Origin of the sequence: Rhizobium sp. 18055 (assembly GCF_902706285.1) — a bacterium.
In the GTDB taxonomy this organism is placed as follows: Bacteria; Pseudomonadota; Alphaproteobacteria; order Rhizobiales; family Rhizobiaceae; genus Rhizobium.
The window spans coordinates 1-113668 of record NZ_CACSKD010000013.1 but is presented as its reverse complement, the minus strand read 5'-3'; the positions used below and the strand labels follow the sequence as shown (position 1 = coordinate 113668).

Genomic DNA, 113668 nt, shown 5'->3' with positions numbered 1-113668 from the left:
TTCAAGGCGGCGCGTGTCGATGGGGCGGGGTTCTGGCAGATTTTCCTGAAGATCATGGTGCCGATGTCGCTTCCGATCTTCGTCGTCGCGATGATCCTGCAGGTCACCGGCATCTGGAACGACTTCCTGTTCGGCGTCGTCTTCACCCGGCCGGAATACTATCCGATGACCGTGCAGCTCAACAATATCGTCAATTCTGTCCAGGGCGTGAAGGAATACAACGTCAACATGGCCGCAACGATCCTCACGGGTCTGGTGCCGCTGGTTGTGTATTTCGTGTCGGGACGACTGTTCGTCCGCGGCATCGCCGCCGGCGCGGTGAAAGGCTGATCCATGAATTCGAGTGTTTCCATCAAAGACCTTTCGTTGAACTTCGGCGCGGTCAGCGTTCTCAAGGATCTCAATCTCGAGATCAATGACGGCGAGTTCCTGGTGCTGCTCGGCTCGTCCGGCTGCGGCAAGTCGACCTTGCTCAACTGCATCGCCGGCCTGCTCGACATCAGCGAGGGGCAGATCCATATCAAGGGCAAGAACGTCACCTGGGAAGAGCCCAAGGACCGCGGCATCGGCATGGTGTTCCAGTCCTACGCGCTCTATCCGCAGATGACGGTCGAGAAGAACCTGTCCTTCGGCCTGAAGGTCGCCAAGATCCCGCAGGCCGAGATCGACAAGCGGGTGGCGCGGGCGTCCGAGATCCTGCAGATCGAGCCGCTGTTGAAGCGCAAGCCGGCTGAGCTCTCCGGCGGCCAGCGCCAGCGCGTGGCGATCGGCCGTGCGCTGGTGCGCGATGTCGACGTGTTCCTGTTCGACGAGCCGCTGTCGAACCTCGATGCCAAGCTGCGTTCGGAATTGCGTGTCGAGATCAAGCGCCTGCACCAGGCGCTGAAGAACACGATGATCTACGTCACCCACGACCAGATCGAGGCGCTGACACTGGCCGACCGCATCGCCATCATGAAGAACGGCGTCATCCAGCAGCTGGCCGATCCGACGACGATCTACAACAAGCCGCGCAGCCTCTTCGTGGCCGGTTTCATCGGTTCGCCGTCGATGAATTTCCTGAAGGGCGAGATTGCCAAGCGCGGCAATGCCACCGTGTTCACCGCCAACGGCGTCGATTTCAACGTCGATGCCTATCAGGCCGTCGCGCCGCTGAAGGCCGGCCAGAAGGTGACGCTCGGCGTGCGGCCGGAGCATATCAAGGTGAATGACGGCCTCGGCGCCGAGGTGCATGACGCCACCGTCGATATCGAGGAGCCAATGGGCGCCGACAATCTGCTGTGGCTGAAGCATGCCGGGCACACCATGTCGGTGCGCATCAATGGTTCGCGCCGCTTCAACCCCGGCGCTGCCGTCAAGCTTGGCTTCGACATGTCGCTGGCGTCGATCTTCGACGCCGAGACGGAATTGCGCCTCTAGCCATCGCATAGCGGGCGGGGCCGCAACCGGTTCCGCCCGCATTTCCAACCGGCCAGTATGGCCAACCACATTCGGCCGCAGCCCGCTAAAGGGTTCTCCCAGGAGCGGCTTGATCGGGACATCGATATGACAGCCTTGCCGACCAACGGGTTCAACCTCGACCTCTCAGGATCGTGGCAGCTCACCTCCACCGATGGCGAAATCAGGACGGCGATCACCCTTCCGGGCGACGTCCATTCGGCTCTTCACGCCGCCAAGCTCATCCCCGATCCCTATTTCGGCCGCAACGAAGAGGTGGTGCAGTGGGTGGCGCATCGCGACTGGGCGATCGAGCGCAGCTTCACGGTGTCGGAACCGGATGGCGACTGGTACCTCGACATCGACTATCTCGATACCGTGGCCGCCGTGTTCATCAACGGTTCGCCGGTGCTGATCTCGGACAACAGCTTTCGCCGCTACCGCCCTGATGTCAGCGCCCAGCTGAAGGCGGGCGACAACAGCATTCGTGTCGTGCTGCATTCGAGCATTGCGGCCGGCGCTGATCGGCAGGCCAAGCAACCGTTCTACATTCCCTATTCCACCGGAAATTCGCCGATCCCGAACGGCAACATGCTGCGCAAGGCGCAATGCCATTTCGGCTGGGACTGGAACATCGCCGTTGCGCCGCTTGGCCTGTACGGCACGATTGCGCTCCGCAAGCTGGAGACCGCGCGGATCGAGCACGTCACGACGCGGCAGGTTCACAATGGCGACGGTTCTGTCGATCTGCAGGTGACGGCGACGCTGTTTTCCAAGGATCCGGGCATCGTGCCGGTGCATTTCACGCTCGATGGCGAGCGCGTGCGTCTCGATGTCGGCGTCGGTGCCGGCGAGACGGTGGTCAATCATGTGTTTGAGATCGACAAGCCGCGCCTCTGGTGGCCATCCGGCGGCGGCGAGCAGGCGCTTTATGCGCTGACCGTCGATCTGCCGACGGACGCTGTCAGCAAGCAGATCGGGCTTCGCACCGTCGAGCTGATCACCACGCCGGATGCCGCCGGCAGCCGGTTCGCGCTGAAGATCAACGGCCACGAAATCTTCTGCCGCGGTGCCAACTGGATCCCGGCGGACGCGCTGTTTTCGCTGTCCTCGCCTGAGAAGACCGAGGATCTGCTGCAGTCGGCCAGGGCGGCCAACATGAACATGATCCGCGTCTGGGGCGGCGGCTTCTACGAGCATGATCATTTCTACGATCTCTGCGACCGGATGGGCCTGCTGGTCTGGCAGGACTTCATGTTCGCCTGCAACCTCTATCCCTCGACCGAGGATTTTCTCGACAACGTCGCTCTCGAAGTCGATTATCAGGTGCGCCGCCTGAATTCGCATCCGTCGATCGCGCTCTGGTGCGGCGACAACGAACTGGTCGGCGCGCTGACCTGGTTCGAGGAATCGCGCAAGGATCGCGACCGCTATCTGGTCTCCTACGATCGCCTCAACCGGACAATCGAGCAGGCGATGAAGAAGGCGGCTCCCGAGGCGATCTGGTGGCCGTCGAGCCCGGCTTCCGGCCTGCTCGACTTCGGCGATGCCTGGCACGCCGACGGCTCCGGCGACATGCACTACTGGTCGGTGTGGCACGAGAACAAGTCGTTCGACAATTACCGCACCGTTCGTCCGCGCTTCTGCTCGGAGTTCGGCTTCCAGTCGTACACGTCGCTGCCTGTGATCAAGACCTATGCCGACGCCAAGGACATGAACGTCGCGTCGCCCGTCATGGAGCTGCACCAGAAGAATGCCGGCGGCAACGAGCGTATTGCCGGCACGATGTTCCGCTACTTCCGGTTTCCCAAGGATTTCCCGAACTTCGTCTATCTCAGCCAGATCCAGCAGGGTTTGGCGATCAAGACGGCGGTGGAATTCTGGCGATCGCTGAAGCCGCACTGCATGGGCACGATCTACTGGCAGCTCAACGACACCTGGCCGGTCGCCTCCTGGTCGAGCCTCGATTACGGCGGGCGCTGGAAGGCAATGCACTATCTGGTGAAGCGCTTCTTCCAGCCGGTGGCTGTCGCTGCGATCCCATCGGACGACGGCAAGGAGATCCGTTTCTCGCTGGTCAACGACACGCTCGAGGAGGTCAGCGTCGATCTGTCGATCTCGGTCCTGACGATGAAGGGCGAGCGCAAGCACCTGAAAGACGTGCAGGCTGTCTGCACGCCGGATGCTGCGGTGACGGCGACGACGATCGATGTCTCCGAGATCCCCGACGGAACGCTGCTCGCATGGCGCTTCACCGCGTCCAACGGCATGGGCGGCGAGGGGCATTATGTGCACGGCACCTACAAGGCGCTGGAGCTCGAGCCCGCCGGCCTGATGGTCACCCACGAAAATGTCGAGGCGAATGGCGCGATCGATCTCAATGTCACCGCGAGCGGACTGGCGCTGTTCGTGATGATCGAGACCGACATCGACGGCAAGTATTCCGACAATGCCTTTGATCTCGCGGCCGGAGAAACCCGCCGCATCACCTTTACCCCGGCTATCCCGCTCGAGCGCGGGAAGCTGCCGGACTTCCGCTTCTACGACCTGCAATCCTGCCAGTCCGTGGATTGATCCTGATTGAAATGCAATGGGCACGAGGCCCGAGGAGGATATTATGACGAAACTGAGTTTCCAGCTTTATAGCGCCCGCAATTTCCAGCCCTATTCGGCAATCTTCGAAAAGCTCGGCAAGGCCGGCTACCAGGAGGTCGAAGGCTTTGGCGGCATTTATGCCGATCTCGACGATGCCGGGCTGAACAGTCTTCGCGCCGATCTCGACAGGAACGGCCTTGTGATGGCGACCGGCCATTTCAGCCCTGATTTCCTCGATGGTCAGGTCGCGAAGTCGCTCAACATCGCCAAGGTGCTCGGCATGGATTCGATCTATGCGCCGCACCTGGCCGCCGACGAGCGCCCGACCGATGGTGCCGGTTGGCTGGCATTCGGCAAGCGCCTGCAGGAGATGAGCAAGCCCTACAAGGATGCCGGCTACGAGTTCGGCTGGCACAATCACGACTTCGAATTCGTCAAGCTCGCCGATGGTTCGCTGCCGATCGAGCGGATCTTCGAAGGCGCGCCTGATATTTCCTGGGAAGCGGATATCGCCTGGGTGGTGCGCGGTGGTGCCGATCCTCTGGCCTGGATCGAGAAACTCGGCTCCCGCATCACCGCCGTCCACGTCAAGGACATTGCGCCTGCCGGCGAGAGCAAGAACGAAGACGGCTGGGCCGACGTCGGTCACGGCACGCTTGACTGGCCGAAGCTGATTTCGGCGCTCAAGGGCACGAAGACCAAGCATTTCGTCGTAGAGCATGACAATCCGGCCGATATCGATCGCCTGATTGCCCGCTCGATCGCTTCCTTCAAGACCTACTGAGGCACATCATGACCAAGGAACTTGGCGTCGGCATCATCGGATGCGGCAACATCTCCACCACCTACTTCTCGCTTTCGCCGTTGTTCAAGGGGCTGAAAGTTCTGGCTTGCGCCGATCTCAACATGCAGGCGGCCGAAGCCCGCGCTGCGGAATACGGCGTCAAGGCACAGACGATCGAAGATCTCCTCGCCAATGACGAGATCGACGTGGTCGTCAACCTGACCATCCCGGACGCGCATTTTCCCGTTTCGAAGTCGATCCTCGAAGCCGGCAAGCACGTCTATTCTGAAAAGCCGCTGGTTCTCACTCTTGAGCAGGGTGAGGAACTGCGCAGCATTGCCACGGCAAAGAAGCTGTCCGTCGGGTGCGCGCCTGACACCTTTCTCGGCGGCGCGCACCAGCTGGCCCGCAAGTATATCGACGAGGGCGGTATTGGCCGCGTCACGTCAGGCGCTTGCTACGTCATGAGCCCGGGCATGGAAATGTGGCATCCGAACCCGGACTTCTTCTTCCTGCCCGGCGGCGGCCCGATCCTCGATCTCGGCCCTTACTACATCGCCAACCTGATCAACCTGATCGGTCCGGTGAAGCGGGTCGGCGCCATGACCTCGATGGCATCGGAAACCCGTACCATCACCAGCGCGCCGCGCAATGGCGAGACCATTCCGGTGAAGACGCCGACGACGATCCAGGCGATCCTCGAATTCGTCAACGGCGCGACGGTGACGCTGACGGCGAGCTGGGATGTGTGGTCTCACCGCCACGCCAACATGGAGCTCTACGGCACCGATGGTTCGCTCTACGTGCCGGATCCGAACTTCTTCGGCGGCGTTGTCGAGGCCAGCGGTCGCGACAAGGAGATCAAGCCGCTCGATGGCTGGGAGCATCCGTTCGGGATCTCCAACCAGGAGAGCCCGCAGGGACCGCGCGCCAACTACCGCACCGCCGGTCTCGCCGACATGGCGATGGCGATCATCGAGGGGCGCGATGCGCGTTGCTCGCTCGACCGCACGCTGCACGGCGTCGATGTCATGACTTCGATCCTGAAGTCGGGCGAAGAAGGCCGCTTCATCGAGCTGACGACGACTTGCACGCAGCCGGCAGCCCTCGGCATCGAAGAGGCGCAGGCGCTGCTGAAGTAAGTCCACCGGTGAGCCCGGAGCAATTTCTTTGCTTCGGGCTTGCAGGACAGCCGTCTACTCCGCTACGTCCGTCATGCTCTGCTTTTGTGCCGAGCATGACGGGAGAATTTTCAGCGTTCGGGAGACCGCCACGAGCGCCGGTTTGGCGGCTACAAGCGGCTCGCGAGCGCATTTTGGACTGGGAGAGATATTATGAGTTGGCAACCGGCTTCCGACCGATACTCAAAAATGAAATACAATCGCACCGGCCGTTCGGGCCTGAAGCTGCCGGCCGTGTCGCTCGGCCTCTGGCATAATTTCGGCGGTGACACGCCGCATGAGCGCAAGGTCGATATGTGCCGTACGGCGTTCGACCTCGGCATCACCCATTTCGACCTCGCCAACAATTACGGCCCGCCTCCTGGTAGCGCCGAGATTGCCTTTGGCGAAATCATGCGCACGGAATTTGCGGGCCTGCGCGACGAACTGATCATCTCGTCCAAGGCCGGCTATGACATGTGGCCGGGTCCCTACGGCGAGTGGGGCGGCCGCAAGTACATGATTGCATCGTGCGATCAAAGCCTGAAGCGCATGGGCCTCGACTATGTCGATATCTTCTACTCGCACCGTTTCGACCCGGATACGCCGCTGGAAGAGACCTGCGGCGCGCTCGATCATATCGTTCGTTCCGGCCGGGCGCTCTATGTCGGGATCTCGTCCTACAACTCGCAGCGCACGCGCGAAGCGGCGGCGATCCTCAAGGATCTCGGCACGCCCTGCCTGATCCACCAGCCGAGCTATTCGATGCTCAACCGCTGGGTCGAGGACGACAAGCTGCTCGATACGCTCGACGAGGTCGGCATGGGCTCCATCGTGTTCTCGCCGCTGGCGCAGGGCATGCTGACCACCAAGTATCTCGGCGGCATCCCTGAGGATAGCCGTGCGGCGCAGAACCACTTCCTGAAGAAGGACTTCATCCGTCCCTCGATCATCGACAACATCCGCAAGCTCAACGAGATTGCCGAAAAGCGCGGCCAGACGCTGGCGCAGATGGCGATTGCCTGGGTGCTGCGCGGCGACCGCGTGACTTCGGCGTTGATCGGCGCCAGCCGTTCCTCGCAGATCGTCGATTGCGTCAAGGCGCTCGACAATCTGACGTTCACGGCTGACGAGTTGCAGGAGATCGATGTCTACGCCCGGGAGGCCGATATCAATCTCTGGGCCAAGTCGGCGGAAATCTGATCACAATCACGCCCGGAACGATCTCCCGGGCGTTTCTCTATCTTGTTTGACGTGCGTGCGGCCCAACATCTGCACGGGAGGAGATGTCACCATGATACGCAATCCTATTCTGCCGGGGTTCAATCCCGATCCGTCGATCTGTCGCGTCGGCGACGACCACTATATCGCGACCTCGACCTTCGAATGGTATCCGGGGGTGCAGATCCACCACTCGCGCGATCTGGTGAACTGGACGCTGGTCAGGCGGCCGCTTGAGCGGCAATCGCAACTCGACATGCGCGGCAATCCCGACAGTTGCGGCGTCTGGGCGCCGTGTCTCTCCCATGCCGACGGGCTGTTCTGGCTGGTTTATACCGACGTCAAGCGCCTGGACGGCAATTTCAAGGATGCGCATAATTACATCGTGACGTCGCCTACAATCGAGGGCGAATGGTCCGAGCCCATCTATGTGAACTCTTCCGGCTTCGATCCCTCGCTGTTTCACGACGATGATGGCCGCAAGTGGTTCATGAACATGCAGTGGAACCACCGTACCGAGAGTTTTGGCGGCGCACCGAAATCGCCGGCCTTCGATGGTATTTTGCTGCAGGAATGGGACGCAGCCACACAGTCTCTGAAGGGGCCGATCAAGAACATTTTCGCAGGCAGCCCGCTCGGGCTGGTCGAGGGAGCGCATCTGTTCAAGCGCAACGGTTACTACTATCTCACCACGGCCGAGGGCGGCACCGGCTACAATCACGCGGTGACCATGGCACGGTCGCGGGCGATCGACGGACCGTACGAGATGCATCCGAACATCCATCTGATCACATCAAAGGATCATCCCGACGCCATCCTGCAGCGGGCAGGGCACGGGCAGTATGTCGAGACGCCGGACGGGCAGGTCTATCACACCCATCTCTGCGGCCGACCGATGCCGCCGAAGCGGCGCTGTACGCTGGGGCGCGAAACCAGCCTGCAGAAGTGCGTCTGGAAGGACGACGGCTGGCTCTATCTCGAGAATGGCACGATGGTTCCCGATGTCACCGTTCCGGGACTGCACGGTGCCGTGGCGGTCGAGAAGCCGGTGCGCAGCGAGTACAGCTTCGACGGCGGCCGATTGCCGGCCGATTTTCAGTGGCTGCGGACGCCGAGGTCCGAGCGGATCTTCAATCTCACCGACCGCCCCGGCCATCTCCGGCTGATCGCCCGCGAGAGCGTCGGCTCCTGGTTCGAGCAGGCGCTGGTGGCGCGGCGGCAGGAGCATCATAGTTTCAGGGCGGAGACGGTCGTCGAGTTCGATCCCGATACCTACCAGCAGGTCGCCGGGCTGACGCATTATTATAACCGGCACAAGTTCCATGCCGTGGCGGTGACGCTGCATGAGACGCTCGGGCGCTGCGTTACCATTCTCTCCTGCGACGGCGATTATCCGAACAGCCGCCTGAGTTTTCCCGCAGGCAGCGGCGTGGCGCTTCCGGCCGGGGGTCGGGTGCAGCTTTCGATGGAGATCCGCGATAACGATCTGCAGTTCTTCTGGCAGACGGAAGGCAAGGGGGCATGGCAGCCGATCGGTCCGGTGCTCGACGCCGGCGTGGTTTCCGACGAGGGCGGACGTGGCGAGCATGGGTCGTTTACCGGCGCCTTTGCCGGCGTTTTCGCCTTCGATACATCGGGGCGCGCCAAGACGGCCGACTTCGACTGGTTCAACTACGAGGAGTTGTGAGGCATCGGCGACATCGCCTGCCGTTACGGGCGATGTCGCATCCTCTGATATAATATATGCTTATAAGTATGTGTTTTCATTACGGATGTTTAATTTAACTTTCAGTTTCGGTTCATCATTTCAGGTCTAGGTTCGGGGTGTGTTCAATACGAGGAAACCCCAATGAAAAAGATCTTCGCCGTTCTCCTGTCTGCATCATTCCTGGCCGCGCCTTTGGTTGCAGCGACCGAGGCCAGCGCACAGGATCATCGCCGTCCTGTCGTCGTCGAGCGCGATGTTCACGTTACCAAGTACAAGTGGAGCCGCGGCCATCGCATGAGCGCTGCCGAACGCCGCAACATGCGCGACGTCAAGGATTACCGCCGCTACCGCCTGGCGCCTCCGCCGCGCGGCTATCGCTGGGTGCAGGTCAACAACGACTATCTGATGATCAGCATTGCAGGTGGTGTGATTTCCAACGTCATCACCGGTCGCTGATCGATCACGGCACGATTGAGGGAAAGGGGCGGCTTCGACCGCCCTTTCTCATGCGTCATTGTCTCCTCTGCTGCGTGCCAGCCGTAGCGTCAGCTTTCTGAGGACGCCCTTTGCGGCCGGCGTCGGCTCTTTGGCCACCGGTGCCGTCAGGCCTTCGATCGGCGGCAGCGGCTCGCATTCCTCGCAGATGCAGCGGTAGCTCCTGATCGCCGGTGCTTTCATGCGGCCCGATCTCCCCACCGCGTAAACGGATCCGGCATACTGCGCCATTTCTCCGGGGCGAAGGCGGTGGCGTCGATCAGGCATGCATCGAGATGCCTGCGGACCCAGCGCTCGTCCATCGGGTCGGCGCCGATGAAGACGATCTCCTGGCGGCGGTCGCCCCAGACGGGATCGAGGTAGGGCGAGATCGACGTGATGAAGCGCTGATCGTCTGGCCAGCGCTCGCGCGGCACGGCCGACCACCAGGTGCCCATCCGGCTGGTGCGCAGGATGGCGCCGGCCTGGCTGACCTCACCGACATGATCGGGGCGGGTGGCGAGCCAGAAGAAACCCTTGGCGCGGACGACGCCGGGCCAGGCGGTGTCGAAGAACTGCTGCAGTTTTGCGGGATCGAAGGGGCGCTTCTCGCGGTAGACGAAGGAGCGGATGCCGTATTCCTCGGTCTCCGGGATATGGTCTGCGAAGCCGTGCATCTCCTTGTACCAGAGCGGGTGGGTTTCGGCCTTGTCGATATCGAACAGGCCGGTGCCGAGCACTTGGTGCAACTTGACCTCACCGAAATCGACCTCGATCAGCCGGGCATCGGGATTGAGGCCAACGACGATCTGGCGCGCAGCTATGCGCTGCGCTTCGGTGGCTGTGCCGATCTTGTTGAGCACGACGACGTCGGCAAATTCGATCTGCTCGACCAGGAGGTCAATCACCGTGCGGTTGTCGCCATCGCCTGCTGTCTCGCCGCGGTCGCCCAGAAAGTCGGTCGAGGCATAATCTGCGAGCAGGCCGGCGGCATCAACGACTGTGACCATGGTGTCGAGTGCTGCAATATCAGACAGGCTCCGGCCGTCCTCGTCGCGGAACTCGAAAGTGGTGGCAACGGGGAGCGGTTCGGCAATGCCTGTCGATTCGATCAGCAGGTAATCGAAGCGGCCCTGCTCGGCGAGTTGGCGGACTTCCTTCAACAGGTCGTCGCGGAGCGTGCAGCAGATGCAGCCATTGGTCATCTCGACCAGCGCCTCGTCGGTGCGCGACAGGTTGGCCCCGCCGTCGCGGACCAGCGCCGCGTCGATATTGACCTCGCTCATGTCGTTAACGATGACCGCGACACGCAATCCCTGGCGATTGGCCAGTATGTGATTGAGCAGCGTTGTCTTGCCGGCGCCGAGGAAGCCGGAGAGGACGGTGACGGGGAGCTTCTTCGTCATGATGCTTTCCATTTAATGTTATACTATTACATTGATGGTGATGAAAAAAGCGGACTTCGAGCCCGCCTTTCCGAATTGCGTTACTGCCGGCCTCAGCTCTCGCGCGACAGGCAATCCTTCATGCTGTTGGCGATGCCGCGCATCAGCGTGAAGTAGAGATCAGGGCCGGCATCCAGCGTTGCCGCTTCCGGATCGAGCACGCCGGCCTTTGCCTTGGTGCCTTCAAGCACGACATCGACGAGGCGCGGCTGGAATTGTGGTTCGGCGAAGACGCAGGTCGCACCGAGGTCGCCGACCTTCTTGTGGATTTCGGAGATGCGTTCGGCACCCGGGATGGTCTCCGGGCTGACGGTGATCGAGCCGGCGACGCGGACCTTGTAGCGATGTTCGAAATACTGGTAGGCGTCGTGGAAGACGACGAAGGGCTTGTCCTTTACCGGTGACACGATGGCGGCGATTTCCGTATCCAGCGCATCGAGCTTGTCGTCCAGCGTCTTGGCATTGGCCTGGTAGGTGAGGGCATTGGCCGGATCGGCGGCAACCAGCGTCGTGGTGATCTCGGTGGCCATCGCCTTGGCATTCATCGGATCGAGCCAGAGATGGGTGTCGAAGGCGCCATGGTCGTAATTATGGTCTTCACCGGCGTGATCATGATGATCGCCTGCCTTTTCAGCGTGGTCGTGGTCATCTGCCTGATTTGCATGGTCGTGGGCATCGTGCTCATCGCCGTCGTCATGCGCTTCGAATGCGCCGCCCTCGCGGAACTTCAGCTTGGTGAGACCGGGCGCCTTGTCGAGTTCGGCAATGCTGGCATCGGTTCCGAGCGCTTCCAGCGGCTTCTCAAGGAAGGCTTCGAGCCCGGGGCCAACCCAGAACACCACGGCGGCGTTCTGCAGCGCCGAGGCGTTCGAGGGTTTCATCGTGTAGGTGTGCGGTGAGGCGGCACCATCGACGATCAGTTCCGGCTTGCCGACCCCCTGCATGATCGCGGAAACCAGCGAATGGACCGGCTTGATCGAGGTGACGACGACAGGGGCGTCGGCGCTTCTGGCGGTGCCGGCAAAAAGCAGGGCCGGGATTGCGAGGCCAAGGCCCATCGCGAGTTTCATCTGTATGCTCCGCTTGAATTGCGTCTGTTATGTTATTACATCAATTGCGTTATGCTATAACGTGTGCGATAGCAGGGCGCAACAGCACTTTCGGAAAAATGATGCCATTACCCGCAAATTCCGAGGCGAAACCGCTTGTCTCGCTTTCCAATGTCGGTGTTCGTCGCAACGGCCGCTGGCTGGTGCGCGGAGTGGATTTTTCGGTCTCGCGCGGCGAGATCGTCACGCTGATCGGGCCGAATGGCTCCGGCAAGTCGACGACGGTGAAGACCGCGATCGGTGTGATGAAGCCCGACGAGGGCAAGGTGACGCGCTCCGCCGGCCTGAAGGTCGGCTATGTCCCGCAGAAGCTTTCGATCGACTGGACGCTGCCGTTGACGGTACGCCGGCTGATGACGCTGACCGGGCCGCTGGCCGCTGGCGATATGACGGAGGCGCTTGAGGCCGTCGGTCTCGCGCACATGCCTGATGCCGAGGTGCAGCATCTCTCCGGTGGTGAATTCCAGCGGGCGCTGATGGCTCGCGCGATTGCCCGTAAGCCTGATCTGCTGGTGCTCGACGAACCGGTGCAGGGTGTCGACTTCTCCGGCGAGATCGCCATCTACGACCTGATCAAGTCGATCCGCAACACGACGGGCTGCGGCATCCTGCTGATCTCGCACGATCTGCATGTGGTGATGGCGGCGACCGATACCGTCATCTGCCTCAACGGCCATGTCTGCTGCCGCGGCACGCCGCAGGCGGTGAGCCGGAGCGCCGAATACGTCCGGCTGTTCGGCAGTCGCGCGGCGCAATCGCTTGCCGTCTACAGTCATGACCATGATCATACCCATCTCCCTGATGGCCGCGTGATGCATTCCGATGGTTCGGTGACGGATCATTGCCACCCGGATGATGGTCATCACCATGATCATGCCGATCATGGTCACCATGCGCATGATCACAGTTCGCATGATCATTCCCACACACCGCACGATCATGCCCATCATCATAGTTCAGCGGAAGAGCACGGGCATGCGCATCCGGCGGGAGAGCGGCATGTTTGACGATTTCTTCGTCCGCGCCATCCTTGCCGGCGTTGGTCTGGCGCTGACGACGGGGCCGCTCGGCTGCTTCATCATCTGGCGGCGCATGGCCTATTTCGGCGATACCATCGCGCACTCCGCGCTGCTCGGCGTGGCGCTGTCGCTGCTGATGCAATTCAATCTGACGCTTTCGGTGTTTGCGGTTGCGGCCACGGTGTCGATCCTGTTGCTGGCGCTGCAGAAGCGGCAGGCGCTGTCGGCCGATGCGCTGCTCGGCATTCTCTCGCATGCGACGCTGGCGATCGGCCTTGTCATGGTCGCCTTCATGAGCTGGGTGCGGATCGACCTGATCGCCTTCCTGTTCGGCGATATCCTCGCGGTATCGAAGACCGACATCGCCTTCATCTGGGGCGGCGGCATCTTCGTGCTGGCGGCGATCGCCTGGCTGTGGCGGCCGCTGCTCGCCTCCACCGTCAATCCCGAACTGGCCGAGGCCGAGGGGTTGCATCCGGAGCGGGCGCGGCTGTTTTTCATGCTGCTGATGGCCGTCGTCATCGCCATTGCCATGAAGATCGTCGGCATCATGCTGATCACCTCGCTGCTGATCATCCCGGCCGCGGCCGCCCGCCGGTTTGCCTCGACGCCCGAGGTCATGGCGGTGTTCGCCTCGCTGATCGGGGCTGTCGCCGTCGTCGGCGGTTTGTTCGGCTCGCTGACCTACGACACGCCATCCGGCCCGTCGATCGTGGTCGCGGCACTGATACTCTTCATTCTCAGCCTGCTGCCGAAGCGCGGGCGGGGGCAGGCAGTCACGGAAGGACAAGGCTCATGAGCGCACCAGCATTGACCAAGAACCAGGCGCTTGTCTTCGATGTTCTCGAAAAGGCCGACGGGCCGCTCAGCGCCTACACCATTCTCGACAAGCTGCGCGACCACGGTTTTCGTGCACCGCTGCAGGTCTATCGGGCGCTGGAGAAGCTGCTCGAATATGGCGTCGTCCACCGGCTCGAAAGCATCAACTCCTTCGTCGCCTGTGCCCACCCCGGCGAGAATTGCCACAGCCACGGCATCGTCGCCTTCGCCATCTGCGAGAGCTGCAGCCAGGTGATGGAGTTCCACGACCACGAGGTCGATCACCGGCTGATGGACTGGACGCGGGGCAAGAAGTTCAAAGCCGAGAAGACGACGATCGAGATCCGCGGGCTTTGCGAGGCGTGTGCTGCCTGATCAATCCAGCCGCTTGAGATCACGGGCAAAACGCTGCCAGTTGGCGACGTAGTTTGCCGCCGACCGTTTCAGCCCTTCGATTGCCTGATCATCCAGCGTCCTGACGACGCGGGCCGGCGAGCCGACGATCAGCGAATTGTCGGGAAATTGCTTGCCTTCGGTGACTAGCGCGTTGGCGCCCACCAGGCAGTTGTTGCCGATTTTTGCGCCGTTGAGGATGGTGGCGCCCATGCCGACCAGCGAGTTGTTGCCGATGCTGCAGCCGTGGACGATGGCGTGGTGGCCGATGGTGCAGCCTTCGCCGATTATGACCGGGTGACCGGGATCGGTGTGCAGCATGGCGCCTTCCTGGATGTTCGACGCCTTGCCGACGGTGATCGCTTCATTGTCGCCGCGCAGCACAGATCCGAACCAGATGCCGACATCGGCGCCGAGCACGACCTTGCCGATCACATGCGCATCCGGCGCGATCCAGTAGGTGCCGGATGCAGGCAGATCGGGTGCGTGGCCACCAAGGGCGTAGATCGGCATGGTGTTCTCCCGTTTCATCCCAACCCTTGGCTACCCTCAGGCGACGTTGATCGACAGCTTGGCGACGCCATCGATGCCACAATCGATATGATCGCCGCGCTTGACAGCACCGACGCCGGCCGGTGTGCCGGTCATGATCACATCGCCGGGCGCGAGGATGAACAGCTTCGATAGTTCGGCGATGATTTCAGGCACCTTCCAGATCATCTGGTTGAGATCGCCATCCTGGACGCGCTTGCCGTTGAGCTCCAGCCAGATGCCGCCCGATGTGGGGTGGCCAAGCTTGTCCGCCGGTACGATCGAGGAGACCGGGGCGGAATATTCGAACGCCTTTGCCAGTTCCCACGGGCGGCCGAGCTTCTTGGCGTCGGCCTGCAGGTCGCGGCGAGTGAAATCGATGCCGACGGCATAACCGTAGACGCAGTCCAGCGCATTTTCGAGCGCGATGTCCTGGCCGCCCGATTTCAGCGCCAGCACGCATTCGACTTCGAAATGCACGTCGTTCGAAAGCGGCGGGTAGGGGAAGTCCTTGCCGTCGGCCAGAAGGTTATCAGCGTTCTTCTGGAAGAAGAACGGCGCCTCGCGGCTCGGGTCATGCCCCATCTCGATGGCGTGGTCGGCATAGTTGCGGCCGACGCAATAGACGCGGCGCACGGGAAACCGATCGGCCGTGCCTTCGACAGGCAGGAGGACAGGTGTGGGAAGGGGGATGACGGTGGCAGTGGTTAGGGCGGACATATATGATGCTCTTGCTGTTTCCGTGAGTCCGGCCATCTTAGCCGCAAACGGCGAGGCGGGGAAAGCGCCGTTCGGTGCTGGCGCGGTGTTTCCGCCCTCTGCTTCGGGCACCAATCCGGCATTGCTGCCCTGCGCCTTCGAAACTGGCGTTTTTCCGCGCATTGCGCTATGAGCGCCGACATGACCAGATCTCACTTATACACCGAGGCGCTGAAAACCGGCCGACCCGTGTTCGCGGTCGCGCCGATGATCGACTGGACCGATCGCCATTGTCGGTACTTCCACCGGCAGATCAGCCAGCATGCGCTGCTCTACACCGAAATGGTGGTGGCCGATGCGATTATCCATGGGCCGCGCGAGCGGTTGCTGTCGTTCGATACCGCCGAGCATCCGGTGGCGCTGCAGCTTGGCGGCTCGGACCCGGACAAACTGGTGAAGGCGGTGGAGATCGCCGCGCCCTATGGCTACGACGAGATCAACCTCAATGTCGGCTGCCCCTCCGACAGGGTGCAGTCGGGAACGTTTGGTGTCTGCCTGATGCTGACGCCGGAGACGGTGGCGGCGTGTGTTGCGGCGATGAAGGCGGTGACCTCCCTGCCTGTTACCGTCAAGTGCCGGATCGGGGTGGACGAGCAGGAGCCTGAGCTGGCCTTGCCCGAGTTGCTCGACCGGGTGCTCGATGCCGGGGCCGATGCGATCTGGATTCATGCGCGCAAGGCCTGGCTGAAGGGACTGTCGCCGAAGGAGAACCGCGAGATCCCGCCGCTCGACTACGAGATCGTCTACCGGATGAAGCAGGCGCGGCCCGACGTGTTCATCGGCATCAATGGCGGCATCCAGACGCTGGACCAGGCGGCGGAACATCTGCGCCACGTCGACGGTGTCATGCTCGGGCGTGCCGCTTACCAGAATGCCGGCGTGCTCGCCGATGTCGATCACCGGTTCTTCGGTGAGGCGCAGAGCGAGGCGGATTGGGACGGGTTGCGCGATCGGATGATGGACTATGCCGCGCGCCACATCGCGGCCGGCGGGCGGCTGCAGCAGGTGGCGCGGCATATGGTCGGGCTGTTCACCGGACTGCCGGGCGCGCGGCGCTACCGGCAGGTGCTGTCGACCGATGCGGTGAAGCCGGGCGCCGGGCCGGAGGTGATTGCGGCGGCGTTTGCGGTGGTGGATTTTTCCGCGGGAGATATTACTACGGTGCAGGAGGCGGTCGGGGCCTGAGGGGCTTTCCGCAAGCTCCACCACGCCACAAACAAAAAACGGCGCCCGTCTAGAGCGCCGTTCGCATCTCTGCCGAGGGCAGAAACTGAATTAGTTGGCCGAGATGTTGACGGCCTTCGGGCCCTTGCCCATGCGATCCGGCTCGGTGTCGAAGGTTACCTGCTGGCCTTCGCGGAGCGACTGGATGCCGGATGCCTGGAGGGCGGAGATGTGGACGAACACGTCCTTCGCGCCGCCGTCAGGCGTGATGAAACCAAAACCCTTGTCCTGGTTGAAGAATTTTACGATGCCTTTGGTGGCCATTGGGATAGGTCCTTTTCCCTGTCGTCTGTCTGATATCCACCCCCCCAAAAGGAAATGAACGGCTTTCACCGTCGCGCCCCCTCATCTTAACTCAGCGCGCGAAAGGTCAGTCGAGTAGTTCACGAACGGGGAAAGAACGTCTACGCACGTGAGGTCCCCCCACGACACCTTCCGACCGGAAGGCTTAGCCACATCAGTCCAGTCACCGGCATGCAAATGCCCGAGTACAAGATTGGTGCCAGTAAACGGAGCGAAATGCAAGCGCGATTATTGCTGCATTCGCGGCCACAACCGCGGAATAGCCAAGGATTCAAGCACTTGACGAATGGTAGCTGCCGCCGCCTGCAACCGTGCCAGATCGGGATTGCGTGCCGCAAAAGAACGGCTCGATAGCCAACCAGCGAGGCAGCGACCCAGCCCCTTTGGCCAGCCCCTCAACCGGCCCCTCAGCCGGCCTGGCGGGCGGCGGCGGCCGTGGCTCCGCCGGAGAGCTTGTGCTGCACCATGTCGGCGCTACCGCGGACATAGGAGACGACCGGCTTGCCGGAGGCATCGGTGACGGCATAGGCGATGACGGTGACGTCTTCCTCGAAGGTCGAGACGTAGAGCACCTGCGCCGGGTTGATGTAGATGGTGTGATTGTGGGTGTTCCTGAAGCCGACCAGTGCCATGTGTTTCCTCTTCCGCGTCGTCGATTGAGATATGCCATGCAGGCGTTGCCGCAAGTTTAACGCGGGCGGGGCGGCTGCAGTCAACCCGATGACAATCGCGCCATCCTCTTGAAGTTGTTAAATTCTTCCTCCAGAAGTAGCTGTGGATAGACGCAATTCCGTATTGATTGTATCGATTATAAATGCAGCAATAACGAGAAATTTGAAGGGGATTTTGAGGATGGCTAAGGGGCAGCGGCGCGTCGCAACCGGATTACCACTTACTATGGACCAGACTAACGTTTTCAACGAGGCCAAGGCTGGCGGCTCTAAAGCAATTTGCTTTTTCAATAACAAAGGAGGTGTCGGGAAGACAACTCTCGTCGCCAATCTCGGCGCTCAACTTGCCTTGGATTTTGGAGCTAAAGTACTCTTAGTGGACTGCGATCCACAATGTAATCTAACTCAATACGCTTTGGGAGAAGAAAAGTCTCTTGAGATATATTCGAGTGCTGACCCAGCATCTGTTTATAGCATTATCCGACCCCTTGCGCTTGGAAAAGGTTATAGTTCTGAGATACCGGTCGTTAAGCCTGAAAAATTCGGATTTGATTTAGTTATCGGAGATCCTCGGCTTGCTTTGCAAGAGGACTTGCTCGCTCAAGATTGGCGGGATGCTAAGGCCGGCGGCATGAGAGGTTTGCAAACGACATTTGTATTTTTGGACCTTTTGAGCAAAGCAAACAAGCTAAAGTATGATTTTGTACTTTTTGATATGGGGCCGTCGCTGGGTGCCATAAACCGGTCAATACTATTGGCTGTAGATTTTTTTGTGGTGCCAATGGCAATCGATATATTCTCGATCTGGGCAATACGTAACATTGGTCAAACTGTGGCTGTGTGGCAGCGAGAGCTCAAGTCGGGACTAGGTATTGCAGAAGACCCAAGTGAATTGCCCGATGTGGAGCGTCGGGAGAAGTTGAAATTTTTGGGTTATGTTACGCAACAGCACAAAGAGCGTGGAGCAGCTGCGAGCAAAAGCGGATTCGTTGAAAATGGCGATGTTGGTGGATCAGTTAAGAAGATCGTCCTAGCGTATCAAGAAATAAACAAGAACATCCCTGCAGAGATAAAGAAGAGTTTAGCTTCTTTTTATGATGACGGTCGAATTGATCCACATCTCGGCGAAATTCGACATCTGGGTAGCCTGGCTCCAATGTCGCAAAGTCAAAATACGCCGCTGTTCAACGTAGCTGCTGGTGGAAGCTATATTCAGCTACGCAAGCAAGCGAGAGAGCTCTATCGGGATATCGCCACGAATTTTCTTCGAAACCTTGTTGCAGCATAGAGCATGTTCAATATTGATCTCGTTGATGATCTTGCTAGGCAGAAGGTCGTGCTTTTTTTGGGTGCGGGCGTCTCGTCAAGTGCGTTGACGCGCGCAGGCCAGCGGATGAAGGGATGGCACACTTTTCTGAGAGATGCATGTGATGGTATAGAATCTGCTGTCGCCGTAGATATTAACAAGATGATCGATGAGCGTGACTATCTTCTTGCTTGTGAGATGCTGCAAGGAATACATGCTGATAATTGGCCGCGCTTGATTATGGCGGAGTACGGTCAAGCAGCTGAACCTTCTCAGCTGCATAAGGCGTTAATATCGCTCGATCAGAGAATTGTTCTCACCACAAATTTCGATAAGCTTTTGGAGGCTGCGTGGGAGAATAAGTTCGGCACGTCAACTCACTATCCTATTGTTTTGACAGGAATTCCAGACAGGGCTTTCTCAGCTTTGAAGGATTACTCTCGACGATATATAATAAAAATACATGGCAGCACCGATGATGCGGATAATGTCGTTTTTTCGCGTTCGCAGTACATAAAATCTGCCTTTGCAAACCCCATATATACAGATTTTATCGACAGTCTTCTCCTTAACTATACATTTTTGTTCGTGGGCTTTTCGATGGATGATCCCGCAATAATATCATTGATGGAAGAGTATTCTTTTAAGTACGGTAAGTCGCGGTCGCATTACATTTTTGTCCCAGAAGGCAAGTCTGAGAAAGTAATGGAGATCAACAAGCGACTCAGGAAACTCGTGTCAATCACTTATTATTCAGGAGGTGATCACGCGAAATTACCTGCCTTGATAACAGAGCTTTCGACGCAAATGGCTAAGAGACGCAATGAGATTTACGCAAGCATGAAAGTAGAAAATTCACTTTAGCGGATTATGTTTTATTCTTGCCGATTTAATATTAACGTATTACCGCCCCGGCCGCCCGGTCTTGCCCTTGGTGCGCTTCTGCCGCTTCACGTCACCGGCATCCTCGTAGCTTCCGACGCCCGCCTTGCCGCGGACCAGCGGGCGCGGGTCGTCGCGGCCTTCGCCGATGTCAGGCTGGCCGCCGAGCCGTGGCGAGAAGCGTCTGGTGCCCTTGGGCCTACATCCTGTCCGGCCATCGTTGCGCCGCATGGAAAACGGCGATGATCTCGACGTGTCTGGCGTTGAGCCGATAAGCCACAATGTACGGAATATCCGCCAGCGCCAGTTCCCGCGTGCCCTTGATACGGCCGGGACGTCCCATGTCAGGCTGATCACACAGGAGATCAATGGCCGCCGCAAGTCGAACAAGTACGCCCCGAGCAGCCGTCGGATTGTCCCGGCCGATCCATTCCCCGATGTGCCGCAGACTGCGGAGCGCCCGCCTTGTATAGCGGATCGGCGGCATCAAGCGCCGCGTGTCGTCACGCCATAGCTGGCGAAAACCGCATTCACCTCGTCGGCAGGTGCAAATTCTCCCCGATCGGCTTCGGCAAGACCGGCCTCTATTTCGGCCATTTGCCATTCCTCACGGGCAAGGAAATCCTCAATGGCATCGGCCGCGACGTCGTCGGCCGGCTTTGACAGCCTGTCGGCCAAGCGAGCAAGCCGAGCGACGGTTTCGTCAGGAAGATGGACGGTAATCGCGTTCATAGAGAACCTCCGGTTCAGGCGATTATGGAAGTTTCGCCGTTGGCGTCAAGTTGGCGTTTGCCCCGCCTACCGCCCCGGCCGCCCGGTCTTGCCCTTGGTGCGCTTCTGCCGCTTCACGTCACCGGCATCCTCGTAGCTGCCGACGCCTGCCTTGCCGCGAACCAGCGGGCGCGGGTCGTCTGCCTGCCCCGTCCTTAAGCTCCTCCTTGCGTCGTCGCTGACGGGGACCCCTTCGCCGATCTCCGGCTGGCCGTCGAGCAGCGGCGAGAAGCGCTTGCTGCTCTTGGCTGCATCCGGCTTGTCGGGCAGGGCGCCGGTCAGCGGTTTTTCGGTGCGGCCGACGGTCATTTCGTCGAGGTCGTTGCGGCGGAACAGCGGCGCCCGTGACGGAATGGCGGTGTCTGTGCCGGGGCCCATGTTGTCGAGGTCGGGTTTGGCGAAGAGGGAGGTGGGCTCCGAAGTCGTGGTTTTCCCCTCCCCAACCCTCCCCACAGGGGGGAGGGAGTCTTTGGCGGTTGCCGCCGGCTTGAGGGATTCCTTTGTCGCCTTGGCGTTGCGCTTGATGCCTTCCATCGCCTTGGATTCCTCGCGGGCCATCGGGTCGTCCATGATGGCGAGTTCGGTGGCCTTGAGGCGTTTGATTTCGTCGCGCAGGCGGGCGGCTTTTTCGAAGTCCAGATCCGCCGCAGCATCGCGCATGGATTTCTCCAGCGCGTTGAGATGGGTCTGCAGGTTGCCGCCGACGAGATTGCCGCCGTCCGCGAAGCCCTTGCCCGAGGCGCCGGAGATGTCGGCGCGGACGTGGTCGCGCTCGTAGACGCTGTCGAGGATGTCAGAGATCTTCGCCTTGACCGATTCCGGGGTGATACCGTGCTCGGTGTTGTAGGCCACCTGCCGCTCGCGGCGGCGGGTGGTTTCCTCCATCGCCCTCTTCATCGAGCCGGTGATGTTGTCGGCATAGAGGATGACCTTGCCGTCGACGTTTCTGGCCGCACGCCCGATGGTCTGAACAAGGGACGTTTCCGAGCGCAAGAAACCTTCCTTGTCGGCGTCGAGGATGGCGACGAAGCCGCATTCGGGAATGTCGAGGCCTTCGCGCAAAAGGTTGATGCCGACGAGGACGTCGAAGGCGCCGAGGCGTAGATCGCGGATGATCTCGATGCGCTCCAGCGTGTCGATGTCCGAGTGCATGTAGCGGACGCGCACACCCTGCTCGTGCAGATATTCGGTCAGGTCCTCGGCCATGCGCTTGGTCAGCACGGTGACGAGGGTGCGGTAGCCCTTGGCGGCGGTCTCGCGGATTTCGCCGAGCACGTCGTCGACCTGGCTGCGGGCCGAGCGGACTTCGACCGGCGGGTCGATCAGGCCGGTCGGGCGGATCACCTGTTCGGCGAAGACGCCGCCGGACTGATCCATTTCCCAGCCGCCCGGGGTGGCGGAGACGGCGACGGTATCCGGGCGCATCGCGTCCCATTCCTCGAAGCGCAGCGGCCGGTTGTCCATGCAGGACGGCAGGCGGAAGCCGTATTCGGCCAGCGTCGCCTTGCGCCTGAAGTCGCCCCGGTACATGCCGCCGATCTGCGGCACGGTGACGTGGCTTTCGTCGATGAACAAAAGGGCGTTGTCGGGGATGTATTCGAACAAAGTCGGCGGCGGCTCGCCGGGGGTGCGGCCGGTGAGGTAGCGCGAATAGTTCTCGATGCCGGCGCAGGAGCCTGTGGCCTCGAGCATCTCGATATCGTAGCGGGTGCGCTGCTCCAGCCGCTGGGCTTCCAGCAGGCGGCCGGCCTTTTCGAGCTCGGTGAGGCGCAGGCGCAGCTCTTCCTTGATCGACTTGATGGCGCCGTTCAGCGTCGGGCGCGGGGTGACATAGTGGCTGTTGGCGTAGATTTTTACCGATTTCAGGTCGCCGGTCTTCTGGCCAGTCAGCGGGTCGAACTCGGTGATGCTGTCGATCTCGTCGCCGAACATGCTGATGCGCCAGGCGGCGTCTTCCAAGTGGGCCGGGAACAGCTCGATGGTATCGCCGCGGACGCGAAAAGAGCCGCGGACGAAATTGATGTCCTGGCGCTTGTATTGCTGGGCGACCAGATCGGCGAGCAGCTGGCGCTGGTCCAGCCGGTCGCCGACGGTCATCTGGAAGGTCATCGCCGTGTAGGTCTCGACCGAGCCGATACCGTAGATGCAGGAGACCGAGGCGACGATGATGCAGTCGTCGCGCTCCAGCAGCGAGCGGGTGGCCGAGTGGCGCATCCGGTCGATCTGCTCGTTGATCGAACTCTCCTTCTCGATGAAGGTATCGGAGCGCGGCACATAGGCTTCCGGCTGGTAGTAATCGTAGTAGGAGACGAAATACTCGACCGCATTGTCGGGGAAGAAGTTCTTGAACTCGGAATAGAGCTGGGCGGCCAGCGTCTTGTTCGGCGCCAGGATGACGGCCGGGCGCTGCGTCGCCTCGATCACCTTGGCCATGGTGAACGTCTTGCCGGAGCCGGTGACGCCGAGCAGCACCTGGCTGCGGTCGCCATTCTCCAGCCCCTCGACGAGGTCCTTGATGGCGGCGGGCTGGTCACCGGCCGGTGAATAGTCGGAGACCATGCGGATCTCGATGCCGCCTTCGGATTTCGGCGGCCGCGCCGGACGGTGCGGCGTCCACATCTTGCCGTCCTTGAACAGCGGATTGCCGCTCTCGATCAGCGCCGACAGCGCCTCGACCGTGGCTGTGACCGCGGTGCCCGCCTTCAGCTCGGCGGCTTCCTCCAGCGTGGTGTCCATGCCCGAGACCGGGTTGAGGCCGGCGGCGGCGCGGGTCTTCGGGTCGGTGGAGCCGCCCATCGAGGTGCCGCGCGCGGATTTGGAGGCGGCGATCTCCACCTTCTTGCGGTGCTTGCCGGCTTTCGAGGCGATCTGCCGCTGGGTCTCAACGCCGGATGCTTCCGCATCGGCCTCCAGCTGCTTCACCCAGTCGGAGACGCTGCCCTCCAGCGGCGCGCCTTCGAATGCAGATTGGGGAGCTTCCTCGAAACCATGGGGGACGGGGGACTTTTTCGGAGATTTGGCCATCGCCGGAATATGGAGAGAGTCAGCGCGAAATGGAAGAGGGTAAGAGTACAAAAGGGAAACGGATTTGTTTGGCGGTCGGCAGGGCGCGTCTCCACCCCCTCCCTCATCTTCGCCCTCGTGGCGGAGATCCAGCGCGGTCACGTCCGTGACCGCAGAAGACTCCTTTCGCCGCGCTCATCGGCTGGATTCCCGCCACATAGGCGAGTGTGGGGTGGGGATGGGAGCGCGGGTGCCAGATTTAAGTGCGGACCTTTGCGGCTTTGGCAGGCGCGATGACGTCGCGGCCTGCGATGAACAGCGCCAGTGCGAAGATGGCGACGCCGCCGTGCACCCAGTAGGCGAGGCTGTAGCCGCCCATTCCGGTCAGCCAGCCGGCCACGACGTTGCTCAGCGATGCGCCAATGCCCTGGACGGTCATGACGGCGCCGAGGCCGAGGTTGAAGCGGCCGGTGCCTGCGAGAATGCGCTCGGCGGCGACAGGCGTGGCGATGCCGATCAGGCCGGCGCCGACGCCATCGAGGAACTGCACCGGATAGATCGAGGCGAAGCTCGGGAAGCTGCCGGCGATGGCGCCGCGGATGGGCAGGGCGCAAAGCGCGATGATGAACACCGACGAGAGCCCGAAGCGGCGAATGAGATACGGCGCTGCCAGCGCCATGGCGATCATCGACAGTTGCGAAACGCCGGTGACGATGGCGGTCGTGCGGAACGGTGTGCCGAGCTGGATCGAGAAGCTCTGGGCGATTAGGCGGCTCATCGGGGCATTGCCGAAATGGAAGATCAGCAAGGTCACGGCCAGCAGCATCAGGCCGCGCGAGCCTGTGATCATCGCGTAAGTCGAAGGGCCCTGTGCGCCATCGTCTGCCTCGCGGGTGAGGCCGCGGGCAACGTCGTTGTCGATGCGATCGGGGTCGATCGCCAGAATGGCGATGACGGTGGCAATCGCCGTCAGCAGCATCAGGCCGATGACGCCGTTCAAACCATAAAGCGAGGTGGCGAGGTAGACGCAGGCAAGCGAGAAGACGTTGCCGGCATGGTTCCAGAATTCGTTGCGGGCAACCTGGTCGGGGAAGGCCTTTTCGCCGACCAGACCGAGCGTGAGCCCCATCAGCGCCGGGCCGACCACCGCGCCGACGATTGCCGTCATCGACTGTCCGCCGAACACCGACGCATTGCCGGGGCTCGCCAGCGTCCACAGCGCTGCTGCCGTGACCAGAATGACAGGCAGGATGATCAGCAGGCGCTTGTGCGGAGACGCATCGACCAGGGCGCCGAACAGCGGCGTGGCGATCAGGCCGAGAACGCCGCCGAGCGTGGCGACGATGCCCAATGTCATCGGGCTCCAGCCATTGGTGGCAAGGAAACCGTCGAGGAACGGACCAAGCCCATCACGGGCGTCGGCGAGGAAGAAATTGACGAAGGCGAGCGCTACCAGCGAGCGACCCGAGAGACCATCTTTTGCACTTGCGCTCACGCCATATCCTCGCTGCCGGGCCATCGATCTGGAACCGCCCGCCGCAAGCGTGTTTCGCCATGGCTGTTGGTGCAGCCTCAAACGGTCCATTGCGGGAAAGGTTCCGCCGATGAGTGCCTGATAGGCAGGGGATTGAGATAAATCCGGCAATAGCAGGGGGGCGCCTTGAAACCTGTCAATTCGGCGGTACCTGCTACGGCCATCGGCGCGTTCCGAAAACACGGGCCCTCTTGCCTCCGTACAGCTGCCAGCGTCGCGTTGCCCATCTGCCGCGGGTGCAGGGCCGCCAGCCGCCCGGTGTGGATGCTATGGCAACAGAATTTTGCGCGGCGACATCGGCTAAGCCCTTGAATTACAAATTGTCCATGTCGCGATCTTGCCACAATTTCCGACGTTTTTGCCAACAGCCTGTCACCACCAAGGGATATGGAGGTGACAGGTGATGAGTCTTTCCTTTCCAACCATGGCGGCCATCCGCTTCGGTTACGGGTTCAGGCCGGGGGAGGTCGTGCCGCAGACCCGCAACGATCTGCTCGAACAGGTGAAGGCGGGTGCAGAGGCATCGGCGGCGTTTCCTCTCGGCGGCATCGAGCAGCGGCACGGACAGATTGCCGAGCTGCAGGCCGGCCTGCGCGATCTCCGGCAGAGCGGTAACGACGACCAGACGCGGCGCGAGCAGCGCAAGCTGCTGCAGAAGCAGGCGCAACGCACCTTCCAGCTGGATGCGAACGCACGACTGATGCAGGCGGTGGTCTCGCCGAACGGATTCTACGAGCGGCTCTCGACCTTCTGGACCAATCATTTCTCCACCAGTGCCAACAAGAGCCTGCCGATGCGGCTGCTGGTGCCGCTCTATGAGGCGGAGGCGATCAGACCGCATATAGGCGGTCGGTTTGCCGACCTTTTGAGGAGCGCCACCGAGCATCCGGCGATGCTGATCTATCTCGACCAGGCGGAATCGCTCGGCCCGGACTCGAAGGGCGGCATGCGGCAGAAGAAGGGGCTGAACGAAAACCTCGGGCGCGAGCTGCTGGAGTTGCACACGCTCGGCGCCGGCAGCGGCTATACACAGGCGGATGTGCGGGCGGCCGCCATGGTGCTGACAGGGCTGACGATCGACCGGCAGGAGATGGACATGATGTTCCGTCCCAATATTGCCGAGCCCGGCAGCCACGAGGTTCTGGGCATTAGCTATGGCGGCGCCAAGCGGCGGCCGGGCGACTATCTCTCGATGCTCGACGATCTCGCCGCCAATCCGAGGACGGCGCAGCACATCTGTCGCAAGCTCGCGGTGCATTTCATTGCCGACCAGCCGGACGAGGGGCTGGTCACCGCGATGGCCGCGAGCTGGAAGACGAGCGATGGCGATCTCACGGCTGTCTATCGGACGATGCTCGACCACCCTGCGGCCTGGGCCAACGAGGGCGCCAAGGCGCGGCAGCCGTTCGACTTCGTGGTCACAGGGCTGCGGGCGCTGAATGCCGGTGGCGGGAATGGCAATGTTGCGAGCTTCCTGCAGGCGAACCAGGAGGATGACGACGCCGACGCCATGGGCGGGCCGGGCCGTGCTGCTGCATCCGCCAAGGCGGCTGCGCCTGATAACGCCATGAGCGGAAATGCGATGAGCGGCAATTCGATGGGCGGTAGCGCCGGTGGTGCCGATGGCCCGTCGATGAATGCCGCTGACAATGAGGCAAAGGTAAAGCGTCGCAAGGCGATGCAGACGGCGCGGGCGCTCGGGCAGGGTGCGTTGCGACGGATGGGGCAGCCGACATGGCTGCCGCCAAGCCCTGCCGGGTTCGAGGAGAGCTTTTCGGCCTGGATCACCGCCAGCCAGCTGGCCGAGCGTCTGGGCTGGGCGCGGCGGGCGACGGCGCAGTTCGGGCAGGGGCTCGATCCCCGCGAATTTCTGAAGGCAACGCTTGGCGATGCGGCGCGCGACGACACGATCCGCATCGTCAGCCAGGCGCCGAACAAGACCACCGGCCTGATGCTTGCCCTGGCATCGCCGGAATTCAACCGCCGATAGGAGTATGGCCATGAATGATTTCACGCTGTCCCGCCGTGGCTTTCTGGCTACCGCCTGCTGTCTCGCCGCAGCCCCTGTTTTCACCCCCGTTACGTTTGCGGCCATGCCCGGCGACAAGCGCTTCGTCACCATCGTGCTTCGCGGCGCCATGGATGGGTTGGCGCTGGTGCAGCCCTATGGCGATGCAGGCTTCGCCGCGTTCCGACCGACGCTGGCGCTGACGCCAGATACCGGGCTGCTCGATCTCGACGGGTATTTCGGCCTGCATCCGGCGGCAGCCGATCTGCTGCCTTTGTGGAAGAGCCGGGAACTCTCCTTCGTGCATGCGGTCTCGACGCCGTATCGCGACCAGCGCAGCCATTTCGACGGGCAGGACATGCTGGAATCCGGTGGCGAGCATGTGCAGGAGGAGAAGACCGGCTGGCTCAACCGGGCGCTGGCGGTGATCCCGCGCTCGGATGCGCGCAAGGCGATCGACGTCAACACATCGACCGAGCTGATCCTGACCGGGCCGAACAATGTCGATGTCTGGGCGTCGGATTCCAACCTTGGCCCGGCGCGAGACGAGACGCAGTTCCTGACGCGGCTCTATGCCGGCGATCCGGCATTCGCCAAGGCGATGGAGGAGGCGACGCGGGCGAACAGCGCCTCTATGGTGGCCGAACCCGGCGGGCCGCGCGGCCAGAAGGTTGCGGATGTGGCAGCCCTTGCCGGCAACATGCTGAAGGGCGACTACCGGATCGCCAGCTTCTCGATTACCGGCTGGGATACGCATGTCGGCCAGGTCGGCCAGTTCAAGCGGCCGGTGCAGGACCTGGCCGAGGCGATCACCACGCTGAAGGCGACGCTCGGGCCGGAGATATGGTCGAAGACGGTGGTGCTTGCGATGACCGAGTTCGGCCGCACCGTGCGCGAAAACGGTTCGGGCGGGACCGACCACGGCACCGGCGGCTGCGCGGTGCTAGCCGGTGGCGGGTTCAATGGCGGGCGGATGCTGGGGCGCTGGCCGGGTCTGGGCGATCAGCAGCTGCTCGACCAGCGCGACCTGACGCCGACCGCCGATGTGCGCGAGCTTGCGGCGGCGATGCTCTACCGACAGTTCGATGTCAGCGCCGATGATCTGACCACGAAGATCTTTCCGGGCGTCACCTTCGACAAGGGCTCGCAGTTTTTGCGGGCCTGATGCTTTCGCTTTGTCTGACGCGCCGGCTCAGCGCTCGACGAAAGATCGTAGCCGGTCGATCGCGTCGTCCCATTGGCGCGAGACGCTGTCGAGATAGGCACGCATCGTGTCGATCCGGTCGGGGCGGAAGCGGTAGTGGCTTTCGCGGCCGACCCTGGTGCTTTCGACCAGACCAGCCTGCTGCAGCACGTTCAGGTGCTTGGTGATTGCCTGGCGGGTCAGTTCGCTATTTCCCGACAGGCCGGTGATCGAGCGTTGGTGGCCGTCGCTGAGTGTCGCCAGCAGCGACAAACGGGTCGGATCGCCGAGGGCGGCGAACAGGGCGGCGGCGTTGTGCGTGGCGGCGATATCAGCGTTCAACATGGGCCTTGATGTTTCTCACCTGCTCGGCCCAGCCGCCGTCGTTCATGCGCAAGGCTTCGGCGCGGCGGTATTCGGGGACCTTGTCGAAGCCGGATTCGATGATGGTCAGGCGGGTGCCTGTCGCTGTCGGCGCGAGGCGAAACTCGACCAGTGTCGGGGTCTCGTCGGAGTAGTCGATATCGGGATCGACGGCATAGGGCTTCCAGGTGAAGGAGAACAGGGTGGGCTCGTGCATCGTCTTGACGGTCGCCTGCCAGAGGACGTGCTCGTAGCCGGGGTAGGTTATGTGGCCTGATGAGACCGCGCCGGTAACGAAGGGAGCGTCGAGCTTGACGCGGAACCATTCGCCGAACTCGCGGTGGTCGGTGATGGCCTTCCAGACACGGGCGACAGGGGCATTCAGGTCAACGGTCTTTTCGATGCGATCGGACATATCGGCAACCTCCTGGTTGCCTTTTTGTCGCATGAAAGTCGGCGATTAGCAACCGGAAAGTTGCGCTTCCCGTGCCGGCCTCAGCCGAGCACGTCGTAGATCCGGAAGATGAAGCTGATCTGGTAGAGGATGTTCACGGTGACGAAGATGGCGTGGAAGCGGCGGTCGGCAGTCCAGGCTGCGACCAGGCAGAGGATGATGTAGACGATGTTGCGGGCGGGATATTCCCAGCCGAGCGACTGGATATGGTCCTGGCCCTTGATGGCGGTGTCGGCGATGTCAACCGCATAAGTCAGCGCCAGCGTTCCGAAGAACCAGCGGCGGCGGGAGATGAAATACTCCTCGTAGCCGCCATACTCCTCGATCGATGCCGGGAACAGCAGGGCGCAGAGCAGGAAGAACAGGCTGCAGAAGCAGACAAGGAAGAGATAGACCCCGAACTTGAGTTCCGGGACAGCCTGCAGACGGTATTCCCACCACCAGACATGGATGATGAACAGGAACATCGACAGCGCCCAGGCCAGATGGACGGGATAGACCCTGCCCTTGGCCGGGTGCTGGACGATGCCGGCGACGCCGGTGAGCAGCCGCGCCAGGCTGAGCGAAATCACCATCCCCATCACAACCTTGATGTGAAGAAAGACTTCCGGCGACGCGACTGTCTGCATCCGATTACTCCGCGGGAACAGCCTTCGGCTGTCCGTCTTCGTCGAGCGCCACCATGATGAAGGTGCCTTCGGTGACCTTTTCCATCTTGTTGTAGCGGGCCCGGGTTGCCCAGGCCTCGATACAGAGGGTGATGGAGCTGCGACCGACGCGTTCGATCTCGGTGTAGATGGAGAGCGTGTCGCCGATCTTGACCGGCAGTGCGAAGGCCATTTCCTTGACCGCCTTGGTGACGACGCGGCCCTTGGCGCGTTCGGCTGCCGAAATGCCCGATGCAAGGTCCATCTGCGCCATGACCCAGCCGCCGAAGATATCGCCGGCCGGATTGGCATCGGCAGGCATCGCCATCGTTCTCAGTGTCAGCGTGCCCTTCGGCTTGGGGTCTTCGGTCATGAACTCTCCTGTTTCAAGCGGTGTTTAATGCGATTCCGATTGAGCGTAGCGCATAAGGCCGCAAACCGAAATCACGGCTGCCGACAAAGTGAGGGTGGATCTGGGCTGCGCGGCGGAATGCCTCATTCGGCCACGGCTTTCCTTGCTCAACGCTTGAGCAGGACCTGTGCCGCGACCTGATGTTCAATACCCTTGAGCTGCAACATCCGCGCCTCTGTGCCAGCCGCGAGTTCGGTTGCCAGGGCGGCCGTTGCCGGCGAAATCAGGATCTCGCCGACACCGGCCTGGGATTCCAGCCGTGCGGCCAGATTGACGGCGCCGCCGATCGCCGTGAAATCGCTGCGGAAGCTCGAGAATTCGCCGATCTCGACATCGCCGGTGTGGATGCCGACACCGACGCCGAGCAGATGATCCGGCAAGCCGTCGAGATTGGATTTCAGGCTGTCGAGGGCCTCCGTGCAATGCTCCTGGATATCGCGGGCGGCCATGATGGCGGCGCTGGCGTGGTCGGCAATTCTGATCGGGAAGTTGAAGATCGCCATCAGCCCGTCGCCCATCTGCTTGTTGACGATGCCGTCATGCGCCCAGATCGCCTGCGCGCACCGGTCATGGAATATCCTGACCAGATTGCTTAATCGGACCGGGTCCATGCGCTCGGACAGTGTCGTAAAGCCGCGGATGTCGGCAAACAGAATGGTGGCATTCGAGGTGACGTGGTTCTGCTTCTTGACGTAGCGGAAGGCCCGCTCGCAGATGTTCGGGTTCATCTTGCTGCGGGTGATGCCGAAGGCGCGGAAGGGAAGGGCGAGCGGGCCGCGGATCGGGATCGGCACATGCATCTGGTCCCAGCAGCCCAGGCAGATGATCGCATTGTTCTGGCCGGCATTGCCGTGCGTGGCTGGCATCATCAGATCAAAGCCCCTGTCGCGTTCTGCAATCGACTCCGCGCTCAATATCCTTGCGGCCCGCAATCAAGGAGCAAGCTTCCGATATTGGTCGATGTTTTGCAACTCCTGATACTGATGTCGGGTTCGTGCCGCGACCGCCGGCCAGAAACGACGTGGTACAGCTGAAAAAAGGCCTGCAACTAAAGTCTCATAAGACGTCATCGGCCGAATTGTCGCTGAAGGCACAAGATCGAACCCTGCCAATATCTTAGGTCATTCCGGCCAGATTTCCCGGCGTCTCCTGACCTTGCGTTATGTGATCATTCGCTAATCCAGCTTCACGATCCGGTAAGGCCGACATAGCAGTATTTGACTATGATCAAGTTCTGAACTGCCGGGGAAACATGCGCAACGTCAAGATTTCTACTCGCCTCTACGCTTTGGTGGGCATGGCGCTGGCCATTCTCGTTCTCACCATCGGCTTCTTCCTCAACTATTCGCATTCGGAGCTTGAGCGGGAGCGCAAGAGCGGTCTGGCGCAGATGGATGCCACCGCGATCGCCATCTTCCAGAAATATTACAAGCTCGAGCAGGCGGGCACGATGACCCGCGATCAGGCGCAGACGGCTGCCAAGGACGTGATCTCGGCGATGCGCTACGGCGGCAGCGGCTATTTCTGGATCAACGACATGCATCCGACGATGATCATGCATCCGATCAAGCCGGAGCTGAACGGCACCGACCTGTCGCAGAACAAGGATCCGAACGGCAAGTTCATCTTCGTCGAGTTCGCCAACACGGTGAAGAAGAGCGGCGAGGGGTTTGTCGACTACTACTGGCCGAAGCCGGGTGCGGCCGAGCCGGTGCTGAAATACTCGCATGTCGTCGGCTTTCAGCCCTGGGGCTGGGTGGTCGGCACCGGCGTTTACGCCGACGATCTGGCGGCGCTCTACCGGCAGAATGCGATATGGGCGGCGCTTGCCTGTCTCGCCGGCGCCATCGTCATCCTCTCGGTCGCCTTTGCCATCGTGCGCAGCGTGACGTTGCCGGTATCGCGCCTGAAGGTGGCGATGAACGCGATTGCCGATGACAACCATACGGTCGAGATCGTCGATCACGACCGTCGCGACGAGATCGGCGCTATGGCGAAATCGCTGCTGGTTCTGCGCGACAGCGTGCGCGAGCGGGCTCTGATGCGGGATCGCGAAAGCGAGCAGCAACAGCAGATCGAGGCGGAGCGTCGCGGCAACGAAGCGAACTCGCGTTCATCGGCCGAGCGGCAGGACTTTGCCATCCGGGCGCTCGGTGCCGGGCTTGAACGGCTGGCTGCCGGGGACCTGACGGTGGCCATCGACGATATCGGCAATGAGTACGCCAAGCTGCGGGCCGATTTCAACACGGCCGTCGAGGCGCTGAACGGCGTCATCCAGGCGATCGCCGAATCCACCAGCATCGTCAACGACAGCGCCGGCAATATCAGCGAGGCGACCAACAACCTCTCCAAGCGCACCGAGCAGCAGGCCGCAGCCCTCGAAGAAACGGCGGCGGCGCTCGACGAGATCACCGCAACGGTCAAGACTGCCTCCGAGCGTGCTGGCGAGGCGCGCGAAATGGTGGCGGAGACGAAGACCAGCACCGGGCGGTCCGGCGCGATCGTGCGCGATGCCGTCGCGGCGATGAACCGGATCGAGGATTCGTCCAATCGTATCGGCCAGATCATCAGCGTCATCGACGAGATTGCCTTCCAGACCAACCTTCTGGCGCTGAATGCCGGCGTCGAGGCAGCGCGTGCCGGCGAGGCCGGGCGCGGCTTTGCCGTGGTGGCGCAGGAGGTGCGCGAACTGGCGCAGCGCTCTGCCAATGCGGCCAAGGAGATCAAGACGCTGATCGGCAACTCGGCCCGCGAAGTCGAGGGCGGGGTGACGCTGGTGCGCTCGACAGGCGAGGCGCTGGTCGAGATCGAGGAACTGGTCAACCGGGTCAACAGCCATGTCAACTCGATTGCGACGGCTGCGCGAGAACAGGCAACCGGCCTCAACGAGATCAACACGTCCGTCAACCACATGGACCAGATGACCCAGCAGAATGCCGCGATGGTCGAGGAAACCACGGCTGCCAGCCAGACGCTGGCGCAGGAAAGCGATCAGCTGCGGGCGCTGCTGTCGAATTTCCGGCTGAAGGATGTTCGCGGCGGACGCGGGCAGATGAGCAGAGCCGCATAGCGACGTACGAACTCCTGTGTGAATTGAGCCAGCCGCCGGTCGATGATCGGCGGCTGGTTGTCTTTTGGTGCGATGGCAAAGCGAGCGGATGTTGCACTGAAGCGCTTGAATTTTCACCTTCTGATAGTAAGGTCGGGGCCTGCTGTTCGATTTTCGGGATGACTTCAGAAAACAATCGGGTGGATGGCAAGCGCTTGCCGGTGACGGCTTGTTGCCTGTCGATGGGAAGACTTGACTGATCAAGGGATGGGGAAGCGCATGAGGCGTCTGCTGGCTGGTTTGTTTCGCTCTCTCTCGGTCACCGGGCTGGCCCTTGGTTTTGCGTTTTTCGCCGCGTCTCTGACGCCGACACTGATGCCGCGATCCTATATCGTGCAGGGTGCGCTGTCGGGGATCTGTGCCGCCGTCGGTTATCTGTTCGGCGTCGCGATCGTCTGGCTCTGGAAATACCTCGAACTGCCGTGGCGCAAACCGCTTCTGTCGCAGCGGATCGCCGTGCTGGTCTGTGGCCTGATCGTGGCGGTGATCTTCCTGTGGCAGGCGGCGGGCTGGCAGAATTCGATCCGCGAACTCTGGCATATGGAGCGCCTGGAAAGCGCCGAGCCTTTCAAGCTCGCGGCGATTGCGCTTGTCGTCTTTCTGGTGGCCGTGCTGCTCGGCAGGTTGTTCCGGCTGATCGTGCTATCGACCTCGAACAGGCTGGAGCGCTTCGTGCCACGGCGTGTGTCCAATGTCATCGGCGTGGCCATTGCGGTGGCGCTGTTCTGGTCGGTGGTCGAAGGCGTACTGTTGCGGACCGCGATGCATGCGATGGATTCGTCGCTGCAGCGGATGGATGCGCTGATCGAGGACAATGTGCCGATGCCGAGCGATCCGGCCAAGACGGGCAGCGCGTCGTCGCTGGTTGCCTGGAACGGGCTTGGGCGGCAGGGACGGAATTTCATTGCATCAGGTCCTGATGCGGCCGCTATCGGCGATTTCTGGAAGGGCGAGGCCCGTGCGCCCATTCGCGTCTATGTCGGGTTGAACAACGCCGATACGATCGCCGAACGGGCCAAGCTTGCACTTGAGGAGCTGAAGCGGGACGGGGCGTTCGAGCGCTCGATGCTTGTGATCATCGCGCCGACAGGCACCGGATGGGTCGATCCGGCAGCGATGGACCCGCTGGAGTATCTGCAGCGCGGAGACGTGGCGAGCGTGGCGCTGCAATATTCCTACCTGACCAGCTGGCTGTCGCTCCTGGTGGAGCCGGAATATGGTGCAGCGTCCGCCAAGGCGCTGTTTCGCGAGGTGTACGGCTACTGGACGACGTTGCCGCACGACAAGCGGCCGAAGCTCTACCTGCATGGCCTGAGCCTCGGGGCACTCAATTCTCAGATATCGGCCGATGTCTTCGACGTTATCGCCGATCCGTTCCAGGGGGCGCTCTGGAGCGGGCCGCCGTTCGAAAGCGCGACCTGGAATGCGGTGACGGCCGGCCGCGTTCCGCAATCGCCGGCATGGCTGCCGGTGTTTCGCGACAGTTCGATCATCCGCTTCACCAATCAGGAAAACCATCTGAACATTCCGGATGCGACGTGGGGGCCGATGCGGATCGTCTATCTGCAATATGCGAGCGACGCGGTGACCTTCTTCGATGCACGGTCGTTCTACCGCGAGCCGGCGTGGATGCAGGCGCCGCGAGGACCTGATGTGTCACCAAGTCTCCGATGGTTTCCGGGGCTGACGATGTTCCAGCTGCTGTTCGACCTGATGATCGCGACCTCTTCGCCGATGGGCTATGGCCATGTCTATGCGCCGGAGCATTATATCGATGCCTGGATTGCGGTCACCGCCTTGCAGGTCGATCCCGCCCAGGCCGACGCGCTGAAGAGGCGTTTCGCCGATGCGGCGGCGGCCAGCGGCGACAGTGACTGACCCCGGATCCGTTTGGAATTGGCCTGGAAATCGCTTCTGTTCGGTTTTGGCTGTTCGCAAACGGGAATATGATGAGGGTTAACCACGTTTCTTATGGGTTCGTTTAGGCTCTCATAGCAGTTTGCGCCGGAGTGGCTGGGAAACCACATCTTTGAGGTTCAAACTGATGACCTATAGCGGGTTGCTTCTTTCTGCCGTCGTTGCCGGACTGATCACAATTCTTGCGATCGGCAGCCGTCCTGCGACCGAGGCTGCGTCCAACTGGCCGCAAATGGATCTGTCAAAGACCGATCGGATCGTCACCGGCAGCGTGCCGGCGCAAAAATAACACGCACCGGCGTGGAGCGCGGTCGCGCGCCTGTCTGCCGATCGCGTGGTGGCACTGCAAAAAGTGGCAGTGCAAGAAATTGCCCACACTTATTGAGGGGTATCGCAATGATCTATTAACTTGCGCAACCTACAAGAGTGGAGTGGTGAAGGCAGTATACAGATGGATAGCTCCAAGTCGCGTTACGATGTCATTTGCGATCCGCTCGATATGTGGATGGTCTGGGATCATCAGGCCGAAGAACCTGCATGTTTCGGAGGTCAGATCCTGCATGGATTGACCGAGCGGCACGCCGTCGAGGTTGCCAAGATCATGAACGAGATCTACGGCACCGGCAGCAGCCCGGTGCGGCGGGTCGCGAAGACCATGACCGACGACACGATCCTGCGCCACGTCGGCTGACAGCGCCACGCTTCGCCGCTCATCCGCCCGGCCCCTCCAATTTCTCTTCAGCACCCGGCATCGACCGGTTCTGCATCCTCCAAGTCCCCTCGTAGCCAGGCGTCGCGAAGGCGCCCATCGAGGTGTCCCGCTGCGGTGACGGCGTCATCAGGGACGGTGCCTTGTTGCGCTCTGCAAATGTCTTCATGACGTCGATTTCTGTCAGTGCGATGTCGCCAAATGAGATTGCCTACCCCCGGGGTAAGCTTTCGTTCACCGTTTTTTATTAAATTTGGACTGAAGTTTTTTGGTCACTGCCGATCTTCGGAAGCGATGAGAGTATGGCGTTTGTTTCCACCCTGCGGCGTTACGTGCTGCCCGTGCTGCTATCGACAGCGCTGACGACGTGTTCGACGGATGCGCTCGTTCCGCCCGGCAACGTCGATAGCGGTACCAAGGTCGGCTCGATTTCGCCCTCCAGAAACATAAGCATTCCACCGGCGGCGACCCAGCAGGCCTATCCGGTCTCCAACCAGCCGGTGGGCAGCGCGCAGGGTTCGGTCGATTATCTCGATACACCCAATCTGGCTGGCACCGGCCAATCCGGACAGCTGCAATCCAGCCGGATGCCGCGGATGAACAGCGACCAGGCGTCGGCTGGCGCGCGCGGCGCGGCCGGGCAGTTGCAGGGGCAGCCGCAGACATGGGGCGGGACGCAGACGCTTGCCGTCCCACCCGCTGGCGTCAACATGGACGAGGAACTTGGTGTCGAACCGGTGACCGGGCTGGCGCAGGAAGAGCAGCAGCAGATTGCCGAGGGGCAATCGGACCAGCCCATGGTCGATGGCATCGGCACCGACAATCCGACGCAGATGAACCGCGCCACGGCGCCGCGGCCGGCCACCCAGGCTGCCGCCAGCCAGGCGCAGGTCTGGGGTGACGGCAGCGCTGTCGTGGCGCCGACGCGGGTGCCCGAGGAAGACGAGAGCCAGGAAGTGGCGATGCTGCGGCCGAACAATCCGGCGACCAGTCAGCCGATGATGAGCGAGCCGGCACCGGCGCCCGCCGTTCCCGGCGTCATGCCGACCTCCGAGCTGTCCTGCCGGCGCGAACTGAAGCGGATGGGCGTGGTCTATACCGACAAGCCTGCGATCTCAAACGGGCCTGCCTGCCAGGTGCCTTATCCGATCTCGCTGCAGGGCCTGTCCGGCAGCATCGGCGTGAAGCCGGCGGTGACGCTGAACTGCCAGGTGACGCTGGCCTTTGCGAAGTGGGTGAAGAATGAGTTGGCGCCGTCGGCGCGCTTTCGCTACTGGTCCGGCATCAAGACCATCCAGCCACTCGGCGGCTACAGCTGCCGGCGGATGAACAACAGCCGGCAGAAGTACAATCCGATGTCGGAACATGCGCATGGCAACGCGATCGATGTCGGCAAGTTCGTGCTGAAAAGCGGCCGCGCGATCGATGTGCGCAAGAAGGGTCTGTTCTCGTTCCGCGAGGGCAAGCTGCTGCAGGCGGTGCGCACCGACAGCTGCAAGTATTTCAACACCGTGCTTGGCCCTGGCAGCAATCCGGAACATTGGAATCACTTCCATTTCGACCTCAGGGAACGCAAGAGCGGCAAGGTTTATTGCGACTGATCCCCACCACGGCTGATTGTCTGCGGGTCGACGCAGGCGCTAGAATCGCTTTAGACGGGCCTCCTGTTTGCAAGAGGAGTTGATCATGGTCGAGGGTAAGCGCCCGAACATTCTGTTCTTTGTGGCGATCGTCGTGATTGCCGCCGTCGCCGTGTTCGGTGGCCGCTGGTACATGTATGTGGCCTATGCGAGCGATCCGTTCGATGAAGTCGGCATCAGCCTCAACATGAAAATGCCTGATCTCATTCGCGCCAAGGGCTGCGAGATGCTGAAGGCTCGCTTCGAGGGCAAAACGCTTCCGCCGGCCGGCTGCGGCGAAAATGGCGCCTGGTAAATAGAAAGCTGGCGCTTGCGCCGGCTGGGGACTGGGACCTCGGTCTCTCTGAGGGCTGCCGGTTTGGTGGCCCTTTTTTCGGGACCACAGGTGTCGCCGGCCGATGACACAATCATACGTAGGCGATTTTGGAACCCGATTTCGAATTGCCTCGTTTTCGAGCAAATGAATACTCTGTTCGCAGGTGGTGGGATGTCAAACCGTCCGGGAGCGGCTATATAGCGGCGAAATCCTTCCGAGAGTTTTCAAGAGCCCTGCATGGCCCCCATCATTTCGATCCGCAATCTCACCAAGACCTACAGCAATGGTTTCCAGGCGCTGAAGGGCATCGACCTCGATGTCGAGAAGGGCGAGATTCTCGCCTTGCTCGGGCCGAACGGCGCCGGCAAGACGACGATGATCTCGATCGTCTGCGGCATTGCCAATCCGAGCGGGGGCACAGTGCTGGTCGGCGGCAAGGACGTCGTCAAGGATTTCCGGGCAACGCGGGCGATGATCGGCCTGGTGCCGCAGGAACTGACGACCGACCAGTTCGAGACGGTGTGGAATACGGTGAGTTTCACCCGCGGGCTGCATGGCAAGAAGGCCAATCCCGCGCATATCGAGAAGGTGCTGCGCGACCTGTCGCTCTGGGACAAGAAGGACAACACGCTGCGCCAGCTTTCCGGTGGGATGAAGCGTCGCGTGCTGATTGCCAAGGCGCTGAGCCACGAACCGGAGATCCTGTTTCTCGACGAGCCGACGGCGGGTGTCGATGTGACGCTGCGCAAGGACATGTGGCATGTGGTGGAGAAGCTGCGCGAGGCGGGCGTCACCATCATTCTCACGACCCACTATATCGAAGAGGCCGAGGAGATCGCCGATCGCGTCGGCGTCATCAATGGCGGCGAGTTGCTGCTGGTCGAGGAAAAGACCGCGCTGATGGCCAAGCTCGGCCGCAAGCAGCTGATCCTTGAGCTGACGGAACCGCTGCAGGCCTTGCCTGATATTTTCACCGGCAACGGGCTTGCGCTGAGCGCCGGTGGCAATCGTCTGACCTATGAGTTCGACGCCGAGAGCGATCAGGAAAGCATCGCGGCGCTGCTGACCCGGCTCGGCGAGCACAACATCCATTTCAAAGACCTATCGACGCAGCAGAGCTCGCTGGAAGACATCTTCGTGGCGCTCGTGGGAGGCGCAAAGTGAATTTCGAAGCCGTCAAGTCCATCTATTACTTCGAGATGGCCCGCACCCGCCGCACCCTGCTGCAGAGCGTCGTGTCGCCCGTGATTTCGACCTCGCTCTATTTCATCGTCTTCGGGGCGGCGGTCGGCTCGCGCATCCAGGAGGTCGAGGGCATCCCCTACGGCGCCTTCATAACCCCCGGCCTGATCATGCTGACGCTGCTTGGCCAGTGCATCGGCAACGGCTCGTTCGGCATCTATTTCCCGAAATTCACCGGTACCATCTACGAGGTGCTGTCGGCGCCTGTCGCCATGACCGAAATCCTGCTCGGCTATGTCGGGGCGGCGGCCACCAAGGGGTTGATGATCGGGGTGATCATCCTGCTGACGGCGAATATCTTCGTCGATGTCAGGATCGAGCATCCATTCATGATGGCGCTGTTCTTCGTGCTGACCGCCGTGACCTTCAGCCTGTTCGGCTTCATGATCGGCATGTGGGCCAGCAATTTCGAACAGCTGAACCTGATCCCGATGCTTGTCGTGCCACCGCTGACCTTCCTCGGCGGCAGCTTCTACTCGATCAACATGCTGCCGCCGTTCTGGCAGGCGGTCAGCCATTTCAATCCGGTGCTCTATCTGGTCAGCGGTTTCCGCTGGAGCTTCTACGGCATCGCCGACGTCAACCCGCTGATCAGCCTCGGGATGATCACGCTGTTCCTGGCGATCTGCCTGGGCACGCTCGGCTGGATGTTCAAGACAGGCTACAAGCTGCGCAACTGATAGGCTGCATCGGTTGCGGTGCGGCAGGGCCGACGACATTGGGCGCTCGACAAGGCGTGAGACCAGAACGATCCTTGATTTCGCGGGTCTCATGCTGGCCCCGTTCTGTTTGCGAAACCAGCGCTGCTGTGACGGCAGCGCGGCGTTGCGTTTTTGATGCTTTGACGCTTCAGGCCTTCCCCCTATGATCGCCGTTCAAGCGAAGCGTTGCTTCGATTCATCCGCACATTGGTTTCCAGCATTGTCCTTCGATTTCGTTCTATCAAACGTCCGCATCGGCCATGAAAGCGCTGTTGTCGATATTGCCATCTCCGACGGCCGGATCGCTGCGATCGGCCCCTCGCTGCCACATGACGGGCCTTGCGAGGACGGGCAGGGGCTGTTTGCCTTTGGCGGCTTCGTGGAAAGCCATATCCATCTCGACAAGGCAATGATCCTCGACCGCTGCCCGATCTGCGAGGGAACGCTTGGCGAGGCGATTGCCCTGACGGCCAGGGCGAAGGCCGGGTTCACCGAAGACGATGTCCATGCGCGCGCATCGCAGGTGGTCGAGAAGGCCATCCTAAACGGCACGACGCGAATGCGGAGCTTCGTCGAAGTCGATCCGCGGGCCGGGTTGCGCTCGCTCGATGCGCTGCTGCGGGTCGCGCGCGACTATGCCTGGGCGATCGATATCGAGCTCTGCGCCTTTGCCCAGGAGGGGATCACCAATGAGCCGGAGACGGCTCTGATGCTGGCGCGGGCGCTGGAAAAGGGCGCCAACCTTGTCGGTGGATGTCCCTATACCGATCCCGATCCGGCGGCGCATGTCGATGCGATCTTCGAGCTGGCGCGGCGCTTCGATGTCGATGTCGATTTCCACGCGGATTTCGATCTCGATCCTGAAAACTCGATCCTGCCGAAGATCTGCGCGGAAACGATCCGGCACGGATATCAGGGGCGGGTGTCGGTCGGCCATGTCACCAAGCTTGCGGCGATGACGCCGGAGGCGCTGAGGACTGCGGCGGGGCGGCTCGCCGAGGCTGGAATCGCGGTGACGATCCTGCCGGCCACCGACCTGTTTCTCACCGGGCGGGGACATCCGCGATTGGCACCGAGGGGCGTTGCCCCGGGCTCGGTGCTGGCCGAGCATGGCGTGCTTGTCAGCCTTGCCAGTAACAATATCCTCAACCCGTTCACGCCGTTCGGCGATTGCTCGCTGGCGCGGATTGCCAACCTCTATGCCAATATCGCGCATCTCGCCCGCGACGTGGACATGGAGCAGGTGTTTTCGATGGTGACGGCCAATGCAGCCCTGCAGTTGCGGGCGCCGCATGGGGTTTGCGTCGGCGCCAGTGCCGATATCGTGCTGATCGACGCGCCAAGCGCTTCCGATGCGGTGCGGTCGATCGCCCCCGTGGTGTCGGGCTGGAAGCGCGGGCGCAAGACATTTACGCGGCCGCGGGCCGAGCTCTATCGTCCGTGAGCATAGCAGAGAGCAGAAGAGGTCGGAGATGACGGCAACCACCAAACCGGCACGCGCCATGGTGACAAGCCCGCATCGGCTGGCAACGGAGGCGGGGGTCGCCGTGCTGGCCGAGGGCGGCAATGCCATCGAGGCGGCAATTGCCGTGGCGGCCGTGCTGTCCGTCACCTATCCGCATTTCTGCGGCATCGGCGGCGATGCTATCTGGATGCTGGCCGATGGCGAGGGCCGGCGCAATTGCCTGCTCGGCATCGGACAGGCTGCGGCAAGCGCCGACAAGATCGATCAGATCGCGGTGCGTGGACCGATGTCGGCGCTGACGACGGCCTGTGCCGTCGATAGCTGGGGTGCAGCGCAAGCGTTTTCCGCCGCCAACTGGCGGGGCGGGAAGGCGCTCGGGCGGCTGCTGGAACCGGCGATCGGCTATGCGCGCGATGGCTTTGCGAGGACGCCTTCGCAGGACTTCTGGCTGGATTTCCGCAGACAGGAGGCGGCCAGCTGGCCGGGCTTTGCCGCGGTGTTCATGCCGGGGGATATTGGCGACGGCGTCTTCCGGCAGAGGGCACTGGCCGATACGCTGGAGAATATTGCCCATAACGGTACGCGTGATTTCTACGAGGGGGCGCTGGCAAGGCGGATCGCCGATGGTCTGGCTGCCGCGGGAGCGCCGATCACCGCGGCAGACCTTGCCGCGACCCGGACGCGCAGCGTCGCACCGCTCAGCCTTGCCTATGGCGACACCACTCTGCTGGCGCCACCGCCGCCGACGCAGGGCGTGACGACGCTTGAAATCATGGGTATTCTCGACCGGCTGGGCGCGCGGCGCTATCCGGCCGGAAGCCCGGAATATTATCATTGCTGCGTCGAGGCGATCAAACGCGCCTTTCTCGATCGCAACGGCATCGGCGATCCCGACGAGACCGACCTGCCGGTGGAGCGCTGGCTGTCGGACATGCATCTGGCCGCGCAGGCTGAGGATATCGACATGGCGGAGGCGCTGGCCTGGCCTCAGGCGTTCAAGACCGGCGACACGGTATTTTTCGCGGCCGCGGACAATGAGGGGCGCTGCGCCAGCGTGTTGCAGAGCACCTATTACGACTGGGGCAGCGGCGTCGTCGCCGGTGACACCGGTATTCTCTGGCAAAACCGCGGTGGCGCGTTCAACCTGGTCGATGGTCATCCCAATCGGCTGCGACCGGGCAAGCGGCCGTTCTACACGCTCAATCCGGGGATCGCGCTGAAGGGTGGAAAGCCGCATCTGCTTTACGGCACGCAAGGGGCGGATGGGCAGCCGCAGACGCTGTCGGTAATCCTCAGCCTGATGCTCGACCACGGCTTTACGCCGGAGCAGGCGCTCACCATGCCGCGCTTCCTGCTCGGCAAGACGTTTTCCGACAGCCGGGACACGCTGAAGGTCGAAGGTGATATCGCGGCGGTCACGATCGATGGTCTTGAGGCTCGCGGCCATGCGGTGAGCCGGATCGCGGCGAAGAGCCCGCTGGCGGGACAGGCCGGCGTGATCCGCATCAACGGTGATGGCGAGATTGATGGCGCGCATGATCCGCGCAGCGACGGGGTTGCCATCGGGCTGGCGTAACGCTTTCGCGGAACCACGCTCGGTGGGGAGAGGCCTCCCGGAGGCGTCAGTCACGCATCCCGGAGGCGTCAGTCACGCATCCCGGAGGCGTCAGTCGCGCATCCGCAGTTCGTCGGTCTGCATCTGCAGCGAGCCCAGCGTTTCCAGGAAGCTCATGCCGAGCAGGCTCTGGTCGAGCTTGCCGTCTTCGGCAACGCTGGCGGTGACGTTGTTGCGCACGATCGGCCCGATCGACACTTCAGATAGCGTCACGGGCGCCGCCTGGGTCCGGCCGTTGGCGGTCATCACGCTCATCGAATAGGTGAGGTTGTCGGGAATGATGCCGACACGTTCGGCGTCCTCGCGCGATAGCGCCACCATGCTGGCACCGGTATCGACAAGCATCGAGATGGTCTGGCCATTGACCTCGACATCGGCCTCGAAATGGCCATTCAGCAGCTTGTGCAGGATGACCTCCTCGCCGCCTTCGCTTGTTGTGACGACGACGGCGCGGCCAGGCACGAGGCCGGCCAGCAGGCGGCTGCCGACGCTGAGCGCGTCCTGGCGGTAGAGGTAGGCAGTGGCGAGCGCCAGGATCAGCACCAGCCAGATCATCATGTGGCGGAGCGTTTCGCCGACATTGACCCGCCGTCCCCAGATACCGGCGGCCAGCATCAGGGCGATCGGCAGCAGATAGAGCATGCGGCCGAAATCGTCGGTTCTGACGCCGAGAATTTTGGGACTGTCGTGGTTGAAGAGCAGGATGATCAGGCCGATGCCGAGACCGCCTAGACCAATTGTCAGCCTGTTCATGCAGGCATCTCCGTCAGATTGGCCGTCGCGTGCGATTCTCCCGACGACATGGACGTCATTCGGACCGGCAGCAGGCGCACAAGATTTTGTCTTTCATGATCCGAAAACGCCATCCAACCGGTGATTTCACTGATCGTGCGGCCGCAGCCGACACAGAAACCGCTTTGCGTATCAATCGAACAGATGTTGATGCAGGGGCTTAACATGACAAATCATATCGTTGTTTCATAATGCCATGGCAAGGGCACACAGGGCCGCAGCTTCGGAAATCTGTGCTGCGGCACCCAGCGTATCGCCGGTGTGGCCGCCAAGCCTGCTGCGCACCAGGCGGGTGAAGATCATCACCGTCAGTCCGCCGGCCAGCAAGGCGCATACCAGCGGCAGGAGACCGAGGCCCGGCCAGATCAGCAGGGCGGCAAGCGCGCAGGCTGACACCAGCGCCGTCTGCATGATGCCCTCGCTTGGTTGACCGACGGCGGCGGCGACGCCATCGGGCTTTGCCGGCGGCAGTCGCTGCCAGTGCCAGACCAGCGCGCTGCGGCTGATGCAGGCCACGGCCGGCAGCGCCAGGGCGGCGGCCAAGGGGGCGGCGCCGCGGGCGATGGCGGCGATGGCTGCAGCGCGGATGGCAAACGACAGGATGAGCGCGATGGCGCCATAGGTGCCGATGCGGCTGTCCTTCATGATCGACAGGCTGTGCTCTCGATCTCGCCCGCCGCCGATACCGTCGGCACAATCGGCAAGGCCGTCCTCATGCAGCGCGCCCGTGACGATCGCCTGCACCGCCAGCGCCACCAGTGCCGACATCAGCCGGTCGGCGCGCAGGCCAAGCATGATGAGCAGCACCAGCGCCGGCAGCAGGCCGATCAGCATGCCGGCGGCGGGGAAGGCGCGGGCGACGCGGCTGAGCTTTCCGTCGAAGCCCGTGAAAGCCGATTTCGGCATCGGGATGCGGCTCAAGAATGCGACGGCGCGTGCGATGTCCGCGGCATAGGTTCCGATGTTCATTCTGCGTCTGCCCCCGAGACCGTGTACGGCGCTTTTGCAGTTGTTCCGCTGCTCGGCTGCCTTTAAGAGAGTGGCCACGAAAGAAGCTGATTTGCAGCCAAAAGACAAGTTTACAGACGAGACAAGGAAGCCGCATTCATGAGCGTTTCAGGCCTGCCGTTCGACGATTTCCGGACACTTCTACGCGATCTGCCGGGCCCTGATCCTAGGGCGCTCGTCGCTGCCCGCGAGCGCGATGCGCAATTGACCAAGCCGCCCGGCTCGCTCGGTCGCCTCGAGGAAATCGCCTTCTGGCTCGCCGCCTGGACCGGTCGGACGCCGGCCGTCAACCGGCCGCTGGTGGCGATCTTTGCCGGCAACCATGGCGTCGTGAAGCAGGGCATCACGCCGTTTCCGCCATCGGTGACGCAGGCGATGGTCGAGAATTTTGCGGCTGGCGGTGCTGCGATCAACCAGATCTGCGTTGCCTATGACCTCGGCCTGAAAATCTTCGATCTGGCGCTGGAATACCCGACCGGCGACATCACCGAGGAACCGGCGCTGTCGGAACGCGACTGTGCAGCCACCATGGCTTTTGGCATGGAAGCGATTGCCGGCGGCACCGATCTGCTCTGCATTGGCGAAATGGGCATCGGCAACACGACAATTGCTGCTGCGATCAACTATGCACTCTACGGCGGCAATGCCCGCGACTGGGTCGGCCCGGGTACGGGTTCGCAGGGCGATATGTTCGAACGCAAGGTGGCTGCCGTCGAGAAAGCCGTGGCGCTGCACAACGATCATCTCGACGATCCGCTGGAGATCATGCGTCGTCTCGGCGGTCGCGAGATCGCGGCAATGGCCGGCGCCATTCTGGCAGCCCGCGTCGAGCGTATCCCTGTTCTGATCGACGGCTATGTGGCGACGGCTGCTGCAGCGATCCTGCAGGCGGCCAACCCGTCAGCGCTCGATCACTGCCTGATCGGCCATGTCTCCGGCGAGCCGGGCCATCTGAAGGCGATCGAGATGCTTGGCAAGACGCCGCTTCTGGCGCTCGGCATGCGGCTTGGCGAAGGCACGGGAGCGGCGCTCGCTGCGGGTATCGTCAAGGCGGCAGCGGCCTGCCATTCCGGCATGGCGACATTCGAGCAGGCAGGTGTGGCGAACAAGCATTGAGCCTTCAGGTTCGTGACAGGTTTATGACGGAAGTCTTGCGACGGAGGCCGGCAACCGGTATTCCGCATTTTTCTGATATGAAGCGGCAGGAACTGCCGCTACCCGCCTGACGACGAGGACGCCCGATGAAACCTGCCGTGACCAAACTCACCGGCATCAGCCACTTTTTCGCCGCCGCCAGCTATTCGCTCGGCGGCTTCAAGCGGCTGCTCAAGGAGGCCGCGTTCCGACAGGAACTGCTGTTTGCCGCCGTCGGGCTGATCCTGCTGCTGGCGGTTGGCGCAACGCTTGGCGAGTTGATGATCGCGGTGATGCTGTTTCTCGTGCTGTTTGCGATCGAAGCGCTGAACACGGCCATCGAAGAGGTGATCGACCGGATCTCGCCGGAGATATCGAGCGTCGGCAAGCACGCCAAGGATCTCGGCTCGTTCGCGGTGCTGTGCATGCTGGCGGCCTGCGGGCTGTTCGTGCTGTTCACGGTCGGGAAGCATTTGCTGTTCGGGTGAGGGGTGATCAGTACAACCTTCTACATCTTTTGATTGTATTGAAAAAAATAGCACCTTGAAGGTGTGCGTATTCTATGGTTACCTCTATTCGCGTGAATAGTGGGGGGCTATGATGCTTGATCTTTCACACATGAGAGCTGGTTGGCGGTACGAAGCCAGAAGCAGAAGCCAAAATGCTTTCTGGCTCCTTTGGGCGGGGGTTGCTTCCGTTGTAGCGGTGTTCATCCTAGTCTGCCTATCTCAATTCCAAGGTTGGATCGCGAATATAGGCGTCGGCGGGCTGGTCGTTTTCTCAGGCCTATCGACAGGAGCGTTCTTCGGTTTTCTTTTTTCCGTTCCGAGGATCACGACAAAGGACAGTTCGTCGACAGCAGTTATTTCAACTGATGCCGATGCCAAGGCTATCGCTAAAAGCGAACGGCTTTTGAGCTCAAACACGAATCTGGAGCGTGTATCTGAATGGCTGACGACGATGCTCGTGGGTGTGGGCTTAACACAGATAGGCTCGCTCGATGATCGATTTGTCCGCTTCAGCAATTTTCTGAAAGACAACGTGGCTGTCACCGGCAATGGCACTTCCACTTTGCCTGCCATAGGACCGTTCCTTTTGATATCTGGCTTGGTGGCAGGCTTTATCTTTTTTTATCTCTATACGAGAATCTATTTGTCGCCGCTGTTCCAGTATGCGGAGCGGGTTCTTTCCAACTTTGGTGGATTGAAACTTGAGGCCGGGGTTCCCAAAGTCCAGAAGGCGGCCGCCGGCCTCGCTGAGGCGAGGAAAAATCCATCGATGAAGTACACCTCGACAGCATCTGAGATATCTATCGATGACAGCCTCGACGTCATATTCAATCTGCTTTACGAACCAGAGGGGTACCTGCAGGCGATCGATATAGGGAACAAGCTGGCGGGCACGCCGGCGGCTAAAATCGCCCAATACTGGTACTTGATGGCGGCTGCTTACGGCCAAAAACACCATGCGCTGCTGCTCTCAGGTGCGCCGGTACAGGAACTCCGCCAAGCGAGAAATGTTGTACTCGGGGCATGCCGAAAGGCTGTCCAGTTGAACTTCAACTACAAAGCACGCCTGATGTCGCTTACGAATCCCGATAGTGATAACAATGATCTACAGGACTTCGAGGTGGACAACGATTTCCTGCAGATCGTAAAATAGCCTCGCCTTAGGCAAAGCTCTTGCGCTTGCGCGACACGGCGTGGGTATCCTCCACCGCCGGTACCGACTGCAGGACGCGCTTGGCTGGCAGGATGGCGATGACTTCGGTGCCTTCGCGCAGTTTCGACTTGAGGATGAACTGGCCGTCGTGCTTGGCAAGGATGGCCTGGACGATCGGCAGGCCGAGGCCGGTGCCCTGTTCTGCGCTCTTGATGGCAATCGAGCCCTGGCCGAAGGCCGAGAGGACGACGGGTATTTCTTCCTCGGGGATGCCCGGGCCGTTGTCCTTGATCGAGATGTACTGGCCGCCGCCGGCGGTCCAGCCGACCTTGACGTGGATCTCGCCGCCCTGCGGGGTGAATTTGACGGCGTTTGACAACAGGTTGAGGATCACCTGGCGCATCGACTTCTCGTCGGCCCAGACGGCAGGCAGTTCCATTTCGAACTGCTGCGAGATGCTGATGTTCTTGCCGCGGGCGCGCAACTGCACCATGCCGATGCAATCTTCCGAGATGTCGAGCAGCGAGATCGCCTCTTCGCTCAGTTCGTATTTGCCGGCCTCGATGCGCGACAGGTCGAGAATTTCGTTGATCAGGTTCAGCAGGTGCTGGCCGGAGCGATGGATGTCGCCGGTGTATTCCTTGTAGGTCGCATTGTTGAGCGGCCCCATGACTTCGGCCGACATCACCTCGGAGAAGCCGAGAATGGCGTTGAGCGGGGTTCTGAGCTCATGCGACATGGAGGCGAGGAAGCGGGATTTCGCCAGGTTTGCCTCTTCGGCGCGGCGGCGGGCTTCATCCGACATCGATTTCGCGACTTCGAGCTCGGCGATCAGATCGTCCTTTTCCGCCTGGTAGGCGAGGATGCGCAGGTTCTGCTGGAACAGGCGGTCGCTGATGTAGTGGAAGAAGATGACCGTCGTGGTCAGCGTCGCGGTCAGGCTCATCTCGAGGAGTTCACGCGAAATGCCTGATTTTGCCACCAGCGCGAAGACGACGGGAGAGAAGGTGACGAGGACGCAGGGCGTCAGCATGTAATTCCACATCGCCGTCAGCGACAATGCGATCAGCAGCGTTGCACCCTTGTAGAGAACGAGGCTGGACGGTTCGCAATCGGCGCAATCCTGAATGGCGAAATAGGCCCAGCAGCAGCCGATCATCACCTGGCCGAGAAGCAGCAGGCGGCGCCATTTGCGGGCGCGGATCAGCGTCATCGCGTGTTTGCGGGCGCGGCGCGCGAGGAAGACGTTGGCCGCGTGTGCGGTCAGCGTCAGGATCGCCCACAGGAAAATCTGGGTATCGCCGGTGAAATAGATGCCGAGGATGGCGATGATGATCACGAACAGCGGGATGATCGAGGCGCCCTGGAGGACGGCATTGATGTAGATGGTAAGCACGTCGCGATCGAAGGCGCCGCTTGGCGCATGGCTCGACTGCAGACGTTCACGTGTCAGCCGTACAGCCTTGGACACAGGCTTGTTGCGGTGGCTACGTGATTTGTCGACGATATTCTTATCGGTCGATGTGCTTACGCCGTTACTCATTGTACACGTGACACTTGATCTCAGGTTGCTTGCACCCTAGAGCCCAAATATTAAGAAGTTGTTTGCCAATTTTCCCAAGGGTTTGTTTTTGAAGGAGGCGAAACCGTGACGCGGGGCTTTCGAACGGTTCGCGACGGGGTGACGGCGTTCGCGCTGCTGGCGTGCCTCTGGCTGATCGCGGCCAAGCTCAATGACGGCGCTGAAATCGCCCATGCCGGCCGTTTCCGTGCCGCCGATGGCGATAGCCTTGTGATCGGCGAGGAGCGGATGCGGCTGAAGGGGATCGATGCGCCGGAGCTCAGCCAGACGTGCGAGCGCGGCGGTGCGCGCTGGGCATGCGGGCAGGAAGCCAGGCGTTTGCTGCAGAGCCTGGTTGCTGCCGAGGACACGCGCTGCGCCGGTACAGAGCGGGACCGGTTTCAGCGGCTGTTGGTCGTCTGCAATGGCGGGGGCGCGGATATCAACGGGATGATGGTGCGGCGGGGCATGGCGGTCTCGTATGGAGCCTATCGCCAGGAAGAGGCGCATGCGCGCGCGGATAGGGCTGGACTGTGGGCCGGGACCTTTGAGATGCCGCGGGTGTTTCGCGATCATGGGCAGGAGCAGGAGAGTTCTCACGGCAGGCTCGGGCTTTTCGGATGGTGATGGCGGCAGATAGCCTCGAGGCTTTGCGCCACGAGATCGCGGCCTGCCGGATCTGTCGTGACACGCCGCTGCGCGGTATCGAGCATCGGTTGCCGCATGAGCCGCGACCGGTGGCGGTGATCTCCACGAAAGCCCGGGTGCTGATTGCGGGGCAGGCGCCGGGGCTCAAGGTGCATGAGAGCGGCCTGCCGTTCAACGATGCCTCGGGCGACCGGTTGCGCGAATGGCTGCAGGTCGATCGCGAGGCCTTCTACGATCGCGACCGATTTGCGATCGTGCCGATGGGCTTCTGCTTTCCGGGGTATGACATCAGGGGAAGCGACCTGCCGCCACGGCGCGAATGCGCGCCACAGTGGCGACAAAGGGTGATCGCCGCGATGCCGCAGATTGAATTGGTCCTCGCCATCGGGCAGTATGCGCAGGCGTGGCATATGGGGGCTGAGCGGCGGGACAATATGACGGAAACCGTGCGCGCATGGCGGGCGATCCTGTTCTCCAACCGGTCGCCGGCGATTTTGCCGCTGCCGCATCCGAGTTGGCGCAACACGGGATGGATCAAGCGTAATCCGTGGTTCGAGCAGGAATTGCTGACGACACTGCGCGAACGCATCAAAATGCTTGTGAACTGAAACAAATTTCTTCCAAACGGCCGGAATCGCGCTATACAAAGAAAATAATTCGAAGGGGGCTGGGTTATGGACCGTCTTGACCGCAAGATTCTGCGTCTTTTGCAGGAAGATTCAACATTGGCGGTTGCCGATCTTGCCAAGAAGGTCGGCCTTTCCACGACCCCTTGCTGGCGGCGTATCCAGAAGATGGAAGAGGACGGCGTCATCAAGCGCCGTGTCGCCATTCTCGATCCGGAAAAGGTCAATACGAAGGTCACGGTGTTCGTATCGATCCGTACCGCCACGCATTCGATCGAGTGGCTGCGACGCTTCTCGGAAGTGGTGGCCGAATTCCCCGAAGTTGTCGAATTTTACCGGATGAGCGGCGATGTCGATTATCTGCTTCGGGTCGTCGTTCCGGATATCGGCGCCTATGACGCCTTCTACAAGCGGATGATCGCCAAGATCGAAATCCGCGACGTCTCCTCGGCTTTTGCGATGGAGCAGATCAAGTATTCGACGCAGTTGCCGCTCGATTACATGATCCTCGACAGTTCCAAGTCGAACGAGGATTGATCCTTCAGGCGGGCGGGTATGTTCTCGCTCGTCAGTTCCATGGCGGCAACTGACAACAGTCAATGCGCCGTTCGCTCTTCCCTATTGCTGGAAATCGCGCCGTCTCGGTGACAATGCCGAAACGGCGCATGGCTGATATATTCTCCTCCGAGCGCAGCGTGTGGGGATACGCGATCAATGCGGCTGCACTGGAGGAGTGGCGATCACTTTTCGAGGCGGGCGAGAAGCGAGGACGTGTCCCAGCGATTGCCGCCCATGGCCTGGACGTCACCATAGAACTGGTCGACGAGGGCGGTGACCGGAAGCCTGGCGCCGTTGCTGCGGGCTTCGCTTAGCACGATGCCCAGATCCTTGCGCATCCAGTCGATGGCGAAGCCGAAATCGTACTTGCCTTCGTTCATCGTCTTGTGGCGGTTTTCCATCTGCCAGGAGCCGGCCGCCCCCTTCGAGATCACCTCGATGACCTTCTCGATATCGAGGCCGGCGCGCTTGCCGAAGTGGATGCCTTCGGCCAGACCCTGGACGACACCGGCGATGCAGATCTGGTTGATCATCTTGGTGAGCTGGCCGGCACCCGGAGCGCCCATCAGCCCGACCATGCGGGCAAAGGCGTCGATGACCGGCTTGGCCCTGGCGTAAGTGGCTTCATCGCCGCCGCACATGACGGTCAGCACGCCGTTTTCGGCGCCGGCCTGGCCACCTGAGACCGGGGCGTCGATAAAGCCGATGCCCTTTTCCTTGGCGGCTGCGTGGAGTTCGCGGGCGACATCGGCGCTGGCCGTGGTGTTGTCGATCAGGATTGCGCCCGATTTCATCGACTGCAGGACGCCATCCTTGGCCGATGTCACCGAACGGAGATCGTCGTCGTTGCCGACGCAGGTGAAGACGAAATCGGCGTCTTTTGCCGCTTCCGCCGGCGTGGGCGCCGACTTGCCGCCGAATTGCTCTGCCCACGCGGCGGATTTTGCGGCTGTGCGGTTATAGACCGTGACGTCATGGCCGCCTTTCACCTTCAGATGACCCGCCATGGGGTACCCCATCACGCCGAGACCGATGAATGCGACTTTTGCCATGTGACTATTCCTTTCATGAATGCTGTGCATGAGGATTAGCGGAAACCGGGCCGGGCGAAAAGCCGCCGATACGGCTCTGCCCGTACGCTGTTGGAACAAAATTCCTCGATGGGCCGTAAAACGGGTCAGGATAATTTCAACAGACGCGAAAATCACAAATATAAATGTCGATATAATTTATGGATTTTATCAGAGTTATCCCATCGCAAACATCCGCCGTTTCGGACAGGAGAGCCGGAACGGTGCTGAACGCAAAAGGGGAGTGCCATGATTTCACGTCGACAGACACTGGGACTGATCGGGGCCGCTGCTGCAACGGCTATTCTGCCGTCGATCAGGCCGGCACGGGCGGCAGCAAGCGAGTTGCGCATCGGCTGGCAGAAAAATGGCGTGCTCGCCTTGGCCAAGCGTCGTGGCGCGCTCGAGAAGCGGCTGGCCGACAAGGGGATCACGGTGAGCTGGTCGGAATTCACCTCCGGGCCGCCGTTGCTGGAAGCGCTTGGCGCAGGGGCACTGGATTTCGGTGCGACCGGCGACGTGCCGCCACTGTTTGCCCAGGCGGCCGGCGGGCAGCTCTACTATGTCGGAACGTATCGGGGCAGTGCTGCCGGATCGGCGATCGTGGTGCGCGCCGATTCGGACATCAAGACGGTGGAGGACCTGAAGGGCAGGAAGCTTGCGTTCAAGCGCGGATCGAGCGCGCACAACGTCACCGTGAAGATCCTGCGCAAGGGGGGCCTCAAGATTGATGACGTCGAGGCGATCGACCTGTCGCCGCCGGACGCTGCTGCCGCCTTCAAGAACGGCAGCATCGATGCATGGTCGATCTGGGACCCCTATCTCGCCATTGTCGAGGCCGATCCGCAGACGCGGGTGCTGTCGACCGCCGAGGGGATCGTCGAATCCTACAGCTACTTTCTCGCCAATGCCGGCTTCACCGATGCGAATGGCCCGGTGATCGTCGATGTCATCGACGAACTCGCCAAGGTCGGGCGCTCGGCTCAGGGCAAGCTGGACGAGACGATCAAGGAGTTGTCGGAGATCACGGGTGTGCCCGCCGATATCACCCGCGTGGTGCTGACGCGGCCAGGCGCGGATCTCGGTGGTGTCTCAACCATCGGCGATGATGCGGCAACCTATCAGCAGGCGTTGGCAGACGAGTTTTTCAGCCTTGGTATCGTGCCGAAGCATCTCAGAACCGGCGATATCGTCTGGCGCCCGAAGGCCAGCTGATTGCGCCGGTACCGAAAGAACGGTTTTGCATTCCACGGCATGAGGTGGTTCCCCATGCTGTGGAATCGGCAAAACCATTCCCCAAATCCGCGTAGATATGAAAATTTATAATGTCGATCTAATTGGTCGTCTATGAAATCATTGCCTCATGAAAAGAGGCCCAGCGCCAGGCGCAGGGCCGTGAGGAGAGGACCAGAGCATGTTCACCCGCAGACAGACATTGAGCCTTATGGGCGCCGCTGCCGCAACGACTGTGCTGCCGCAGGTGCGGGCAGCGCGGGCGGCGGAAACGACGCTGCGTATCGGCTGGCAGAAGTTCGGCGTGTTGGCGCTGGCGCGGCGCAACGGTGCGCTGGAGACGCGACTGGCGGCCAAGGGCGTCACTGTCGAGTGGAACGAGTTTACCTCGGGTCCGCCGCTGCTCGAGGCGGTCGGTGCCGATGCGCTAGATTTCGGCGTCACCGGCGACGTGCCGCCACTGTTTGCACAGGCCGCAGGTGGCAATCTGCTCTATGTCGGTGCCTATCGCGGGCCGGCGGCATTTCACGGGCTTCTGGTCCACAAGGATTCTCCGATCCAGACGATCGAGGATCTGAAGGGCAGGAAGGTCGCCTACAAACGCGGCTCCAGCGCCCATAATTTTGCGCTGAAGGTGCTGGCCAAGGCGGGGCTGCAGCTCTCCGATATCACCGAGATCGACCTGCCGCCGCCCGATGCAGGCGCCGCCTTCAAGAATGGCGCCATCGATGCATGGGCGATCTGGGATCCGTTCTTCGCCGTGGCGGAAGCCGATCCGCAGACGCGTGTTGTGACGACGTCTGACGGGCTGCTCGACAACTGGGGCTATTTCCTCGGAAACGGCACCTTCACCGCTGCTCACCCTGAGGTCATCGCCGATGTCATCGACGAGCTTGCCAAGGTAGGGGCTGCGGCGCAGGCGGATATCGACGGCACCGTGAAGACGCTCGCCGCAATCACCGGTGTTCCCGAAAACATCACCCGCGTGACGCTGACGCGCAGCCAGGCCGACCTCGGCAAGGTCTCGCTCGTCCCCGATGCGGCGCTCGCCTACCAGCAGGCGCTTGCCGATGATTTCTACAAGCTCGGCGTCGTGCCGAAGCAGCTGACCGTCAGCGATATCGTCTGGCATCCCGCAAGCTGAACCCTTCCAGATAACGAGGATCATTCCCATGACCAGCACGCACGATCCCATCAACTTTCTCTGGTTCATCCCGACATCGGGCGACGGCGCCTATCTCGGCTCCAACGAGCTTAACCGCGCGCCTGATTTCGGCTACCTCACGCAGATCGCCCAGGCGGCCGATCGCCTCGGCTATTCCGGCGTGCTGTTGCCGACAGGTGTTGCCTGCGAAGAATCCTTCGTGACGGCGGCGGCACTGGCGACCAAGACCGAGAAGCTGCAGTTCCTTGTCGCCATCCGTCCCGGCACGGCATCGCCCGCCTATTACGCAAGGCTTGCGACGACACTCGACCGCATTTCGAACGGTCGGCTGCTGCTCAACATCGTGGTTGGCGGCAGCCCCGGCGAGCTGGCCGGCGACGGCATCAACCTGGCGCATGACGAGCGCTATGCCCATGCCGACGAGTTCTTCACGGTGTTCGAAGAGCTGCTGGAAAAGGGCGTTGCCAGCTATGACGGCAAGTACATCAAGGCGACCAATGCAAAGCTCGGCTTTCCCTCCGTGCAGACACCGCGACCGCCACTCTATTTCGGCGGCTCCTCGGATGCCGGCATCGATTTTTCCGTCGGTCGTGTCGACAAATACCTGACCTGGGGCGAACCGCCGGCACAGGTGGCCGAGAAGGTGCAGAAGGTGCGTGCCGCCGCCGCCGACAAGGGCCGCGAGGTCAGCTTCGGCATCCGCCTGCATTTCATCGTGCGCGAGACCGACGAAGAGGCGTGGGCAGCGGCCGACCGGCTGATCTCGCAGCTCGACGATGAAACGATCCGCGAGGCGCAGGAACGTTTCGTCAAGGAGAGCGACTCCGTCGGCCAGAAGCGCATGGCAGCGCTGCATGGCGGGCGTCGCGACAAGCTCGAAGTGTCGCCAAACCTGTGGGCCGGTGTCGGTCTGGTGCGTGCCGGTGCCGGCACGGCGCTGGTCGGTTCGCCGAAGACGGTGGCGGCGCGGCTGCGCGAATACCAGGATGTCGGCATCGATACGGTGATCGGCTCCGGCTATCCGCATCTGGAAGAAGCTTATCGCGTTGCCGAACTCTTGTTTCCGGAACTCGGGATTACCCGCCAGGAACAGCGCCACGGCTTCCAGAGCGATTTCGGCAAGCGCCAGGTGTTTGGCGGCGGCAGCCATGGCGGCAACCTGAAAGTGGTTTCCGGCTCCTGACCAGCGATGTTGCGCCGTCCACCAGCCGTGGGCGGCGTTTGATTTGACGCAAAGGCCTGCCCGAGGTTGCTCACCTCCCGGGTATGCACAGAAGCGAGGACGAAATTCATGTCGACATTCGATACGCCGATCGGCCGGGCGCTGACCGAACGCAAGGCGGGCAGGCCAGGCTTTCGCCCGTCGCTGCCGGGCCGCGAAACGCTGCTGCCCTATCTGGTGCCGGTGGCGATCATCGCCATCTGGCAACTCGGCTGTTCCGTTGGCTGGATCTCCTCGCGCATCATGCCGTCGCCCGCCGATGTCGCCGCTGCCTTCTGGGCGACGACCCTGACCGGCCAGCTGCCACATGATATCCTTGTCAGCGCGGCGCGCGCCTTCGGCGGGCTGCTGGTCGGCGGCTCGATCGGATTTCTGCTGGGGATTGCCAATGGCGTCTCGAAGGTCTCCGAGCAACTGACCGATACGACGCTGCAGATGCTGCGCACCATTCCACATCTGGCGATGATCCCGCTGGTCATTCTGTGGTTCGGGATCGGCGAGGAATCGAAGCTGTTCCTGACCTCGCTCGGCGTACTGTTTCCCGTCTATCTCAACACCTATCACGGGGTGCGCAATGTCGATCGCGACCTGATCGAGATGGGCCGGGTCTATGGCATGGGCAACTGGACATTGTTTCGCAAAGTGATTTTTCCCGGCGCCTTGCCGTCGATCTTCGTCGGGCTTCGCTATGCGCTCGGCATCATGTGGCTGACGCTGATCGTTTCTGAATCGATCGCGGCCTCATCCGGCATCGGTCACATGGCCAACAATGCCCGCGAATTCATGATGACCGATGTCGTGGTGCTGTCGCTGGTGATCTACGCCGTGCTTGGCAAGCTTGCCGATGTGGTGGCGCGGGCGCTCGAGCGCCGGGCGCTGCGCTGGAACCCGGTTTACCAGAAGTAGGAGAGACGCCATGACGGTCATCGCACAGGAACGGTTTCACGGCGCTGCCGATGAGACCGACCACGAGATCGAACGGACTCAGACTGTCGGTGCGGGTGCTGCGGCGATCACGCTGAAGGGGCTGGAGAAGAGCTTTGGCGGCAACCGGGTGTTGCGCGGTATCAACCTGCACATTCCGGCCCGGCAGTTCGTCGCCGTGATCGGAAAGAGCGGTTGCGGCAAGAGCACGCTGCTGCGCATCCTGATGGGGCTGGACGCGCCGACTGCGGGCGAGTTGCATTTCGAGGATACCGATGGCGGAGACACCGAGGCGAATGCCCGCATCGTCTTCCAGGAGCCGCGGCTGTTGCCGTGGCTGAGTGTCGCCGACAATGTCGTGGTTGGCCTCGGTGACAAGGTCAACAGAGACGTGGCTGCCAAGGAGGTGGAGGCGGTGCTGTCGGACGTGCAACTGGCGGAAAAGGCCGGCGACTGGCCGGCGCAGCTTTCCGGCGGGCAGCGGCAGCGGGTGGCACTGGCCCGCGCCCTGGTGAGCAAGCCCGGCGTGCTGGCGCTCGACGAGCCGATGGGCGCGCTCGATGCGCTGACGCGGATCAGCATGCAGGAACTGGTCAACCGGGTCTGGCGCGAGCTGGGGTTCACGGCTGTGCTGGTGACGCATGACGTCAGCGAGGCGGTGCATCTGGCCGACCGGGTGATCGTGCTCGACGAAGGACGCGTGTCGCTGGACTTGGCGATCCCCTATCCGCATCCACGCCGTCATGGCAATCCCGATCTGGCCGAACTCGAAGGACGGCTGCTGGCTGCCATCCTCGGGACGGACGGGGGCCGCTGATCGGCCGGCTTGTCGCTGCCAATGCCAGTGCCAAGGCCAAGGCCAGTGCCAGTGCGGCTTCGGATCAACTGTCTGCGGCGTCCGGCCTGAATTGCACAGGCAACCTCTCTCTGTAGGGATAATACTTGAAATAGGGCATGGCTTCCTGCAGCACCCTGACAACCGACGGGCGCTGCATCAGGCGCTCATGGTAGGTCGCGAGCTTCGGGTATTCGTTGCCGAAGGGGACTAGCGTTTCGGCGTAGAACAGGGCCGGTGCCGCGGCGCAGTCGGCCATGGTGAAAGTCTGGCCGGCGACCCATCCCGTAGCGTCGAGCTTCTTTTCGATGACAGCGTATGAGCGGCCAAGCGCTGCTCTGTGCTGATCGGCGCGGGCCTCGCTGCCATCAGGCCGCATCCGCTCGCTGACGATCTGCTGCATCGGCTCCTGGACGTAGAGATCGAAGAAACGGTCCCACAGGCGAACATCCAGCGCTGCTTCGAAATCCTCTGGCAGAAGGCGTGGAGAGCCGGGGTAGTAGCGATCGAGATATTCGATGATCACGGACGTCTCGAACAGCGTGCGATCACGCGCTTCGTCACGCAGCGCCGGCATCTTGCCGAGCGGCGAGATCTGAAGGAAAGCCGTGCGTGCCGCCTCGTCGCCGAGATCGACCAGCACCGCCTCGAACGGTATGTCGCTCTCGTAGAGCGCGATGAGAACCTTGTGGCAGAAGGAGGCAAGCGGATGCTGATGAAGGATGAGCGTCATGAGACTGGTCTTTCGAGCCATTCGGAACCCGATCCGAATGGCTCAATATCAGCATGTCATTGGATAAACGACAAGTCGTTATCTCTTGATGGCTATTGTGCCAGTTTTGCAATCACCAAATGGCCCGGCGTCGGCTGGCCGTCTTCCATGCGGACGTTGATGTCGGTGATTTCGACGATTTCGAAGCCGGTGGCGGCGAGGCGTTCGCGGACGTAGGTTTCGGCATGGGCGAAGCGCTGGTGGGGGCCGACCATGTAGGCGCGGCCGGCGAGCGTCGCCTCTGGAAGAGTTTCCGAGGAGAAGATGAACAGGCCGCCGGGCGCCAGGTTTTCGGCGGCGCCGAAGAACAGCGGCTCGAGACCGCCGAGATAGGGCAGGACGTCGGTGGCGGTGATGATGTCGAACGGGTCTTCGTCGTTGTCGTCGAGGAAGTCTTCGGCTTCGGCGACGAACAGGGTCTCGTAGAGATCCTTCTCATGAGCGATCTCGACCATGTTTTCCGAGAGGTCGATGCCGGTCATTTCCTCGCAGAGGTCGCGCAATGTGCCGCCGGTCAAGCCGGTGCCGCAGCCGAGATCGAGCAGCCGCTTGAACGGGCCGAGGTCGAGCGCCTGCAGGCGCTGGCGGACCAGCATCGGCACGTGGTAGCCGAGTTGCTCGACGAGAACGTCTTCGAAGACTTCGGCGTGCTGGTCGAACAGGGTTTCGACATAGGCGTCAGGCGCCTTGGCCGGCGTCTCGCCGCGGCCCATGGCAGCGATGCGCACGGAGGCGCCGCCGTGATCCTCGGGATCGATGGCGAGTACTTCCTCGTAGGCTTTCACGGCTGCGTCCACGTCGCCCGATTTTTCGAGTTCGAGGGCGCGGTTATAGGCTTCCGCGAGGGCTTCTTCGTCGATCTTCTTGGCCATATCATTCACCACTGTTCTATCTTTGCCCCAGCCTCTAAGGCGAGTGGAGGGGTTTTGCAATGGTGACGTTCATGGCGCGTTGCAGCGCGAACCCGTTGGCGGCGCGTTCGGCAAGGGGATTTGGTGTGCCTGACGGGTCCGTCGTCGCGGGCTAGTTGATGATGAACTCGCCCTTCAGTGCTCGCCATTCCGTGGCCGAAATCAGCCTGCGGTGGATATAGCGGACCGAGTGCAGCGGGCCGTCGAGTTTTTCCTGCCAGAACTTGAGAAAGCCGCGCATCTCGGGAAAATCCGGTGCGAGGTCGTAGTCCTGCCAGATGTAGGTCTGCAGGATCGCCTGATGATCGGGCATGCGGTAGATGATCTGGGCGGTTGTCAGGCCGTAGCCGCGAAGCTGCTTTTCCATTTCCTTGTGCATTTGGCGTCTCGCTTCTTGTTCCCACTCGGCGCTTATGAGCGCCAACTGAAATGGAACCACGTCATGATTAACCGAAGCTTGCGGAAATGCCAGTAAAAGGAATTTGCCTGTTTATTTTCAATGGTTTGGCAGCAGTCTTAAGGGAGTGCTACCAGGTTGGTCAGCGCTTCAGGTGGCGCGTCAAGCGTCGTTCTATCCAGTCCCACAAATGTCTCAGCGCCTCGACCATGATGAGATAGAAGATCGCCGCCCAGAGATAGGTCTGGTAATCGAAGGTTCTTGAGAAGGCATAGCGGGTCTCGCCCATCAGATCGAGCACGGTGATGATGGCGACAACCGCAGACCCCTTGATCAGCAGGATGATCTCGTTGCCATAGGGGCGCAGCGCGACGATCAATGCCTGCGGCAGGACGATCTTGCGGAAGGCGATGACCTTGTGGATGCCGAGCGAGGATGCGGCTTCATGCTGTCCGCGCGGTACGCTTTCGATGGCGCCACGCAGGATTTCGGCCTGATAGGCAGCGGTGTTGATGGTCATCGAAAACAGGCCGCAGTACCACGCCTCGCGGAAAAACCACCAGAGGCCGACGGATTCCAGTTGCGGGCGGAACTGGCCAAGGCCGTAGTAGATCAGGAAGAGTTGCGCCAGGAGCGGCGTGCCTCGGAACACGTAGACGTAGCAGAAGGCGAGCCCGTTGATGATCTTGTTCTTCGACATGCGGGCAAAAGCGAGCGGCAGCGACAGGATGGCGCCGCAAACGACCGATATGGCCACAAGGGTAATGGTGGTCATCAGGCCGTGCAGGTAACGCGGCCCGTAGCGGGTGAAATTGCCGATATCCCAGCCGCTGATGATCATGGCGACAAGGCCGACCGCGAGCACGATCCACAGCCCGACGACGATGCAGCCCATGACGCGCGCGAAGCTCAAAGGCTTGCCGAAGTCTTTGGGTGCCGGCTGCGGCGGGATCAGAACCTCCGAATGGCTCATCGGCGGATCTCCGAGCGCTTTGCCCAGCGCTCGATATAGCGCAGCCCAAACGAGGATATGATCGCAAGGCCGAGATATATGCCGCAGGCCAAGGTGTAGAACAGGAAGGCCTGCTTGGTGACCTTTACCGCGACGCCGGTCTGGCGAAGCACGTCAGCGAGGCCGATGATCGAGACATAGGAGGTGTCCTTGAGCAGGATCATCCAGAGATTGACGAGGCCGGGAAGCGCGATGCGGACGAGTTGCGGCATGACAATCAGCATCATCGTGCGGCCGCGGTGCAGGCCGAGAGCGTCGCCAGCTTCGTACTGGCCCTTGGGGATGGCGCGAAAGGCAGACAGCAGCACTTCCGAGCAATAGGCGGAGAAGACGACCGACAGCGCGATGACGCCGGAGAAGAAGGCGTTGATCTCGACGGTTCCTTCATAGCCGACCCATGCCAGCAGAGCCTGGATGAGCATCTGCATGCCGTAGTAGATGATGAACAGCGTCAGCAGTTCCGGCAGGCCGCGAAAGATCGTGGTGTAGATACCGGCGGCAAGGCGGACTGATTTTTCTTCCGATTGCTGGCCGAGCGCCACGATGAAGCCGATCAGCAGGCCGATGGGCAGGGTGACGACGGCAACGGAGACCGTGACCTTCAGGCCGGCGGCGATTTCGTCGCCCCAGCCGGTGTCGCCGCAGGCCAGAATCGTCGATTGGCCGAGCCATGTGAAAATGCCGGCAGGTCCGCAGAGCGGATCAAACACATATCCAATCCAGGCCCAAAGCGAGCCCAGCGCGGAAGACAATCCGCCCATGCCAAGTTTCCCCTCGCGGCTTTTGCCGCTTTGATCTTGCATCCTTTGTCAAACAAAAATGGCGGAAGGGCAAGCCTTCCGCCATCGCATTTGTTAGTGGCCTACAGGATTATTCGTCGCCGTAGACGTTGAAGTCGAAATACTTGTCCTGGATCTTCTTGTAGGTGCCATCGGCGCGGATTGCGGCGATCGCCGTGTTCAGCTTTTCGCGGAGCGGATCGCCCTGGCGAACGGCAATGCCTGCGCCCACGCCGTTGATTTCCTTGTCGACGGGGAGCGTCGTCAGGATCTTGCAGCATGCGCCGGCATCCGACTTGACCCACTCAGACAGAACCACGACGTCGTCGATGACTGCATCGACACGGCCGTTGGCGATGTCGAGCTTGTACTCGTCAGCCGTCGGGTAGAGCTTCAGTTCGGTGTCGGGCAGGTGCTTTTCAGCGTAGTTGGAGTGCGTCGTGGACGTCTGCGCGCCGATCGTCTTGCCCTTCAGGCCGGCAACGTCGGTGACGGTTGAATCCTTCGGCACGGCAACTGCTGGCGGCGTGTTGTAGTACTTGTTGGTGAAGTCGACGAGCTTGGAGCGCTCCGGCGTGATCGACATGGATGAGACGATCATGTCGAACTTCTTGGCCTTCAGACCGGGAATGATGCCGTCCCAGTCGCTGCTGACGATGGTGCAGTCGGCCTTCATCTGTGTGCAGAGCGCGCGGGCGATGTCCATGTCGAAGCCGAGGAACTGGCCGCTGGCATCAACGTACTCGAAGGGGGGGTAGGTCGAGTCCGTACCGATGACATACTTCTCGCCATCGGCCATGGCCGAGCCCGCGAAAAGAGACATCGCGGCGATCGAGGCGGCTGCGAGAAAACGGGTGGAAATATGCATGTGAGTCCTCTCTGTTGGTTACCGCATGCCATCCTTTTATTTTATGGCAGCATGAAGCAGGACGCTGCTTTGCAACGCCTTGGGGCGATAATCAAACCTTTTTTGCGCAGATTGCAACTGGATTCGCAGAGGGATTGTGCGTTGCAAACGATGACGAAGATGAACCTTCGCAAACCGTCATATTCAGACCGGGTTAATCGGGCAGTTCCTAAGACAGGCGGAACGAATCCCGGCGCCGTCTGTTTAGGAACGCCGATTTGCGTGCCGTGACGAGACGCCGCTCAGAACGCGTCGAAAAATAAACAGGAAATGAGGAGACCCTATGGGAATGAAATCCAGATTGTTTGCCAGCGCGGCCTTTCCGCTACTGTCCCTTTCGCTCGTGCTGCCTGCGGCACACGTCCTTGCGGCAGCACCAAGCATTGAAGAGACCCGGGTGGCAGCTCAGTCCGCCGATGGCAGCTTCGAGGTGGCGCAGGACGCGCCTTCGGATGAAGAGTTGCTGAAAAAGCAGCGCGAACAGCAGGAAGAGCAGCAGAAGCAGGCACCTGCCGAGGCGCCTAAGGCTCCGGAACCGGCTGCCGAGGCTCCGCCGCCACCGCCTGCTCCAAAGGCCGAAGCGCCTGCGGAAGCGCCACCGCCGCCGCCCGCCGCCGAGCCGGCACCGAAGGCGCCGGAAGCGCCGGCCGAAAAGCCCGCGGCCGAAGCCCCTGCCCAGCAGGAGGCGCCCGCCGAAAAGCCGCGCAAGCAGAAGCAGCCTGCCGCCGAGCAGCAGCCCGATGCCGCCGCCCCGACTGCCGAGCAGCCGGCCGAAAAGCCGCGCCATAGCAAGCGTGACAAGCAGCCGCAGCAGGAAGAAGCCGCGCCGCCGCAGCCTGCGGAGCAGGCCGCTCCACAGGTTGAACAGGCCGCACCGCAGACCGAGGAACAGAAGCCGCCGCGCAAGAACGGCAAGCCCGCTCCTGCCGACGGCGCCGAACAGCCGGCCAAGCCGCAGAAGAAACCTGCCGCCGAAGCTCCCAAGGCCGAGCCGGAGGCGCAACAGCCTGCCGATGCTCAGCCGCCCGCAAAACCGGGCGAAGCGCCGGCCCAGCAGCAAGGCGAGGTCGCTCCGGCCCAGCCGGACGGTGTACCAGCAGGCCAGCCGCCTGTAGCACAGGCCGAGCAACCGATCCCGGCGCCTGAGAAGGTCACACCGCAGGAAATCGAGCGCCGCAAGGAAATCGCCGCCGATCCGGCCAAGAGCACGGAGACCGTCGTTCTCCCGGTTCAAAATGGTGCGGCCGTCCTTGACAGCGACAAGGACGCGGATCGCTCCGGCGGTGTGCAGTCGCGCCGCGACCGCGACAAGCAGCGCGGTGCGGAGCAGCAGGTGCGCGTGCCGAAGTCGGACGCCGATGCGCAGCTGGCAGCACCCGGTGGCGCCAAGCCGGCACCCGTCAAGATCGAGGCGATCACCAGCGAGCAGGGACAACGTCTCGATCGGCGTCCGCAGTTTGCGCGTCCAGACGGTGCGAGTTTCGGTGAGCGTGGCGACGACAACCGCGTGATCATCCAGTTCAACAACCAGACCTATGTTCGCGGCGACGACGACCGACGCTTCCTGCGCGATGGCGAGCGGCCGGTTTACGAGCAGCTGCAGCGTGATCGCTATCGCGAAACTATCGATCGCGACGGCTACCAGATCGTGACGGTCCGCAACCGTTACGGCGACATCATCCAGCGTTCGCGGATCGACAATCGCGGTCGCGAGCATGTGCTTTATTACACGCCTGATCTGTCCGAAAATCCGGATCGCGACTACTTCGAGGACCCGGGTGCCGATCTGCCGCCGATGCGCCTGCGCATTCCGCTGCAGGACTACATCATGGACACCAGCAACGACGACGACCGCGACTATTACGACTTCCTGCGCGAGCCGCCGGTCGAGCCGGTCGAGCGCGTCTATTCGCTGAACGAAGTGAAGTATTCGGCGCGTATCCGCGACAAGGTTCGTCGTATCGATCTGGATACGGTGACCTTTGCCACCGGCAGCGCGGAGATCCCGATGAGCCAGGCGCGCAGCATGCGCAAGGTGGCTGACGCGATCAACGAGGTGCTGAAGAAGGATCCGACGGAAACCTTCCTGATCGAAGGTCACACCGATGCCGTGGGTTCCGACCAGAGCAACCTGATCCTGTCGGACCAGCGTGCGGAATCGGTCGCCAACGTGATGAGCGACGTCTACGGTATTCCACCGGAAAACCTGGCGACGCAGGGCTATGGCGAGCGCTACCTGAAGGTCAATACGCAGGGGCCGGAGCAGGAAAACCGCCGCGTCACCATCCGCCGGGTGACGGCGCTGGTAAGGCCGGTTGCTTCGAGCAAGTAAGCGATAGCGACAGCATCATCGAAGAAGCCGCCGGGCGATCGGCGGCTTCTTCAGTTTATGGGTGGTAGATCCACTGTCCTCGATATGAAGTCTGCAATGGCGCCGGTATCGTCGAGGTCGAAGACGGGCAGGGTAGCTTCGCTGATCGCGTGATCGGCGGCGATGGCGACGATGTTGGGATCGCCGGGTGCTAAAGGTTCGCGGTTTGCCGCTTCAAGGCGACGGGCCTCGATCTTCGGGATCGGCTCGCGCTTGTAGCCTTCGATCAGCACCAGGTCGCAGGGGGCGATGCGGGCGAGGATTTCCTCGAATGTCGGCTCGGCGGCACCGCGCAACTCGTGCATGATGGCGTAGCGGGTGCCGGAGACGATGGTCACTTCATGGGCACCGGCCTGGCGATGGCGGTAGCTGTCGGCGCCGACCTTGTCGATGTCGAAATCGTGGTGGGCGTGCTTGATGGTGGAAATGCGATAGCCGCGGCGGGTAAATTCCTCGACCAGCCGCACCGCAAGGCCGGTCTTGCCGGAGTTCTTCCATCCCGAGATGCCAAAGATCCTTGGCCGCTCGCTCATGCCATCACCTTGATCCAGCGCTCTGCTTCAGCCAGATCATCCGGTGTGTTGACGTTGAAGAACGGGTCGAGAAGGCTCGCCCGGGTCGGGCGCAGCGGAAACGCCACTTCGGTCACGTCATGCCGCAACAGGAAGTCGCGTACCCGGCGCTTTTCATCGGTCGCGATCCAGGTCGCCAGGTCATCTGCAAGCGAAACCGGCCACAGGCCGAACACCGGATGGCTGCGGCTTTCCGAGGTGGCGATGGCGATCTTCCGAGGTCCATCGATCACGCCTGCCAGCCAATCGACGAGATCATAGGGGAAGAATGGGCTATCGACCGATACGGTGACGACATGGGTGACGGATGGCAATGCAGCGCCATGAACCATGGCGGCGTGGATGCCGGCCATCGGTCCGGCCTTGCCGGGAATGATGTCTGGGATAAACGTCCAACTGCAGTGATCGGGGGCGGTATCGGCGTTGATGGCCACGGACGCGACCTGCGGTGTCAGTTGCTCGACCACGCGGTCGAGCAACGTGCGGCCGGCCAGCGTCACCGCGGCCTTGTCGCGGCCCATGCGCGAGGAGCGTCCACCTGCGAGAATGACGCCGGGGATGTTGGAGCGATCGAGCGTGAACTCTGTTGTGCTTGTCTTCGACATCAGACTGGTGTTCTCGGTTCTGATTGCTGTGCGACCTGGGCCCCGTGGCGCTTGGCCTCACGATAGAAGGTGTAGAGGCCGGATAGGATGACGATGGCGGCGCCGATCACCGTCCAGTTATCTGGCACTTCGGCAAAGAACATCCAGCCGAGCAGCGCCGAAAAGATCAGGCTGGTATAGCGCAACGGCGCCACGAAGGAGATATCGCCGGTGCGCATCGCGACGATGATGCATTGGTAGCCGATCAGCACCAGAACCGCGGCAAGCCCGATGTGCGAGAACGATACGGCGCTGACGGTCTGCCAACCGCCGAGCATGGGTGCCAGGATGGCGCCGAACAGCGATACGGATATTGCCGTGATGACGGTGATCATCAGCGAGGGTATGTCAGGGTCGACGCTGCGGGTCGCCAGATCGCGTCCGGCCGTGGCCAGCACGCTTGCGATGCAGAGCAGTGCCGCCAGCGTGAAACCATCCGCGCCGGGGCGCACGATGATCATCACGCCGACGAGACCCGCGAGGATGGCGAGCATGCGCCGCCAGCCGACCGGTTCGGCAAAGAACAGCACGGCGCCGAAGGTGACCACAAGCGGCAGCGATTGCAGAATGGCCGACGCGTTGGCGATCGGCATCATGCCCAAAGCGGTGATGTAGGTGACGGCAGCCAGGATTTCACAGAGGACGCGAATGGCGACCATGGGTTTCAGAATGATCCGCCATGAGCGCAGGGCGCCCATCTGGCGTGCGATCAGATAGACCAGTACACTGGTGATCACGCCGCGCATGCACATGATCTGACCGGCATTCATTTCTGAAATTACTGATTTTGAAAGAGCGTCGCCCGCTGAAAAGGCCGCCATGGCGATCGTCATGTAGATCGCACCCTGAGTATTGCTTGACCGCGGCATAAAGAGCTTCCGATTCCATCCCGCGCCCTTGTAGAGCCGAATGATGATCATTGGAATCGAATGAAAGCCACATCCGTCATAATTCGATTGCGCGGCGCACAAATTCGACGTTGCTAATGCATGGCGGAATGATCGGTCTGGCTGGTGCGTTCCAGGCGGCACCATTGACCCCGGGAATGGTCACCCGCCGGTGACGCTCATGTGGCGGCTGACGGCAGGGCGGTTGTGGGTGCGGTCGATGATGAAATCATGGCCCTTGGGCTTGCGCGAGATCGCTTCGTCGATGGCGGCAAAGAGCAGCCCGTCGTCTTCGCTTGCCCGCATCGTCGAGCGCAGATCAGCCGCGTCGTTCTGGCCAAGGCACATGTAGAGGGTGCCGGTGCAGGTGAGGCGGACGCGGTTGCAGCTTTCGCAGAAATTGTGGGTCATCGGCGTGATGAAGCCAAGACGACCGCCGGTTTCCTTCACAGTGACATAGCGGGCAGGGCCGCCGGTGCGATAGCCGATCTCGCTCATGGTGAACTGCGTTTCCAGATCGGCGCGCAGCTTGGATAGCGGCAGGTAGCGATCGGTGCGGTCTTCCTCGATTTCGCCCATCGGCATGGTTTCGATCACGGTCAGATCCATGCCGCGGCCATGCGCGAAGCGGATCATCTCCGGCATTTCGATATCGTTGAAGTCTTTCAGCGCCACGGCATTGAGCTTGATCTGCAGGCCGGCCTTCTGCGCCGCCTCGATGCCTTCCATGACCTTGTGGAAGTCGCCCCAGCGGGTGATCTGGCGAAACTTGTCGGGATCGAGCGTATCCAGCGAGACGTTGATGCGCCGGACGCCGCAATCATAAAGCTCGTCGGCGTAGCGCGCGAGCTGCGAGCCGTTGGTGGTCAGCGTCAGTTCGTCGAGGCCGGAGCCGATCCGCTTGCCGAGTTCGCGCACCAGAAACATGATGTTCTTGCGCACCAGCGGCTCGCCGCCGGTCAGCCGCAGCTTGCGCACGCCCTTGGCGATGAAGGCGGAACAGAGACGGTTCAGCTCCTCCAGCGTCAGGAGGTCCTTCTTCGGCAGGAAGTTCATGTTCTCGGACATGCAATAGGTGCAACGGAAATCGCAGCGGTCGGTCACCGAGACGCGCAGATAGGTGACCGCCCGCTGAAACGGGTCGATCATCGGTTGCGCATCGGCCACAAGCGGGGTGGCGTTGGCTATGGGTCCGACCTTGCTGTTCAACACTTTCTCCAATCCTGACCTAATGTGCGTACTGGCCGGCGCAACGTCAAGCAAGAGGCGACGTGCTTACGTTAAATTGAACTTGCCTCAATGAGGCGCATTGCCTACTCCTCGAACCGAAGAGGAGCCTGACCATGAGCGACATCTGGCCGACGGAACTGAAGGTATCGAAAGATCGGCAGCGACTTGTCGTCACCTTCAACGACGAGCAAAGCTTTGCGCTTTCGGCCGAGATGCTGCGCGTACTGTCTCCGTCAGCCGAGGTGCAGGGGCACGGGCCCGGCCAGAAGCTGACGGTGCCCGGCAAGCGCAATGTCGCGATCATTTCAATGATACCGACCGGCAACTATGCGGTCAGGATCGGCTTCGATGACATGCACGACACGGGTATCTTCACATGGGCCTATCTGCGTGAACTCGGCGAGGGCGGCGCAGCGCTTTTTGCCGCCTATGAGCGTGAACTGCAGGAAAAGGGCATGAACCGGGATACATCCGAAAAGCCGCGCTGAGACGATGCCCCGTTGAGTGCGCGGATGGGAACCCACGATACACCGGTCGCGACGCGGCCCCGGTTCGCCGGGCAGCGCCAAGCGTCATTGTGGCGTCATGTTAGGCGGCTAATTTTCGTTGAGAAGACCATGGCAGAGCGATCATGAAAATCATTGAAACGGTAGAAGAACTGGCGGCCATTTACGCCGGTGGATTGACGCAGGCATCGGTGGCGAAGGTGACGGGCTATCTGACGCCGCTTTACCGGCAGATGATCGAGGCCTCGCCGTTCGTGGCGCTGGCGACCGTCGGGCCGGAGGGGCTGGACTGTTCGCCGCGCGGCGACATTGGCGGCGTTGTGCGGGTGATCGACGAGAAGACGGTGCAGATGCCGGATTGGCGCGGCAACAACCGGGTCGATTCGCTATCGAACATCGTGCGCGATCCACGGCTGGCGCTGATGTTTCTCGTTCCGGGATCGACCACAACGATGCGTATCAACGGTCGCGGCGTGGTCTCCAACGACGAGGCGCTGCTCGCCTCCTTCGAGATGGATGGCAAGCATCCGCGCACGGTGATCGTGGTGACGATCGACGAGGTCTATTTCCAGTGCGCGCGGGCGTTGATCCGCTCGGAACTCTGGAACCCTGACAACTTTGTCGATCCGAAAAACCTGCCGACGCCGGGCCTGATGCTGAAGGCCGCGACCGAGGATTTCGATGACGAAACCTACGATCGAGAATGGCCCGGCCGGGCTGCAAAGACAATGTGGTGACAATGGCTTCGGGCTGTCTCGCCGACGCTTAGCCCTTGTAGATCAGCCAGCTCTTGGTGAATTCCTTCTGCATGCCGTCTTCGAACAGGACAGTGCAGTTGCGGCCGGAATTCTTGGCGCCGTAGAGCGCCACATCGGTCTTGTGATAGAGTTCACCGGCGTCTTCTGCGCTGGATGCCATGCAGATGCCGACCGAGACGGTCACCGGACCGTAGTTGATCCGGGTGCGGGAATTCTTGAAGGGCGTTGCTTCGAGCGTCCGGCGGATGCGCTCGGCGATAGCCATCACTTCCTCGGCTGTGTTGCCTTCGATGATGAGGGCAAATTCCTCGCCGCCGGTGCGGGCGACGAAGACATCGCGGCGGACGTTGGCGCGGATGACCGAGGCCACGGTGGCGAGGATCTTGTCGCCGACCGGATGGCCGTAGGTGTCGTTGATCTTCTTGAAGTTGTCGATGTCGGCCAAAACCAGTGCCGTGATCGGACGCATCGCCGGATTGTTGAAGACGGCGGCAAGACGATCATCAAAGGCGCGGCGGTTCGACAGGCGCGTCAGCGAATCCGTGTTGGCGATGCGCTTGTACTCATCGAGTTCCCTGCGGACCTGGTCCATCTCGTTCGATCGTTGGACGACGTCCTCAACCGTGCGTTCGCCATGCGCCATCGTGTCGCCCGTTGCCTTCGTCAACAGGTCGAGTGCGTTCTGTATCAGGTCAGCGCTCGACGTATTTTTCGAGTTGATCCGGCTGTAGGTCTCACCGAGCAGCCGGTTATAGCTTTCCAGTGATGTCTGCTCCTGCCGGAGGACGCGGATAACCGATTCAAGTTCGCTGGTGATGCGCGTGTGTGCCTCGTCGAAGGCGCGGCCTGAGCCGTGGTTGAAGTGCTGGGCTCCTATGGCGTCCAGTTCTTCCTGGGTCGCTTGATTTCCCAGCGCAGCAAGGTCGCGCGTCAGCGCCGGATTGGAGCCGATATAGGCTTCGTAGAAGAGTTCGTAATTGCGCGGAATTGGAGCCACGCCCATGGAGCGCATCGCGAAAGTAATCTGGCTCGCTACATCGGGAACCTGCGTCTTTGGCGCTACAGCCGTCGTCATCCGGCCACTCCTCTAATGGGTATCAAAAGCAGTCTCTTATTTCTTACGCTACAATTGTTTGGAAATGATTAAGGTTGGATATACCAGAGATTACATGTGAATTTTATCGAATCCTGATGTCTTCTTCTTATGCATATGAAATTTATACAGGAATCTACATGAACCAGAAATGTGCATTCGCGTCCGGGGCGAAAGTTCTTTAAATTCTGCCGGGCTTCTGTTCGGTTGACGGTTGTATGCAACCTTTCTGATATCGCCTGCCTGGCTCCAGGCGTATGTCATTTTTAAACGATGATCTTGTGAAAATTGCACGCAACCAGCTGCCGCCGGCCCTGACGGGCCGACGGACATACAGCGTCCGGTTGCTATCTTGTCGCGCTGCCGGCTGCGGTGGGCGGCAGCGCAACTGGCTGATCGGGCTGGTGCATCGATGGCGATCAGCCGAGGTTGAATTCCTGGAAGAAGTCGTTGCCCTTGTCGTCGGTGACGATAAAGGCCGGAAAATCCTCGACCTCGATCTTCCAGACGGCCTCCATGCCGAGTTCCGGATATTCGAGCACCTCGACCTTGCGGATGCAATCCTGGGCCAGACGGGCGGCAGGCCCGCCGATCGAGCCGAGATAGAAGCCGCCATGGGTCTTGCAGGCTTCGCGCACCGCGCGTGAGCGGTTGCCCTTGGCGAGCATGATCATCGAGCCGCCGAAGGACTGGAACTGATCGACATAACTGTCCATGCGACCGGCGGTTGTCGGGCCGAAGGAGCCGGAGGCGTAGCCAACAGGGGTCTTGGCCGGGCCTGCGTAATAGACCGGGTGGTTCTTCATGTAGTCAGGCATGCCTTCGCCGTTTTCCAGCCGCTCGCGGATCTTCGAGTGGGCGAGGTCGCGGGCGACGATGATGGTGCCTGACAGCGACAGGCGGGTTTTCACCGGATGCTTGCTGAGTTCTGCAAGTATATCCGCCATCGGCCGGTTGAGATCGATGCGAACCATCGATTCCGATAGCTTAGCCTCGTCGATCTCCGGCATATACTTGGACGGATCCGTTTCCAGCTGCTCGATGAAGATGCCGTCGCGGGTGATCTTGCCCTTGGCCTGGCGGTCGGCGGAACAGGAGACGCCGAGACCGATCGGCAGCGAGGCGCCGTGTCGCGGCAGGCGTATGACGCGGACGTCATGGCAGAAATACTTGCCACCGAACTGGGCGCCGACGCCCATCTGCTGCGTCAGCTTGTGGATTTCCTTTTCCATCTCGATGTCGCGGAAGGCATGTCCGGCTTCGGAGCCTTCGGTCGGCAGTTCGTCGAGATAGCGGGTGGACGCAAGCTTCACCGTCTTCAGGTTCATCTCCGCCGAGGTGCCGCCAATGACGATGGCGAGATGGTAGGGGGGACAGGCTGCGGTGCCGAGCGTCAGGATCTTCTCCTTGAGGAAGTCGATCATCCGGTCATGCGTCAGCAGCGACGGTGTGCCCTGGTAGAGGAAGGTCTTGTTCGCCGAGCCGCCGCCCTTGGCGACGAACAGGAAGTTATAGGCGTCGGTGCCTTCCTCGTAGATGTCGATCTGCGCCGGCAGGTTGTTTTTGGTGTTCTTCTCCTCGAACATCTTGATCGGGGCGAGCTGCGAGTAGCGCAGGTTCTTCTTCTCGTAGGCGTCCATCACGCCCTTGGCGAGAGCCGAGTAATCCTCCCCCTCGGTCCAGACGCGGCGGCCCTTCTTGCCCATGATGATCGCGGTGCCGGTATCCTGGCACATCGGCAGCACGCCGCCGGCGGCGATGTTGGCGTTCTTCAAGAGGTCATAGGCGACGAAGCGGTCGTTGTCGGTGGCTTCAGGGTCATCGAGGATCGAGGCGAGCTGCTTCAGGTGACCCGGGCGCAGCAGATGGTTGATGTCGGCAAAGGCGGTTTCGGCCAGGAGGCGGATGCCTTCGGGCTCGACGGTCAGGATCTCCTGTCCCTTGAAGCTGTCGACCGAGACATGGTCGCTGCTGATCTTGCGGTAGGGGGTGTTGTCTTTGCCGAGAGGGTAGAGATCGTCAGCCATCGAAGGGCCTTTCGTGCGGACCGGAATGGAAATCGCAGACGGTCTATGCGCGCATTATGCCAATTGCAATCATTCTAAAACCTTCGAAAAACGCTCAAGAATGCACGCAAAAACACCGCCGCAGGGGCTGCGACGGTGCCGTGACGGTGTCGATGATTGAGGCCAGCGTTGCTTGCCGACCGCCTTGCGAGTTACTTCGGGCCGATCATCGTTTCCGGGCGGACGAACTGGTCGAACTCTTCGTTGGTCAGGTAGCCGCCGCCGACGGCTTCCTCGCGCAGGGTCGTGCCGTTCTTGTGGGCGGTCTTGGCGATCTTGGCGCAGGCGTCGTAGCCGAGCTTGCCGTTGAGCGCTGTGACCAGCATCAGCGAGTTCTCCACGCCCTTGCGGATATTGTCTTCGCGCGCTTCGATGCCGACGACGCAATTGTCGGTGAAGGAGACGGCGGCGTCGCCGAGCAGCTGTACCGACTGCAGGAAGTTGTAGGCCATCATCGGATTGTAGACGTTGAGCTCGAAATGGCCCTGGCTGCCGGCGAAGGTCAACGCCGCATTGTTGCCGAAGATGTGGGCGCAGACCTGGGTGAGGGCTTCCGACTGGGTCGGGTTGACCTTGCCCGGCATGATCGACGAGCCTGGCTCGTTTTCCGGCAGCGACAGCTCGCCAAGACCGGCGCGCGGGCCGGAGCCGAGGAAGCGGATGTCGTTGGCGATCTTGAACAGCGCCGTCGCGGCCGCATTGATGGCGCCGTGGGCGAAGACCATCGAGTCGTGCGAGGCGAGCGCCTCGAACTTGTTCGGCGCGGTGACGAAGGGCAGGGCGGTGATTGCTGATATCTCTTCGGCGACCTTCTCGGCAAAGCCGATCGGCGCGTTCAGGCCGGTGCCGACGGCGGTGCCGCCCTGTGCGAGCTTCGACAGCGCTGGGAGCGTCAGTTCGATATTGGCGATCGCCGAGCCGACCTGCGCGGCATAGCCGGAGAATTCCTGGCCAAGCGTCAGCGGCGTCGCATCCTGGGTGTGGGTACGGCCGATCTTGATGATGTGGCTGAACTCGGTGACCTTCATGTCGAGCGCCGCATGCAGGTGCTTCAGGCCCGGCAGCAGGTGATGGACGATCTGTTCGACGCAGGCGATATGCATGGCGGTCGGATAGGTGTCGTTCGACGACTGGCTCATGTTGACGTGGTCGTTCGGATGCACCGGCTTCTTCGAGCCCATGACGCCGCCGAGCACTTCGATCGCCCGGTTGGAGATCACTTCATTGGCATTCATGTTCGACTGTGTGCCGGAGCCGGTCTGCCAGACAACCAGCGGGAAGTGGTCGTTGAGCTTGCCGTCGATGACCTCCTGTGCGGCGGCAATGATCGGGTTGCCGATCTCCGGCGACAGCTGGCCAAGGGCCATATTGGCACGGGCGGCGGCCTGCTTGACGATCCCCAGCGCACGCACGATCGACAGCGGCTGCTTCTCCCAACCGATCTTGAAATTGCCGAGGGAGCGCTGCGCCTGGGCGCCCCAATACTTGTCGTTGCCCACTTCGATCGGGCCAAACGTATCGGTTTCAATCCGGTTGGAGGTCATGACCATGCCTTTCTTTCGCGTAAGCGGCTGTAAAGATGCGGTCTTATAGGTCTGAAACGGCGGGAAGAAAACAGCACGGACGAAAAATATGAACGGCACAATCATGTTACGCCGGACGCTATACGTGGTTTTTTGGCCACGACCGGTTTTTTATCAAGCAACGCCTTTTGGAGGACTGTGTCGGCAATCGAAAATAAAGTAAAAAATTAACCAATAATTTCATAATTTTGTGTGAACTGGAGCAAGGCGGCGGGTTTGCTACGTTACGGAAGAGTGAACTCTTCGAGGCTGGCGGTGGCGGCCCGTTTCTGCCATGCACCGGCTGGCGCCGGACGATTTAGAGTTTTGAGCTGGGCGAAGCCCATGACCGAAGACAGCATGACACTGGGACTGGAAAAAGCATGACATTCTTCTTGAAAGGTGCGGTTTCCGCACTGGCACTTTCCTGCGGCATGGCAGCGATGGGTGTCGCACCCGCGCATGCGTATACGCTGATGGACATGATCCGCGGCGATCGCGCCCGCACCCAGAGCACCATCATCAATCCGACCCCTGAAGTTCTGCCGCCGCAGGTCAATACCAATGCGCCGCTGCCGAAGGTGTCTTCGCCGACCTATTACACCTACAAGCCGGATGCGATGCGTCTCGTCGATACTGAAAAGTTCACCGACCCTGTTGTGACGGGTGCGGTGGCAGCTGTCGGCACGCCGAGCGATGCGACGCCGTCCGTGCAGCGTCGCTACCTTGCTGACGCCAAGGTTCGTGCGCCTGTCGAGGTGGCCAAGGCGCTTGAGAGCTATTACGGCGATGCCAAGAACCAGCTGGTCTGGCTGACGGGTACCGAGGTCAACGATCGCGCCAAGGCTGCGATGGGCTTCCTCGCCAGCGCAGGCTCCGTCGGTCTCGATCCGGCCGACTATGCGGTCGAGGTTCCTGCCGTCGATCCTGCCAATCCCGATCCAGTCATGCGCGACCGCGCGCTGACGCAGTTCGAACTGCAGCTCTCGGCCAAGGTTCTCGCCTATGTGCAGGACACGGTTCGCGGCCGCATCGACCCGAACAAGCTTTCGGGCTACCATGATTTCGTCCGCAAGACGGTCAATCTCGATCCGGTGCTGAAGCTGGCACGGATGAGCCCGGATGTCGGTGCGTATCTTTCGAGCCGCACGCCTGCCGGCCCGCAGTTCGTGGCGCTGCAGGCCGAGCTTGCCAAGCTGAAGGGCGAAGGCAATGCCGAGCAGCCGATCAATATTGCGCTCGCCGGCGTTCTTCATCCCGGCGAAACCTCGTCGGAGATCCCGAATATCGTCAAGGCGATCGGCAAGCACGGCTCGGCTGCGCTGAAGAGCGAGAATGCGGCGACGCTGGCTGCCTATACCGGTGGCAGCGACTATTCGCCGGAGATCGTGTCTCTCGTCGAGAGCTTCCAGAAGGAACATGGCCTGAAGCCTGACGGCATCATCGGCCAGGCAACCGTTCGCGTCATGACCGGCGGCGACAGCAATGGTTCGAAGATCGAGAAACTGATCGTCGCCATGGAGCAGGCCCGCTGGCTGCCGGCCGACCTCGGCTCGCGCTACGTCTTCATCAACCAGCCTGCCTTCATGGTCTACTACCACAACGACAACAAGGAACAGTTGTCGATGCGTGTCGTCGTCGGCCAGCCGACGCACCAGACCAACTTCTTCCAGGATCAGATCGAGACCGTCGAGTTCAACCCGTTCTGGGGCGTTCCGCAGTCGATCATCATCAACGAGATGCTGCCGAAGCTGCGCTCCGATCCGAACTATCTGGATCGCATGGGCTATGAAGTGGCCGTCAACGGTCGCGCCGTTCCGTCTTCGTCCGTCGATTGGTATGGCTCGACCTCGAACATCTCCGTGCGCCAGCCACCGAGCGGTGACAATGCGCTGGGCGAGCTCAAGATCCTGTTCCCGAACGCGCATGCCATCTACATGCACGACACGCCATCGAAGAGCTTTTTCAAGCGTGACATGCGTGCGCTGAGCCACGGTTGCGTGCGTCTTGCAGACCCGCGCGCCATGGCAGCGGCGGTGTTGAACACGACGGTCGAGAAGATCGGCCAGGAGATCGCCACCGGCAAGAACCATGCGGTGCAGGTGCCGCAGAAGTTCCCGATCTACATCTCCTACTTCACGGCATGGCCGGACAAGAACGGCGTCGTTCAATATTTCAACGATGTTTACGACCGTGACGCTTACGTCCAGAAGGCATTCGACGCCACGACGAAGTCGCGCGGCGCGCAGATCTGAGTTTTGACGCTGCGCGGCCATTCGGTCGCGCAGCGTTTTTCAAACGGCCGGTCCGGATGGATCGGTGGTTACCCGGCGTGGAGGAAGCGGATCGCTTCGTCGCGGCGGAACAGATAGAGCAGGGTGCGCACCGCTTCGCCACGTTCGGACGTCAGGTCCGGATCGCGCTCGATCAGGTAGGCGGCGTCCTTCCGGGCAATCTCAAGCAGATCGGCATGCGCTTCGAGGCTGGCAATCCGGAAGCCCGGCGTTCCAGATTGTCGCGTTCCCAGAAGCTCGCCTTCGCCCCGCAATTTCAAGTCTTCCTCGGCAATCCTGAAACCGTCTTCTGTGTCGCGCATGATCGTCAGCCGCGCATGGCCGGTTTCGCCAAGCGGTCCGCGATAGAGCAGGATGCAGGTCGAGGCCTCGTCGCCACGGCCGACACGACCGCGCAGCTGGTGAAGCTGGGCGAGGCCGAAGCGTTCGGCATGCTCGATCACCATGATCGTCGCATCCGGCACATCGACGCCGACTTCGACGACGGTTGTCGCCACCAGCAGGCGGATATCGCCTGACTTGAACGCCATCATCACGGCATCTTTCTCCGCGCCGCTCATCCGGCCATGGATGAGGCCGATGCCCGGTCCAAGCGCTGAGACCAGCGTGCCGTGGCGCTCCTCGACGGACATCAGGTCGCTCTCTTCGGACTCTTCGACCAGCGGGCAAATCCAATAGGCTTTCTTGCCCTCGGCCAGAGCGCTCTTCAGCCGGCCGACGATGTCGCCTATGCGCTCCGTCGGGATGGTGATCGTCTGGATCGGCTTGCGGCCGGCGGGCTTTTCGGTGAGCTTGGAGACGTCCATGTCGCCGAAGGCTGCGAGCACCAGCGTACGCGGGATCGGCGTTGCGGTCATCACGAGCATGTGCGGGGTGATGCCCTTGGCGGTGAGGCGCAGGCGCTGGTGGACGCCGAAGCGGTGCTGTTCGTCGACGACAGCGAGCATCAGGTTCTTGTAGTTGACGGTGTCCTGAAACAGCGCATGGGTGCCGATGACGATCTGCGCCTCGCCTGAGGCGATCCGTTCCAGAATCTCGTCGCGCTCGCGGCCCTTGGTGCGGCCGGTCAGGACCTCGATGCCGAGGCCGGCGGCGGCGGTGTATTTCGAGATCGTTGCGTGGTGCTGGCGGGAAAGGATTTCGGTCGGCGCCATCAGCACGGCCTGTCCGCCGCTTTCGATCACTGCCGCCATCGCCATCAGCGCCACCAGCGTCTTGCCGGAGCCGACATCGCCCTGCAGCAGCCGGAGCATGCGGTCCTCGCCGGCCATGTCCTTGAGGATCTGGGCGACCGCTTCGGTCTGGCTGCCGGTCGGCGTGAACGGCAGGGCTTCGAGGATCTGTTGGCTGAGGACGCCGGTGGCATGCACCGGCTGGCCTGCGACCTTGCGCAGACGTTGACGCACCAGCGCCAGCGACAGCTGGCCTGCCAGGAACTCGTCATAGGCGAGACGGCGTCGGGCGGGGGCCTGCGGGTCAATATCTGATGTATCGTGCGGCTCGTGCAGCATGTGGAAGGCGTCGAAGGCCGACGGCAGGCCCTGTTTGTCGGCGAGCGTCAGGTCGATCCATTCCGGCAGCTGCGGTGTCTTCGGCAGGGCCGCTTCGATGATCTTGCGCAGCGTCTTCGGCGACAGACCAGCGGTTAGCGGATAGATAGGCTCGACCAGCGGCAGGTTTTCGGCCTCGCTTGCCTTGACGATGTAATCCGGGTGGACCATCGAGGCGCGGCCGTTGAACCAGTCCACCTTGCCGCTGACCGTCACTTCTTCATCGAGCGGCAGCTGCTTTTCCAGCCATGTCGATTGACCGCGGAAGAACACCAGAGTCAGTTCGCCGGTCTCGTCGTGCAGGAAGACGCGGTAGGGAACGTTGCTCTTGCGGTTCGGTGGCGGCTGGTGGCGATCGACGCGGCCGGTGATGGTGACGATCGCGCCCTGTGGCGCGCGCGCAATGCCCGGCTGGTTGCGCCGGTCGATCAGCGAATGCGGGGCGTGAAACAGCAGGTCGACGACACGGCAATCCTCCGGCGTCTCGCGGCCGAAGAGCTTGGCGAGCAGGTCGGCGATCTTCGGGCCGACACCGGGCAGGCCGGAAACCGATGAGAACAGGGGATCGAGAATGGCGGGGCGCATGCCGGCAAAATGCGACGAACAATGCGGTCTTGGCAAGGCTGACAAGCCGCTTTCCAGCGGCTATAGAGGCGCATCAACAGGAAGCTTTGCCATGACAGGTGTCACACTCTCGAGCGCCGATCTCGATCCCCGCCGCCGCCGGATACTGTTCCGCTGCTGGCACCGCGGCATTCGCGAGATGGATCTGGTGTTCGGCCAGTTCGCCGAGCGGGAGATTGCCGGTCTTTCCGAGGCCGAACTCGACGAGTTCGAGACGATCATGGCCGAGGAGGATAATGATCTGGTGCGCTGGATCATGGGAACATGGCCGGTCCCTGAGCGTTTCCACACGCCGATGTTCGAGCGCCTCTGTGCCTACAAGCCCGATTTCGAATACCCTGCCGATACCTTGCCCAGGAATGCATGATGATATCAGGTTTTGATGCGAAGAAGCTGACGGCGCTGTCCGTGCCGCTGACGATCGGCAATGTGCCGGCCGGGATGGAGCCGATGCTGCTGGCCGAGCTGGCCCGCGCCGGTGCGCCTGTCGCCTACGTGCTGTCGGACGGCCAGCGGATGGCGGATCTGGAGCAGATGCTGAGCTTCGTCGCCCCTGACATTCCGGTGTTGACGCTGCCTGCCTGGGACTGCCTGCCTTACGACCGCGTCTCGCCGAGCGCCGACACCTCGGCACGACGGCTGGCGGCGCTGAGCGGGCTGATCGCCTATCAGAAGAAGCCGCATGCGGCGATCGTGCTGGTGACGGTCAATGCGCTGCTGCAGAAGGTGGCGCCGCAGGAGGTGATCGACGGGCTGGCGTTTTCGGCGCGGCCGGGCAACCAGGTCAGGATGGACGATATTGCCGGGCGGCTGGAGCGCAACGGCTTCGACCGTGTCGCGACGGTGCGCGAAGTCGGCGAGTATGCGGTGCGCGGCGGCATTCTCGATGTCTTCGTTCCGGGCTCGGAGGAGCCGGTGCGGCTCGATTTCTTCGGCGATACGCTGGAGAGCATCCGCAGCTTCGATCCGGCCAGCCAGCGCACGACGGGGCAGGTGCGTTCGCTCGAGCTTAACCCGATGAGCGAAGTGACGCTGACGCCCGATACGATCAGCCGCTTCCGCAAGAACTACCTCTCGACCTTCGGCGCGGCGACACGCGACGACGCGCTCTATCTGGCGATCTCCGAGGGCCGCCGCTATCCCGGCATGGAGCACTGGCTGCCGCTGTTCTACGACACGCTGGAGACGGTGTTCGACTATCTCAAGGGTTTCCGCATCGTCACCGATCACACGGTGCGCGAGGCGGCCGAAGAGCGCTCGAAGCTGGTCTTCGACTATTACGATGCGCGGCTGAATTCCGGCAAGCCGGTCAAGGGGCAGATGGCGCAGGGCACGCCCTACAAGCCCGTGGTGCCCGGTCAGATCTATCTCGACGGCAAGACATTTGCGGCGACGCTCGATGCGTTCGACGCCATGCGCATCACCCCGTTCAACGAGCATGAGGGCGAGGCCCGCCGCGTCGTCAACCTCGATGCGCGCCAGGGCGAGCGCTGGGCGCGGCCGAGCACCGAGGTTTCAGGCAATGCCGAGCGCATCAATGTGTTCGACGTGGTGGTCAAGCATATCGCCGACCGGCGTGCCAACGGCGCCAAGGTGCTGATCACCGCCTGGACCGAGGGCTCTCTGGAGCGTCTGCTGCAGGTTCTGAACGAGCACGGGCTGGAGCGCGTCAAGCCGATCGCGGCGCTGAAGGAGATCAACGGTCTCGACAAGGGCGAGGCGGCTGCGGCGGTCTATAGCCTCGAAGCCGGCTTCGAGGCCGGCGATCTCGTCGTCATCGGCGAGCAGGATATTCTCGGCGACCGCATGGTGCGCCGTTCCAAGCGCCGCAAGCGGGCCGCTGACTTCATTTCGGAGGTCGCGGGTCTCGATGAAGGTTCGGTCGTGGTCCATGCCGAGCATGGTATCGGCCGGTTCATCGGTCTGCGGACCATCGAGGCGGCCGGCGCACAGCATGCGTGTCTGGAGCTGCAATATGCCGACGAGGCCAAGCTGTTCCTGCCGGTCGAAAACATCGATCTTCTGTCGCGTTATGGCGGCGAGGGCACGGAAGCGCAGCTCGACAAGCTCGGTGGCGGCGCATGGCAGATGCGCAAGGCCAAGCTCAAGAAGCGCCTGCTGGATATGGCCGATGGCCTGATCCGCATCGCCGCCGAGCGCCTGACACGCCACGCGCCCGTTCTGACGACGCCGGAGGGGCTCTATGACGAGTTCGCGGCGCGGTTCCCCTATGACGAGACCGAGGACCAGGACACGGCCATCGAGGCGGTGCGCAGCGATCTTGGCGCCGGTCGTCCGATGGATCGCCTGGTCTGCGGCGACGTCGGCTTCGGCAAGACGGAAGTTGCGCTGCGTGCGGCCTTCGTGGCGGCGATGAACGGTATTCAGGTGGCTGTCGTGGTGCCGACGACGCTGCTGTCGCGCCAGCATTTCAAGACCTTCTCCGAGCGTTTCCGTGGGCTGCCTGTTCGGGTGCAGCAGGCCTCGCGGCTGGTCGGCTCCAAGGAGCTGGCGCTGACTAAGAAGGAAATCGCCGAGGGCAAGACGGATATCGTCGTCGGGACCCATGCGCTGCTCGGCGCCGGTATCCAGTTCGCCAATCTCGGGCTGCTGATCATTGACGAGGAGCAGCATTTCGGCGTCAAGCACAAGGAGCGGCTGAAGGAGCTGAAAAGCGACATTCACGTTCTGACGCTGTCGGCAACGCCGATCCCGCGGACGCTGCAGCTGGCGATGACCGGGGTGCGCGAGCTGTCGCTGATCACCACACCGCCGGTCGATCGCATGGCGGTGCGCACCTTCATTTCGCCGTTCGATTCGCTGGTCATTCGCGAAACGCTGATGCGCGAGCATTATCGCGGCGGCCAGAGTTTCTATGTGTGCCCGCGACTGGCCGATCTTGAGGATGTGCATGCCTTCCTGCAATCGGATCTGCCGGAGCTGAAGGTCGCCATCGCCCACGGGCAGATGCCGGCCGGCGAGCTCGAAGACATCATGAATGCCTTCTATGAAGGCCGCTACGATGTGCTGCTGTCGACGACGATCGTCGAATCGGGTCTCGACGTGCCGACCGCCAACACGCTGATCGTGCACCGCGCCGACATGTTCGGCCTCGCCCAGCTCTACCAGCTGCGCGGCCGCGTCGGACGGTCGAAGGTGCGCGCCTTTGCGCTGTTCACGCTGCCCGTCAACAAGGTGCTGACGGCGACCGCCGAGCGCCGGTTGAAGGTGCTGCAGTCGCTGGACACGCTTGGCGCCGGCTTCCAGCTTGCCAGCCACGATCTCGATATTCGCGGTGCGGGCAATCTGCTCGGCGAAGAGCAGTCCGGCCACATCAAGGAAGTCGGCTTCGAGCTCTACCAGCAAATGCTGGAGGAGGCGGTGGCCGAGGTGAAGGGCGTGGACGAGATCCAGGATACCGGCTGGTCGCCACAGATTTCGGTTGGCACCTCCGTCATGATCCCGGAAGCCTATGTGCCCGACCTGCATCTGCGCATGGCGCTCTATCGTCGCCTCGGCGAGATCACCGATCTGAAGGAGATCGATTCCTTCGGCGCCGAGATGATCGACCGCTTCGGGCCGATGCCGATCGAGGTCAAGCACCTCTTGAAGATCGTTTACGTGAAGTCGCTCTGCCGGATCGCCAATGTCGAAAAGCTGGATGCCGGCCCGAAGGGCGTCGTCGTGCAGTTCCGCCACAAGGAGTTCCCGAACCCGGCCAATCTGGTGGGCTACATTGCCAAGCAGGGTTCGATGGCGAAGATCCGCCCCGATCACAGCGTGTTCCTGACCCGCGACCTGCCGACGCCGGAAAAGCGGCTGCAGGGTGCGGCGGTGATCATGACGCAGCTGGCGGAGATGGCGAAGGGCTGAAACAGCTCCGGACGGAAAGCGGTTGGCCGCCTCCCGTCCGGAACCTCATCATTACAGCGAGCTGAAAGCAGCTCAGTTCATGCCGGCGCGGGCTTCAGCCTTGGCCTTGGCGATATCGCGCAGTGCACCGGCGATGACGTCGGGCGTCTGGGCGCCGCTGACGGCATATTGCTGGTCGAAGATGAAGAACGGCACGCCGCTGACGCCCATGTCCTGCGCTGCCTTGATCTCGGCTACGATGAGGTCGCTATCGGCATCTGAAGCCAGCAGCGAGGCGGTGACGGCGCGGTCGAGGCCGCAGGCTTCGGCAATGTCGAGCAGAACGGCGTGGTCGCCGACATTGCGGCCTTCCTCGAAATTTGCCTTGAACAGCGCATCGACGACACGGTCCTGCTTCTCACGATCCTCGACCATAGCCCAATGGATCAGGCGGTGGGCATCGAGCGTGTTCGGGCTGATCTTCACGGCATCGAAATCGAACTTGATGCCGACTTCGCTTCCAAGTTGGGTGAGCATCTTGTGGCCCTCGGCGACGCGCTCGGCACCACCCAGTTTCTTCTCAAGTGCGGCCTTGTGATCGACGCCTTCGGGCGGATAGTCCGGGTTGAGGCGATAGGGACGCCAGTTGACGTCGACGCCGACTTCGTCCTGGACTTCGGCGATCGCCAGTTCCAGCCGCGCCTTGCCGACATAGCACCACGGGCAGACGACATCCGAGACGACGTCGATGACTATGCGTTCCATGGGCTTTCCTTTCCTGGGATTTCTGGCCCGCCTGGGGCGTTCAAAGCCATCTAGTCGCTGCCGGCGGAGACTTCAACCAGGCAGGAAAAGAGAACTACCCTTACTGGGCGCTCTGGTCCCACCAGGCGGGCAGTTGATAGCCATAGAGCGGGACAGTGTCGGGGCGGCCGATACGCTTGCTGTGGGCCACCCACTGCTTGTCGACATGGTAGAGCGGCAGCACGTAGTGACCCGACAGTAGCAGGCGGTCATGCGAGCGCACCGCAGCGGTAAAATCCTCGGCGGAGCGGGCGGTGAGGATATGCTGGATCAGCGTATCGACATCGGGATCGGCGACGCCTGCGAAATTGTCGGTGCCTTCGCGATCCTTCGATACTGAAGACCAGCGGCCGAGCTGCTCGATGCCCGGCGAAAGAGACGAGGTGAAGGATTTGACGACGATGTCGTAGTCGAAGGTGTTGGTGCGGCTCTGGTACTGCGAATCATCGACGGTGCGGATCGAGGCGGCGATGCCGAGCAGTTGCAGCGAGCGCTGGTAGGAGACGGCGAGTTTCTCCTGGTCGGTGTTCTGGGTCATGATCTCGAAGGTGAGCGGACGGCCCTTGTCGTCGCTCATCTTGCCGTTCCTGATCGTGTAGCCGGCCTGTTTCAACAGCTCGACCGCCTGCTTCAGCACGTTGCGGTCGCGGCCGGAGCCATCGGTGACCGGCAGCTTGTAGGTTCCGTCGAGAATGGCCGGGTCGATGCGGTCCTTGATCGGGCCGAGCAGTGAAAGCTCACGCGCGTCCGCCGGCACGCCGAAACTGGAGAGATCGGAATTCTGCCAGTAGCTCTGCGTCCTGATGTAGGCGCCGGAGAACAGGTTCTTGTTGGCCCATTCGAAATCGAAGATCAGCGACAGGCCTTCGCGCAGCTTCTGATTGGCGAAGACCGGGCGGCGGGTGTTGAAGACGAAGCCGAACATGCCGGATGGCAGCTTCGGCTCGAACACGTCCTTGATGACGTTGCCTGATCTGACAGCCGGGAAATCGTAGGAGTTCGCCCAATGGCCGGGGCTGCCTTCAGGATAGATATCGACATCGCCCTTCTTGAAGGATTCGAACAGGGTGGTGTCCTGCAGGAAATACTGGACGCTGATCTGGTCGTAATTATCGAGGCCGACCTTGGCCGGGATATCCTTGCCCCAGTAGTTCGGGTCGCGCTCGAAGGTGATGCTTTCGCCCGGCTTCAGCGACTTGATCTTGTAGGGGCCGGAGCCGATCGGCGGCTTCAGCGTCGAGTGGTCGAAGTTTTCCGCGTCGATCGCGTGCTTCGGCAGGATCGGGGTCGAGCCGGCGAGAATCAGCGGGAATTCGCGGTCGGCCTTGTCGTTGAAGGTGAAGCGGACGCTGTGGTCGCCGACCTTCTCCATCTTCTCGACGGCGTTGAGGCGGGTACTGAAGGGAACGCGGCCTTTTTCCTTGAGGATGTTGAAGGAAAAGATCACGTCGTCTGGCGTTACCGGCTGACCGTCCGACCACTTGGCGGCAGGATTGAGATTGAACTGGATATAGGTGCGGTCGTCATCCCATTCGACGGATTGCGCCAGCAGGCCATAGAGGGTGAATGGCTCGTCGCGCGACCGCAGCATCAGTGTCTCGTAGACCAGATTGCCGTATTCAGGGTCCCACATGCCGCGCGCCGTGGTGCGCATGCTCTTCAGGATGAACGGGTTCAGATTGTCATAGGTGCCGACAACGCCATAGGCGATCTTGCCCCCCTTTTTCACATCCGGGTTGACGTAGGGCAGGTGTTTGAAATCTGCGGGCAGGGCAGGCTCGCCGTGCATCGCTATTCCATGCACGGGCCCATGCGCGGATTCGGCAAAGGCTGCCCCGCACATGAGGGTGAAGACGAGGGGGAGAACGATCCGGAGCACAATCAAAATCCTTTCCGGAAAACGGCACGATTCGGACGAACACTATCATGCGGCCCGCCCAATTCACCATCCGCGGCGAATTCTTTCCGGCGATCTTGAAAAGGCCAAAGAAACACTGGAAATCTCGGGCCACGCGATGTAACAGGGACCCCGAAGTCGGGGGGTCATGCATTTGCCTTATTGTTTTAAGAGGTCAAGTGCGAACAACCCTGTTGGTGAGGATGGCATATCCGCTGTCCCAACGGGATATCAGGAGACGGAATTCGTTATGATGTTCAAGTCTGAAAAGAAAACACGGGCAGCTCTGTCCGTCATGGCAGTGATGCTTGGTGCCGCAGCGGCTCCGGTGTCTTCTTTTGCGCAGGACGCATCTGCCGATGCTGGCAGCCAGGCTGCCGGCGCACCGCGCATGGGTTGGTACAAGACCTGCAACAAGCAGGAAGACAATGATGTCTGCGTCGTTCAGAACGTTGTTCTGGCCGCTGGCGGCCAGCTCGTCACCGGCGTTGGCCTCATCACCGTTTCCGGCAAGATCAACAACAAGAGCTTGCAGGTTTCGGTTCCTCCGGCGCGCCTGATCCCTCCGGGCATCGGCATGCAGATCGATGGCGGCAAGCCGCAGAAGATCGACTACCTGATGTGCATGCCTGATCGCTGCGTGGCCCAGATCCCGCTGACGGATGCCATGGTTGCCAGCCTGAAGAAGGGCACCGACCTGGTCCTGACCTCGATCAACTTCCGCCGCGCGCCGAACCCGATCAAGATTTCGCTTGAAGGCTTCACCGGCTCGTTCGACGGCGAAGCGGTTTCCGCTTCCAAGCTTGCCGAAAGCCAGAAGAGCCTGCAGGACAGCATGCAGAAGAAGGCCGACGAAGCACGCAAGAAGCTCGAAGACGCCCAGAAGGCTGCCAAGGCTCAGTAATTCAGAGCCGATTGGATTTTCAGAAGAACCCGGCCTCGCGGTCGGGTTTTTTGTTGCCTATATGCCGGGTCGGCCACGGGCATAAGAAAAACCCCGCTGGTTGGCGGGGCTTGAACTGGATCTGGACTGACGTTAGTGGGCGAAGGTCATCTTGGGTTTGAACTGGCCCGTCGGCTCCATATCGAAAATCTGGTAGACTTGCTCGTTGCGTAGCGGTTCGCCGCTTTCGTCGTTCACAAGGTTCTGTTCGGATACGTAGGCAACGTATTCGTTTTCTTCGTTTTCGGCGAGCAGGTGGTAAAAAGGCTGGTCCTTGCTCGGGCGCACCTCGGCGGGAATAGAATTCCACCATTCTTCCGTGTTCGCGAATTCCGGATCAACATCGAAGATCACGCCGCGGAACGGAAATACCTTGTGCCGCACCACTTCGCCGATACTGAACTTAGCTAGTTTTTCTTTCATGGTACGACTTCCTTTCATCACCTGATTTGGTGATTGGTCTCACGCAAATCAAGATTTGTGCGAGAACTCGTCACATGAGTGTCACGTCAGTGTAGAACTTCCGTGACATCGGGCAGGCAGAAAGCCCCGGAAAACCGGGGCTTTCTTTGTTGTTAAGAAGAATAGTACATGTCGTATTCGACCGGATGCGGTGTCATGTCGTAACGCATGACTTCAGCCATCTTCAGTTCGATGAAGCTGTCGATCTGGTCGTCGTCGAAGACGCCGCCGGCGGTCAGGAACTTGCGATCCTTGTCGAGGCTCTCAAGCGCTTCACGCAACGAGCCGCAGACCGTCGGGATCTTCTTCAGCTCCTTCGGCGGCAGATCGTACAAATCCTTGTCCATGGCCTTGCCGGGATGGATCTTGTTCTTGATGCCGTCGAGGCCGGCCATCAGCATGGCTGCGAAGGCGAGGTACGGGTTTGCCATCGGATCCGGGAAGCGGACTTCGACGCGCTTTGCCTTCGGGTTGCTGCCGAAGGGAATGCGGCACGAAGCAGAACGGTTGCGGGCCGAGTAGGCCAGCAGCACCGGTGCCTCATAGCCCGGGACGAGACGCTTGTAGGAGTTCGTCGACGGGTTGGTGAAGGCGTTCAGCGCCTTGGCATGCTTGATGACGCCGCCGATGAAATAGAGGCAGCTCTCGGACAGGCCCGCATATTCGTCACCGGCAAAGCTTGGCTTTCCGCCCTTCCAGATCGACATGTGGACGTGCATGCCCGAACCGTTGTCGCCGAAGATCGGCTTCGGCATGAAGGTGGCCGTCTTGCCATAGGCATTGGCGACCTGATGCACGACGTACTTGTAGATCTGCATCTTGTCGGCGTTGCGCACCAGCGTGTCGAACTTGATGCCGAGCTCGTGTTGGGCAGCCGCCACCTCGTGGTGGTGCTTTTCAACGACGACGCCCATTTCCGACAGCACCGTCAGCATTTCGGAGCGCATGTCCTGGCAGCTGTCGATTGGCGGAACAGGGAAATAGCCGCCCTTGACGCGCGGACGGTGGCCGAGGTTGCCGGTCTCGTATTCGGTGTCGTCGTTGGACGGCAGTTCGGTCGAGTCGAGCCTGAAGCCGGTGTTGTAGGGATCGGCCTTGTAGCGAACGTCGTCGAAGATGAAGAATTCGGCTTCCGGGCCAACGAAGATGGTGTCGCCGATGCCGGATGCCTTGAGGTAGGCTTCGGCCTTCTTGGCGGTGCCACGCGGATCGCGGTTATAGGCTTCGCCGGAGACCGGATCCAGAATGTCACAGAGGATCACCATGGTGGACTGCGCGAAGAACGGGTCCATGTGGACCGTCTCGGTGTCGGGCATCAGCACCATGTCGGATTCGTTGATGGCCTTCCAGCCGCCGATCGAGGAGCCGTCGAACATGACGCCGTCGGCGAACATGTCTTCATCGACGCAAACCACGTCCATCGTGACGTGCTGCAGCTTGCCCTTTGGATCGGTAAAGCGCAGGTCAACAAACTTGACGTCGTTATCCTTGATTTGCTTGAGGATTTCGCTCGCGGTCGCCATTAAATGGTTCCTTTATTTGAAAAGACGAGACATTTGCCTCGCCTTGGACCAAGCAGGTCAGATCGCATCGACGCCGGTTTCACCGGTCCGGATGCGGATGACTTCTTCGATATTGGACACAAAAATCTTTCCGTCGCCAATACGGCCGGTCTGAGCGGCCTTGCGGATCGCGTCGATGACGGCCTCCGCATTTTCGTCGGCGAGGACGACTTCGACCTTCACCTTCGGCAGGAAATCGACGACATATTCGGCGCCACGGTACAATTCCGTGTGGCCTTTCTGGCGACCGAAGCCCTTTGCTTCTGTGACTGTGATCCCCTGCAGGCCAACTTCCTGAAGGGCTTCCTTCACTTCGTCCAGCTTGAAGGGCTTAATGATCGCTTCGATCTTTTTCATGAGAAAATGACTCTCCGCTTCTCCCGTTATAGCAGGTTCATACCCACCCCCCGATATGATGCAGTTATCGTGCCAGTTGGAAAGCGGAATCTTTAAGAAAATGGGGCAGATGAGCCGAAAGTCGAGTGATTTTGAGCATTCACAACGATTTTTTTGTCAAAATCGGATAGAAATTAGAGCGGAAAGCTTAAAATTGGACCGAGATGCGGAATATGCGCGATGCCTCATGCTATTCTCGTCTTGTTGTGCGAGGGTTAAAAAATGTGCATATGACTAAATAATGATCTTTGATGTTTTGTGTCAACAGGTTGTTTTTTAGGCGGTTTCTGATTGAATACCCGGATGGACAAGCATCTCGCCGACCTTCTTCTTTTGCCCGCCGAAATGGCTGCCGTTGATGCCGCTGCTGCGGCCTCTGGTATCGACAGTTTCGGCCTCATGCAGCAGGCAGGCGCGGGGGTGGCGGCGGTGTTTCTGCGTTTCCATCCCGCTGCTATGCGTGCCGTCATCCTGTGCGGCCCGGGCAACAACGGTGGCGATGGATATATCGCTGCTCGGTGCCTGGTGGAGAGCGGTGTGCCGGTCGCTCTGTTTTATCTGGGGGATACCGCAAGGCTGAAGGGTGACGCTGCGCGGGCGTTTGCTCAATGGCCACAGTCGAGCCGGCCGCTGGAGGATTATCAGCCAACCGCAGGCGACGTGGTGATCGATGCGCTGTTCGGGGCCGGGTTGGCGCGCGCGGTGCCGGAGGCGGTCGGCGCCGTTATCGAGCGTATCGCCGAGGCCGCAACACCGGTACTTGCCGTGGATCTGCCATCGGGCCTCGACGGGCGAACCGGGATGGTGCTGGGGTCGGCATTTGCCGCTGAGCGGACGATCACCTTCATGACCCGCAAACCCGGGCATCTGCTGATGCCGGGCAGGGAGCTCTGCGGCGCGCTCGAGGTGCTGGATATAGGCATACCGGCTCGGATCGTGCGTGCGCAGGCCTCCGGCAGGCTGGCGGAGAACCGTCCGGAGCAGTGGGAGGCGTTCCTGCCGTCATCGGGGCAGGAGACCCACAAGTACAAGCGCGGCCATCTCGTGGTCTTTTCAGGCGAGGCCAGCAAGACGGGGGCGGCGCGGATGTCTGCGATGTCCGGGCTGAAGGCGGGCGCCGGACTGGTGACGATCGCCTCGCCCCGCAACGCGATTGATGAAAACGCCACGCAGCTGACGGCCGTGATGCTGCACCCGATCGATGGAGAGGCCGATCTTGTCGAATGGCTGGGAGACACGCGGCTGCGCAGCTTTGTTCTCGGGCCGGGTTTTGGAGCGGGCGCAAAGGCGCGCAGCTTTGTCGCAGCCCTTTCCGATCGGCATCTGGTTCTCGATGCCGACGGGATTACATCGTTTCGCGATAATCCTGACGAGCTGTTCAGTCTGTTTGCCGAGGGCGAGACGCGGCTGGTGCTGACCCCGCACGAAGGCGAATTTGCCCGCCTGTTTCCCGACATTGCGGCCGACAAAGGGATGGGCAAGGTGGACAAGGCGCAGGCCGCCGCTGCACGCGCCAACGCAGCCATCGTCTACAAGGGCGCCGACACCGTGATCGCCTCACCGGACGGGCGGGCGCTGATCAACACCAATGCGCCGATCTGGCTCGCCACCGCAGGCTCAGGCGACGTTCTGGCGGGGATCATCGGGGCGCTGATGGCGCAGGGACTGCCGGCCTTCGAGGCGGCAGCAGCCGGGGTCCATCTGCACGGAGAGGCCGGGATGCGGGCCGGCAAGGGGCTGACCGCCGAAGACCTCGTGGCGCAGGTGCTGCCGCTTTGACGGCGACAGCATTCCAGCAGAAATGCTGGAAAAGAACCTAACGATCGACTGCCTGCTGAAGGGCGATGGCGCCGAAGGGGGCGTTGACCTTGCCTTCGTGGATCATGAAGGCGAAGACGTCGCGCGGCTGCTGCTTTGGCTTGTGATCCTTGTCGACCAGCGGCAGGTCGTCCGGCACCTCGCCGGCGGCCCAGCTTTGCAGCCGTCGTGCCCAGGCGGCAAGATCCGCCTCGGGATAGCATGTCCTGATCTCGTCTGAACCCTTCTGCAGGCGGGCGTAGACGAAGTCGGCGGTGACATCCGCGATCATCGGATAATCGAAATGCTCGGCCAGGACAGGCGCGACGCCATATTTCTCCAGCAGGGAGATGAATTCAGGCACCTTGAAGCTATCGTGCCGGACTTCGACCACATGCTTCAACGGCAAGCCGTCCTGCTTGTCCGGCAACAGCTTCAGGAAACCTTCGAAATCGTCGGGTTCGAATTTCTTGGTGGGGGCGAACTGCCAGAGGATGGGCCCGAGATGCGGACCCAGCTCGACGATACCCTGGCCGAGAAAGCGCTCGATCGATTCACCGGCTTCGGCGAGGATCTTGCGATTGGTGCTGTAGCGGCTGGCCTTCAAAGAGAAGACGAAGCCTTCGGGCACATCAGCGGCCCATTTGGCGAATGTCTCAGGCTTCTGAGAGCCGTAATAGGTGCCATTGACCTCGATCACCTTCAACTGACGGCTGGCATAGTTCAGCTCGTCCTTCTGCTTCAAGGTTCCGGGATAAAAATGATCCCGCCACGCTTCGAAGGTCCAGCCGCCGATACCGACGCGGATCGTTCCCGATGTGGTCATGGTTTGAATCCATTCTGCTTATTTTCGGCAAAACCGGTCTTCACATATCCGGTCTCGCGCGGCACCAACCTGAAAACACGAGCATCCTTCTCAGCGAGCTCAAAATTGCCGTCTCGCAGGGCGCGTCGTACGCGATCCAATTTCTTGATATCTTCGGGGCCTACAGTTGGAGACCATTCACCACCGTCGTCGTGAAGCTCAACGAGAACCTCCGCGGCGTATTCCCCTTCACGAATGAGCTGCAACGTCTGTCTCGTCATTGCTGCGTCCTCCTGGTGAAATCGTCGTTCCAGCGTTCCGAGTCTGGAACATATGCGGTAATCAATACAGCAGGCTCAGTTGCTCCCGCCGGTATACCCCAAAGCAGATGAATCGGCCTGCCTCGTTCGTCCGTCTGTAGAACCAGAACACATGGTCCCTTATGATAGTCCCGGTATTCTTCCACAGAGATCGCGGAGACTATTCCGGCAACCAACGGTTCGATCAGCAGATCGTCGTCCAGTAATTCCTTCAAGGCGTGCGCAGAAATTCTGAACTTTCCGTCAGCAATCAGCGCACGCACATTGGAAAGAATATCGCTCACTCCGCCGCCGCAACCTTTCGCACCGGACGCCGCTCCAGCAGATCCTTGAGGAAGTGGCCGGTGTAGGAGCGCTTTTCCTTGACGATCGCCTCCGGTGTACCGACAGCCACGATCTCGCCACCGCCGTCGCCGCCTTCTGGACCGAAGTCCAGCACCCAGTCTGCGGTCTTGATGACTTCGAGATTGTGCTCGATGACCACCACGGAGTTGCCCTGGTTGACCAGTTCGTGCAGCATTTCGAGCAGCTTGGCGACGTCGTGGAAGTGCAGGCCGGTGGTCGGTTCGTCGAGGATGTAGAGTGTGCGGCCGGTCGAGCGCTTCGACAGTTCCTTGGCGAGCTTGACGCGCTGGGCTTCACCGCCCGAGAGCGTGTTGGCCTGCTGGCCGACCTTGATGTAGCCGAGGCCGACATCCTTCAGCGATTGCAGCTTGTCGCGCACCGCGGGAACGGCGGCGAAGAAATCGACGCCTTCCTCGACGGTCATATCCAGCACGTCGGCGATCGACTTCTGCTTGAAAGTGACGTCGAGGGTTTCGCGGTTGTAGCGCTTGCCGTGGCAGACGTCACAGGTGACGTAGACGTCGGGCAGGAAGTGCATCTCGATCTTGATGACGCCGTCGCCCTGGCAGGCCTCGCACCGGCCACCCTTGACGTTGAAGGAGAAGCGGCCAGGCTGATAGCCGCGGGCTTTCGCTTCCGGCAGGCCGGCGAACCAGTCGCGGATCGGCGTGAAGGCGCCGGTATAGGTGGCCGGATTGGAGCGCGGCGTGCGGCCGATCGGCGACTGGTCGATGTCGATGACCTTGTCGATATGCTCGAAGCCGTCGATGCGGTCGTGATCGGCAGGAATTTCGCGCGCACCCATGACGCGGCGGGCGGCGGACTTGTAGAGCGTCTCGATCAGGAAGGTGGACTTGCCACCCCCTGAAACGCCCGTGACTGCGGTGAAGACGCCGAGCGGGATTGCTGCCGTGACATTCTTCAGGTTGTTGCCGCGGGCGCCGACAATCTTGATTTCCTTGCCCTTCTTGATCTTGCGGCGCTCGTCGGGAACCGGCACGCCGAGTTCGCCCGACAGGTATTTACCGGTCAGTGACTTCGGGTTGGCCATGATATCCTGGGGCGTGCCATGGGCGATGACCTCGCCGCCATGGACGCCGGCGGCCGGGCCGATATCGACGACGTCGTCGGCTTGCAGGATGGCGTCCTCGTCATGTTCGACAACGATGACGGTGTTGCCGATGTCGCGCAGGTGCTTCAGCGTTACCAGCAGCCGGGCATTGTCGCGCTGGTGCAGGCCGATCGACGGCTCGTCGAGCACGTAGAGAACGCCGGTCAGGCCGGAGCCGATCTGCGATGCCAGACGGATGCGCTGGCTCTCGCCGCCGGAGAGCGAGCCGGAATTGCGCGACAGGCTGAGATATTCCAGCCCGACGTCGTTGAGGAAGCGCAGGCGGTCCCTGATCTCTTTCAGGATGCGGACGGCGATTTCGTTCTGCTTGGTGCTCAGCGCTTCGGGCAGCACTTCGAACCAGTCGCGGGCGACGCGGATCGACATGTTGCTGACCTCGCCGATATGCAGCTTGTCGATCTTCACCGCCAGCGCTTCCGGCTTCAGGCGAAAGCCCTTGCAGGACGGGCAGGGAGCGGCCGACATGTAGCGCTCGATTTCCTCGCGCGCCCAGGCGCTGTCGGTTTCCTTCCAGCGGCGCTCGAGATTGGTGATGATACCTTCGAAATTCTTGTGCGTGGTGTAGGAGCGGGCGCCGTCGGCGTAGTGGAATTCGATCTTTTCTTCCGTACCGTTGAGAATGATCTCCTGGACCTTCAGCGGCAGATCGTTCCAGCGGGCGGCCAGCTTGAAGCCGAAGTGCTTGCCGAGCGCTTCCAGCGTCTGGTTGTAATAGGGCGAGGTTGACTTTGCCCATGGGGCGATGGCGCCGTCGCGCAACGTCCGCTCCGGCTCCGGCACGATCAGGTTGGCGTCGATCTTCTGCTGGGCGCCGAGGCCGTCGCAGGTCGGGCAGGCGCCGGCCGGGTTGTTGAAGGAGAACAGCCGCGGCTCGATCTCGGAGATCGTGAAGCCGGAGACCGGGCAAGCGAACTTTTCCGAAAACAGCACGCGCTCATGCGTCTCGTTCAGCGACTTGTTGGCGGAACCGCCAGCGGCGGTTTCCTCGACGGGCAAAGGCTTGTCGGCGAATTCGGCGATGGCGAGGCCATCGGCCAGCTTCAGCGAGGTCTCGAGGCTGTCTGCCAGACGGGCGGAGACATCGGCCCGCACGACCACACGATCGACGACAATGTCGATGTCATGCTTGTATTTCTTGTCGAGCGTTGGCGCATCGGCGATTTCATAGAACTGGCCGTCGATCTTGACGCGCTGAAAGCCCTTTTTCATGAGCTCCGCCAGTTCCTTCTTGTACTCGCCCTTGCGGCCGCGCACCAGCGGGGCAAGAATGAACAGGCGGGTGCCTTCCTCGAAGGCGAGGATGCGATCGACCATCTGGCTGACCGTCTGGCTCTCGATCGGCAGGCCTGTGGCCGGCGAATAGGGCACGCCGACGCGGGCAAACAGCAGGCGCATGTAGTCGTGGATTTCGGTGACCGTGCCGACCGTCGAGCGCGGATTGCGCGAGGTCGTCTTCTGCTCGATGGAGATGGCCGGCGACAGGCCGTCGATCTGGTCGACGTCAGGCTTCTGCATCATCTCGAGGAACTGGCGGGCATAGGCCGACAGGCTTTCGACATAGCGCCGCTGGCCCTCGGCATAGATGGTGTCGAAGGCGAGGGAGGATTTGCCCGAGCCTGACAGACCTGTCATGACGATGAGCTTGTTGCGCGGCAGATCGAGGTCGATGCCCTTCAGATTGTGCTCACGCGCGCCGCGGATGGAAATCGTCTTCAGTTCGCTCATCGTTTTCTGCTTCTGTGCTGGAACAAGCCCCTTATTTAGTGATGAAGGCGGGCGAGTCGAGGCTGATTGTCCATCTGGTGCAAGGTTTTCGATTCTGTTGACAGGATCATAGGGATAAAATAGAACAAATAAAGAACAAAATTCCTTGTGGATGAACCGGCTATGGACGTCCATTGCGCGGCCTCTATGGTTTAAGGTGCACCGATTGTTTCAAGCGCCGCCGGGCAGGGCGGCAGGTAGGGTGAAAAGTATGGCTGGCAGCGTAAACAAGGTAATTCTGATCGGGAACGTGGGTGCCGACCCCGAAATCCGTCGCACGCAGGATGGCCGGCCGATCGCCAACCTGCGGATCGCGACCTCCGAGACCTGGCGCGACCGCACCTCCGGCGAGCGCCGCGAAAAGACCGAATGGCATACGGTCGTGGTCTTCAACGAAGGCCTGTGCAAGGTCATCGAGCAGTACGTCAAGAAGGGTGCCAAGCTCTATATCGAAGGCGCGCTGCAGACCCGCAAGTGGCAGGACCAGCAGGGCCAGGACCGTTATTCGACGGAAGTGGTGCTGCAGGGCTTCGGCTCGACGCTGACGATGCTTGATGGCCGTGGCGAAGGCGGCGGTGCATCTGCTGGCGGCGGCTTCGGTGGTGGTCGCGGCGGCAATGCCGGCGGTGGCGACGACTTCGGCGGCGGCGGCGGTGGCTATGGCGACGATTACGGCGCGCCTTCGAAGTCATCCGGTCGTGGCGGCGGCGGTGCCAGTGCCGGCGGCGGCGGTGGCAACTTCTCGCGTGATCTGGATGATGACATCCCGTTTTAGGTCGGAACGATTTTGAATTTGTAAAGTTTGGGATGCTATCTTTCGGATAGTACTATGTTTTCAGCTTGACAAAAGCCCGCCTCGGTTAGGCGGGCTTTTTGCTAGGCTCGGAACGATCTAATTTTGTAAAGCTTGAACGGACCACACTTCCCGGTTGTGGTTGTCGCCCGCAGGGCGGAGCCACGCACCGTGGGCCTGGGGTTACGGCGGTTCAAGGCGGCGACACCTTCCGATCGCTGATCGAACCCGCCTCGTCGACACTTCCAGACGTCAGTGGAGAAGGGGATCGCCCCAAGCGATCACTGTCAACTTACAAAGCATCCGCCCGTAGGCGGATTCCATTTCGGTGAAACCGAGTAAGGCTTGGCCGGGCGAGCGGCTCATCACGTTGCAAGCAAGCCGGCCAACGCCGTCTTCTTGAGAAAGAAAGTCGGCGACAGCCGTCAATATCCGACTATTCCGGCTTGCACCCCGAGCGTAGCGAGGGGCAGCGATCAACGGACAGCTATATTCTACCTGGTCAGGATAGCGGATTGAGTGAAGATAGCGATTATCCAATCCGCCTTACACCCACGCCGTAGAATACCCCCCGCGACACATCTCCCCAACCGAGGAACTCAATCCCGTTTATCTCGTAGAATGTGCGGAGAAGTTTCTGGCTCTGTTCATCGACGGGCCTCTTTGCTTCGAGGGATCGAATTTTGTATTCCGAAATTTTTGCCAAAGTGACAATGTCGGATTGCTTCAAATTCAATAAACCTCGCGCCGCTGCGAAGGCAAGTCCGCTTGGCTCCGTATGAACGATCTGGTCTTGTTCGTTGGACGGTGGAATTTGCGACGGCATACGCCACCGCACGCCTAATCCTGACGGAATGCCAGTCGCGAGATCGACTGTGCCGACAAACTCCATGCCTCGCGTCTCATAGAAGCTTCGAAGTTTCACCATTGTGGATGAGCTAGGCGCGTTAGGGCTTTCCGCTGCAACGATCGAGCTGCGTGCAACTTTTGCAGCATCTTCAAGACTACGCTGACTCAAGCCAGCTAGGTTTCGGGCGGCCCTCAAGGCATCAGGGGAAAGCAATACTTCCATACCGGCCTAAAGCCGGTTTCTCCTGGAACTGTCAATAAATTTGATTTGGTGTCTTTATTTGGTCCATAAGCTTGTTATATAGATGATATGGACTGATTCAGTTGCTTTGGATATTTAAAGGAGATCGTTATGGGTGAGTCGTTGGAGGGAAGGTGGTTTGGATCAAGCCAAATTGAGATCGTAACGAAGTTGCGGGGTCTCACGGACGATCTTGCCAATATTGGGTGCTTTAACTGGCAGCAACCTACTGCGGTGCACATCACAGACTGGTTCGTAGGTCGTAGAGCGGTTCCGTGCCTCATTGGCCGAACTATAGGCCATCCCAACATAAGCGACGGCCAGCCCATGTTTTCAACAGAGCTGTTTTATCTCGATGTGGATGCGGGGTATGCGCGTACGTTCTCGCGCTGGTATCGCCTTGGCCGGCCCATGGATAGCGGCAAGCGGAGCCAGAATGAATCAGCATTAAGATGAGAGCGTGGATTTTCTCCGATCTGCATCTGGAGTTGGACCCAAATTTTGAATTCTCCAAAATTCCCGATGCTGATGTCTGCCTCTGTGCAGGTGACATCCTCGATGGCGGTGTACTTGCAAGTATTCTGTGGCTGGGAAAATTTATAGCTCCACACATGCCTGTCATTTTCGTTCCAGGAAACCACGAATTTTACAGGAGTTCCATCAAAGAGGGACTAGCCGCCGGCTACAAGCTGGCGGCTAGCTATGATGACCTGTTTCTGTTGGATGGCGACTCTGTGGTCCTCGAGGGATACCGTTTCGTCGGTACCACACTCTGGACCAATTTCGACCTTCACGATGATCCAAGGATGGCAATGGCGATCGCCAAAGATGGGTTGAACGATTACCGCCGCATCAAATTTTCAAAAACGCCGTTCAAGCGGTTCACTCCACAGGAAAGCTTGCATCTTCATCTGCGGGCGTCCGTCGATATCGACAATGCCTACCGGTCACACCGCGATTGCCCCACGGTCATCGTAAGCCATCACGCCCCTAGCCTTATGTCGGTTCCCCGAGCATTTTTAAGAGACGGGCTGACACCCTCATTTGCATCAAGGTTCGAGTATCGAATCCTCGAATATGAGCCTTTGATGTGGGTGCATGGACATCTCCATTCCCCCAGCGACTACTTCATAGGTAGGACGCGGGTGATCTGTAATCCTCTCGGCTATCCCGAGGAGGCATCGCGCAAAACATTCATTCCAGACTTGGTAATCGACCTTGCCGCACTCGCCCAAAAATAAACCTCCAGGAAAGCAAGCGCGCTCTCTTTGGAAGCCAGATGATAAGTCCGATCAATCCGATGTCACGGTGCCTGTTCACCTTGCCTACTGCGGTATTGTCGCAGCACTCCGGCATCATGTTGCGGCGAAGACTTCGTCGCTTGCGGTCTTAGAGATCGCATCGTCGGATGCGATCGATACCTTCGTCCATGCCGGGCGTCGTTTTTTACGCCAACTCGGCAACCGGCGGGGATATTCGGACCCGTTTGTTAGGGCGATAAAACAAAGGAAGAACGACAAACCATCCGAACTGGATATCTACCGGCGTGCGGCCGAAGACGGTCGAGGTATTTTGTTCTGTACCAGCTTGAACGACGTTGACGAGGAACTGCGGCTGTTTGCGGACGTAGTGGTCACCATTCCGAGACCGACGTCTCACCAGATCACTGCAACTTTCAGGCGCTACGGTCACGTCCTGACGGAGCTAGAGCAAAAGATGATAGCGTCCGAGTCTTGGACGCGGCTTGTATACGCATTTCCACCAGATCGCCCGGTGTTGGCAGGACTCCGCCGCCTTCGAGGAACGGCCGAACGGCTATCGGTTGCAACGGTGACCGTAGCTGCAACCGGGCCGACACTCGCAGACCTGGCTGGTCTCGGTGCGGCGAGAGAATGGGGTCTTGAACTCGCGCGCGATCTTGGCGACTTTAAAGCTGGTCTCATCCGATGGGACGATGTGGATAACGGTGCTCTGATTTCCGGGCCGCCGGGGACAGGAAAGACGTTATTCGCCGAAGCCTTGGCGAGGACGTGTGATTTGCCGATCGTGGTGGCCTCGGCCGCACAGTGGCAATCGGCCGGATACCTGAATGACCTGTTAAAGGCGATGCGTGAAAGTTTCCGAGACGCGCAATCCCGAGGGACGGCGTTGCTGTTCATTGATGAACTCGATGCAATCGGTAGCCGCGCAATCAACGACAGCCAGAATGCTGACTACAAACGCCAGGTGATTAACGGGTTGCTCGAACTACTTGACGGCTTCGAGCGTCGTACCGGGATTGTCGTCGTGGGAGCGACCAATCATCCGGAGGACATAGACCTTGCTATTTTACGACCAGGTCGGCTTGATCGTCACTTTATCATACCTCTACCGGACTCGACGACGCGCCAGCAGATTTTCCAGTTCCATGCCGGATTTGCCGTGCCCGAAGACTACGAAAATCAGTTTGCCCGTTCCACCGCCGGAATGTCGGGCGCAGGGCTCAAACAGTTGGTACGAGATGGGAGGCGAATAGCCCGCCGTTCTGGAACACCGTTCGTATTTGAACACGCCCTCGAAGCTGCGAAACCGTTGATTGACCTGCCGGTCGAGCACATGCGCGTAGCGGCGGTTCACGAGGCGGGACACGCCATCGTCGGCCTTGAACTCGGGATGGAATTGGAGGGGATCAGCATTGCTGATAAAGTCTTGGCCGAGGGTGTACTTACCTTGGGCGGAGCGTTGTTCACGAGGCAAGCTTTCCCTATGAAGACGCGTTCGTTCTACCTCGACCTCATCGCAATGTACCTTGGCGGTCTAGCGGCCGAAACCATGGCGTTCGGCCAATTTACCGACTCCGGGGCCGGCGATCCAAGCTCTGACCTGGGGATGGCAACGGCTCTCGCGACGAAAGTTGAAGCGTGCTTCGGAATGGGTAGCACGTTGGCGATAGACGTCGTTCAAGACCACGATCTGGGGAGGTTGCGCGCAAGCGACTTTAGGGTTCGTATGGCGGTGTCTGAATTGCTCGACAAGGAGTTCAAAAGAGCGAAAGAAATCTTGGACCTTCGGCGCCACGCACTTCACGTAATCGCGGACGATCTAATAAAGGCACGCTCGATGAGTGCATTAAAGATAAAGCAGATACTTGGCCAAAAACCGTGTGTTAGCCAAACCATTAAAGGTTGAAGCGCGACCGGGCATGCCGAGGCGTTAAAGTTCGGTCACGGCATGGGCATTTCCGGCCGTGCGCTGACGTGGATGATGCAGCGTGAATGCGCGCACGATCAATGCGAGTACATGATTGGCATAGTCAACGGGCTCCTGGAACTGATGGATGGGATCAATGGGCGCAAGGGCGTCGTGGTCATCGCCAAGGTAAATGACATCGATGACATAGACCCCGCTGTTCTTCGTGCAGGTCGGATTGACAGCCACATTGAAAGCAGCCCGCCACGCGGAGGCGCGCTGCTTTATCCTGCAAAAGTATCTAGATTGGGAGCTGCCGCTCGAAAGGCGCGGCGAAATTGCTGTTCGGACAGAAAGTCTCACGGGCGCGGATTTGGAGTTGGTGGCGGAGGCAGCACGGCGACGACGACGTGACAACCCCGAGCTTCCGATGTCGATCGACATAGTTCTGGCGTCCCAGGCAGATTGTGGAAGCGGGCTACCGGGTCTAAAGTACGACCAGCTCGAAGACATTCCGCGAAATTTTCGCCGTTTTCGCCGCACTGGATTCTGCATGTCACCTGGAGGAGGCCGAATTGCGAGGTGCCGTACTGATGATCGGATCGCTAAAATGGGATCGCGACGGCAGGCGCGAGAAATGGCGAGCATCCCGACTGTCGATGGACAACGAAGTTCGGGTTACCGTGCCCCTCAGGTATGGCCGCAAGTCTATGAGCCGCGACAATACCTATACGATGGTTCTCGACGGCGAGCCGGGGATCGGGCTCCTGGTGCCGTTCAAATCCGAGATTTCGAACGCCCGCGCGTTGATTGTCGAAGCGGAAGCGCTTTGGAGCGCTGAAGCCCCGAACTCCCGCGGCTCAATCGCCGCAGACTGGGGGTCCGTTGGTGCGCTTTTTCAAGACGCTGACGCCGTGGGATCGGTGTCAACCGAGTGGACGACGCGCTTCGAGAAGGAGGTTCAAATCCCCATTAAGCCGATCACGAAGGCCGGGATGTTGGCCATCGGTTGGCCAACCAATGGAGCAAACGAGCCGGCTGAATTCGACGTGATACTGGCGACCGCCACCATGCCAGAGACAAAGCGTCCGTCACCCCTTGAGATAGCAACCGCTTGGGCGACCCAAGCCAATGGGCGCGAGGAATACTTTCTGAATAACATTCTACATGGGATCAGGACGACCGAGGATGCGGAAATCTGGGGGCATTTACGCGCAGCATCGCCGAAATGGTTGGACGAAGGAGCTTTCGCGGTGGCCAAGTCGGCGCTCGATGCTGAATTCGCGGAGCTTGGCGCTTAGTTTCCTCACAAGGTCTTTGAAAAGTGTTCGCCCACCGTGCACGACGGGCTGCCGGGGACAGCTACAGGATCACAACGGGAAAAAAGCCGTATCGTCCCACAGAGGGGTTTTTCGTGAACACCGTTACCTGTGCGCGCTTTTCGACGAAGTCAGGAGGGTGCTCGTTCTCCACGACGATGACCTGGGTCTCTTGCGACATCCCGACAAGGTACTCGTAGAAATTCTGCTTGAGGGCCGAGCCGCGCAGATCGTCCTGCTCGCCCTCCGGCTTCCAGTATGCCAGCAGAGGTGAATCGAGGACCACGAAGCCCGGGTGAGGCAGCTCCCGCTCCTTGCAGAACTGCATTAGCCCAATCGTGAAGGCGGCATGGGTAATTGCCCGGAGGCCCTTGCCCGTGCTGCCTCGTCCTTTGCCGGAAATCATGAGGTCCTTGGACGCCTCGTCGAAAAACACTCTCGACGCGTCGGGATAATCCCAATCCGTCAGGATTTGCTGGACCTCTTTCGCAAATTCGTCCTGGATGGAGGTCGGCAGTATTGTGCGTGTTCCCTGCCGAGAGCCCGTCGTTTCGCCCCCGTCGTCGACAAGCGTTTGCATACGCTTTTTCAGCCGGTCAAGCGACGCGAACTTTGCCAGCGACGTGCGCACGGATGCCAGCTTCGAAGCAAGCTCATTGAACGATACTCGCTCGGCACCGACAGAAGGGCTGGCAATCTCGGACAGTTGTGAGTCCAGATTATTGTAGAGCTTGAACGACGATGGCAACCCTGCCGATATCTCGCGTCGCTCCCGGTCCAACGTGTCGAGCGTGTCTTGAAGCTCGCGGTTCAGTCGTTCGATCTTCGCTATCTCAGCGCTTGCGGCTGAAACGATCGCGTCCACGTTGCCGTCGCAGTCGGCATCCTGATGTTGGTTGCCCGGCTCGGCACCGCACAAGGGGCAAGAATGCACTGAGAGGCCAACGAAAAGCGAACCCGTCTCGTGGATGGAACGGAGGCGGGCGATGTCATTCTGATAATGCTTCTCCAGCAAGGAGAATCTGGCGACCAATCCCTCAATCTCGGTCATCCTCGCTCTAGACGCCTTGATGGTCGAGGCCGCGTGGCCACGCCGCTCGATCAATTGATTGAGCTCGGACTGGGCGGCCCGGAGGATGTCATTCTGTCTATCGAGAGATGCTTCAAGCTTTTCACCTTGATCCTGCAGCTCGGCTTCGTCGAGCCCGGCTTCGTCTATTTCGGCCTGCAGTTCGGAAATCATCTGCTCCAGCAGCTCGACCTTTGCGTCGTCTTTCTGACGCTGCGGCGAGGTGTCATCAACGGAAACAAGAGCGCTGTCGTCGTTGCCTGTGAGCATGAGCTTGAAAGCGGCGTATTCCGAAGTCGCGGTCACAAACTGACCCGAGAGGGCGGGGGAGCCCTTTCTTTGTATGTCACCCTCGGTCGCGACACAGAGCCGCGCGACATCCCTGAAGCTCAGTGACCGTGTCTTGCCGCTGGAATTCTGCCGGAGCCTTTTGTCCTTGAATCCGATCCGGTTCAAGAGTTCGTAGGAAAGCGTGTCGGTTCGCGCCCCCGAGTGCTTCCACCGGAGTTTTCGAGGCTCCCCAGAAGGGTTGTTCTCAAACAGGAGCTCGTCATAGCCCTTAAAGTCCCCGCCCTCGACGCTCCGGTCAACTGTCAATACCGCGGCGTCGGAGAATTGAAGAGCAAGACGAACTCGGTCGTAGCCAGCCTGCTCACTCAGGTTCCGATCGAGGTTTTCCTGGCCGAGCATGAAGTCGATGCTCTCTGCAATGAACGACTTCCCCGTTTCAGAAGCGCCGCAGATGACGTTTAGCCCCGGTGAGAACCTGATCTCGGCCGGCTTCTTGCTGGGACTGAAATAGGCGAGATAGCGAAGATGGATGTGCTTCATCGGGGATCGTCTTCGATCGCAAGATTCTCGACAGGAAGGAACTGGGCTGTCCCGGCGGAGAATACACTCTTGATTACCTCGTCAAGTTCAAAATCGTCGAGCTCGTCGAATTTCTGCGCCACCCAATCCGCCCGCTCCTGCAGCTCGAGATTGTAGCGCTCCCTGAGATTGCTGAGGAACGCGCCGGCTTCCTCTTCCGCTTGATAGAAAACTCCGCGTTCGTTGAACACACGTCTGGCAAGGCCTCGACCCAAGAGCAGATGCAAGCCACGCTCGACAAGACCACGTCGAACCAGAAGTTCGCCGGACCGCATGGGCAGAGGCGGATGGAGACTCGACGGCCCATTTGGGTCGGCGTCGCCCGAGTGCACGACAAGGTAATCGTACTGCACAAGTCGGCTGAGGTCATGCATACTGGGGAATGACGCCGCCAGTATCGTCAGCGTCCTCACTCCTGTTTCCAACGCGCTGTTGAAGGGCTCATTCATGGCTTGTTGATCCATTCAAGGCGGTCGTCATTGGCGAGTTGATGACATACACCTTGCTGGTCCGCGATAGTGGCAACAGATCGAAGGGCGTGCCCAGAAAGCGCAAGCGTCCCGGCGAGGGTGATCACCTTCTTGAGTCTTGCAAAACCATCGTCATGTTGATCTTCGCACGTGTCAATTACGCCTAGACGGATATCGTCCTGGAACGCGGCGAAAGTACCGTTAAGGTTGGGGTCTCGCGCGAAGGCCCGCAATGATTCGGCGCTGTAGAACAACGTCCGTTGCCGATCGTAGTGGTTTATCATCGACGGCCCGAGGCCGGCGAGCGAACCGACGTCCTTGCCGAGATGATCTCCGTAAGCCTCGAGAAGTTTTCGTAGATAAGCGCTTTCCGCGGCGACCGGAACCGTCGGTGGCGGTTCCACGGGAGGGCGGGGCGGCAATCCGCCTCCAAATCTCATTCGGTGAAACGGAGTCTTGCTATGGGCCGCGATCAGGTCCACCGGAGCGACCCCGCTGAAAATCGAAAAATCGAAGTCGTCGAAATAGCGTAACAATGCACCCGACAATGGTGCAACGATGCCCTTGCCGACTTTCGGAATGGACTTTTCCCACGCCAGGCGCACCGCTTCTTTGAAGCTTTTTTTGTCTTTCATTAGCCGACCAACAGAAATCCCGATCCCGTGCGGGCAGATAAAGACATACTTCCGCGGCACCTGATGGCCTTGATTGAAAGGCGGCTTTCGCGTGAACGAGTGATAGATCAGTTTCACGATTTCCGGGACAACGTCGCCTGGGCTCAGGGCGTGGTCGTAGCGTTTGCACTGATAGCTGTCCCAAGGAGCGTCGAAACCGTCGGCATGCGTAAACGTCACCACGTCGAGGCCGAGGTCACCGGAGCCTGAAAACTTGTTAACCTCAGTGTAGACGCCGACGTCCTTGAGGTGCCAGAGCCATTCGTGGGTGAAGTCTTCCCAGTCACCCGGCGGCAGGACCGGCAGGATGTTTATCGGAGATATTCTGATCCCGTTGGTTACTTGATCAGCCGTCGGGACGGCGCTCGCCGCTTTTGGTTCGATTTTCGTAAGCACCTGGTAATCCCAGTCGACGTTGTGTGGATGGCGGCTCACCCGGATTATTACTGGAAATTGATATTCCAGCACAACTCAAAATTTAGAAAACAAAGCTTGGCCAAGCTTCTGGCCCTGCACGGAAGGCGTCAGCAAATCCCTAAATCACTGCGCCGATCTGCCACGGAACGAACTCCACTCCGCCGAAACCCAACGCCTCGGGCGAAGTCCACGGTGGATACGATGCGTTCAACATCGACAAGCAGGCCGGGTGAAGCCCTTCCGGTCGTACCATCGAGGGCCCTTCCAATCCACCGCCGATCAGCGGCAATGGGGACAATTAGCCAACATGAAGCATCTCTCCAGAACCCGTTTGTCGGTCCACTGAGGGAATCTTCATGGTCAGTTCCCGTTGCTACAGTTGGAAGGCGGGACTTTTCAGCGCGCGACGCAGTTCTTCGAGTGGAGCGCCGTTGCAGTAGAACGCTTCAAGCATTTCATCGTGAAGTTCTGGAGGCACGGAAATCAAGTTGAAGGCGATGCTTGCGTCTTCTCCGTACCTCAGCAGAAGCTTGGCGCGGAGAGTTTCGAACTTGTGCCCCCGAGTGATGCGTTGCATTCCAGCGACTATCTCGGCTACGGATTGGTCGTAGTCCCCAAGGTCGGCGACGTCGAGACCAGCGTGGAAAAAGGCCAGTATCGCGGGTTTCCAGTCCGTCAATAGACGTCGCAACTCATCGCAGGCCACGCCGCCGATCCGCGCGCTATTGACCAACGCGTCCAGGGCTTGCCCGGCTTCATCCTGGCTTTTGAGATCGTAGAGTTTCGAAATCTGCAACCTCAACAGGTGAGCGTGGCGTAGCAATGGGCGTGCATGCAGCGATTTGATGAACCTTATTTCGTTTTGGAACAAAGCGGTTCCTGGCGATCCAACAAAGGTATTGTGGAAATTGGATAGCGCCGAATGATCGCAGTCGGATGCATTGGCATTTTTCGCAATTCGTATCTTGTCGATGATCCTGTCAGCGACCTTTAGAAGGGGCATCCGGCCGATCAAAGGCCTTGCTTCCTTGAAGAAACGCGACATGTCGGAGGCGTATTCTCCGAGCGGATTGATGGACAGGAATTTGACCGATTTGCTGGCCAGGCTGTGGAAGTACGCCGCGACGTCTTCCCGTGAGGATACCTGAACGAGATCGAACATCCGTCCAGCCTTGACGTCGCCCACGATAAGCGTCGACCGACCCATGATTTCTTCGACATGGATACTAAGCACTGTGGCCGTTGTCGGAAGGTTGGCGGCATAGTTTTGCAGGCGGCGCTCGGCATAGGATTTGAAAACTCTCTCGACCCGTTTTCGGTCAATCGAGCAAATGCGCGCGGCCTCGAGGAAGCTGTGCGTCACGGATTTTTCTTCTACATATGAACGGAACCGAGATGTCATACGGTGGCGCTGGTCAAGCTGGTCGGTTCTTTCCTGCCACGTCTCGCCGCAATGCTTGCACTTGAACTTGGCCCGTCTAAACCGAATCCACGTTTCCCTTCCATGTAGCGGGAAGTCCTGGAAATATGCCGGATCGCTTTGACCGTTCTTCACCACTGCGCATTCGAGCCTTGCCTCTGGTTGCTGCGGCTCCCATGACTGTATGTACAGGTAGGTTTCGTTCTTCGTCCTCGCAATTTCCCAGCAATACATGTTGTCCAGATCGAGCCAATTCGGCTGAGGCGATACCTCGCCGCCGATCGGATCGATGACCAATGGCCCAGAAACTGTGTCGAATGGCTTGGGATCGAAATCGTTGATTTTTCTGATAATCGCCCCCACTAAGCGGTCTGCGAACGCGCGCCGTTTGACGGCCTATGGATAAGGCTGTCCGTTATCATTTGGGTCGCAAGCAATGTCAACCGCAGTCGCAGCACCGAGAAGTGACCATGAGCGTAGGTAAGCCATTGTTTTAAAATACATTTAGGTTTGACGAAATTCCGTTTGCTTGGTTTGCTTCGCGAAATTGTTGCGGGGAGCAAGCGATGATTGAAGCAAAAAACCCTTACTATATACGCCTTGAGAAATTCGACGATGGCGAGCGAATGCCGTTCTTAATGAGTTCGGCATCGCGCATGCCGATACAGTCCGCGGCATTCTGGATAATCGGGTGCCGCCGCTCGGGCGGCCTCCAGAGCAAGACGCTGGAGAACGACCTGCGTGCCTTGATGTTCCTGTTTTTGTGGGCCGACCTTCGAAAGGTCGACATATCTGAGCGAATAAGCACCGGGCGCTTCTTTTCGCTCACCGAGATAATGGACATCGACAGTGTTTGCGGATGGTTCGTCAGGGAGCTTGTCACCGATCTCGCGCTCGCGCGAGCCAAGGTTGCCCGCATTTCGTCCAAACGGCTGCGGCGTGCTGCCTCTTTCAACGAGAAGTTCAATCGGCTGACGGCAATCCATTCGTTTCTGGATTTCACAAGCGCTGAGGTCGTGTCGGCTCTAAGGCTGAAGGAGGAAGCTTGGGGGGGATATGACAAGGTACGGGAAGATTGTCTCAAAAGGCTGATGACCTATAGGGATGGATTGATAAGACCCGAGTCCGACGATGACGGCGCGCCGCAGGGGCTTGAAGACCCTTACGAGAAGCGGCTCAGGGAAGTCATCGAGCCAGATTGCAAGGACAATCCGTTCACGAAAAAGGTTCGCTTTCGAAACTACGTCATCGTGAAAATGCTGCTGGATTTGGGCATTCGGGTCGGCGAACTCCTCGGTATCTTGACGACGGACTGTGCGCTGGGTTCGGACGGCCTGGTGACCATTCATCGTCGCCCGGACAACAAGAATGACCCTCGCAAAAGGCCAGGTGCCGCCAAAACCCTCGCTCGGACCTTGGGTCTAAGTCCCCGTTTGGCGGAGATCATTCACGAATGGATCGTCGTACATCGCCCGAAGATCAACATGAAGGACAAGGACAGGCTCTTCCTGATCATCGACGTTTTCAACGGCGCGCCTCTAACACATAGCGCCATCAACAAGATGTTCGCCAAGTTGCGCGAGAAGGTGGGAGGACTGCCTGCCCAGTTGACCCCACACGTCATGCGGCACACGGCCAACGACAATTTCACGGAGTTCATGGACAAGAAACAGGTGCCCGAAACCAAACAGGTCAAACTCCGAAAGCGGGCATTTGGATGGCGCAGTGAAAACTCTGCGGAGACTTATCTGCGGCGGTCAACAACCCGAAAGTCAAACGAATACCTGAAGGGCATGCAAAGCGAACTCGACATCAAGCACGGTCGGAAGGATGACAACGAATGACACATTTCCTCAGCAAGTCGTTGCCGCCTTTGCCGGATACCGTGATTACTCGTGACGGTTATGCGTTCGATCCCCGACTTGATGAATGGCGTATTCCCAGTCTCGCCGGCACAAGGTTCTATCGCTTCGACAAGATCGCCGCTCTGTCTGCCGAGGTACGTCATTGCCTGAAGCTGGCCATGATCTTCTTCCTCGAAAGGAAGTCCTACTCGCATTCGTCAAATATATGGACCCGATTCCAGGCCCTCTACGCTGCCGAATTACACCAATCACCCGACGCCGGTACCGTTGTCACGCTGCTCGTGACTTCTCGGTATCGCGAAAGCCTTACGCAAAAAACTGCTTGGTATCTTGGTGTATTGCGCGTGCTCTTCAACACTATGGAAGACCTCGGAATCGGTATTTGCAGCCGAGACGCGATTGAGTATCTGAACGACCTCAGAATTCCAGGCAACGTCAAAGGCACGGCAATACGGACGAGGGACCCGAGAAAGGGGGCCTTTAATGACGTCGAACTACAGTCGATTCACGCAACGTTGAATGACTGGTTCGCCGCCGGACGAATTTCGCTCGACGACTATACCTTGGGTTGGCTGTTTCTCGCCTATGGAAGTCGGGCAATCCAATTCGCTCAGATGAAGGAGTGCGATCTAATTGTCAAAGAGGTCGATGGGGTGCGCTTCTATGCCCTTCGAATGCCCATGGCAAAGGGCCGAGGCGCGGCCTATCGAAGTCAGTTTAAACTACGGTACTGCGCAAAGCCGCTCGGTGAACTCATTGCGCGCCTGATCGAAGCCAATCGGCAGAGGCGCGCTGAGTACGCCATCGACGTTGTTGACCCGCCCATGTTGTTTAGTGAGGATGAGGGAGACATTCCAGGCTTTCCCTATCATCGAGATTCATGTTCCATCGCCAAGCAATTCGACTTGCTGATGTCTCGTATGACCAACATTAGGGCGAACTCGGATCGTTTTCGGAAGACACTGTTACAACGCGCAGCAGACTCGGGCAAAGACATCTACGAGATCGCAGAATTGGCGGGGCACCGCGACACGCAGCAGGTCAAAGTCTACACCGAGGCGACGCTAGCGATGACGGGCCGTCTTGACCGGGCCATGGCAATGGATATGGCCGTCGTTGCTCAGGCATTCGCTGGCGTTCTGGTGGAAGACGAGTCCGAACGCGGTCGGGATCGCACAAGCCGCATCTATGATCGTTCACTGCCGGAGGATTCCAACTCTGCGATGGGGAATTGCGGGGCGATGAGCTTCTGCGCTCAGTCCATCCCAACAGCATGCTACACTTGCCGGCATTTCGAGCCGTGGCTCGACGGTCCCCATGTAGCATTTCTCGAAGTCCTCATCGCAGATCGCGAGAGGATGGTCTTGGCCGGTCGTTCTCCGAAAATCTTCGCGATCCGCGACCGGACCATTGTTGCCGTCGCGCAGGTTATCCAAGCCTGCAGTGCTCGCTTGGCATCCAAGAAGCGGGTGTCGAAGAAGGGGCGTCGAAATGACACTCAATGCAAATGAGTTTCTGGATTTCGGGTCGTCGCCCGTCGAGAACGTTCGTAGTTTCATAGAATTGGTTCGGCATGAAATCGCCGGACTGATCGCAGATGAAATGTGGGAAGACGAAATTTGGCCCGTTGGTGGCTCATTCCAGACGAAGGGTCACAACCGAAACAATCGACAGATCGTTTTCTACAATTCCGAAGCCGTTATCACGCCCCAGCAGGTCGTGACCGGGACGCCTTTGCACAGGGACTTCATCGATTTCGCGAAGGCATATGTCCGTTACAAGCACTCGACGTCGCCGTCGACCTTCGAAACATTGCACAAGCGCCTCAGTGCGCTTCAATTCATTGAGGCTGGTTTCCGTGCCTTGAAATTTGCCCCACGCATTGAAGACTGTTCGGTAGCGGTCCTCCACGAAGCCGTCAGTCTGGCGGCAGTAGGCGTGGGGCCGGGTCGCCACTACCAACTGAGCAGCGCGATCCAGCAAGTGCACGACCTTTGCCTCCGCAAGGGATTTTACAATGGGCCGTTTCGCTGGAAGCACGGTCTACGCAAACCCGAAGAGCAGCTGGAGGCGCTGGGTCCGGAGGCAAGGGCGCGGCGGGGCGAGAAGCTACCAAGCATGGAAGCCTTGATCGGGATGGGAAGGATATTTGCCAATTCTGTGTCTTTCGTCGACAGGCTCTTCTCCTCAATAAGCGCCATCTGTGCTGCGGTTCCCATCCGAGCCCACGAGGTCCTGCAGTTGCGCCTAGATTGCATAGTCGAGGACGAGTTCAAGGACGAAGTCAGCGGGGAAATGCGGCTTGGCCTCGGCATCCGCGTCTGGCCTGGCAAGGGACATCCGCCTCAGGTCAAGCCTATTCCGACGAAAGCCGTTACCGTCGTCAAGGAGGCGGTGAAGCGCCTTACCGACATGTGTGCTCAAGCTCGAGACTTGGCAGCATGGTACGAAAAGAATCCCTCGACGCTGTGGCTCCCGCCCGATCTTCAATACGCGAGATCAAGCGGTTGGATAACGCTTTCCGATCTCCGACGCCTTGTGAACAGGTCCACGCTGGGCGCTCTCGCATACTGGGTTAGATCGTCCGGAATCGAATATCGGACCGATGAAAAAACCCCGAGCTATATGAAAGAGGTTCGTGTTGGATCATTCGCCGAACACGTCCTCAAGAACCTGCCTGAGCGGTTTCCAGACTTCAACGGGCGCGACGATCAGCTCTACTCGGAGACACTCATCATTGTTTTTAAGAACCAACTCCATAGCGAGAAGGGCACCTATCCCTGTGTTGTCGACCACGTGACCGTCGGGCAGTTCGAACACTGGTTATCCGGGCACGACACGAAGCCCAGTGTCTATAAGCGTTGGGGGATAGTCGAGAAGGATGGCTCGGAGATAGAGATCACGACCCATAGCTTCCGACACTGGTTGCTGACTGTCGCCGAGCGGAACGGTCTGGGCGAACTCGACATGGCGTTCTGGAGCGGGCACTCGGTCAACCAGAACAAAAACTATATCCATTGGACCGATCATGAAGTCATCGCCGAACTCAGGGCGCTCGACGAAGGCGGTGGAGAAGGTCCGATGTTCGAGGCACGGAGGAAGCAGGGCGTTAACGACCCGGTGACCCCACAGGAATTTTACCAAGCACAGATTGGTTCAGCGCTCGCCACCGACTTCGGATACTGCGCCCACGATTACAGTCTGCTACCTTGCATGCTTCACGGGGACTGCGCGGGATGCTCCGAAAACGTGTTTAAGAAGGGAGACTCGGAACACAGGGCGAAGACGAAGAAGCATCTGGAGATCGCAGAACGTCAGCTCGCAGCGGCACTTAAAGCGATGAAGAATGACGTGGCTGGCTCGGATCGCTGGGTAACGCACCACATGGGCACAATAACCCGACTGCGTGCCATGATAGCTATCCATGACGACCTGACGATCCGAGAGGGCAAACCCATCAATCTGGCGTCGCGGAATGGGGACAGCGAGATCGCACTCGCGGTTCGAGATAGGGATGCCCTCGATGGCAAGACACCAGTCGCACCACCCGCAGCGGAACTTTCTGACGACGAAGATAGGGAGCTTCTGGAGATCATGCGCGGGCTTGGGGAAGACTGATAATGGGAACGCCCAACCTCACTTTTGAAAATGTCCAGAGGGTCGTCCGGTTGATCGCCTCTTGGGAGGGCAAGATTACGTGGGAACTCGTCGTCGACAAAGTCTCGCTGACATTGCGCCAAACCTATTCGCGGCAAACACTTCAGAGCCATTTCTCAATCAAAGTGGCCTTCCAGAATGCCAAGGTTCGTCAACGCAGGAAATCGGCAAACGCTCAGCCAAAGACGAAGCAAAAAGACGTGACGGCCGAAATGGCGGCGGCGCTTTCGCGGATTGAGGTCCTGAAAGCCGAACTTGAAGTCAGCAAGAGCGAGAATACCAAGCACATGCAGCAGTTTGCGGTCTGGCTTTTCAATTCCCGCCGACGCGGCGTTTCCGAGGTCGAATTGAACCAACCTCTTCCTCTCATCAACCGCGGTGCGAGCGAGAAGTAATGACGACGAGCTCCCAAGCCGTAAGCGAGCAGAACTACGCCAAGCTGCTCGAATATATTGAACGATTGCGACGGGCGAAACTGCGATTTCCCGAGCACGGCGGCAAAGTCAACAAAACGGCCGTTGCTACGGCCTGCGGGTTCAACCGCGAAACCTTCGCTCAGAATGCCCGCTTTGAGAGGGCACTGAACGAGGGTGTTGACGAACTCGGCCTTCAGCCACGTGAGGCCATGGAATCGGCTCCGCAAGACGCGGCGATCAAGGCCAGGATCACGCAGTTGGAGCAGCAGCTTGCAGCCGTCCGTAGCGAAAACTACGAGCTTCGACGCCGTTTGGCCCAGTACGACCATATGACACTGACCGGGAGGAGGGTGATACCATGATCCCCTTGCCACAAGGCCGGCATATCGTGAAGTTCCTTGCGACACGACCCGAATTCGTCGGTGTGGGATGGGCGACGGCACGGCGTCTTTGGGACACGTTCGGACATGCGCTCTACGCCATGCTTGCAGATGGCGATGCCGAGAGTTTCGGACCTCTGCTGGATCGCAACCATGCCGCTATCATCATCGACGCATGGCGTAATCAGCTCGCCTTGGCCGATTGCGTCGTGTTCTTCGACGAAAATGGTATCGACACGAAGATTGCTCGAAAGGCCGTCGAGTTCTGGGGTGAACAAGCCATCGCCAAAATACGGGAGAATCCATACCGCCTTCTGTGTGTCTGCCCATGGGACAAGGTGGACAGCGCGGCGACCCTTCTAGGCACCTCTGAGACTGATCCGCGCCGCCTCGTCGCCGCTGTGGAAAGCATCCTCTATGATCGGCTTGATCGCAAACACACCTGGTGTGCCCACGATCAACTCGTTCGGGCAACCGCCAAGCGTTTGAGAACGGACATCAAGTCCGGCGAGCGCGCCGTGGAAATGGCCGTCGCCGATCTGGCTGCAATACCTGTTGAGACCGGCTTTCAACCGGCCGGGGCCGCGTATATGGAGCGGTTCATCGAAAAACGTGTCGAGGCGCATCTGCATCGCGACCCCATTGGCCGCGACCTCTTCCTAGACGCGATACCCGCGGAGGACATCACCACTTTCCTGATGACTTCGCCGACCTGCCGGATTTTGACGGCAGAGCAGCGCGAAGCGGTCCGAATGGCGCTGATGAACACGTTCTCGCTTTTGACAGGTGGCGCTGGCGTCGGGAAGACAACGACGCTGCGAGCAATCAACTCCGCCGCCCATCACTTCGGTCTGACCGTCTATCAAATCGCTATCGCCGGCAGGGCGGCGAAACGCATGATGGAGTCTACAGGACAGCCCGCTCAGACTGCGGCATCTTGGCTGAAGAAGGCTTCCCACGGTCAATTGGAGCTTGGAAGGCACACCATGGTCATCATCGATGAAGCGTCCATGATAGATTTGCCGACACTGTACCGAATACTCTTCCATCTACCGCAGCACGCCCCGATGCTTATGGTAGGAGATGTTGCTCAGCTCCCACCGATCGGATTCGGATTGGTGTTGCATCGCCTGGTGTCATCTGACGTGGTCCCGCGGACTGAATTGACGCGCATTTTGCGTGCGCGAGAGGAGACAGGTATTCCTGAGGTATCACTCAGTATCCGAGAAGGTCGCGCGGTCGTCCTTCCGGAATACAATATCCGAGGGGGCGGATGCAGCTTCATACAGGCCCGCGAGGAGGACATCATCGACCGCATTGAGGACGTCCTTCATGATTGGAAGTGCCAAGAGGTGCAGGTGATCGCTCCTTCATACGCTGGTCAAGCCGGCATCGACGCGATCAACTTGCACTTCCATCGGGGCAACCGCGACAGGGGGCAAATGGCCTTCGATCGCTTCGCCGTCGGTGACCCATGTCTTTGGACAGTGAACGACTACGAGCGGCAGCTTTGGAACGGCTCCCTTGGAAAAATCATAACAGTCGATCCGGGGTATCCGTCCGGGCAAGGCCGTCTTGTAGAAATCATGAGATTTGGCACTGACTGTCCGTATTGACGTCAATAGGGACAGTGCGGAATGGAGCGGCTTGAGATTATCGATAGCGGCCGGCGGCGGCGG

General features: G+C 60.6%; 108 protein-coding genes (1 of these 108 cut by a window edge). 57 read left to right on the top strand and 51 right to left on the bottom strand.

Annotated features, from left to right (window positions below; genetic code table 11):
- From GVL52_RS20685 to GVL52_RS20650, 8 genes are all read left to right on the top strand, one after another.
- A protein-coding gene (locus GVL52_RS20685) for a carbohydrate ABC transporter permease (protein WP_244619247.1) crosses the window boundary here: on the top strand, positions 1-330 show its final stretch. It extends 597 nt beyond the left edge of the window; 330 of the gene's 927 nt are visible here — the last part of the coding sequence; the start codon falls outside the window, past its left edge; it ends in the stop codon at positions 328-330.
- Between the two features lie 3 nt (positions 331-333).
- Complete coding sequence (locus GVL52_RS20680) at positions 334-1419, top strand: ABC transporter ATP-binding protein (protein ID WP_160010611.1); 1086 nt, start codon at positions 334-336, stop codon at positions 1417-1419.
- Between the two features lie 126 nt (positions 1420-1545).
- A complete protein-coding gene (locus GVL52_RS20675) occupies positions 1546-4011 on the top strand; it encodes a glycoside hydrolase family 2 protein (protein ID WP_160010610.1) in 2466 nt (821 codons plus the stop codon).
- 43 nt (positions 4012-4054) lie between these two features.
- Positions 4055-4816, top strand: a complete 762-nt coding sequence (locus tag GVL52_RS20670) for a sugar phosphate isomerase/epimerase (protein ID WP_160010609.1) — start codon at positions 4055-4057, stop codon at positions 4814-4816.
- Positions 4817-4824: 8 nt separating this feature from the next.
- Positions 4825-5958, top strand: coding sequence for a Gfo/Idh/MocA family protein (locus GVL52_RS20665; RefSeq protein WP_160010608.1), 1134 nt, complete (start codon positions 4825-4827; stop codon positions 5956-5958).
- Between the two features lie 192 nt (positions 5959-6150).
- The gene (mgrA, locus tag GVL52_RS20660) at positions 6151-7179 is read left to right on the top strand and encodes an L-glyceraldehyde 3-phosphate reductase (protein ID WP_160010607.1); all 1029 of its coding nucleotides are present in this window, start codon (positions 6151-6153) and stop codon (positions 7177-7179) included.
- 91 nt (positions 7180-7270) lie between these two features.
- On the top strand, positions 7271-8884 hold the full coding sequence (locus GVL52_RS20655) for a glycoside hydrolase family 43 protein (RefSeq protein ID WP_160010606.1): 1614 nt from the start codon (positions 7271-7273) through the stop codon (positions 8882-8884).
- 162 nt (positions 8885-9046) lie between these two features.
- Positions 9047-9361 (top strand): RcnB family protein, encoded by a 315-nt coding sequence (locus GVL52_RS20650; RefSeq protein WP_160010605.1) that lies wholly within the window; start codon positions 9047-9049, stop codon positions 9359-9361.
- A gap of 48 nt (positions 9362-9409) precedes the next feature.
- Here GVL52_RS20650 and GVL52_RS30455 read toward each other — a convergent pair whose 3' ends face one another.
- The 3 genes from GVL52_RS30455 to GVL52_RS20640 all read right to left on the bottom strand — a co-directional run bounded on the left by GVL52_RS30455 (position 9410) and on the right by GVL52_RS20640 (position 11894).
- Positions 9410-9583, bottom strand: a complete 174-nt coding sequence (locus tag GVL52_RS30455; RefSeq protein ID WP_200847868.1) for a hypothetical protein — start codon at positions 9581-9583, stop codon at positions 9410-9412.
- Entirely contained in the window at positions 9580-10785 is a 1206-nt protein-coding gene (locus tag GVL52_RS20645) for a GTP-binding protein (RefSeq protein WP_160010604.1), read from the bottom strand. The genes GVL52_RS30455 and GVL52_RS20645 overlap by 4 nt, the downstream gene beginning before the upstream one ends.
- Positions 10786-10877: 92 nt before the next feature.
- Positions 10878-11894 carry a zinc ABC transporter substrate-binding protein gene (locus GVL52_RS20640; RefSeq protein WP_160010603.1) on the bottom strand — a complete coding sequence of 339 codons (1017 nt, stop codon included), beginning with the start codon at positions 11892-11894 and terminating at the stop codon, positions 10878-10880.
- Positions 11895-11995: 101 nt separating this feature from the next.
- Here GVL52_RS20640 and GVL52_RS20635 point away from each other — a divergent pair, with 101 nt between their 5' ends.
- The 3 genes from GVL52_RS20635 to GVL52_RS20625 are packed head-to-tail and all read left to right on the top strand — an operon-like array spanning position 11996 to position 14146.
- Complete coding sequence (locus GVL52_RS20635; RefSeq protein ID WP_200847867.1) at positions 11996-12940, top strand: metal ABC transporter ATP-binding protein; 945 nt, start codon at positions 11996-11998, stop codon at positions 12938-12940.
- Positions 12933-13751 (top strand): zinc ABC transporter permease subunit ZnuB, encoded by an 819-nt coding sequence (znuB, locus tag GVL52_RS20630; protein WP_160010599.1) that lies wholly within the window; start codon positions 12933-12935, stop codon positions 13749-13751. Before GVL52_RS20635 ends, znuB begins: the two co-directional genes overlap by 8 nt.
- Entirely contained in the window at positions 13748-14146 is a 399-nt protein-coding gene (locus tag GVL52_RS20625; protein ID WP_160010597.1) for a Fur family transcriptional regulator, read from the top strand. The genes znuB and GVL52_RS20625 overlap by 4 nt, the downstream gene beginning before the upstream one ends.
- Here GVL52_RS20625 and GVL52_RS20620 read toward each other — a convergent pair whose 3' ends face one another.
- Together GVL52_RS20620 and GVL52_RS20615 are read right to left on the bottom strand one after the other, a co-directional pair.
- Positions 14147-14677 carry a gamma carbonic anhydrase family protein gene (locus tag GVL52_RS20620; RefSeq protein ID WP_160010595.1) on the bottom strand — a complete coding sequence of 177 codons (531 nt, stop codon included), beginning with the start codon at positions 14675-14677 and terminating at the stop codon, positions 14147-14149. It lies immediately after the preceding gene.
- Between the two features lie 36 nt (positions 14678-14713).
- A complete protein-coding gene (locus tag GVL52_RS20615; RefSeq protein WP_160010593.1) occupies positions 14714-15415 on the bottom strand; it encodes a fumarylacetoacetate hydrolase family protein in 702 nt (233 codons plus the stop codon).
- A gap of 180 nt (positions 15416-15595) precedes the next feature.
- Between GVL52_RS20615 and dusA the strand changes: the two genes are divergently transcribed.
- Positions 15596-16639, top strand: a complete 1044-nt coding sequence (gene dusA, locus GVL52_RS20610) for a tRNA dihydrouridine(20/20a) synthase DusA (protein ID WP_160010727.1) — start codon at positions 15596-15598, stop codon at positions 16637-16639.
- Between the two features lie 90 nt (positions 16640-16729).
- Here the strand turns inward: dusA and GVL52_RS20605 are convergent, their stop codons facing one another.
- Positions 16730-16942 carry a cold-shock protein gene (locus GVL52_RS20605; RefSeq protein ID WP_027511931.1) on the bottom strand — a complete coding sequence of 71 codons (213 nt, stop codon included), beginning with the start codon at positions 16940-16942 and terminating at the stop codon, positions 16730-16732.
- Between the two features lie 446 nt (positions 16943-17388).
- Complete coding sequence (locus tag GVL52_RS20600) at positions 17389-17613, bottom strand: hypothetical protein (protein WP_160010591.1); 225 nt, start codon at positions 17611-17613, stop codon at positions 17389-17391.
- A gap of 220 nt (positions 17614-17833) precedes the next feature.
- On the opposite strand from GVL52_RS20600, the gene GVL52_RS20595 reads away from it, so the two are divergent.
- Positions 17834-18940: a ParA family protein gene (locus tag GVL52_RS20595; RefSeq protein WP_280179112.1), complete on the top strand. Its 1107-nt coding sequence runs from the start codon at positions 17834-17836 to the stop codon at positions 18938-18940.
- Between the two features lie 3 nt (positions 18941-18943).
- A complete protein-coding gene (locus GVL52_RS20590) occupies positions 18944-19822 on the top strand; it encodes an SIR2 family protein (protein WP_160010590.1) in 879 nt (292 codons plus the stop codon).
- Positions 19823-19861: 39 nt separating this feature from the next.
- On the opposite strand, the gene GVL52_RS20585 is transcribed toward GVL52_RS20590, so the two are convergent.
- The 5 genes from GVL52_RS20585 to GVL52_RS20565 form a co-directional block, all read right to left on the bottom strand.
- Positions 19862-20071, bottom strand: coding sequence for a hypothetical protein (locus GVL52_RS20585; protein ID WP_160010589.1), 210 nt, complete (start codon positions 20069-20071; stop codon positions 19862-19864).
- Entirely contained in the window at positions 20040-20327 is a 288-nt protein-coding gene (locus GVL52_RS20580) for a type II toxin-antitoxin system RelE/ParE family toxin (RefSeq protein WP_160010588.1), read from the bottom strand. The genes GVL52_RS20585 and GVL52_RS20580 overlap by 32 nt, the downstream gene beginning before the upstream one ends.
- Positions 20327-20572, bottom strand: coding sequence for a CopG family ribbon-helix-helix protein (locus GVL52_RS20575; RefSeq protein WP_160010587.1), 246 nt, complete (start codon positions 20570-20572; stop codon positions 20327-20329). The genes GVL52_RS20580 and GVL52_RS20575 overlap by 1 nt, the downstream gene beginning before the upstream one ends.
- Positions 20573-20638: 66 nt before the next feature.
- Complete coding sequence (uvrB, locus tag GVL52_RS20570; RefSeq protein ID WP_160010586.1) at positions 20639-23635, bottom strand: excinuclease ABC subunit UvrB; 2997 nt, start codon at positions 23633-23635, stop codon at positions 20639-20641.
- Between the two features lie 238 nt (positions 23636-23873).
- Positions 23874-25109, bottom strand: a complete 1236-nt coding sequence (locus tag GVL52_RS20565) for an MFS transporter (protein ID WP_160010585.1) — start codon at positions 25107-25109, stop codon at positions 23874-23876.
- Between the two features lie 442 nt (positions 25110-25551).
- On the opposite strand from GVL52_RS20565, the gene GVL52_RS20560 reads away from it, so the two are divergent.
- Positions 25552-27138 carry a DUF1800 family protein gene (locus tag GVL52_RS20560; RefSeq protein ID WP_160010584.1) on the top strand — a complete coding sequence of 529 codons (1587 nt, stop codon included), beginning with the start codon at positions 25552-25554 and terminating at the stop codon, positions 27136-27138.
- Positions 27139-27148: 10 nt separating this feature from the next.
- Complete coding sequence (locus GVL52_RS20555; protein WP_160010583.1) at positions 27149-28321, top strand: DUF1501 domain-containing protein; 1173 nt, start codon at positions 27149-27151, stop codon at positions 28319-28321.
- Between the two features lie 27 nt (positions 28322-28348).
- On the opposite strand, the gene GVL52_RS20550 is transcribed toward GVL52_RS20555, so the two are convergent.
- From GVL52_RS20550 to GVL52_RS20530, 5 genes are all read right to left on the bottom strand, one after another.
- On the bottom strand, positions 28349-28684 hold the full coding sequence (locus tag GVL52_RS20550; RefSeq protein WP_160010581.1) for a helix-turn-helix transcriptional regulator: 336 nt from the start codon (positions 28682-28684) through the stop codon (positions 28349-28351).
- On the bottom strand, positions 28671-29117 hold the full coding sequence (locus GVL52_RS20545; RefSeq protein WP_160010579.1) for an SRPBCC family protein: 447 nt from the start codon (positions 29115-29117) through the stop codon (positions 28671-28673). The genes GVL52_RS20550 and GVL52_RS20545 overlap by 14 nt, the downstream gene beginning before the upstream one ends.
- 80 nt (positions 29118-29197) lie before the next feature.
- Positions 29198-29785, bottom strand: coding sequence for a hypothetical protein (locus tag GVL52_RS20540; protein WP_160010577.1), 588 nt, complete (start codon positions 29783-29785; stop codon positions 29198-29200).
- Between the two features lie 4 nt (positions 29786-29789).
- Entirely contained in the window at positions 29790-30176 is a 387-nt protein-coding gene (locus tag GVL52_RS20535) for an acyl-CoA thioesterase (RefSeq protein ID WP_160010575.1), read from the bottom strand.
- A 146-nt stretch (positions 30177-30322) separates the two neighbouring features.
- The gene (locus GVL52_RS20530) at positions 30323-31084 is read right to left on the bottom strand and encodes an adenylate/guanylate cyclase domain-containing protein (RefSeq protein WP_160010573.1); all 762 of its coding nucleotides are present in this window, start codon (positions 31082-31084) and stop codon (positions 30323-30325) included.
- Positions 31085-31467: 383 nt separating this feature from the next.
- Here GVL52_RS20530 and GVL52_RS20525 point away from each other — a divergent pair, with 383 nt between their 5' ends.
- The 4 genes from GVL52_RS20525 (at position 31468) to GVL52_RS20510 (ending at position 35932) form a co-directional block, all read left to right on the top strand.
- Positions 31468-33285: a methyl-accepting chemotaxis protein gene (locus GVL52_RS20525; RefSeq protein ID WP_160010571.1), complete on the top strand. Its 1818-nt coding sequence runs from the start codon at positions 31468-31470 to the stop codon at positions 33283-33285.
- Between the two features lie 258 nt (positions 33286-33543).
- Entirely contained in the window at positions 33544-35202 is a 1659-nt protein-coding gene (locus tag GVL52_RS20520; protein ID WP_160010569.1) for an alpha/beta-hydrolase family protein, read from the top strand.
- Between the two features lie 151 nt (positions 35203-35353).
- Complete coding sequence (locus GVL52_RS20515) at positions 35354-35530, top strand: hypothetical protein (RefSeq protein ID WP_160010567.1); 177 nt, start codon at positions 35354-35356, stop codon at positions 35528-35530.
- A gap of 162 nt (positions 35531-35692) precedes the next feature.
- Entirely contained in the window at positions 35693-35932 is a 240-nt protein-coding gene (locus GVL52_RS20510; protein ID WP_160010565.1) for a hypothetical protein, read from the top strand.
- A gap of 19 nt (positions 35933-35951) precedes the next feature.
- Here the strand turns inward: GVL52_RS20510 and GVL52_RS20505 are convergent, their stop codons facing one another.
- Positions 35952-36119 (bottom strand): hypothetical protein, encoded by a 168-nt coding sequence (locus GVL52_RS20505; RefSeq protein WP_160010563.1) that lies wholly within the window; start codon positions 36117-36119, stop codon positions 35952-35954.
- A 133-nt stretch (positions 36120-36252) separates the two neighbouring features.
- On the opposite strand from GVL52_RS20505, the gene GVL52_RS20500 reads away from it, so the two are divergent.
- The 6 genes from GVL52_RS20500 to GVL52_RS20475 all read left to right on the top strand — a co-directional run bounded on the left by GVL52_RS20500 (position 36253) and on the right by GVL52_RS20475 (position 42890).
- Positions 36253-37551, top strand: a complete 1299-nt coding sequence (locus tag GVL52_RS20500) for an extensin family protein (RefSeq protein WP_160010561.1) — start codon at positions 36253-36255, stop codon at positions 37549-37551.
- A gap of 85 nt (positions 37552-37636) precedes the next feature.
- Positions 37637-37885, top strand: a complete 249-nt coding sequence (locus GVL52_RS20495) for a hypothetical protein (protein WP_160010559.1) — start codon at positions 37637-37639, stop codon at positions 37883-37885.
- Positions 37886-38143: 258 nt separating this feature from the next.
- Positions 38144-39070, top strand: coding sequence for an ABC transporter ATP-binding protein (locus GVL52_RS20490; protein ID WP_160010557.1), 927 nt, complete (start codon positions 38144-38146; stop codon positions 39068-39070).
- Positions 39067-39828 (top strand): ABC transporter permease, encoded by a 762-nt coding sequence (locus tag GVL52_RS20485; protein ID WP_160010555.1) that lies wholly within the window; start codon positions 39067-39069, stop codon positions 39826-39828. Before GVL52_RS20490 ends, GVL52_RS20485 begins: the two co-directional genes overlap by 4 nt.
- Positions 39829-40069: 241 nt before the next feature.
- Positions 40070-41293 carry an amidohydrolase family protein gene (locus GVL52_RS20480; RefSeq protein ID WP_200847866.1) on the top strand — a complete coding sequence of 408 codons (1224 nt, stop codon included), beginning with the start codon at positions 40070-40072 and terminating at the stop codon, positions 41291-41293.
- A gap of 28 nt (positions 41294-41321) precedes the next feature.
- Complete coding sequence (locus tag GVL52_RS20475; RefSeq protein ID WP_244619243.1) at positions 41322-42890, top strand: gamma-glutamyltransferase family protein; 1569 nt, start codon at positions 41322-41324, stop codon at positions 42888-42890.
- A gap of 90 nt (positions 42891-42980) precedes the next feature.
- On the opposite strand, the gene GVL52_RS20470 is transcribed toward GVL52_RS20475, so the two are convergent.
- The 3 genes from GVL52_RS20470 to GVL52_RS20460 are packed head-to-tail and all read right to left on the bottom strand — an operon-like array spanning position 42981 to position 44690.
- Entirely contained in the window at positions 42981-43682 is a 702-nt protein-coding gene (locus GVL52_RS20470; protein WP_160010551.1) for a TIGR02281 family clan AA aspartic protease, read from the bottom strand.
- Positions 43679-43888, bottom strand: a complete 210-nt coding sequence (locus GVL52_RS20465; RefSeq protein WP_160010549.1) for a DUF1289 domain-containing protein — start codon at positions 43886-43888, stop codon at positions 43679-43681. Before GVL52_RS20465 ends, GVL52_RS20470 begins: the two co-directional genes overlap by 4 nt.
- A 19-nt stretch (positions 43889-43907) precedes the next feature.
- On the bottom strand, positions 43908-44690 hold the full coding sequence (locus GVL52_RS20460) for an adenosylcobinamide-GDP ribazoletransferase (protein WP_160010547.1): 783 nt from the start codon (positions 44688-44690) through the stop codon (positions 43908-43910).
- Positions 44691-44828: 138 nt separating this feature from the next.
- Here GVL52_RS20460 and cobT point away from each other — a divergent pair, with 138 nt between their 5' ends.
- The 3 genes from cobT (at position 44829) to GVL52_RS20445 (ending at position 47525) form a co-directional block, all read left to right on the top strand.
- The gene (gene cobT, locus GVL52_RS20455) at positions 44829-45845 is read left to right on the top strand and encodes a nicotinate-nucleotide--dimethylbenzimidazole phosphoribosyltransferase (protein ID WP_160010545.1); all 1017 of its coding nucleotides are present in this window, start codon (positions 44829-44831) and stop codon (positions 45843-45845) included.
- A gap of 125 nt (positions 45846-45970) precedes the next feature.
- The gene (locus tag GVL52_RS20450) at positions 45971-46351 is read left to right on the top strand and encodes a diacylglycerol kinase (RefSeq protein WP_160010543.1); all 381 of its coding nucleotides are present in this window, start codon (positions 45971-45973) and stop codon (positions 46349-46351) included.
- Positions 46352-46463: 112 nt separating this feature from the next.
- Positions 46464-47525: a hypothetical protein gene (locus GVL52_RS20445; RefSeq protein WP_160010541.1), complete on the top strand. Its 1062-nt coding sequence runs from the start codon at positions 46464-46466 to the stop codon at positions 47523-47525.
- 7 nt (positions 47526-47532) lie between these two features.
- Here GVL52_RS20445 and GVL52_RS20440 read toward each other — a convergent pair whose 3' ends face one another.
- Positions 47533-49068 carry a sensor histidine kinase KdpD gene (locus tag GVL52_RS20440; protein WP_160010539.1) on the bottom strand — a complete coding sequence of 512 codons (1536 nt, stop codon included), beginning with the start codon at positions 49066-49068 and terminating at the stop codon, positions 47533-47535.
- Positions 49069-49173: 105 nt separating this feature from the next.
- On the opposite strand from GVL52_RS20440, the gene GVL52_RS20435 reads away from it, so the two are divergent.
- From GVL52_RS20435 to GVL52_RS20425, 3 genes are all read left to right on the top strand, one after another.
- Positions 49174-49713 carry a thermonuclease family protein gene (locus tag GVL52_RS20435; RefSeq protein ID WP_160010537.1) on the top strand — a complete coding sequence of 180 codons (540 nt, stop codon included), beginning with the start codon at positions 49174-49176 and terminating at the stop codon, positions 49711-49713.
- Entirely contained in the window at positions 49713-50342 is a 630-nt protein-coding gene (locus GVL52_RS20430) for a uracil-DNA glycosylase family protein (protein WP_160010723.1), read from the top strand. Before GVL52_RS20435 ends, GVL52_RS20430 begins: the two co-directional genes overlap by 1 nt.
- 66 nt (positions 50343-50408) lie before the next feature.
- A complete protein-coding gene (locus GVL52_RS20425; protein ID WP_160010536.1) occupies positions 50409-50897 on the top strand; it encodes an Lrp/AsnC family transcriptional regulator in 489 nt (162 codons plus the stop codon).
- A gap of 203 nt (positions 50898-51100) precedes the next feature.
- Here the strand turns inward: GVL52_RS20425 and GVL52_RS20420 are convergent, their stop codons facing one another.
- Positions 51101-52000 carry an NAD(P)-dependent oxidoreductase gene (locus GVL52_RS20420; protein ID WP_160010535.1) on the bottom strand — a complete coding sequence of 300 codons (900 nt, stop codon included), beginning with the start codon at positions 51998-52000 and terminating at the stop codon, positions 51101-51103.
- A 237-nt stretch (positions 52001-52237) separates the two neighbouring features.
- Here GVL52_RS20420 and GVL52_RS20415 point away from each other — a divergent pair, with 237 nt between their 5' ends.
- From GVL52_RS20415 to GVL52_RS20395, 5 genes are all read left to right on the top strand, one after another.
- Positions 52238-53203 carry an aliphatic sulfonate ABC transporter substrate-binding protein gene (locus tag GVL52_RS20415; protein WP_160010534.1) on the top strand — a complete coding sequence of 322 codons (966 nt, stop codon included), beginning with the start codon at positions 52238-52240 and terminating at the stop codon, positions 53201-53203.
- Between the two features lie 199 nt (positions 53204-53402).
- The gene (locus tag GVL52_RS20410) at positions 53403-54365 is read left to right on the top strand and encodes an aliphatic sulfonate ABC transporter substrate-binding protein (RefSeq protein ID WP_160010533.1); all 963 of its coding nucleotides are present in this window, start codon (positions 53403-53405) and stop codon (positions 54363-54365) included.
- 28 nt (positions 54366-54393) lie between these two features.
- Complete coding sequence (gene ssuD, locus GVL52_RS20405; protein WP_160010532.1) at positions 54394-55569, top strand: FMNH2-dependent alkanesulfonate monooxygenase; 1176 nt, start codon at positions 54394-54396, stop codon at positions 55567-55569.
- Between the two features lie 108 nt (positions 55570-55677).
- Complete coding sequence (locus GVL52_RS20400) at positions 55678-56514, top strand: ABC transporter permease subunit (protein WP_160010531.1); 837 nt, start codon at positions 55678-55680, stop codon at positions 56512-56514.
- 10 nt (positions 56515-56524) lie between these two features.
- The gene (locus GVL52_RS20395) at positions 56525-57349 is read left to right on the top strand and encodes an ABC transporter ATP-binding protein (protein WP_160010530.1); all 825 of its coding nucleotides are present in this window, start codon (positions 56525-56527) and stop codon (positions 57347-57349) included.
- A 64-nt stretch (positions 57350-57413) separates the two neighbouring features.
- Here the strand turns inward: GVL52_RS20395 and GVL52_RS20390 are convergent, their stop codons facing one another.
- The 6 genes from GVL52_RS20390 to GVL52_RS20365 form a co-directional block, all read right to left on the bottom strand.
- On the bottom strand, positions 57414-58100 hold the full coding sequence (locus GVL52_RS20390) for a glutathione S-transferase family protein (protein WP_160010529.1): 687 nt from the start codon (positions 58098-58100) through the stop codon (positions 57414-57416).
- A gap of 92 nt (positions 58101-58192) precedes the next feature.
- Positions 58193-59011 (bottom strand): methyltransferase domain-containing protein, encoded by an 819-nt coding sequence (locus tag GVL52_RS20385; RefSeq protein ID WP_160010528.1) that lies wholly within the window; start codon positions 59009-59011, stop codon positions 58193-58195.
- Between the two features lie 151 nt (positions 59012-59162).
- Complete coding sequence (locus GVL52_RS20380; RefSeq protein ID WP_160010527.1) at positions 59163-59429, bottom strand: usg protein; 267 nt, start codon at positions 59427-59429, stop codon at positions 59163-59165.
- Between the two features lie 160 nt (positions 59430-59589).
- Positions 59590-60420, bottom strand: coding sequence for an ABC transporter permease (locus GVL52_RS20375; protein ID WP_160010526.1), 831 nt, complete (start codon positions 60418-60420; stop codon positions 59590-59592).
- Positions 60417-61220: an ABC transporter permease gene (locus tag GVL52_RS20370; RefSeq protein WP_160010525.1), complete on the bottom strand. Its 804-nt coding sequence runs from the start codon at positions 61218-61220 to the stop codon at positions 60417-60419. Before GVL52_RS20370 ends, GVL52_RS20375 begins: the two co-directional genes overlap by 4 nt.
- Before the next feature lie 109 nt (positions 61221-61329).
- Complete coding sequence (locus GVL52_RS20365; protein ID WP_160010524.1) at positions 61330-62106, bottom strand: transporter substrate-binding domain-containing protein; 777 nt, start codon at positions 62104-62106, stop codon at positions 61330-61332.
- A 322-nt stretch (positions 62107-62428) separates the two neighbouring features.
- Between GVL52_RS20365 and GVL52_RS20360 the strand changes: the two genes are divergently transcribed.
- Positions 62429-64477, top strand: a complete 2049-nt coding sequence (locus tag GVL52_RS20360) for an OmpA family protein (RefSeq protein WP_160010523.1) — start codon at positions 62429-62431, stop codon at positions 64475-64477.
- Between the two features lie 50 nt (positions 64478-64527).
- Here the strand turns inward: GVL52_RS20360 and mobB are convergent, their stop codons facing one another.
- The 4 genes from mobB to moaA all read right to left on the bottom strand — a co-directional run bounded on the left by mobB (position 64528) and on the right by moaA (position 67828).
- Positions 64528-65049 carry a molybdopterin-guanine dinucleotide biosynthesis protein B gene (gene mobB / locus GVL52_RS20355; protein ID WP_160010522.1) on the bottom strand — a complete coding sequence of 174 codons (522 nt, stop codon included), beginning with the start codon at positions 65047-65049 and terminating at the stop codon, positions 64528-64530.
- On the bottom strand, positions 65046-65693 hold the full coding sequence (gene mobA / locus GVL52_RS20350; protein ID WP_160010521.1) for a molybdenum cofactor guanylyltransferase MobA: 648 nt from the start codon (positions 65691-65693) through the stop codon (positions 65046-65048). The genes mobB and mobA overlap by 4 nt, the downstream gene beginning before the upstream one ends.
- On the bottom strand, positions 65693-66601 hold the full coding sequence (locus GVL52_RS20345; protein ID WP_160010520.1) for a DMT family transporter: 909 nt from the start codon (positions 66599-66601) through the stop codon (positions 65693-65695). Before GVL52_RS20345 ends, mobA begins: the two co-directional genes overlap by 1 nt.
- Before the next feature lie 180 nt (positions 66602-66781).
- Entirely contained in the window at positions 66782-67828 is a 1047-nt protein-coding gene (gene moaA / locus GVL52_RS20340) for a GTP 3',8-cyclase MoaA (protein WP_160010519.1), read from the bottom strand.
- Between the two features lie 134 nt (positions 67829-67962).
- On the opposite strand from moaA, the gene GVL52_RS20335 reads away from it, so the two are divergent.
- Positions 67963-68337 carry a gamma-butyrobetaine hydroxylase-like domain-containing protein gene (locus tag GVL52_RS20335; protein WP_160010517.1) on the top strand — a complete coding sequence of 125 codons (375 nt, stop codon included), beginning with the start codon at positions 67963-67965 and terminating at the stop codon, positions 68335-68337.
- Positions 68338-68480: 143 nt separating this feature from the next.
- Positions 68481-69092: a pyridoxamine 5'-phosphate oxidase family protein gene (locus GVL52_RS20330; protein ID WP_160010515.1), complete on the top strand. Its 612-nt coding sequence runs from the start codon at positions 68481-68483 to the stop codon at positions 69090-69092.
- Between the two features lie 28 nt (positions 69093-69120).
- Here the strand turns inward: GVL52_RS20330 and GVL52_RS20325 are convergent, their stop codons facing one another.
- The 3 genes from GVL52_RS20325 to fumC all read right to left on the bottom strand — a co-directional run bounded on the left by GVL52_RS20325 (position 69121) and on the right by fumC (position 73816).
- Positions 69121-70188, bottom strand: a complete 1068-nt coding sequence (locus GVL52_RS20325) for a GGDEF domain-containing protein (RefSeq protein WP_160010513.1) — start codon at positions 70186-70188, stop codon at positions 69121-69123.
- Between the two features lie 437 nt (positions 70189-70625).
- Positions 70626-72233, bottom strand: a complete 1608-nt coding sequence (locus GVL52_RS20320) for a fumarate hydratase (protein ID WP_160010511.1) — start codon at positions 72231-72233, stop codon at positions 70626-70628.
- Between the two features lie 191 nt (positions 72234-72424).
- Positions 72425-73816, bottom strand: coding sequence for a class II fumarate hydratase (gene fumC, locus GVL52_RS20315; RefSeq protein WP_160010509.1), 1392 nt, complete (start codon positions 73814-73816; stop codon positions 72425-72427).
- Positions 73817-74217: 401 nt separating this feature from the next.
- Here fumC and GVL52_RS20310 point away from each other — a divergent pair, with 401 nt between their 5' ends.
- Positions 74218-76089 (top strand): murein L,D-transpeptidase, encoded by a 1872-nt coding sequence (locus GVL52_RS20310; RefSeq protein WP_160010507.1) that lies wholly within the window; start codon positions 74218-74220, stop codon positions 76087-76089.
- Between the two features lie 68 nt (positions 76090-76157).
- On the opposite strand, the gene recG is transcribed toward GVL52_RS20310, so the two are convergent.
- Positions 76158-78263, bottom strand: a complete 2106-nt coding sequence (gene recG / locus GVL52_RS20305; RefSeq protein WP_160010721.1) for an ATP-dependent DNA helicase RecG — start codon at positions 78261-78263, stop codon at positions 76158-76160.
- A 91-nt stretch (positions 78264-78354) separates the two neighbouring features.
- On the opposite strand from recG, the gene GVL52_RS20300 reads away from it, so the two are divergent.
- A complete protein-coding gene (locus GVL52_RS20300; protein ID WP_160010505.1) occupies positions 78355-78669 on the top strand; it encodes a succinate dehydrogenase assembly factor 2 in 315 nt (104 codons plus the stop codon).
- Complete coding sequence (mfd, locus tag GVL52_RS20295; RefSeq protein ID WP_160010503.1) at positions 78669-82175, top strand: transcription-repair coupling factor; 3507 nt, start codon at positions 78669-78671, stop codon at positions 82173-82175. The genes GVL52_RS20300 and mfd overlap by 1 nt, the downstream gene beginning before the upstream one ends.
- A gap of 72 nt (positions 82176-82247) precedes the next feature.
- Here mfd and GVL52_RS20290 read toward each other — a convergent pair whose 3' ends face one another.
- Together GVL52_RS20290 and GVL52_RS20285 are read right to left on the bottom strand one after the other, a co-directional pair.
- Positions 82248-82919, bottom strand: a complete 672-nt coding sequence (locus tag GVL52_RS20290; protein WP_160010501.1) for a DsbA family oxidoreductase — start codon at positions 82917-82919, stop codon at positions 82248-82250.
- Between the two features lie 100 nt (positions 82920-83019).
- Positions 83020-84837 (bottom strand): extracellular solute-binding protein, encoded by a 1818-nt coding sequence (locus GVL52_RS20285; RefSeq protein WP_160010499.1) that lies wholly within the window; start codon positions 84835-84837, stop codon positions 83020-83022.
- Positions 84838-85105: 268 nt separating this feature from the next.
- On the opposite strand from GVL52_RS20285, the gene GVL52_RS20280 reads away from it, so the two are divergent.
- Positions 85106-85759, top strand: a complete 654-nt coding sequence (locus GVL52_RS20280) for an invasion associated locus B family protein (RefSeq protein WP_160010497.1) — start codon at positions 85106-85108, stop codon at positions 85757-85759.
- 132 nt (positions 85760-85891) lie between these two features.
- On the opposite strand, the gene hspQ is transcribed toward GVL52_RS20280, so the two are convergent.
- From hspQ to GVL52_RS20265, 3 genes are all read right to left on the bottom strand, one after another.
- On the bottom strand, positions 85892-86221 hold the full coding sequence (gene hspQ, locus GVL52_RS20275; RefSeq protein ID WP_160010495.1) for a heat shock protein HspQ: 330 nt from the start codon (positions 86219-86221) through the stop codon (positions 85892-85894).
- Positions 86222-86373: 152 nt separating this feature from the next.
- The gene (gene glnA / locus GVL52_RS20270; RefSeq protein WP_160010493.1) at positions 86374-87783 is read right to left on the bottom strand and encodes a type I glutamate--ammonia ligase; all 1410 of its coding nucleotides are present in this window, start codon (positions 87781-87783) and stop codon (positions 86374-86376) included.
- A gap of 57 nt (positions 87784-87840) precedes the next feature.
- A complete protein-coding gene (locus tag GVL52_RS20265) occupies positions 87841-88179 on the bottom strand; it encodes a P-II family nitrogen regulator (protein WP_018900556.1) in 339 nt (112 codons plus the stop codon).
- Positions 88180-88521: 342 nt separating this feature from the next.
- Here GVL52_RS20265 and GVL52_RS20260 point away from each other — a divergent pair, with 342 nt between their 5' ends.
- On the top strand, positions 88522-89997 hold the full coding sequence (locus GVL52_RS20260; RefSeq protein WP_160010491.1) for an NAD(P)H-hydrate dehydratase: 1476 nt from the start codon (positions 88522-88524) through the stop codon (positions 89995-89997).
- Between the two features lie 37 nt (positions 89998-90034).
- Here the strand turns inward: GVL52_RS20260 and GVL52_RS20255 are convergent, their stop codons facing one another.
- The 4 genes from GVL52_RS20255 to uvrA are packed head-to-tail and all read right to left on the bottom strand — an operon-like array spanning position 90035 to position 94342.
- Entirely contained in the window at positions 90035-90841 is an 807-nt protein-coding gene (locus GVL52_RS20255; protein WP_160010489.1) for a DUF72 domain-containing protein, read from the bottom strand.
- The gene (locus GVL52_RS20250) at positions 90838-91101 is read right to left on the bottom strand and encodes a hypothetical protein (protein ID WP_200847865.1); all 264 of its coding nucleotides are present in this window, start codon (positions 91099-91101) and stop codon (positions 90838-90840) included. The genes GVL52_RS20255 and GVL52_RS20250 overlap by 4 nt, the downstream gene beginning before the upstream one ends.
- Positions 91098-91424, bottom strand: a complete 327-nt coding sequence (locus tag GVL52_RS20245) for a DUF4258 domain-containing protein (protein ID WP_160010487.1) — start codon at positions 91422-91424, stop codon at positions 91098-91100. The genes GVL52_RS20250 and GVL52_RS20245 overlap by 4 nt, the downstream gene beginning before the upstream one ends.
- Positions 91421-94342 carry an excinuclease ABC subunit UvrA gene (gene uvrA, locus GVL52_RS20240; RefSeq protein WP_160010485.1) on the bottom strand — a complete coding sequence of 974 codons (2922 nt, stop codon included), beginning with the start codon at positions 94340-94342 and terminating at the stop codon, positions 91421-91423. The genes GVL52_RS20245 and uvrA overlap by 4 nt, the downstream gene beginning before the upstream one ends.
- Positions 94343-94592: 250 nt before the next feature.
- On the opposite strand from uvrA, the gene GVL52_RS20235 reads away from it, so the two are divergent.
- A complete protein-coding gene (locus GVL52_RS20235) occupies positions 94593-95156 on the top strand; it encodes a single-stranded DNA-binding protein (protein ID WP_160010483.1) in 564 nt (187 codons plus the stop codon).
- A gap of 550 nt (positions 95157-95706) precedes the next feature.
- On the opposite strand, the gene GVL52_RS20230 is transcribed toward GVL52_RS20235, so the two are convergent.
- Positions 95707-96066, bottom strand: a complete 360-nt coding sequence (locus GVL52_RS20230) for a hypothetical protein (RefSeq protein ID WP_160010481.1) — start codon at positions 96064-96066, stop codon at positions 95707-95709.
- A gap of 309 nt (positions 96067-96375) precedes the next feature.
- On the opposite strand from GVL52_RS20230, the gene GVL52_RS31270 reads away from it, so the two are divergent.
- From GVL52_RS31270 to GVL52_RS20210, 5 genes are all read left to right on the top strand, one after another.
- The gene (locus GVL52_RS31270; protein WP_306440367.1) at positions 96376-96720 is read left to right on the top strand and encodes a DUF6634 family protein; all 345 of its coding nucleotides are present in this window, start codon (positions 96376-96378) and stop codon (positions 96718-96720) included.
- Complete coding sequence (locus tag GVL52_RS20225; RefSeq protein WP_160010479.1) at positions 96717-97505, top strand: metallophosphoesterase; 789 nt, start codon at positions 96717-96719, stop codon at positions 97503-97505. Before GVL52_RS31270 ends, GVL52_RS20225 begins: the two co-directional genes overlap by 4 nt.
- On the top strand, positions 97483-99432 hold the full coding sequence (locus GVL52_RS20220) for an AAA family ATPase (RefSeq protein WP_160010477.1): 1950 nt from the start codon (positions 97483-97485) through the stop codon (positions 99430-99432). Before GVL52_RS20225 ends, GVL52_RS20220 begins: the two co-directional genes overlap by 23 nt.
- 42 nt (positions 99433-99474) lie before the next feature.
- Positions 99475-99846: an AAA family ATPase gene (locus GVL52_RS31335; RefSeq protein WP_160010475.1), complete on the top strand. Its 372-nt coding sequence runs from the start codon at positions 99475-99477 to the stop codon at positions 99844-99846.
- Between the two features lie 179 nt (positions 99847-100025).
- Positions 100026-100733 (top strand): hypothetical protein, encoded by a 708-nt coding sequence (locus GVL52_RS20210; protein WP_160010473.1) that lies wholly within the window; start codon positions 100026-100028, stop codon positions 100731-100733.
- 61 nt (positions 100734-100794) lie between these two features.
- Here the strand turns inward: GVL52_RS20210 and GVL52_RS20205 are convergent, their stop codons facing one another.
- The 4 genes from GVL52_RS20205 to GVL52_RS20190 form a co-directional block, all read right to left on the bottom strand.
- Entirely contained in the window at positions 100795-102651 is a 1857-nt protein-coding gene (locus GVL52_RS20205; protein WP_160010471.1) for an ATP-binding protein, read from the bottom strand.
- The gene (locus GVL52_RS20200; RefSeq protein ID WP_160010469.1) at positions 102648-103139 is read right to left on the bottom strand and encodes an ABC-three component system middle component 2; all 492 of its coding nucleotides are present in this window, start codon (positions 103137-103139) and stop codon (positions 102648-102650) included. Before GVL52_RS20200 ends, GVL52_RS20205 begins: the two co-directional genes overlap by 4 nt.
- A complete protein-coding gene (locus GVL52_RS20195; RefSeq protein WP_160010467.1) occupies positions 103136-104230 on the bottom strand; it encodes an ABC-three component system protein in 1095 nt (364 codons plus the stop codon). Before GVL52_RS20195 ends, GVL52_RS20200 begins: the two co-directional genes overlap by 4 nt.
- A 394-nt stretch (positions 104231-104624) precedes the next feature.
- Positions 104625-106034 (bottom strand): transposase, encoded by a 1410-nt coding sequence (locus GVL52_RS20190; protein WP_160010465.1) that lies wholly within the window; start codon positions 106032-106034, stop codon positions 104625-104627.
- A 203-nt stretch (positions 106035-106237) separates the two neighbouring features.
- Between GVL52_RS20190 and GVL52_RS20185 the strand changes: the two genes are divergently transcribed.
- From GVL52_RS20185 to GVL52_RS20160, 6 genes are read left to right on the top strand one after another with little or no spacing between them, the layout of a single operon-like run.
- Positions 106238-107515, top strand: coding sequence for a site-specific integrase (locus GVL52_RS20185; RefSeq protein WP_160010463.1), 1278 nt, complete (start codon positions 106238-106240; stop codon positions 107513-107515).
- Positions 107512-109047: a site-specific integrase gene (locus GVL52_RS20180; RefSeq protein WP_160010461.1), complete on the top strand. Its 1536-nt coding sequence runs from the start codon at positions 107512-107514 to the stop codon at positions 109045-109047. Before GVL52_RS20185 ends, GVL52_RS20180 begins: the two co-directional genes overlap by 4 nt.
- Positions 109028-111154 (top strand): hypothetical protein, encoded by a 2127-nt coding sequence (locus GVL52_RS20175; RefSeq protein ID WP_160010459.1) that lies wholly within the window; start codon positions 109028-109030, stop codon positions 111152-111154. Before GVL52_RS20180 ends, GVL52_RS20175 begins: the two co-directional genes overlap by 20 nt.
- Before the next feature lie 2 nt (positions 111155-111156).
- Positions 111157-111588, top strand: coding sequence for a hypothetical protein (locus tag GVL52_RS20170; protein ID WP_160010457.1), 432 nt, complete (start codon positions 111157-111159; stop codon positions 111586-111588).
- Positions 111588-111971 (top strand): hypothetical protein, encoded by a 384-nt coding sequence (locus GVL52_RS20165; protein WP_160010456.1) that lies wholly within the window; start codon positions 111588-111590, stop codon positions 111969-111971. The genes GVL52_RS20170 and GVL52_RS20165 overlap by 1 nt, the downstream gene beginning before the upstream one ends.
- On the top strand, positions 111968-113605 hold the full coding sequence (locus GVL52_RS20160; RefSeq protein ID WP_160010454.1) for an AAA family ATPase: 1638 nt from the start codon (positions 111968-111970) through the stop codon (positions 113603-113605). Before GVL52_RS20165 ends, GVL52_RS20160 begins: the two co-directional genes overlap by 4 nt.
- The last annotated feature ends 63 nt before the right edge of the window (positions 113606-113668 follow it).

Bases quoted from the DNA above. Each gene is read 5' to 3' on its own strand.
- GVL52_RS20330 (WP_160010515.1), top strand. From the start codon at position 68,481: ATGAAAATCATTGAAACGGTAGAAGAACTGGCGGCCATTTACGCCGGT.
- GVL52_RS20505 (WP_160010563.1), bottom strand. From the start codon at position 36,119: ATGAAGACATTTGCAGAGCGCAACAAGGCACCGTCCCTGATGACGCCG.
- GVL52_RS20255 (WP_160010489.1), bottom strand. From the start codon at position 90,841: ATGACCACATCGGGAACGATCCGCGTCGGTATCGGCGGCTGGACCTTC.
- GVL52_RS20180 (WP_160010461.1), top strand. From the start codon at position 107,512: ATGACACATTTCCTCAGCAAGTCGTTGCCGCCTTTGCCGGATACCGTG.
- GVL52_RS20495 (WP_160010559.1), top strand. From the start codon at position 37,637: ATGGTCGAGGGTAAGCGCCCGAACATTCTGTTCTTTGTGGCGATCGTC.
- mfd (WP_160010503.1), top strand. From the start codon at position 78,669: ATGATATCAGGTTTTGATGCGAAGAAGCTGACGGCGCTGTCCGTGCCG.
- GVL52_RS20520 (WP_160010569.1), top strand. From the start codon at position 33,544: ATGAGGCGTCTGCTGGCTGGTTTGTTTCGCTCTCTCTCGGTCACCGGG.
- GVL52_RS31335 (WP_160010475.1), top strand. From the start codon at position 99,475: ATGGGCATTTCCGGCCGTGCGCTGACGTGGATGATGCAGCGTGAATGC.
- GVL52_RS20280 (WP_160010497.1), top strand. From the start codon at position 85,106: ATGATGTTCAAGTCTGAAAAGAAAACACGGGCAGCTCTGTCCGTCATG.
- hspQ (WP_160010495.1), bottom strand. From the start codon at position 86,221: ATGAAAGAAAAACTAGCTAAGTTCAGTATCGGCGAAGTGGTGCGGCAC.
- GVL52_RS20390 (WP_160010529.1), bottom strand. From the start codon at position 58,100: ATGACGCTCATCCTTCATCAGCATCCGCTTGCCTCCTTCTGCCACAAG.
- GVL52_RS20260 (WP_160010491.1), top strand. From the start codon at position 88,522: ATGGACAAGCATCTCGCCGACCTTCTTCTTTTGCCCGCCGAAATGGCT.
- GVL52_RS20430 (WP_160010723.1), top strand. From the start codon at position 49,713: ATGGCGGCAGATAGCCTCGAGGCTTTGCGCCACGAGATCGCGGCCTGC.
- GVL52_RS20625 (WP_160010597.1), top strand. From the start codon at position 13,748: ATGAGCGCACCAGCATTGACCAAGAACCAGGCGCTTGTCTTCGATGTT.
- mobB (WP_160010522.1), bottom strand. From the start codon at position 65,049: ATGAGCGAGCGGCCAAGGATCTTTGGCATCTCGGGATGGAAGAACTCC.
- znuB (WP_160010599.1), top strand. From the start codon at position 12,933: ATGTTTGACGATTTCTTCGTCCGCGCCATCCTTGCCGGCGTTGGTCTG.
- GVL52_RS20510 (WP_160010565.1), top strand. From the start codon at position 35,693: ATGGATAGCTCCAAGTCGCGTTACGATGTCATTTGCGATCCGCTCGAT.
- GVL52_RS20380 (WP_160010527.1), bottom strand. From the start codon at position 59,429: ATGCACAAGGAAATGGAAAAGCAGCTTCGCGGCTACGGCCTGACAACC.
- GVL52_RS20475 (WP_244619243.1), top strand. From the start codon at position 41,322: ATGACGGCAACCACCAAACCGGCACGCGCCATGGTGACAAGCCCGCAT.
- GVL52_RS20360 (WP_160010523.1), top strand. From the start codon at position 62,429: ATGGGAATGAAATCCAGATTGTTTGCCAGCGCGGCCTTTCCGCTACTG.
- GVL52_RS20490 (WP_160010557.1), top strand. From the start codon at position 38,144: ATGGCCCCCATCATTTCGATCCGCAATCTCACCAAGACCTACAGCAAT.
- uvrB (WP_160010586.1), bottom strand. From the start codon at position 23,635: ATGGCCAAATCTCCGAAAAAGTCCCCCGTCCCCCATGGTTTCGAGGAA.
- GVL52_RS20320 (WP_160010511.1), bottom strand. From the start codon at position 72,233: ATGGCTGACGATCTCTACCCTCTCGGCAAAGACAACACCCCCTACCGC.
- GVL52_RS20470 (WP_160010551.1), bottom strand. From the start codon at position 43,682: ATGAACAGGCTGACAATTGGTCTAGGCGGTCTCGGCATCGGCCTGATC.
- GVL52_RS20575 (WP_160010587.1), bottom strand. From the start codon at position 20,572: ATGAACGCGATTACCGTCCATCTTCCTGACGAAACCGTCGCTCGGCTT.
- GVL52_RS20400 (WP_160010531.1), top strand. From the start codon at position 55,678: ATGTCGACATTCGATACGCCGATCGGCCGGGCGCTGACCGAACGCAAG.
- GVL52_RS30455 (WP_200847868.1), bottom strand. From the start codon at position 9,583: ATGAAAGCACCGGCGATCAGGAGCTACCGCTGCATCTGCGAGGAATGC.
- GVL52_RS20555 (WP_160010583.1), top strand. From the start codon at position 27,149: ATGAATGATTTCACGCTGTCCCGCCGTGGCTTTCTGGCTACCGCCTGC.
- GVL52_RS20445 (WP_160010541.1), top strand. From the start codon at position 46,464: ATGCTTGATCTTTCACACATGAGAGCTGGTTGGCGGTACGAAGCCAGA.
- GVL52_RS20365 (WP_160010524.1), bottom strand. From the start codon at position 62,106: ATGCATATTTCCACCCGTTTTCTCGCAGCCGCCTCGATCGCCGCGATG.
- GVL52_RS20250 (WP_200847865.1), bottom strand. From the start codon at position 91,101: ATGACGAGACAGACGTTGCAGCTCATTCGTGAAGGGGAATACGCCGCG.
- GVL52_RS20680 (WP_160010611.1), top strand. From the start codon at position 334: ATGAATTCGAGTGTTTCCATCAAAGACCTTTCGTTGAACTTCGGCGCG.
- GVL52_RS20300 (WP_160010505.1), top strand. From the start codon at position 78,355: ATGACAGGTGTCACACTCTCGAGCGCCGATCTCGATCCCCGCCGCCGC.
- GVL52_RS20585 (WP_160010589.1), bottom strand. From the start codon at position 20,071: ATGCGGCGCAACGATGGCCGGACAGGATGTAGGCCCAAGGGCACCAGA.
- GVL52_RS20420 (WP_160010535.1), bottom strand. From the start codon at position 52,000: ATGCACAGCATTCATGAAAGGAATAGTCACATGGCAAAAGTCGCATTC.
- GVL52_RS20655 (WP_160010606.1), top strand. From the start codon at position 7,271: ATGATACGCAATCCTATTCTGCCGGGGTTCAATCCCGATCCGTCGATC.
- GVL52_RS20440 (WP_160010539.1), bottom strand. From the start codon at position 49,068: ATGAGTAACGGCGTAAGCACATCGACCGATAAGAATATCGTCGACAAA.
- GVL52_RS20550 (WP_160010581.1), bottom strand. From the start codon at position 28,684: ATGTTGAACGCTGATATCGCCGCCACGCACAACGCCGCCGCCCTGTTC.
- GVL52_RS20635 (WP_200847867.1), top strand. From the start codon at position 11,996: ATGCCATTACCCGCAAATTCCGAGGCGAAACCGCTTGTCTCGCTTTCC.
- GVL52_RS20395 (WP_160010530.1), top strand. From the start codon at position 56,525: ATGACGGTCATCGCACAGGAACGGTTTCACGGCGCTGCCGATGAGACC.
- GVL52_RS20165 (WP_160010456.1), top strand. From the start codon at position 111,588: ATGACGACGAGCTCCCAAGCCGTAAGCGAGCAGAACTACGCCAAGCTG.
- GVL52_RS20670 (WP_160010609.1), top strand. From the start codon at position 4,055: ATGACGAAACTGAGTTTCCAGCTTTATAGCGCCCGCAATTTCCAGCCC.
- GVL52_RS20460 (WP_160010547.1), bottom strand. From the start codon at position 44,690: ATGAACATCGGAACCTATGCCGCGGACATCGCACGCGCCGTCGCATTC.
- GVL52_RS20375 (WP_160010526.1), bottom strand. From the start codon at position 60,420: ATGAGCCATTCGGAGGTTCTGATCCCGCCGCAGCCGGCACCCAAAGAC.
- GVL52_RS20535 (WP_160010575.1), bottom strand. From the start codon at position 30,176: ATGACCGAAGACCCCAAGCCGAAGGGCACGCTGACACTGAGAACGATG.
- uvrA (WP_160010485.1), bottom strand. From the start codon at position 94,342: ATGAGCGAACTGAAGACGATTTCCATCCGCGGCGCGCGTGAGCACAAT.
- GVL52_RS20160 (WP_160010454.1), top strand. From the start codon at position 111,968: ATGATCCCCTTGCCACAAGGCCGGCATATCGTGAAGTTCCTTGCGACA.
- mgrA (WP_160010607.1), top strand. From the start codon at position 6,151: ATGAGTTGGCAACCGGCTTCCGACCGATACTCAAAAATGAAATACAAT.
- GVL52_RS20325 (WP_160010513.1), bottom strand. From the start codon at position 70,188: ATGACGACGGCTGTAGCGCCAAAGACGCAGGTTCCCGATGTAGCGAGC.
- GVL52_RS20385 (WP_160010528.1), bottom strand. From the start codon at position 59,011: ATGGCCAAGAAGATCGACGAAGAAGCCCTCGCGGAAGCCTATAACCGC.
- GVL52_RS20235 (WP_160010483.1), top strand. From the start codon at position 94,593: ATGGCTGGCAGCGTAAACAAGGTAATTCTGATCGGGAACGTGGGTGCC.
- GVL52_RS20225 (WP_160010479.1), top strand. From the start codon at position 96,717: ATGAGAGCGTGGATTTTCTCCGATCTGCATCTGGAGTTGGACCCAAAT.
- GVL52_RS20545 (WP_160010579.1), bottom strand. From the start codon at position 29,117: ATGTCCGATCGCATCGAAAAGACCGTTGACCTGAATGCCCCTGTCGCC.
- GVL52_RS20410 (WP_160010533.1), top strand. From the start codon at position 53,403: ATGTTCACCCGCAGACAGACATTGAGCCTTATGGGCGCCGCTGCCGCA.
- GVL52_RS20500 (WP_160010561.1), top strand. From the start codon at position 36,253: ATGGCGTTTGTTTCCACCCTGCGGCGTTACGTGCTGCCCGTGCTGCTA.
- GVL52_RS20525 (WP_160010571.1), top strand. From the start codon at position 31,468: ATGCGCAACGTCAAGATTTCTACTCGCCTCTACGCTTTGGTGGGCATG.
- GVL52_RS20665 (WP_160010608.1), top strand. From the start codon at position 4,825: ATGACCAAGGAACTTGGCGTCGGCATCATCGGATGCGGCAACATCTCC.
- GVL52_RS20615 (WP_160010593.1), bottom strand. From the start codon at position 15,415: ATGTCCGCCCTAACCACTGCCACCGTCATCCCCCTTCCCACACCTGTC.
- GVL52_RS20465 (WP_160010549.1), bottom strand. From the start codon at position 43,888: ATGTTAAGCCCCTGCATCAACATCTGTTCGATTGATACGCAAAGCGGT.
- GVL52_RS20205 (WP_160010471.1), bottom strand. From the start codon at position 102,651: ATGAAGCACATCCATCTTCGCTATCTCGCCTATTTCAGTCCCAGCAAG.
- GVL52_RS20620 (WP_160010595.1), bottom strand. From the start codon at position 14,677: ATGCCGATCTACGCCCTTGGTGGCCACGCACCCGATCTGCCTGCATCC.
- GVL52_RS20370 (WP_160010525.1), bottom strand. From the start codon at position 61,220: ATGGGCGGATTGTCTTCCGCGCTGGGCTCGCTTTGGGCCTGGATTGGA.
- GVL52_RS20170 (WP_160010457.1), top strand. From the start codon at position 111,157: ATGGGAACGCCCAACCTCACTTTTGAAAATGTCCAGAGGGTCGTCCGG.
- glnA (WP_160010493.1), bottom strand. From the start codon at position 87,783: ATGGCGACCGCGAGCGAAATCCTCAAGCAAATCAAGGATAACGACGTC.
- GVL52_RS20185 (WP_160010463.1), top strand. From the start codon at position 106,238: ATGATTGAAGCAAAAAACCCTTACTATATACGCCTTGAGAAATTCGAC.
- GVL52_RS20310 (WP_160010507.1), top strand. From the start codon at position 74,218: ATGACATTCTTCTTGAAAGGTGCGGTTTCCGCACTGGCACTTTCCTGC.
- GVL52_RS20210 (WP_160010473.1), top strand. From the start codon at position 100,026: ATGATCGGATCGCTAAAATGGGATCGCGACGGCAGGCGCGAGAAATGG.
- GVL52_RS20675 (WP_160010610.1), top strand. From the start codon at position 1,546: ATGACAGCCTTGCCGACCAACGGGTTCAACCTCGACCTCTCAGGATCG.
- GVL52_RS20530 (WP_160010573.1), bottom strand. From the start codon at position 31,084: ATGATGCCAGCCACGCACGGCAATGCCGGCCAGAACAATGCGATCATC.
- GVL52_RS20605 (WP_027511931.1), bottom strand. From the start codon at position 16,942: ATGGCCACCAAAGGCATCGTAAAATTCTTCAACCAGGACAAGGGTTTT.
- GVL52_RS20645 (WP_160010604.1), bottom strand. From the start codon at position 10,785: ATGACGAAGAAGCTCCCCGTCACCGTCCTCTCCGGCTTCCTCGGCGCC.
- recG (WP_160010721.1), bottom strand. From the start codon at position 78,263: ATGCGCCCCGCCATTCTCGATCCCCTGTTCTCATCGGTTTCCGGCCTG.
- GVL52_RS20640 (WP_160010603.1), bottom strand. From the start codon at position 11,894: ATGAAACTCGCGATGGGCCTTGGCCTCGCAATCCCGGCCCTGCTTTTT.
- GVL52_RS20580 (WP_160010588.1), bottom strand. From the start codon at position 20,327: ATGCCGCCGATCCGCTATACAAGGCGGGCGCTCCGCAGTCTGCGGCAC.
- GVL52_RS20200 (WP_160010469.1), bottom strand. From the start codon at position 103,139: ATGAATGAGCCCTTCAACAGCGCGTTGGAAACAGGAGTGAGGACGCTG.
- GVL52_RS31270 (WP_306440367.1), top strand. From the start codon at position 96,376: ATGGGTGAGTCGTTGGAGGGAAGGTGGTTTGGATCAAGCCAAATTGAG.
- GVL52_RS20290 (WP_160010501.1), bottom strand. From the start codon at position 82,919: ATGGAACGCATAGTCATCGACGTCGTCTCGGATGTCGTCTGCCCGTGG.
- GVL52_RS20450 (WP_160010543.1), top strand. From the start codon at position 45,971: ATGAAACCTGCCGTGACCAAACTCACCGGCATCAGCCACTTTTTCGCC.
- GVL52_RS20415 (WP_160010534.1), top strand. From the start codon at position 52,238: ATGATTTCACGTCGACAGACACTGGGACTGATCGGGGCCGCTGCTGCA.
- ssuD (WP_160010532.1), top strand. From the start codon at position 54,394: ATGACCAGCACGCACGATCCCATCAACTTTCTCTGGTTCATCCCGACA.
- GVL52_RS20650 (WP_160010605.1), top strand. From the start codon at position 9,047: ATGAAAAAGATCTTCGCCGTTCTCCTGTCTGCATCATTCCTGGCCGCG.
- dusA (WP_160010727.1), top strand. From the start codon at position 15,596: ATGACCAGATCTCACTTATACACCGAGGCGCTGAAAACCGGCCGACCC.
- GVL52_RS20600 (WP_160010591.1), bottom strand. From the start codon at position 17,613: ATGGCACTGGTCGGCTTCAGGAACACCCACAATCACACCATCTACATC.
- GVL52_RS20540 (WP_160010577.1), bottom strand. From the start codon at position 29,785: ATGCAGACAGTCGCGTCGCCGGAAGTCTTTCTTCACATCAAGGTTGTG.
- GVL52_RS20345 (WP_160010520.1), bottom strand. From the start codon at position 66,601: ATGCCGCGGTCAAGCAATACTCAGGGTGCGATCTACATGACGATCGCC.
- fumC (WP_160010509.1), bottom strand. From the start codon at position 73,816: ATGACCTCCAACCGGATTGAAACCGATACGTTTGGCCCGATCGAAGTG.
- GVL52_RS20265 (WP_018900556.1), bottom strand. From the start codon at position 88,179: ATGAAAAAGATCGAAGCGATCATTAAGCCCTTCAAGCTGGACGAAGTG.
- cobT (WP_160010545.1), top strand. From the start codon at position 44,829: ATGAGCGTTTCAGGCCTGCCGTTCGACGATTTCCGGACACTTCTACGC.
- mobA (WP_160010521.1), bottom strand. From the start codon at position 65,693: ATGTCGAAGACAAGCACAACAGAGTTCACGCTCGATCGCTCCAACATC.
- GVL52_RS20590 (WP_160010590.1), top strand. From the start codon at position 18,944: ATGTTCAATATTGATCTCGTTGATGATCTTGCTAGGCAGAAGGTCGTG.
- GVL52_RS20230 (WP_160010481.1), bottom strand. From the start codon at position 96,066: ATGGAGTTTGTCGGCACAGTCGATCTCGCGACTGGCATTCCGTCAGGA.
- GVL52_RS20175 (WP_160010459.1), top strand. From the start codon at position 109,028: ATGACACTCAATGCAAATGAGTTTCTGGATTTCGGGTCGTCGCCCGTC.
- GVL52_RS20335 (WP_160010517.1), top strand. From the start codon at position 67,963: ATGAGCGACATCTGGCCGACGGAACTGAAGGTATCGAAAGATCGGCAG.
- GVL52_RS20425 (WP_160010536.1), top strand. From the start codon at position 50,409: ATGGACCGTCTTGACCGCAAGATTCTGCGTCTTTTGCAGGAAGATTCA.
- GVL52_RS20595 (WP_280179112.1), top strand. From the start codon at position 17,834: ATGGCTAAGGGGCAGCGGCGCGTCGCAACCGGATTACCACTTACTATG.
- GVL52_RS20560 (WP_160010584.1), top strand. From the start codon at position 25,552: ATGAGTCTTTCCTTTCCAACCATGGCGGCCATCCGCTTCGGTTACGGG.